Source organism: Streptococcus pasteurianus (genome assembly GCF_004843545.1).
Lineage (GTDB): Bacteria > Bacillota > Bacilli > Lactobacillales > Streptococcaceae > Streptococcus > Streptococcus pasteurianus.
The window spans coordinates 462,501-577,843 of record NZ_CP039457.1 but is presented as its reverse complement, the minus strand read 5'-3'; the positions used below and the strand labels follow the sequence as shown (position 1 = coordinate 577,843).

At 36.8% G+C, this 115,343-nt stretch carries 116 protein-coding genes, 1 tRNA gene, 5 pseudogenes and 1 riboswitch; of the genes and pseudogenes, 33 read left to right on the top strand and 89 right to left on the bottom strand.

Going from position 1 to position 115,343, the window contains the following annotated elements; genetic code table 11:
* Positions 1-584: 584 nt before the first annotated feature.
* The 3 genes from E8M05_RS03205 to E8M05_RS03195 all read right to left on the bottom strand — a co-directional run bounded on the left by E8M05_RS03205 (position 585) and on the right by E8M05_RS03195 (position 4,811).
* Positions 585-2,129 (bottom strand): peptide chain release factor 3, encoded by a 1,545-nt coding sequence (locus E8M05_RS03205; RefSeq protein WP_003063805.1) that lies wholly within the window; start codon positions 2,127-2,129, stop codon positions 585-587.
* Positions 2,130-2,279: 150 nt separating this feature from the next.
* Positions 2,280-3,350 (bottom strand): polymerase, encoded by a 1,071-nt coding sequence (locus E8M05_RS03200; RefSeq protein WP_230321730.1) that lies wholly within the window; start codon positions 3,348-3,350, stop codon positions 2,280-2,282.
* A gap of 96 nt (positions 3,351-3,446) precedes the next feature.
* On the bottom strand, positions 3,447-4,811 hold the full coding sequence (locus tag E8M05_RS03195; RefSeq protein ID WP_048791492.1) for a UDP-N-acetylmuramoyl-tripeptide--D-alanyl-D-alanine ligase: 1,365 nt from the start codon (positions 4,809-4,811) through the stop codon (positions 3,447-3,449).
* A 107-nt stretch (positions 4,812-4,918) separates the two neighbouring features.
* Positions 4,919-5,009, top strand: a riboswitch (THF riboswitch).
* 46 nt (positions 5,010-5,055) lie between these two features.
* Between E8M05_RS03195 and E8M05_RS03190 the strand changes: the two genes are divergently transcribed.
* Positions 5,056-5,616 (top strand): folate family ECF transporter S component, encoded by a 561-nt coding sequence (locus E8M05_RS03190; RefSeq protein WP_013851594.1) that lies wholly within the window; start codon positions 5,056-5,058, stop codon positions 5,614-5,616.
* Between the two features lie 101 nt (positions 5,617-5,717).
* Here E8M05_RS03190 and E8M05_RS03185 read toward each other — a convergent pair whose 3' ends face one another.
* The 5 genes from E8M05_RS03185 to E8M05_RS03165 form a co-directional block, all read right to left on the bottom strand.
* The gene (locus E8M05_RS03185) at positions 5,718-6,764 is read right to left on the bottom strand and encodes a D-alanine--D-alanine ligase (RefSeq protein ID WP_003063795.1); all 1,047 of its coding nucleotides are present in this window, start codon (positions 6,762-6,764) and stop codon (positions 5,718-5,720) included.
* Positions 6,765-7,198: 434 nt separating this feature from the next.
* Complete coding sequence (gene recR, locus E8M05_RS03180) at positions 7,199-7,795, bottom strand: recombination mediator RecR (RefSeq protein WP_003063793.1); 597 nt, start codon at positions 7,793-7,795, stop codon at positions 7,199-7,201.
* Between the two features lie 66 nt (positions 7,796-7,861).
* Complete coding sequence (gene pbp2b / locus E8M05_RS03175) at positions 7,862-9,988, bottom strand: penicillin-binding protein PBP2B (RefSeq protein ID WP_048791212.1); 2,127 nt, start codon at positions 9,986-9,988, stop codon at positions 7,862-7,864.
* Positions 9,989-10,672: 684 nt separating this feature from the next.
* The gene (locus E8M05_RS03170; protein WP_048791211.1) at positions 10,673-11,227 is read right to left on the bottom strand and encodes a hypothetical protein; all 555 of its coding nucleotides are present in this window, start codon (positions 11,225-11,227) and stop codon (positions 10,673-10,675) included.
* Between the two features lie 196 nt (positions 11,228-11,423).
* Positions 11,424-11,945: a transcription repressor NadR gene (locus E8M05_RS03165; RefSeq protein ID WP_048791210.1), complete on the bottom strand. Its 522-nt coding sequence runs from the start codon at positions 11,943-11,945 to the stop codon at positions 11,424-11,426.
* Positions 11,946-12,356: 411 nt separating this feature from the next.
* Between E8M05_RS03165 and E8M05_RS03160 the strand changes: the two genes are divergently transcribed.
* Positions 12,357-12,761, top strand: a complete 405-nt coding sequence (locus tag E8M05_RS03160; RefSeq protein WP_003063787.1) for a DUF3267 domain-containing protein — start codon at positions 12,357-12,359, stop codon at positions 12,759-12,761.
* Between the two features lie 290 nt (positions 12,762-13,051).
* Here the strand turns inward: E8M05_RS03160 and E8M05_RS03155 are convergent, their stop codons facing one another.
* The 4 genes from E8M05_RS03155 to E8M05_RS03140 all read right to left on the bottom strand — a co-directional run bounded on the left by E8M05_RS03155 (position 13,052) and on the right by E8M05_RS03140 (position 16,639).
* Positions 13,052-13,744, bottom strand: a complete 693-nt coding sequence (locus tag E8M05_RS03155) for a phosphoglycerate mutase (protein WP_003063785.1) — start codon at positions 13,742-13,744, stop codon at positions 13,052-13,054.
* A gap of 216 nt (positions 13,745-13,960) precedes the next feature.
* A complete protein-coding gene (locus E8M05_RS03150; protein WP_003063783.1) occupies positions 13,961-14,281 on the bottom strand; it encodes a DMT family transporter in 321 nt (106 codons plus the stop codon).
* Between the two features lie 157 nt (positions 14,282-14,438).
* Positions 14,439-16,322 (bottom strand): heavy metal translocating P-type ATPase, encoded by a 1,884-nt coding sequence (locus E8M05_RS03145; RefSeq protein ID WP_048791209.1) that lies wholly within the window; start codon positions 16,320-16,322, stop codon positions 14,439-14,441.
* Between the two features lie 2 nt (positions 16,323-16,324).
* Positions 16,325-16,639: an ArsR/SmtB family transcription factor gene (locus E8M05_RS03140; RefSeq protein ID WP_003063779.1), complete on the bottom strand. Its 315-nt coding sequence runs from the start codon at positions 16,637-16,639 to the stop codon at positions 16,325-16,327.
* Between the two features lie 168 nt (positions 16,640-16,807).
* Here E8M05_RS03140 and E8M05_RS03135 point away from each other — a divergent pair, with 168 nt between their 5' ends.
* Both E8M05_RS03135 and E8M05_RS03130 read left to right on the top strand, forming a co-directional pair.
* Positions 16,808-17,839 carry a zinc-binding dehydrogenase gene (locus E8M05_RS03135; protein WP_048791208.1) on the top strand — a complete coding sequence of 344 codons (1,032 nt, stop codon included), beginning with the start codon at positions 16,808-16,810 and terminating at the stop codon, positions 17,837-17,839.
* Between the two features lie 64 nt (positions 17,840-17,903).
* Positions 17,904-18,839, top strand: a complete 936-nt coding sequence (locus E8M05_RS03130) for a dihydroorotate oxidase (RefSeq protein ID WP_003063775.1) — start codon at positions 17,904-17,906, stop codon at positions 18,837-18,839.
* Between the two features lie 100 nt (positions 18,840-18,939).
* On the opposite strand, the gene E8M05_RS03125 is transcribed toward E8M05_RS03130, so the two are convergent.
* The 21 genes from E8M05_RS03125 to argF all read right to left on the bottom strand — a co-directional run bounded on the left by E8M05_RS03125 (position 18,940) and on the right by argF (position 37,874).
* Positions 18,940-20,424 carry a peptide MFS transporter gene (locus E8M05_RS03125; protein ID WP_013851581.1) on the bottom strand — a complete coding sequence of 495 codons (1,485 nt, stop codon included), beginning with the start codon at positions 20,422-20,424 and terminating at the stop codon, positions 18,940-18,942.
* Positions 20,425-21,204: 780 nt separating this feature from the next.
* On the bottom strand, positions 21,205-21,399 hold the full coding sequence (locus E8M05_RS03115) for a hypothetical protein (RefSeq protein ID WP_003063769.1): 195 nt from the start codon (positions 21,397-21,399) through the stop codon (positions 21,205-21,207).
* Positions 21,400-21,584: 185 nt separating this feature from the next.
* Positions 21,585-21,860, bottom strand: coding sequence for an HU family DNA-binding protein (locus tag E8M05_RS03110; RefSeq protein ID WP_003063767.1), 276 nt, complete (start codon positions 21,858-21,860; stop codon positions 21,585-21,587).
* Between the two features lie 93 nt (positions 21,861-21,953).
* Positions 21,954-22,556, bottom strand: a complete 603-nt coding sequence (locus E8M05_RS03105) for a YpmS family protein (protein WP_003063750.1) — start codon at positions 22,554-22,556, stop codon at positions 21,954-21,956.
* Positions 22,525-23,373 (bottom strand): SGNH/GDSL hydrolase family protein, encoded by an 849-nt coding sequence (locus tag E8M05_RS03100; RefSeq protein ID WP_003063748.1) that lies wholly within the window; start codon positions 23,371-23,373, stop codon positions 22,525-22,527. The genes E8M05_RS03105 and E8M05_RS03100 overlap by 32 nt, the downstream gene beginning before the upstream one ends.
* Complete coding sequence (locus E8M05_RS03095) at positions 23,366-24,202, bottom strand: DegV family protein (protein WP_003063746.1); 837 nt, start codon at positions 24,200-24,202, stop codon at positions 23,366-23,368. Before E8M05_RS03095 ends, E8M05_RS03100 begins: the two co-directional genes overlap by 8 nt.
* Before the next feature lie 137 nt (positions 24,203-24,339).
* Positions 24,340-25,998, bottom strand: a complete 1,659-nt coding sequence (gene recN / locus E8M05_RS03090; RefSeq protein WP_003063744.1) for a DNA repair protein RecN — start codon at positions 25,996-25,998, stop codon at positions 24,340-24,342.
* 13 nt (positions 25,999-26,011) lie between these two features.
* The gene (locus tag E8M05_RS03085; protein WP_003063742.1) at positions 26,012-26,482 is read right to left on the bottom strand and encodes an arginine repressor; all 471 of its coding nucleotides are present in this window, start codon (positions 26,480-26,482) and stop codon (positions 26,012-26,014) included.
* Complete coding sequence (locus E8M05_RS03080) at positions 26,469-27,293, bottom strand: TlyA family RNA methyltransferase (protein ID WP_003063741.1); 825 nt, start codon at positions 27,291-27,293, stop codon at positions 26,469-26,471. The genes E8M05_RS03085 and E8M05_RS03080 overlap by 14 nt, the downstream gene beginning before the upstream one ends.
* Positions 27,286-28,155, bottom strand: coding sequence for a polyprenyl synthetase family protein (locus E8M05_RS03075; protein WP_003063739.1), 870 nt, complete (start codon positions 28,153-28,155; stop codon positions 27,286-27,288). Before E8M05_RS03075 ends, E8M05_RS03080 begins: the two co-directional genes overlap by 8 nt.
* Positions 28,155-28,370, bottom strand: coding sequence for an exodeoxyribonuclease VII small subunit (locus tag E8M05_RS03070; RefSeq protein WP_003063737.1), 216 nt, complete (start codon positions 28,368-28,370; stop codon positions 28,155-28,157). Before E8M05_RS03070 ends, E8M05_RS03075 begins: the two co-directional genes overlap by 1 nt.
* On the bottom strand, positions 28,360-29,688 hold the full coding sequence (xseA, locus tag E8M05_RS03065) for an exodeoxyribonuclease VII large subunit (RefSeq protein WP_003063735.1): 1,329 nt from the start codon (positions 29,686-29,688) through the stop codon (positions 28,360-28,362). The genes E8M05_RS03070 and xseA overlap by 11 nt, the downstream gene beginning before the upstream one ends.
* 201 nt (positions 29,689-29,889) lie before the next feature.
* Positions 29,890-30,726 (bottom strand): NAD(P)H-hydrate dehydratase, encoded by an 837-nt coding sequence (locus tag E8M05_RS03060; RefSeq protein ID WP_048791207.1) that lies wholly within the window; start codon positions 30,724-30,726, stop codon positions 29,890-29,892.
* The gene (locus E8M05_RS03055) at positions 30,723-31,577 is read right to left on the bottom strand and encodes a bifunctional methylenetetrahydrofolate dehydrogenase/methenyltetrahydrofolate cyclohydrolase (RefSeq protein ID WP_012961632.1); all 855 of its coding nucleotides are present in this window, start codon (positions 31,575-31,577) and stop codon (positions 30,723-30,725) included. The genes E8M05_RS03060 and E8M05_RS03055 overlap by 4 nt, the downstream gene beginning before the upstream one ends.
* 153 nt (positions 31,578-31,730) lie before the next feature.
* Positions 31,731-31,871, bottom strand: a complete 141-nt coding sequence (locus E8M05_RS03050) for a FeoB-associated Cys-rich membrane protein (RefSeq protein WP_003063731.1) — start codon at positions 31,869-31,871, stop codon at positions 31,731-31,733.
* A gap of 4 nt (positions 31,872-31,875) precedes the next feature.
* Positions 31,876-34,014, bottom strand: coding sequence for a ferrous iron transport protein B (gene feoB / locus E8M05_RS03045; RefSeq protein ID WP_048791206.1), 2,139 nt, complete (start codon positions 34,012-34,014; stop codon positions 31,876-31,878).
* Positions 34,011-34,487, bottom strand: a complete 477-nt coding sequence (locus E8M05_RS03040; protein ID WP_013851576.1) for a ferrous iron transport protein A — start codon at positions 34,485-34,487, stop codon at positions 34,011-34,013. The genes feoB and E8M05_RS03040 overlap by 4 nt, the downstream gene beginning before the upstream one ends.
* Before the next feature lie 366 nt (positions 34,488-34,853).
* A complete protein-coding gene (locus E8M05_RS03035) occupies positions 34,854-35,588 on the bottom strand; it encodes an amino acid ABC transporter ATP-binding protein (protein WP_003063728.1) in 735 nt (244 codons plus the stop codon).
* The gene (locus tag E8M05_RS03030) at positions 35,588-36,274 is read right to left on the bottom strand and encodes an amino acid ABC transporter permease (RefSeq protein WP_048791205.1); all 687 of its coding nucleotides are present in this window, start codon (positions 36,272-36,274) and stop codon (positions 35,588-35,590) included. The genes E8M05_RS03035 and E8M05_RS03030 overlap by 1 nt, the downstream gene beginning before the upstream one ends.
* 254 nt (positions 36,275-36,528) lie before the next feature.
* Positions 36,529-36,759, bottom strand: a complete 231-nt coding sequence (locus E8M05_RS03025; RefSeq protein ID WP_003063726.1) for a DUF1797 family protein — start codon at positions 36,757-36,759, stop codon at positions 36,529-36,531.
* A gap of 134 nt (positions 36,760-36,893) precedes the next feature.
* A complete protein-coding gene (argF, locus tag E8M05_RS03020) occupies positions 36,894-37,874 on the bottom strand; it encodes an ornithine carbamoyltransferase (RefSeq protein WP_048791204.1) in 981 nt (326 codons plus the stop codon).
* A 418-nt stretch (positions 37,875-38,292) separates the two neighbouring features.
* On the opposite strand from argF, the gene E8M05_RS03015 reads away from it, so the two are divergent.
* The 6 genes and pseudogenes from E8M05_RS03015 to E8M05_RS02990 form a co-directional block, all read left to right on the top strand.
* On the top strand, positions 38,293-38,475 hold the full coding sequence (locus E8M05_RS03015; RefSeq protein ID WP_080543619.1) for a helix-turn-helix transcriptional regulator: 183 nt from the start codon (positions 38,293-38,295) through the stop codon (positions 38,473-38,475).
* A gap of 27 nt (positions 38,476-38,502) precedes the next feature.
* The gene (locus E8M05_RS03010) at positions 38,503-39,030 is read left to right on the top strand and encodes a DUF3278 domain-containing protein (RefSeq protein ID WP_058692783.1); all 528 of its coding nucleotides are present in this window, start codon (positions 38,503-38,505) and stop codon (positions 39,028-39,030) included.
* A 141-nt stretch (positions 39,031-39,171) separates the two neighbouring features.
* The gene (locus E8M05_RS03005) at positions 39,172-41,460 is read left to right on the top strand and encodes an ATP-dependent Clp protease ATP-binding subunit (RefSeq protein ID WP_061100187.1); all 2,289 of its coding nucleotides are present in this window, start codon (positions 39,172-39,174) and stop codon (positions 41,458-41,460) included.
* Positions 41,461-41,747: 287 nt separating this feature from the next.
* Positions 41,748-42,194, top strand: coding sequence for an NUDIX hydrolase (locus E8M05_RS03000; protein WP_061100188.1), 447 nt, complete (start codon positions 41,748-41,750; stop codon positions 42,192-42,194).
* A gap of 71 nt (positions 42,195-42,265) precedes the next feature.
* Positions 42,266-42,568, top strand: a complete 303-nt coding sequence (locus E8M05_RS02995) for a DUF1827 family protein (protein ID WP_003063719.1) — start codon at positions 42,266-42,268, stop codon at positions 42,566-42,568.
* A gap of 101 nt (positions 42,569-42,669) precedes the next feature.
* Positions 42,670-43,362: pseudogene (locus E8M05_RS02990) on the top strand (transposase); the annotation flags it as partial.
* A 59-nt stretch (positions 43,363-43,421) separates the two neighbouring features.
* On the opposite strand, the gene ileS reads toward E8M05_RS02990, so the two are convergent.
* The 18 genes from ileS to E8M05_RS02900 form a co-directional block, all read right to left on the bottom strand.
* Positions 43,422-46,220 (bottom strand): isoleucine--tRNA ligase, encoded by a 2,799-nt coding sequence (ileS, locus tag E8M05_RS02985; protein ID WP_061100190.1) that lies wholly within the window; start codon positions 46,218-46,220, stop codon positions 43,422-43,424.
* Between the two features lie 310 nt (positions 46,221-46,530).
* Positions 46,531-47,298 (bottom strand): DivIVA domain-containing protein, encoded by a 768-nt coding sequence (locus tag E8M05_RS02980; RefSeq protein ID WP_003063713.1) that lies wholly within the window; start codon positions 47,296-47,298, stop codon positions 46,531-46,533.
* 10 nt (positions 47,299-47,308) lie between these two features.
* Complete coding sequence (locus E8M05_RS02975; RefSeq protein WP_101774340.1) at positions 47,309-48,100, bottom strand: YlmH family RNA-binding protein; 792 nt, start codon at positions 48,098-48,100, stop codon at positions 47,309-47,311.
* 1 nt (position 48,101) lies between these two features.
* Positions 48,102-48,356 carry a YggT family protein gene (locus E8M05_RS02970; RefSeq protein WP_003063710.1) on the bottom strand — a complete coding sequence of 85 codons (255 nt, stop codon included), beginning with the start codon at positions 48,354-48,356 and terminating at the stop codon, positions 48,102-48,104.
* Positions 48,357-48,359: 3 nt separating this feature from the next.
* A complete protein-coding gene (locus tag E8M05_RS02965; protein WP_003063709.1) occupies positions 48,360-48,968 on the bottom strand; it encodes a cell division protein SepF in 609 nt (202 codons plus the stop codon).
* A 14-nt stretch (positions 48,969-48,982) separates the two neighbouring features.
* Positions 48,983-49,657 (bottom strand): YggS family pyridoxal phosphate-dependent enzyme, encoded by a 675-nt coding sequence (locus E8M05_RS02960; protein ID WP_041972913.1) that lies wholly within the window; start codon positions 49,655-49,657, stop codon positions 48,983-48,985.
* Positions 49,657-50,979 (bottom strand): cell division protein FtsZ, encoded by a 1,323-nt coding sequence (ftsZ, locus tag E8M05_RS02955; RefSeq protein WP_003063705.1) that lies wholly within the window; start codon positions 50,977-50,979, stop codon positions 49,657-49,659. Before ftsZ ends, E8M05_RS02960 begins: the two co-directional genes overlap by 1 nt.
* Positions 50,980-50,999: 20 nt before the next feature.
* Positions 51,000-52,367: a cell division protein FtsA gene (ftsA, locus tag E8M05_RS02950; protein WP_003063703.1), complete on the bottom strand. Its 1,368-nt coding sequence runs from the start codon at positions 52,365-52,367 to the stop codon at positions 51,000-51,002.
* A 135-nt stretch (positions 52,368-52,502) separates the two neighbouring features.
* Positions 52,503-53,783 carry a cell division protein FtsQ/DivIB gene (locus E8M05_RS02945; protein ID WP_061100192.1) on the bottom strand — a complete coding sequence of 427 codons (1,281 nt, stop codon included), beginning with the start codon at positions 53,781-53,783 and terminating at the stop codon, positions 52,503-52,505.
* On the bottom strand, positions 53,784-54,860 hold the full coding sequence (locus E8M05_RS02940; RefSeq protein ID WP_061100193.1) for a UDP-N-acetylglucosamine--N-acetylmuramyl-(pentapeptide) pyrophosphoryl-undecaprenol N-acetylglucosamine transferase: 1,077 nt from the start codon (positions 54,858-54,860) through the stop codon (positions 53,784-53,786).
* A 2-nt stretch (positions 54,861-54,862) separates the two neighbouring features.
* Complete coding sequence (gene murD / locus E8M05_RS02935) at positions 54,863-56,218, bottom strand: UDP-N-acetylmuramoyl-L-alanine--D-glutamate ligase (protein ID WP_061100194.1); 1,356 nt, start codon at positions 56,216-56,218, stop codon at positions 54,863-54,865.
* Positions 56,219-56,340: 122 nt separating this feature from the next.
* Positions 56,341-56,613: a DUF3165 family protein gene (locus E8M05_RS02930; protein WP_003063692.1), complete on the bottom strand. Its 273-nt coding sequence runs from the start codon at positions 56,611-56,613 to the stop codon at positions 56,341-56,343.
* Positions 56,614-56,869: 256 nt separating this feature from the next.
* Positions 56,870-58,714: a translational GTPase TypA gene (typA, locus tag E8M05_RS02925; RefSeq protein WP_003063690.1), complete on the bottom strand. Its 1,845-nt coding sequence runs from the start codon at positions 58,712-58,714 to the stop codon at positions 56,870-56,872.
* Between the two features lie 175 nt (positions 58,715-58,889).
* Positions 58,890-59,936, bottom strand: a complete 1,047-nt coding sequence (locus E8M05_RS02920) for a hypothetical protein (protein ID WP_013851569.1) — start codon at positions 59,934-59,936, stop codon at positions 58,890-58,892.
* Positions 59,937-59,950: 14 nt separating this feature from the next.
* The gene (locus E8M05_RS02915; RefSeq protein WP_003063685.1) at positions 59,951-60,331 is read right to left on the bottom strand and encodes a rhodanese-like domain-containing protein; all 381 of its coding nucleotides are present in this window, start codon (positions 60,329-60,331) and stop codon (positions 59,951-59,953) included.
* A 10-nt stretch (positions 60,332-60,341) separates the two neighbouring features.
* Positions 60,342-61,310 carry an ROK family glucokinase gene (locus E8M05_RS02910; RefSeq protein ID WP_013851568.1) on the bottom strand — a complete coding sequence of 323 codons (969 nt, stop codon included), beginning with the start codon at positions 61,308-61,310 and terminating at the stop codon, positions 60,342-60,344.
* Complete coding sequence (locus tag E8M05_RS02905; protein WP_012961615.1) at positions 61,303-61,512, bottom strand: YqgQ family protein; 210 nt, start codon at positions 61,510-61,512, stop codon at positions 61,303-61,305. Before E8M05_RS02905 ends, E8M05_RS02910 begins: the two co-directional genes overlap by 8 nt.
* Before the next feature lie 170 nt (positions 61,513-61,682).
* Positions 61,683-62,213: a Dps family protein gene (locus E8M05_RS02900; protein ID WP_013851567.1), complete on the bottom strand. Its 531-nt coding sequence runs from the start codon at positions 62,211-62,213 to the stop codon at positions 61,683-61,685.
* A gap of 129 nt (positions 62,214-62,342) precedes the next feature.
* Here E8M05_RS02900 and E8M05_RS02895 point away from each other — a divergent pair, with 129 nt between their 5' ends.
* Positions 62,343-62,993 (top strand): prepilin peptidase, encoded by a 651-nt coding sequence (locus E8M05_RS02895; protein WP_058692777.1) that lies wholly within the window; start codon positions 62,343-62,345, stop codon positions 62,991-62,993.
* 82 nt (positions 62,994-63,075) lie between these two features.
* Positions 63,076-64,416: an Nramp family divalent metal transporter gene (locus E8M05_RS02890; RefSeq protein ID WP_061100196.1), complete on the top strand. Its 1,341-nt coding sequence runs from the start codon at positions 63,076-63,078 to the stop codon at positions 64,414-64,416.
* 132 nt (positions 64,417-64,548) lie between these two features.
* Here E8M05_RS02890 and E8M05_RS11420 read toward each other — a convergent pair.
* Positions 64,549-64,818, bottom strand: a pseudogene (locus E8M05_RS11420) (MATE family efflux transporter); the annotation flags it as partial.
* Between the two features lie 5 nt (positions 64,819-64,823).
* Here E8M05_RS11420 and E8M05_RS02885 point away from each other — a divergent pair.
* From E8M05_RS02885 to E8M05_RS02845, 8 genes are all read left to right on the top strand, one after another.
* Entirely contained in the window at positions 64,824-65,105 is a 282-nt protein-coding gene (locus E8M05_RS02885; RefSeq protein ID WP_003063669.1) for a conjugal transfer protein, read from the top strand.
* 130 nt (positions 65,106-65,235) lie between these two features.
* Positions 65,236-65,436 carry a helix-turn-helix transcriptional regulator gene (locus E8M05_RS02880; protein WP_003063668.1) on the top strand — a complete coding sequence of 67 codons (201 nt, stop codon included), beginning with the start codon at positions 65,236-65,238 and terminating at the stop codon, positions 65,434-65,436.
* Between the two features lie 301 nt (positions 65,437-65,737).
* Positions 65,738-66,436 (top strand): response regulator transcription factor, encoded by a 699-nt coding sequence (locus E8M05_RS02870; RefSeq protein ID WP_136596405.1) that lies wholly within the window; start codon positions 65,738-65,740, stop codon positions 66,434-66,436.
* 2 nt (positions 66,437-66,438) lie between these two features.
* Positions 66,439-67,356: a sensor histidine kinase gene (locus E8M05_RS02865; RefSeq protein WP_003063660.1), complete on the top strand. Its 918-nt coding sequence runs from the start codon at positions 66,439-66,441 to the stop codon at positions 67,354-67,356.
* Positions 67,357-67,507: 151 nt separating this feature from the next.
* Positions 67,508-68,431 (top strand): ABC transporter ATP-binding protein, encoded by a 924-nt coding sequence (locus E8M05_RS02860; protein WP_003063658.1) that lies wholly within the window; start codon positions 67,508-67,510, stop codon positions 68,429-68,431.
* The gene (locus E8M05_RS02855) at positions 68,424-69,158 is read left to right on the top strand and encodes an ABC transporter permease (RefSeq protein ID WP_003063657.1); all 735 of its coding nucleotides are present in this window, start codon (positions 68,424-68,426) and stop codon (positions 69,156-69,158) included. The genes E8M05_RS02860 and E8M05_RS02855 overlap by 8 nt, the downstream gene beginning before the upstream one ends.
* Before the next feature lie 9 nt (positions 69,159-69,167).
* On the top strand, positions 69,168-69,917 hold the full coding sequence (locus E8M05_RS02850) for an ABC transporter permease (RefSeq protein ID WP_003063655.1): 750 nt from the start codon (positions 69,168-69,170) through the stop codon (positions 69,915-69,917).
* Between the two features lie 30 nt (positions 69,918-69,947).
* Entirely contained in the window at positions 69,948-70,100 is a 153-nt protein-coding gene (locus E8M05_RS02845) for a PspC domain-containing protein (RefSeq protein WP_003063654.1), read from the top strand.
* Between the two features lie 99 nt (positions 70,101-70,199).
* Here E8M05_RS02845 and E8M05_RS02840 read toward each other — a convergent pair.
* The 22 genes and pseudogenes from E8M05_RS02840 to rsmD all read right to left on the bottom strand — a co-directional run.
* Positions 70,200-70,706 (bottom strand): annotated as a pseudogene (locus tag E8M05_RS02840) (anthranilate synthase component I); the annotation flags it as partial.
* A 13-nt stretch (positions 70,707-70,719) separates the two neighbouring features.
* Positions 70,720-71,007, bottom strand: a complete 288-nt coding sequence (locus tag E8M05_RS02835; RefSeq protein WP_041972917.1) for a chorismate mutase — start codon at positions 71,005-71,007, stop codon at positions 70,720-70,722.
* Positions 71,008-71,465: 458 nt separating this feature from the next.
* On the bottom strand, positions 71,466-72,629 hold the full coding sequence (locus tag E8M05_RS02830; protein ID WP_003063651.1) for a DUF998 domain-containing protein: 1,164 nt from the start codon (positions 72,627-72,629) through the stop codon (positions 71,466-71,468).
* Between the two features lie 1,082 nt (positions 72,630-73,711).
* Complete coding sequence (locus tag E8M05_RS02820; protein WP_058692773.1) at positions 73,712-74,368, bottom strand: ABC-2 transporter permease; 657 nt, start codon at positions 74,366-74,368, stop codon at positions 73,712-73,714.
* The gene (locus tag E8M05_RS02815) at positions 74,368-75,231 is read right to left on the bottom strand and encodes an ABC transporter ATP-binding protein (protein ID WP_003063649.1); all 864 of its coding nucleotides are present in this window, start codon (positions 75,229-75,231) and stop codon (positions 74,368-74,370) included. Before E8M05_RS02815 ends, E8M05_RS02820 begins: the two co-directional genes overlap by 1 nt.
* A gap of 1 nt (position 75,232) precedes the next feature.
* A complete protein-coding gene (locus tag E8M05_RS02810) occupies positions 75,233-75,610 on the bottom strand; it encodes a GntR family transcriptional regulator (RefSeq protein ID WP_003063646.1) in 378 nt (125 codons plus the stop codon).
* A 75-nt stretch (positions 75,611-75,685) separates the two neighbouring features.
* Positions 75,686-76,003, bottom strand: a complete 318-nt coding sequence (locus E8M05_RS11275) for a hypothetical protein (RefSeq protein ID WP_181964808.1) — start codon at positions 76,001-76,003, stop codon at positions 75,686-75,688.
* Positions 76,004-76,137: 134 nt separating this feature from the next.
* On the bottom strand, positions 76,138-76,656 hold the full coding sequence (locus E8M05_RS02800; RefSeq protein ID WP_082731470.1) for a zinc-binding dehydrogenase: 519 nt from the start codon (positions 76,654-76,656) through the stop codon (positions 76,138-76,140).
* Positions 76,657-77,673: 1,017 nt separating this feature from the next.
* The gene (locus E8M05_RS02790; RefSeq protein WP_003063639.1) at positions 77,674-78,270 is read right to left on the bottom strand and encodes a response regulator transcription factor; all 597 of its coding nucleotides are present in this window, start codon (positions 78,268-78,270) and stop codon (positions 77,674-77,676) included.
* 1 nt (position 78,271) lies between these two features.
* Positions 78,272-79,363, bottom strand: a complete 1,092-nt coding sequence (locus tag E8M05_RS02785) for a sensor histidine kinase (RefSeq protein ID WP_211116051.1) — start codon at positions 79,361-79,363, stop codon at positions 78,272-78,274.
* Positions 79,360-80,091, bottom strand: a complete 732-nt coding sequence (locus E8M05_RS02780; RefSeq protein WP_048791223.1) for an ABC transporter permease — start codon at positions 80,089-80,091, stop codon at positions 79,360-79,362. Before E8M05_RS02780 ends, E8M05_RS02785 begins: the two co-directional genes overlap by 4 nt.
* Complete coding sequence (locus E8M05_RS02775; RefSeq protein WP_048791222.1) at positions 80,088-80,966, bottom strand: ABC transporter ATP-binding protein; 879 nt, start codon at positions 80,964-80,966, stop codon at positions 80,088-80,090. Before E8M05_RS02775 ends, E8M05_RS02780 begins: the two co-directional genes overlap by 4 nt.
* Positions 80,967-81,305: 339 nt before the next feature.
* Positions 81,306-83,051 (bottom strand): ABC transporter ATP-binding protein, encoded by a 1,746-nt coding sequence (locus tag E8M05_RS02770; RefSeq protein WP_048791221.1) that lies wholly within the window; start codon positions 83,049-83,051, stop codon positions 81,306-81,308.
* Positions 83,041-84,786 (bottom strand): ABC transporter ATP-binding protein, encoded by a 1,746-nt coding sequence (locus E8M05_RS02765; protein WP_048791220.1) that lies wholly within the window; start codon positions 84,784-84,786, stop codon positions 83,041-83,043. Before E8M05_RS02765 ends, E8M05_RS02770 begins: the two co-directional genes overlap by 11 nt.
* Positions 84,787-84,960: 174 nt before the next feature.
* Positions 84,961-85,482 carry a VanZ family protein gene (locus E8M05_RS02760; protein WP_003063633.1) on the bottom strand — a complete coding sequence of 174 codons (522 nt, stop codon included), beginning with the start codon at positions 85,480-85,482 and terminating at the stop codon, positions 84,961-84,963.
* Positions 85,482-86,588, bottom strand: a complete 1,107-nt coding sequence (gene rlmN / locus E8M05_RS02755; protein WP_136596403.1) for a dual-specificity RNA methyltransferase RlmN — start codon at positions 86,586-86,588, stop codon at positions 85,482-85,484. The genes E8M05_RS02760 and rlmN overlap by 1 nt, the downstream gene beginning before the upstream one ends.
* Before the next feature lie 21 nt (positions 86,589-86,609).
* Entirely contained in the window at positions 86,610-87,188 is a 579-nt protein-coding gene (locus tag E8M05_RS02750) for a YutD family protein (RefSeq protein ID WP_003063631.1), read from the bottom strand.
* A 31-nt stretch (positions 87,189-87,219) separates the two neighbouring features.
* On the bottom strand, positions 87,220-88,545 hold the full coding sequence (locus E8M05_RS02745; RefSeq protein WP_048791219.1) for a bifunctional metallophosphatase/5'-nucleotidase: 1,326 nt from the start codon (positions 88,543-88,545) through the stop codon (positions 87,220-87,222).
* Positions 88,546-88,847: 302 nt separating this feature from the next.
* Positions 88,848-89,102 (bottom strand): DUF3923 family protein, encoded by a 255-nt coding sequence (locus E8M05_RS02735; RefSeq protein WP_003063626.1) that lies wholly within the window; start codon positions 89,100-89,102, stop codon positions 88,848-88,850.
* Positions 89,103-89,230: 128 nt separating this feature from the next.
* A complete protein-coding gene (locus E8M05_RS02730) occupies positions 89,231-90,316 on the bottom strand; it encodes a SepM family pheromone-processing serine protease (protein ID WP_003063624.1) in 1,086 nt (361 codons plus the stop codon).
* Positions 90,294-90,791, bottom strand: a complete 498-nt coding sequence (coaD, locus tag E8M05_RS02725; protein ID WP_048791217.1) for a pantetheine-phosphate adenylyltransferase — start codon at positions 90,789-90,791, stop codon at positions 90,294-90,296. Before coaD ends, E8M05_RS02730 begins: the two co-directional genes overlap by 23 nt.
* 32 nt (positions 90,792-90,823) lie before the next feature.
* Positions 90,824-91,363, bottom strand: a complete 540-nt coding sequence (gene rsmD / locus E8M05_RS02720) for a 16S rRNA (guanine(966)-N(2))-methyltransferase RsmD (protein WP_013851551.1) — start codon at positions 91,361-91,363, stop codon at positions 90,824-90,826.
* A 133-nt stretch (positions 91,364-91,496) separates the two neighbouring features.
* On the opposite strand from rsmD, the gene E8M05_RS02715 reads away from it, so the two are divergent.
* Positions 91,497-92,300 carry a coiled-coil domain-containing protein gene (locus E8M05_RS02715; RefSeq protein WP_061100178.1) on the top strand — a complete coding sequence of 268 codons (804 nt, stop codon included), beginning with the start codon at positions 91,497-91,499 and terminating at the stop codon, positions 92,298-92,300.
* Between the two features lie 161 nt (positions 92,301-92,461).
* Positions 92,462-93,193, top strand: coding sequence for a hypothetical protein (locus E8M05_RS02710; protein WP_003063617.1), 732 nt, complete (start codon positions 92,462-92,464; stop codon positions 93,191-93,193).
* Between the two features lie 133 nt (positions 93,194-93,326).
* On the opposite strand, the gene asnA is transcribed toward E8M05_RS02710, so the two are convergent.
* Positions 93,327-94,319, bottom strand: a complete 993-nt coding sequence (gene asnA, locus E8M05_RS02705; RefSeq protein WP_003063615.1) for an aspartate--ammonia ligase — start codon at positions 94,317-94,319, stop codon at positions 93,327-93,329.
* Between the two features lie 345 nt (positions 94,320-94,664).
* Complete coding sequence (locus E8M05_RS02700) at positions 94,665-95,459, bottom strand: hypothetical protein (protein ID WP_003063611.1); 795 nt, start codon at positions 95,457-95,459, stop codon at positions 94,665-94,667.
* A gap of 135 nt (positions 95,460-95,594) precedes the next feature.
* Here E8M05_RS02700 and E8M05_RS02695 point away from each other — a divergent pair, with 135 nt between their 5' ends.
* Complete coding sequence (locus E8M05_RS02695; protein WP_013851548.1) at positions 95,595-96,143, top strand: TetR/AcrR family transcriptional regulator; 549 nt, start codon at positions 95,595-95,597, stop codon at positions 96,141-96,143.
* Positions 96,144-96,610: 467 nt separating this feature from the next.
* Here the strand turns inward: E8M05_RS02695 and E8M05_RS11820 are convergent, their stop codons facing one another.
* The 4 genes from E8M05_RS11820 to E8M05_RS02685 all read right to left on the bottom strand — a co-directional run bounded on the left by E8M05_RS11820 (position 96,611) and on the right by E8M05_RS02685 (position 98,780).
* Positions 96,611-97,006, bottom strand: a complete 396-nt coding sequence (locus E8M05_RS11820) for an MFS transporter (protein WP_370695858.1) — start codon at positions 97,004-97,006, stop codon at positions 96,611-96,613.
* Positions 96,999-97,355: a hypothetical protein gene (locus E8M05_RS11815; protein ID WP_003063603.1), complete on the bottom strand. Its 357-nt coding sequence runs from the start codon at positions 97,353-97,355 to the stop codon at positions 96,999-97,001. The genes E8M05_RS11820 and E8M05_RS11815 overlap by 8 nt, the downstream gene beginning before the upstream one ends.
* 15 nt (positions 97,356-97,370) lie before the next feature.
* Positions 97,371-97,619 carry a hypothetical protein gene (locus tag E8M05_RS11810; RefSeq protein ID WP_003063601.1) on the bottom strand — a complete coding sequence of 83 codons (249 nt, stop codon included), beginning with the start codon at positions 97,617-97,619 and terminating at the stop codon, positions 97,371-97,373.
* A gap of 75 nt (positions 97,620-97,694) precedes the next feature.
* Positions 97,695-98,780, bottom strand: a complete 1,086-nt coding sequence (locus tag E8M05_RS02685) for an MmcQ/YjbR family DNA-binding protein (protein WP_136596402.1) — start codon at positions 98,778-98,780, stop codon at positions 97,695-97,697.
* Positions 98,781-99,063: 283 nt separating this feature from the next.
* Here E8M05_RS02685 and E8M05_RS02680 point away from each other — a divergent pair, with 283 nt between their 5' ends.
* On the top strand, positions 99,064-102,288 hold the full coding sequence (locus tag E8M05_RS02680; protein WP_231557391.1) for an SIR2 family protein: 3,225 nt from the start codon (positions 99,064-99,066) through the stop codon (positions 102,286-102,288).
* Between the two features lie 198 nt (positions 102,289-102,486).
* Here E8M05_RS02680 and E8M05_RS02675 read toward each other — a convergent pair whose 3' ends face one another.
* The 5 genes and pseudogenes from E8M05_RS02675 to E8M05_RS02655 all read right to left on the bottom strand — a co-directional run bounded on the left by E8M05_RS02675 (position 102,487) and on the right by E8M05_RS02655 (position 106,805).
* Complete coding sequence (locus E8M05_RS02675; protein WP_117480007.1) at positions 102,487-105,138, bottom strand: valine--tRNA ligase; 2,652 nt, start codon at positions 105,136-105,138, stop codon at positions 102,487-102,489.
* 24 nt (positions 105,139-105,162) lie between these two features.
* Positions 105,163-105,414: pseudogene (locus E8M05_RS02670) on the bottom strand (shikimate kinase); the annotation flags it as partial.
* Positions 105,414-105,992: pseudogene (locus tag E8M05_RS02665) on the bottom strand (GNAT family N-acetyltransferase). The pseudogenes E8M05_RS02665 and E8M05_RS02670, both read right to left, overlap by 1 nt.
* Before the next feature lie 251 nt (positions 105,993-106,243).
* Positions 106,244-106,549, bottom strand: coding sequence for a helix-hairpin-helix domain-containing protein (locus tag E8M05_RS02660; protein ID WP_003063588.1), 306 nt, complete (start codon positions 106,547-106,549; stop codon positions 106,244-106,246).
* A gap of 1 nt (position 106,550) precedes the next feature.
* Positions 106,551-106,805 carry a DUF1912 family protein gene (locus E8M05_RS02655; RefSeq protein WP_003063586.1) on the bottom strand — a complete coding sequence of 85 codons (255 nt, stop codon included), beginning with the start codon at positions 106,803-106,805 and terminating at the stop codon, positions 106,551-106,553.
* A 215-nt stretch (positions 106,806-107,020) separates the two neighbouring features.
* Here E8M05_RS02655 and E8M05_RS02650 point away from each other — a divergent pair, with 215 nt between their 5' ends.
* The 6 genes from E8M05_RS02650 to E8M05_RS11400 all read left to right on the top strand — a co-directional run bounded on the left by E8M05_RS02650 (position 107,021) and on the right by E8M05_RS11400 (position 109,993).
* Positions 107,021-107,788, top strand: coding sequence for a nucleoside phosphorylase (locus E8M05_RS02650; RefSeq protein ID WP_117480005.1), 768 nt, complete (start codon positions 107,021-107,023; stop codon positions 107,786-107,788).
* Positions 107,789-107,900: 112 nt separating this feature from the next.
* The gene (locus tag E8M05_RS11415; protein WP_233437512.1) at positions 107,901-108,110 is read left to right on the top strand and encodes a hypothetical protein; all 210 of its coding nucleotides are present in this window, start codon (positions 107,901-107,903) and stop codon (positions 108,108-108,110) included.
* A gap of 30 nt (positions 108,111-108,140) precedes the next feature.
* On the top strand, positions 108,141-108,311 hold the full coding sequence (locus E8M05_RS11410) for a hypothetical protein (RefSeq protein WP_003063581.1): 171 nt from the start codon (positions 108,141-108,143) through the stop codon (positions 108,309-108,311).
* Positions 108,312-108,648: 337 nt separating this feature from the next.
* Positions 108,649-109,287 (top strand): deoxynucleoside kinase, encoded by a 639-nt coding sequence (locus E8M05_RS02640; protein WP_117480003.1) that lies wholly within the window; start codon positions 108,649-108,651, stop codon positions 109,285-109,287.
* Positions 109,288-109,333: 46 nt separating this feature from the next.
* On the top strand, positions 109,334-109,513 hold the full coding sequence (locus E8M05_RS11405; protein ID WP_003063576.1) for a hypothetical protein: 180 nt from the start codon (positions 109,334-109,336) through the stop codon (positions 109,511-109,513).
* Between the two features lie 273 nt (positions 109,514-109,786).
* The gene (locus E8M05_RS11400) at positions 109,787-109,993 is read left to right on the top strand and encodes a nicotinamide mononucleotide transporter (RefSeq protein WP_233437511.1); all 207 of its coding nucleotides are present in this window, start codon (positions 109,787-109,789) and stop codon (positions 109,991-109,993) included.
* 44 nt (positions 109,994-110,037) lie between these two features.
* Here E8M05_RS11400 and E8M05_RS02630 read toward each other — a convergent pair.
* From E8M05_RS02630 to E8M05_RS02615, 4 genes are all read right to left on the bottom strand, one after another.
* A tRNA-Thr gene (locus tag E8M05_RS02630) sits at positions 110,038-110,108 on the bottom strand.
* 126 nt (positions 110,109-110,234) lie between these two features.
* Positions 110,235-110,807, bottom strand: coding sequence for a GNAT family N-acetyltransferase (locus E8M05_RS02625; protein WP_058692887.1), 573 nt, complete (start codon positions 110,805-110,807; stop codon positions 110,235-110,237).
* A 226-nt stretch (positions 110,808-111,033) separates the two neighbouring features.
* Positions 111,034-112,386, bottom strand: a complete 1,353-nt coding sequence (rlmD, locus tag E8M05_RS02620; RefSeq protein ID WP_117480001.1) for a 23S rRNA (uracil(1939)-C(5))-methyltransferase RlmD — start codon at positions 112,384-112,386, stop codon at positions 111,034-111,036.
* Complete coding sequence (locus E8M05_RS02615) at positions 112,386-113,330, bottom strand: DNA-binding protein (protein WP_136596479.1); 945 nt, start codon at positions 113,328-113,330, stop codon at positions 112,386-112,388. The genes rlmD and E8M05_RS02615 overlap by 1 nt, the downstream gene beginning before the upstream one ends.
* A gap of 71 nt (positions 113,331-113,401) precedes the next feature.
* On the opposite strand from E8M05_RS02615, the gene recX reads away from it, so the two are divergent.
* The 3 genes from recX (at position 113,402) to E8M05_RS02600 (ending at position 115,168) form a co-directional block, all read left to right on the top strand.
* Positions 113,402-114,178 carry a recombination regulator RecX gene (gene recX, locus E8M05_RS02610; protein WP_003063567.1) on the top strand — a complete coding sequence of 259 codons (777 nt, stop codon included), beginning with the start codon at positions 113,402-113,404 and terminating at the stop codon, positions 114,176-114,178.
* Positions 114,179-114,264: 86 nt separating this feature from the next.
* Entirely contained in the window at positions 114,265-114,798 is a 534-nt protein-coding gene (ntdP, locus tag E8M05_RS02605) for a nucleoside tri-diphosphate phosphatase (protein WP_003063565.1), read from the top strand.
* 58 nt (positions 114,799-114,856) lie between these two features.
* Positions 114,857-115,168, top strand: a complete 312-nt coding sequence (locus tag E8M05_RS02600) for a DUF960 domain-containing protein (RefSeq protein WP_003063563.1) — start codon at positions 114,857-114,859, stop codon at positions 115,166-115,168.
* Positions 115,169-115,343 lie beyond the last annotated feature (175 nt).

Here is a 115,343-nt window from a genome sequence, read left to right as displayed (position 1 = left end):
AGGCAGTGCGAAGCTGCCTTATTAAACTTTAATCGTTGTTTAACAACTTATCTAGTTTAACACATTCCAAGTTAAAAAGATAGGAAACAATTTCATTTATTAAAATAACACGTTTTCATAACTTCTATTGAAAGTTCTAAAATGAAATTAGTCACTTGAGTGTATCAAAAAACATCTCAGAGAGATATAATTGTAATCACCACAACGACAAGTCACATTTATTGAATACTGGATTAACAACTATTCCAAAAAAGTGCTTGATTATCACTCTCCTAGAGAGTTTTTACAAAATGGCTAATTTAGACTTGAAATTTGGTTTCACAACTTCTATCATTAGAATTTTCTGTAAAAGACTATTTTTCTTAGTCGTTTAAGGTTTCTTTAAGTCTTCTCTGATAAGATATGGATATCCTAAAACTTTTCTTTTTCATAATCTCAAAAAGATAGTCCTGATTCGTCGGGGCTGTTTTTGTTTTAACTCCTAAAAAGGTCTGAGCACGCAAGTTCAGACCTTTATTTATTTTTATCTTAGCATGAAGAACGACAAAAGAAGTTGAGCACTTTCTCAACTCCCTCTGTCTTTATTACATTTTTTCTTCTAGTTCAACATCTGGGTATTTATCCGCAAACCAGCGAAGCGCAAAGTCGTTTTCAAAAAGGAAAACAGGTTGGTCAAAGCGGTCTTTAGCCAAGATATTTCGACTTGATGACATGCGTTCATCAAGGTCTTCTGGTTTAATCCAACGAACAGTCTTTTTACCCATTGGTGTCATTACCACTTCGGCATTGTATTCATTTTCCATACGGTGTTTGAACACTTCAAACTGCAATTGACCAACAGCACCAAGCATGTATTCGCCAGTTTGATAATTTTTATAAAGTTGGATAGCTCCTTCTTGCACCAATTGTTCAATTCCTTTGTGGAATGATTTTTGTTTCATGACGTTTTTAGCAGCTACTTTCATGAACAACTCTGGTGTGAAGGTTGGTAACGGTTCAAATTCAAATTTATTTTTACCGACTGTCAACGTATCCCCAACTTGGTAAGTTCCTGTATCGTAAACCCCGATAATATCACCAGCAACGGCATTTTCAACATTCTCACGTGATTCTGCCATGAATTGTGTCACGTTTGACAATTTCACTGATTTTTTCGTACGTGCTAAATTCACGCTCATGCCACGTTCAAATTCACCTGAAACGATACGCACGAAAGCAATACGGTCACGGTGTCGTGGGTCCATATTTGCTTGGATTTTAAAGACAAATCCTGAAAAATCTTTATCGTAAGGGTCGATTTCATTGCCTTCTGTTGTTTTATGTCCATGGGGTTCTGGCGCAAATTGTAAGAAAGTATCTAGGAAAGTTTGCACCCCAAAGTTTGTAAGGGCAGAACCGAAGAATACTGGTGTTAAATCACCAGACAAGATAGCTTCTTCTGAAAATTCATTTCCTGCTTCTTCTAACAATTCAACATCTTCCAAAACTTGTTGGTAGAATGGGTTGTTAGCAAATAATTCATCACCATCTTCAAGTGCTGCAAAACGTTCATCGCCTTTGTAAAGTTCCAAACGTTTGTTGTACAAATCGTAAAGCCCTTCAAATGATTTTCCCATCCCAATTGGCCAATTCATTGGATAACTTGCAATACCAAGCACTTCTTCCAATTCTTCCAAAAGGTCAAGTGGTTCACGACCATCACGGTCAAGCTTGTTGATAAAAGTAAATACTGGAATATTACGGTGTTTAACAACTTCAAACAGCTTTTTCGTTTGTGCTTCAATACCTTTGGCAGAATCGACAACCATAACCGCAGCATCTACCGCCATAAGAGTACGGTAAGTATCTTCAGAGAAGTCCTCGTGCCCTGGTGTATCAAGTATATTGACACGTTTTCCAGCATAATCAAATTGCATTACTGATGAAGTAACGGAGATACCACGTTGCTTTTCAATATCCATCCAGTCAGATTTAGCAAAGTTCCCTGTCTTTTTCCCTTTTACGGTACCAGCTTCACGGATTTCTCCACCAAAATAAAGTAATTGTTCTGTAATTGTCGTTTTACCAGCATCTGGGTGACTGATGATAGCAAACGTACGACGTTTTTTAATGTCATCTTGAATTGTCATTTTATTTCCTTATTAATCTTAATTATCTTCTTTATATAAACGTATCACCTAATCTTTAGTGACTACATTGGTCCACTCCTTTTCTGCCATACAAAAAATAGAGTCATGGGACTCATAACTCTATTATTATAACGAAAAGTGGGCTCTATTTCAATATTTCCCCACGGTGTTCTCCTCAGAAACCGCAAAATAATTGATTAAGAGAATACTACACATACAAAGACTGCCACCATAGTGCTCCATGATATTGATAAAGAAAGTTATCAAAAAGAGCATCGTATGGAATAGTGTCAGTTTCTTCCCTCTCAACTGTGCAATGAGAAAAATTGGATACAGTAGAAATAGAAAAATTCCCTGACGTAATAATGAATCAATATAAAAACTATCATCGTACATCGGATGCCCATTTATTTCGGTAAAAGTTGGGATATTTCGTGGCAACCAATCAACACCGAAATGCTGCAAATACGTATGTCCGATATTCAATCTTCCTGAAAACAAATGATTCAATGTTGCATAAATGGTACTATCACCATTGTAGAAGTATGGAAGCCCTAGCCCCAAACCAAACATCACAATCACCAGTGGAATAATCACAGAACCGGAAACCTGATACTTTAGTAATAATGGTTTCAAAAAATAGCAAAGAATGATGACTCCTGCAATTAAAAATGTTGTCCTTGAGTCGGTAATCGCAAAAATCAACAAGGAAACAAGCAACATGACCAATCCTGCTCTAGCTTTACGTCTCTTTCTAACCAAGGAAAAATCAAACAACAAACCAACTAAATACATTCCCAAAGAATTTGGGTGCATAAAACCATAAGAATGCCTAATCAAATCTTTGTCAACTCGATACATGGTCATATCAGAAATAATATGACTATTGTAAGCAAAGAGCACTAAGATTGCTACAATCAGCTTAAAGTAGAAAATCGCTGTCATCAACCGCTCATCATCTTTATCAACACTCGCTGATAACAAAAACAAGGTAACCATGGACAAATCATCAACGTTTGTTTCCAGATAATTAGACATTGGCAATAAAATCAAGAAAGCTAGTGCAAAAATCCCTGCTAAAATCTTCTCTATTGACCAACCCGAACGCCAAAAACTCCATAAATACATGGCAAATCCACCAACAATGGCAAGACTTGACATCAATAAGAAAAATGGTAAAGGAAACGGATAACGTTTCAAGAACCAAGCTAGAAATAGCAAACAAAACTCAAGAAAATACAAGGATCGATAAAGAAACCTTGCAAATGACTCTTCAGTCCTAAATACTTCCTTTAACCTTAATCTCTCCACAGTAATCTATTTCTCCAGTGCTTCAACAATTTTAGCTAATTGCATTGAGTTGCTTCCCTTCAATAAAATTTGGTCAGCTGGTTGTAATACTTTTTGAATAGTTTCAAGCATGGCATCAAATTGATTCTCATCAGCTGTTTTCTTGAAATAATAAACTTTTCCAATTGGAAACATTTGACTAGCAAGTTGTGCCAATTCAGCAATGTCTTCCCCATAGAAAATGAGTGTATCTAATGTTTCAGGTGACAAGCTCATAATCATGCGTTTATGAAGCTCAACAGATTGCTCACCCAATTCTTTCATGTCAGCAAGCACAGCTATTTTTTTACCGCCCTCATTGGCAGGAATTTTAGAAAATGTCTCTAAAATCAAGCGCATTGCCGTTGGATTAGCATTGTAAACATCTGACAAAATATCAGCACCATTGGCTGCTTTTTTCCATTCCGTACGATTGCGTGTTAATTCAATTGTCTCAAGAGCCTCGACAATATCGTCATCAGAAATGGCTAATAATTTACCAACATAAGCTGCTACCATGGCATTAGTCGCATTGTATTTTCCAGGCACAGGTAGGGTAATTGGACGGTCAATCACATTTGTCGTAAAGGTCAACGATTCCTTACTTTCTTGCAAATCTTTCACAAAAATTTCTGCGCCGTCACCAAAACGAATAACCATTTGGCTTTCAGGTAAATAAGGATCCACGATTGTGTCAGCTGGCGCAATCAAAATGCCATCTGAATCCATGCCATCAACAATTTGCAATTTACCTTCTGCGATTTTCTCACGACTACCGAAAAATTCCAAATGAGCTTCACCAATCAAAGTCACCACACCGATATGTGGTTTTGCAAGTTCTGACAACAGATGAATGTCACCCATATGATCTTGCCCCATCTCAAGGACAATTTTCTCCGTATCATCTGGCATATGAAGTGCTGTATATGGCAAACCAATTTCGTTATTGTAGTTGCCTTGTGTTTTATAAGTCTTGTATTCTGTTGATAAAACCGCAGCAATCATATCTTTGGTTGTCGTTTTACCATTTGACCCTGTCACAGCAATGACATCAACACGCTGTTTCTCAAGATAATAGCTAGCTAGCGCTTGAAATGCCTCTAGGCAATCATCAACCCAGATGTATGGATGACCAGCTACTTCACGTTCTGAAAAAGTCGCAACAGCACCATTTTCAAAGGCAGTTTCAATAAAATCATGCCCATCACGCGCACCTTTTAATGGTAAAAATAAATCCCCTTTTTCAATCTTACGACTGTCAAATTCAATTTGTCGCAGGGGAACGTCATCAAACTCCGAAATAGTATTTTTAGCGCCAACAACCTTGGCGACTTCATGCAATGTTAATTTCATATTGAATCCTTCATTAAAAATCTAGTGTTAACGCCTTTTATTATACCACATTTTAGCAATCATGCAGGGATTTTTATGGTACAATTATAATTGCAAAGCTTGTTTTGCACAGAGTAGATGATTTGCGTTAAGTGTGTGTGAATGGGATGTTGTCACACAACGAAGCAATTTGCGCGGTGAATCATTGCATCCGCTGTTAAATTTTTTTAACAGCTCCAGTTTTATGTTTTAAAAGGAGCAGAAAATGAATTTATTTTTCAAAACACCCAAACTCACCCTTAAGCGTTTGGTTAGCTTGGCTATGCTAATCGCGCTTGCTTTCATCGTTGGGAAATTTTCAATTCCAGTCATTCCACAACAATTAGTTATCAGTTTGACGTTCATTGTCAACACGATTATCGGAATGATTGGCGGTCCTATTTGGGGCTTTATTAGCCTAGGTATTCTTGATGTGGTTGATACCTTATCATCAAGTAGCGCTGGTAATTTCATCATTTGGTGGACACTTATGGAAGCAATTCAGGGCTTTTTCTATGGTCTTTTCTTTTATAGTAAGCCACTAAGCTGGTCAAGCAAAAAAGACTGGCTACACGTAACAATCGCAACTGTGGTTATCATGCTGATTAGCACCTTTATCCTCACACCACTTCTGATTCAGATATACTTTGGCGTGCCATTCTGGGCACAATATCTGGCAGGACGTTGGTTAAAAGTCTTTGAAATTCCACTACGAATCATTATTACCATGCTTGTCATTCCGAGGTTACAAAAGATACCCGAATTACGCAAGCTTGCAAATCTATAACTAAAAAGCCTCAGAGAGTTATCCCATCTCTGAGGTTATTCATATCTAAAAAGCGCCCCAATTGTTAGATTTATCGTCTAACTTTTGGAGTGCAGCTTTTTTTAAATCAAATGGCTTTCGCGTTTTTCAAACATTTCTTTAGCTAATTCAACCAATTTTTCAATCAAATCAGAGTAAGCGAGTCCCATGTTTTCCCAAAGAAGTGGATACATTGACCATTGTGTGAAACCTGGCATTGTATTCAATTCATTAAGGTAAACATGACCGTCTTCTGTCAAGAAGAAATCACAACGTGACAAACCACATCCACCGATAGCACGGAAAGCTGTTGTTGCATAGCCACGCATTTCTTCCATAATGTTGCTATCGATATGCGCTGGAATATCCATAGTAATTTTATTGTCGATGTATTTAGCATCGTAATCATAGAAAGCAACGTCTTTAACCACTTCACCAGGTAATGTTGTTTGCACGTCAGCATTTCCTAAAATCCCAACTTCGATTTCACGCGCATTGACACCAGTTTCGATAAGAATACGGCTATCGTATTTAAGGGCGAGGTCAATAGCTGAGCGGAGCCCCTCTTCATCATCAGCTTTTGAAATTCCTACTGAAGACCCCATGTTGGCTGGTTTAATAAAGACTGGATAAGTCAATTTTTCATTTACTTCAGCAACAGCTTTTTCAAGGTCAGCCCCTTCAACATAAGTCACGTAAGCAACAAGTGGTACACCTGCAGACTCAAGAACGTGTTTTGTTGAAATTTTATCCATGGCAACACTTGATGACAAGATGTTAGTTCCAACGTAAGGCATTTTAAGAATTTCAAGGAAGCCTTGAATTGAACCGTCTTCTCCCATTGGTCCATGAAGAACAGGGAAAACAACTGCTCCTTCTTCATAAATATCACTTGGTTTAATTTTTTGACTTTCAACAACAGTAGCGTTAGTCATTAACTTTTCATCATCGGCTGGTTTGCTTGAAAATTCTTGTGTCTTAATAAAATCACCAGATTGTGTGATGAAGTAAGTTTTCACAAAGAATTTGTCATAATTAATCGCACGCATGACACTCTCAGCTGATAAAACAGATACTTCACGCTCCGCAGAACGTCCACCATAAAGTAAAACAAGCGTTTCTTTTGCCATAAACTTTAATTACCTGAACAGAAAAAAGATACCAAGTTAAGGTCACCTAATACATTTTTCAACAAGCCGAGCATGAACCAAAAAACAGCCCCAAACCCAACTCAAGTTCAATTCCTTTTCTATTACAATTTCCTACCTATCATACCACAAAAGAAGCTTCCTTTCAAACAAGTTTAAACATCAGATGATAGAAAAAGTGACAAGCAAAAAAGCAGCTTCATGCTGCTTCAGATTGAAGAAAAAGTCCATTTTGGATATTTTTCTTCAATCTTTTTTTCTTTTTGTTAAAAAATAAAAACCCTTAGGAACACCGTTATATCAGCATTTCTAAGAGTTTATTCAAATCGATAGATACACTCTAAATTTACAATATTTATACTGCTGAGAGGGTTTGTCTACGCTCTGAAGCAGCTTCATGCTGCTTTTCTTACATCCTACAATTCTGTTCGATTTTCTATGGCACGAAGTAGTGTGACTTCGTCGGCATACTCGATGTCTGAGCCAACAGCCAGTCCACGTGCTAAACGTGTTACCTTGATTCCTGCTGGTTTTAGGACACGTGAGATATACATAGATGTTGCTTCACCGTCTGCGGTTGCATTGGTCGCAATAATCACTTCATTGACCTCACTATCCATTAAACGTGTAATCAATGATTTCAAATTAATATCATCTGGTCCGACACCATTCATTGGTGAAATCAAGCCATGTAAGACATGGTACAAGCCATGATACTCTTGAATTTTTTCCATAGCAGATACGTCTTTTGAATCTTCAACCACTAAAATAACGGAATGGTCACGAGTTTGATCTGTACAGATATTACAAGGGTCTTCATCTGTTAAATTCCCACAAACAGAACAATAAGTCAATTCACGCTTAGCTGCCAATAAATTTTTGGCGAATTCATTCACATCTTCATCTGACATTCCAATCGTGTAGAAAGCCAAACGTGTTGCTGTTTTTATACCAATTCCTGGTAATTTTGTAAAACTATCAATCAGCTTTGCGATAGGTGTTGGATAAAGCAATTGTCATTCTCCTTTAACAAAGTGACGAGCCGACTACTTCCTCGGCCGACTCGCTTTCATTATCAATTATTGATTAACATAAGTTGACATGTACAAATTAATAATATCACGCGCAATGTATTGGTTTGTATGATTATCTGAACTTGTCAAATGCGGAACGATGACGGCAACAGCGATATGTGAATCATCACTTGTTGAATAGTCATAGGCAAGGACACTCAAGTTAACTGTCGTTACAGCATTACCGTTAGCATCAACAGCATAAGTTTCGGCTGTACCTGTTTTACCAGCGATAGTGACTGTTGAACTCTTCATATAAGTACCTGTTGCATAAGCACTACTACTATTTACCACTTGATAGAACCCTTGTTGCAAAAGGTCCATATCATCGTCTGAAATGTTGATTTGATTAAGCACATTTGTTTCAATCGTTTTACCTAAAGTTCCAATGCCATCTGTACCATCATTGTCATAGATACTATCAACCAAATGTGGTGCAATACGTTTCCCACCATTAGCAACTGTTGCTGCATATTGTGCCAACTGCATTGGTGTGTATGAGTCATACTGACCAAATGCTTCGGTTAGGACATTACCAGCAGAATAATCATCCGAAATGTAACCAGTAGTATTTTCTGGAAGGTCAATTCCTGTGCTTGTTCCCATTCCATATTCGGCATAGGCAGCACGCAATTCTTCCATCGCTTCTTTCATACCTGTGGTTGCTAGAGACATACCTGAATAGTATTCTTGTCCCATCATTTTAAGAGCAACTTGCACCATATAGGTATTTGATGAGTATTCAAGCGCTTGAACAGCTGTGATGTTTGTTGAACCGCTACCTGTAAACCATGATGTAATCGCTGAAGAACCAGCAATATTGATTGATTGGTCAGCGATAACTTGGTTCCCTGAAATAACATCTGATTCCCAACCAGCTGTCAACGTTGCTGCTTTCACAACTGACCCTGGAACAAAAATATCATTAATAGTACCAAGGGCATCAAGAGTAGTTGTTGATGAACCTGTTTCATGAGAGAGACCAGCCATTGCCAAAATGGCACCTGTCTGCGGATTCAAAGCAACTGCATAAGCTCCTTCTGAATAGGTTGCATAACCATCAGCAATATCAGCACTGTAATACTGATTTAAAATACTTTCAACACCAGCTTGGAAATCTGAATTGACTGTTAATTTTAGATTTTGGCCTGCTTTTCCTTCGCTTGTCACTTCATCTGAAACCACATTACCATTTTTATCAGTTGTAATTTCACGAACGGTATGCGTTCCTTGAAGGTATTCTTCGTATTCTTTTTCAAGATAAGACGTTCCAACACGGTCGTTCAAAGAATAGCCTTTTGCCAAGTAATCGTCCGCTTCTTCTGCTGGTAGACCAGAGTGTTTCGATGAAACCGTACCAATGATTGAAGCAAGAGAGCTTGTTGGCGTTTCACGGTCCCAGTCGGTTGCGATTGAAATTCCTGATAATTTAGACTGATTAGCTGTGATATAGGCAATCTGTTCTTCCGTTAAGTCGCCAGTCGTCAAATTAACCGTGCTAAATGTTGAAGCAGCATTCATTTGACTAAAGATATAAACCAATTTTAGTTCATCTTCAGAGTAGTTAATTTCATCATCAGTTACCGCATTAATCGCATTTGCGTAAATTTCTGATTCGGTCAAATTATTACCGTAACTATCATATTTTTCATCATCAGGCAAGCTCTTGACCACTGCTGCATAAGTATCTGAGTCCGCCAAATAATAATCTTTTTTCTGACGCGTCGTAACATTTGTCTCTGTAAAAGTCACTAGAGTTGATAATTTTGCCGCCAATTCTTTCATTTCTTCAGCTGTAATCGTATTACTACGAGTAAAAGCAACTACTTGCTTGACAGTATTAGAAACTAATAAATTACCTGCAGCATCATAAATTTCCCCACGAGGGTTTGATGTTGTTACCGTATAAGTTGTTGACGAATTTAATTTCTCATCATAAAACGATTTATTCAAAATTTGCATTTGAGCCAATCTCAAAATGATAATTGAAAAAAGGACTACGATGACTGAAAAAATCAAATAAATACGTTTCGTCATACTAGTTGGCTTTTTATCAATTTTGAACTTACGTACTTTTTTTTCGGTTGTTTTTTTGGCAAATTTTAGCTTGCTCAATCTCTTCTTAAATGACATTCTTTCCTCACAATTAAAAGCTCTGAGTTCTATTTTATCACAATTTGCTTAAAACAGAGTGACACAACCTGTAAAACTTTGATCTTTTTTATTTTGAAAATTCCCCCACCATAAAACTCTTGAAAATAAAAAAAGGGAGTGGAACAAATAAAATTTCCAGTGGAGATTTTAGTCATAAGTCTAGAATAGGCGAATCGGTAATTTCGAAAAAATTCGATTTCTCAGCAAAACTTAATTTCTTGTTGCTGACCTAAAACAGACCGTTTTTGACACTTACTTCGTAAGTTTTATTTCCCGATTATCAAGGTTCCCCGAACCTTGATAACTCACTACCGCATGGCTCGAAAGATTTGGGCAATCTTTCGAGGTGGGAGATAGAGTCAAGTGAAGATTGACATCAAAAAAGGGTTGTAAAAGCTGATTTATCAGCATGTTAGAACCCACTCAACAGCGATTGATTGCTCAAACAATTGAAAATTGTTTGAGATTGGAAATCTAGCTTGCAAAGCAAGCGCCAAAAAGTACCTAATCAATTGTGCATGGGAAACTCTAAGTTGACTAAAGTGGGTAATCGCTGTTTAAATATTTCTTGATAGCGACCTTCAACAATCTATCCCCAGATTGTTGAAATCCAAACTACTGCGTCTTGTAAGTTAAAGAAGCTGGGCACTTTGTCCCAACCTCTTAATTTTCTTTTGAAGTAACTGAAAAATCAACACCAACTTTGTCTCGTAGGAATTTCCAAAGGTAGTAAGCAATGTAAAAGTCAATACAACCATGGACAAGAGAACCAAAGCCAATCAGCCCAACTAGTGACCAAACATAAGCTGCACCAGTTTGTACCCCTGCAGTCAAAACTAAAACAACGATGAATTCTGCCAAGCCATGCAAGAAATTCAAGAACAAAGCCAAAAGAAATGTTGATAAAGGTTTCTCAAGCAAACTTGGACGTTTTTGAATCAAGATAGCTCCCACAACAGCAAATAACAAATGAGAAACAGCACGCAAAACGATAACAATCGGAAAACCCGCCAATAAGAAACCTAAGCTTGTTCCTAAAGCAACTAAAACCGCAACTTGCGGTGAAATAAACATTGCCATAAAAACGGGTACGTGACTTGCTAGTGTAAACGAAGCAGGTCCAATAACCACTTTAACTGGCATAACCATTGGAATCAGAATCCCAAACGCAACCAAAATGGCTGTAAAAGCAAGAGATTTTGTCTGATTTCGTCTCATAATAACTCCTTTGTGATATCTATCAAAACCTTGATTTACCAACCAAGGCACTATCAGCTTCTTAAATGTTATCGATAAAAAAAGCCTATTGACATTATTTAGACTAATTTCCCCAAGAACAACCATCCTAGAGCCACTAATTAGTCTTGCCTATTATAAATAAAAAAAGCACAGGTGTCAAGACACCTGTAACTGTTTAGTTAGACTTCAAAAGTAAGCCTTTATCTAATAACATTTCCTTGATATCTTCAAAATCATCTTTTGAATGACAAGAAAGCGTATGTGTGTGAATCCCATGTGTTAGCGAAGATAAAAGTGTCGCATTAGAATGTTCAACCTTATCCATAAAATTGGCAATATCTTCGTCGCTTCTTATATCGAGCGGCGCTGTTAACATACCATAAACAGGATGTTCAACTTCAACATCAACCACAATTCCACCATTAGCAACTATGCTGTCCAATTCTTCTTTGGTTCTTTCAGGACCATGTTGACAAGCAATTTTCCCGACAAATTGGTGCGAATAAAGCGCTTGTGACATCACATAACCTTTAGGTGTCGAAATCACGTCATGATTAGCTGCTCTCAACAGAGCAACATCACCAACAATAATTTGGCGACTAACACCAAGCCTGCTAGCTAAAGAACTGGCTGAAATGGGAACTTGCGTTTGGCTCAAAATATCGATAATTTTTTGACGACGTTCTGCTGCTTTCATAAAAGCCCCCTTCAAATATAATCCTTACTATTAATCATACCATAAATTTTCAAAAAAACGTCCACTAGATACTCACACAATAAAATTTAGCATTTTTTCAAAAAATGATTAAATTGTGAAAGGAAAAACATCTCAAAGCACACAAGGAGTGTTTAGTTCGTGTCACTAACTTTTTCTGTGCTATGCTATAATAAAGCTATAAAAAATTTATCTTGTTATAAGCAAGTCAGCCATTCTGCGGGAGAATAAAATGGAGATTTTAAAAGAAATTAATATTACAAAAGACAAAAAATGAGCCACTTGGCTAAATATCATATCCCTTCCTACTTTTTTCCTATTTTTTATCTTTTTTACTTACTTGGTTTAAAGATTCAACACCCTACCATTGAAAATGTTACCTACACTATTCATTTGGGAAAATTATTTCTTTTTGTACTAGCGATACTTGCTGTTGTCATCATTCATGAACTTATCCATGCTTTCTTTTTCAAACTCTTTAAACCTAAAAGTAAAGTCAAATTTGGAATCAATTGGAAATTAGGAGCGGCATATGCTACCTGTCCAAAAGTGACTTATGACAGATGGCAAATGATAGTCATTAGCTTAGCACCTTTTATCATTTGGTCTCTAACGCTGACTATCCTCTTTGGTATGAATTTATTATCTTTTCCTGCCTATATCGGAATTGTCAGCCTACATGCAACAGGATGTATCGGTGATTTCTACTATGTCTATCTCCTTGGCATTAAATATGCCAGAAAGAAAATTTTAGCAGAAGACACAGCAGTAGGACTAATCATATATAGTAAAAATTAAGCTAAATTTAGCAAATGAATTTTGACACTATTCTTTTAGAATAGTGTTTTTTAGCACTTAACATAAAATGCTCATTATGACTAAGAAAATTTGTCAAACAAAAAGCGGAAGTGCCCCACCTCCTACCGCAGACACAAAGTCTGTTTCAAGGGGAGTTAGACCACCTCTGCTTCACTTATATTGTACATCAATCTTTTTAGTTTTATTATAAGTAATATAAAAAGCACTCTAGGGGATAGCCTAGAATGCTTTGATATCAAGGGTTTTAGCCCTTATAATCTACTATCAGATTATTTACCAAGGTAGTATTCGTTTGTCACGTTTAATTTTTCATCGAATTCGAATACAAGCGGTGGGAAGTTAGGGATTTCAACATCCATAATTTCGTCATCTGACAATTGTTTGATATGTTTTACAAGAGCGCGGATTGAATTACCGTGTGCACCTACAAAGACGTTTTTACCGTCTTTAAGAGCTGGAGCGATTTTATCTTCCCAGAATGGAAGAGCACGTTCCAAAGTAACTTTCAAGTTTTCAGCATCTGGAATTACTGTATCGTCAAGGTTAGCGTAACGACGGTCAGTATGTGCTGAGTACTCGTCATCTTTAGCCATAGCTGGTGGCAATACATCGTATGAACGACGCCAGATATGAACTTGTTCGTCACCCCATTTTTCAGCAGCTTCAGCTTTGTTTTGACCAGTTAAACCACCGTAGTGACGTTCGTTCAAGCGCCATGATTTTTCAACTGGTACCCAAAGTTGGTCAGCTGCTTCAAGAGCAAGGTTAGTTGTTTTGATAGCACGTTTAAGAACTGAAGTGTAAGCAAGGTCAAACTCAATACCAGCTTCTTTGATTAATTTACCAGCATCGATCGCCTGTTGTGTACCTTTTTCTGACAAATCAACGTCAGCCCAACCTGTGAAAAGGTTAGCTTTGTTCCATTCTGACTCACCGTGGCGAGCAAAAACCAATTTTACCATTAGATAAAGTCTCCTTTAAAGTAATACAAAGGCTATTAACGCACAGCGAAAAATAGGTGTTAGCATATCAGTCCGGCGACTTAATAAGTTAGACTATTTTTGGCTCAGCATTCTAGCCATATTAATTATTACGACCAAATAAAGTCGCTTACCCTTACTATTCTACCCAAAAAGCTATAAAAAAGCTAGTAAAATTACTAATTTTCTCTAAAAGACTCAATGCCCGCTGGTCATTTTTAACCCGATAATCCCAATGACAACCAAAATCAAAAAAAGGTAGGCAAGCGGTGATAATTGGTCTTTCAGAAAGACAATTCCAACAACTACTGTTCCGATTGCACCAATCCCTGTCCAAATCGGATAAGCAAGACTCATCGGAAGTTCCTTTAACGCACGCGCTAAAAAGACAAAGCTTAAAACCATTCCAAGAATGGTTACCATTGAGTAGCCAAGCCTGCTAAAATTCTCACTTAATTTCATACTCGTTGCCCAAACAACCTCCAATATTCCTGCGAAAATCAAATAAATCCACGTCATTTTGCTCTCCTTTTCTTGGTAAAATAAAAAACGGCAACAACACCATTTCTTTATCCAAAAGGATATCCCTACGAAACGATGTTATCGCCATTCCCCACTTTCCGGGGAAAGTGGTAGCTTTCTATATGATTGATGCTATTATAAATCAAATTATTTTTTATGTCAACGTCATGGTACGCATGGCATTCAAGGTTGCGAGAATCGTTACTCCCACATCTGCAAAAATTGCTAGCCACATATTCGCCATTCCAAGGCTCGCTAGTAATAAAACTAGAACTTTGATACCAATTGAGAATATGATGTTTTCATGAGCAATACGAATTGTCTTGCGAGCAATCTTAATCGCTTTGGCAATCTTTGACAATTGGTCGTTCATGACAACCACATCTGCCGCTTCAATGGCAACATCACTTCCTAGACCACCCATGGCAATTCCAACATCAGCTCTGGCTAAAACTGGTGCATCGTTGATACCGTCACCGACAAAGCCAACTGTGGTACGTGGTGATTTTTTAGCAAGATATTTTTCAAGTTCATCAACCTTATCTGTTGGCAATAGCTCCGCTTGATAGTCTGTGATGCCCAGCTCATCAGCGATTTTTTCAGCAACTTCACGACGGTCTCCTGTCAACATCACCAGATGTTTAACGCCAGCTTGTTTGAATTGTTCCAAGGCTTCCTTGGTGTCTGACTTGATGCAATCAGAAATCACAATGTGCCCTGCGTACGCTCCGTCAATAGCAACATGAACGATTGTTCCAACTTTGCTACAAGCCTTCCATTTTGCCCCTAGGCTATCCATGAATTTAGTATTTCCGACAGCAACACTATGTCCATTAATAATAGCGCTGACGCCATATCCTGACTTTTCTGTCACGTCTGTAATGGAACAAGCATCTGCTTCTTTTTCATAAGCTTCGCGAAGCGATTGGGCAATTGGGTGAGTTGAAAAACGTTCCACATGACTGGCTAAATGTAACAACTGCTCATCCGTAATATCATTGGGATGAAGTGCCGTTACTTCAAAAACACCTTCTGTCAATGTCCCAGTTTTATCAAAAAGCAAACTCTCAAGCGAAGCTAGACTTTCCAAATAATTAGACCCTTTAACCAATACACCTGCTTTTGAACAAGCTCCCAATCCTCCAAAAAAGCTCAAAGGAATTGAAATCACAAGCGCACACGGACACGAAATCACAAGGAAAGTCAATGCACGGCTAAACCATTCTGGAAAATTCCCAGCAAAATCACCAGAAACGAGAGGTGGAAAAACAGCCAAAATCACCGCTGCAATCACCACAGTTGGCGTATAAACAGCCGCAAATTTTGTCATGAAATGCTCACTTTTTGACTTGTTAGCAGCAGAATTTTCCAGTAAATCCAGAATCTTGCTTAACGTTGAATCCTTTACAGAATGCAAAACTTTAACACGAATAACCCCTGTCATGTTAATCATTCCTGAAAGCACTTGGTCACCAACTTGAACCGTTTGTGGTAAGCTTTCACCTGTCAAAGCTGCTGTATCAACAGAAGATTCACCAGTAATCAAAATACCGTCTATGGCCACTTTTTCTCCAGGATGGATAGAAATGACTTGCCCTTCTTGCACTTCTTGTGGGTCAATATCAACTACCTCATCGCCTTTTTCTAAGTGAACAAGGTCTGGGCGTAAATTTAACAATTCAGCAATTGATTTTTCGCTGCTACCTTCTGCAATATGTTCAAATAATTCACCAACTTGGTAAAATATCATGACAAAAACAGCTTCCGCAAACTCAGATTCATTTGTTATAAAGCTCAAGACAAATGCCCCTAACGTTGCTATCGTCATCAAAAAGTGTTCGCTGAAAACTTTTCCTTTACTGATTTTCAGCACCGCTTTTCTTAAAACATCATACCCAGCAATAAGATATGGTATAGCGTAAAGTGTAGCCTGTACTGGTAAAGATGGTTGTGTTGCCTTTACCACTCCAAAAACTAGCAAAAATCCTAAAGTCGCTAGTAAAATCCGTCTAAGGGATTTTTTGTTTTTTTCTGACATTGTCAGTCCTCCTCATAATGCTCCACGACAGAATCTAAAACCTGACTGATATGCTTATCAGCCAAAGCATAAATCTGATTTTTTCCTTCACGTCGTACAGATACAATTTTCAGATTTTTCAACAAGGTCAATTGGTGTGAAATAGCTGATGGGCTCATTTGCAAAATAGCTGCCAGCTCACTAGATTTTAACTCACCTTGGCTTAAGCACCAAATGATTTGTAAACGTGTCCCATTTCCCAAAGCCTTGAAAAAATCTGAAACATTTTCCAATAGCTCTCCCTCAAGCAACTGTTGTGTTTGGCTATCTTCTATCATCTAAAATTACTCCAATATCAATTTATAAAACACTTGAACAATTGCTCAATTGTTTTATGATTAAAATATAGCACTTTTACCACTTTTTTTCAAGGAAATACTGGATTTTTTCAAAAATAAGAAATTTGTGCTACAATTTTTGTATATACAAATTTTTGGGAGGTAGTAATGAAAGCTTTTGCACTTACAGATAGCTCACAACGAGCAATTTCTGATTTAGCAATAATAGATATTCCAAAACCTAAGATTTCAGCGAACGACGTTCTCGTCAAAGTGACCGCTGTCGGACTTAACCCTGTTGATTTCAAAGTTATCGAAAACGGCGTCGATACTTGGACATTTCCACATATCGTTGGTATGGATGTTGTCGGAGAAATCGTTGAGCTTGGTGAGCATGTCACTCAATTTCAAATCGGTGACCGTGTGGCTGGGCATGGCAATTTAACCAAACAAGGTTGCCTAGCTGAATTTGCCAGCGTCCCTGCTTACCAATTAACCAAAATTCCTGACAACATTTCTCATACTGACGCTGCTGCACTACTCTGTAATGGATTGACCGCTTATCAGGCACTATTTCGTAAAGCAACACTCGCTAACAAGAAAACAATTCTCATTCATGCAGGAAGTGGCGGTGTTGGGAGCATTGCCATTCAATTAGCCAAAATGGTTGGCTTGACAGTTTATACCACAGCTTCAACTGCTAAGTTTGATTTTGTCAAATCGCTCGGTGCAGATGTCGTAATTGATTACAAGACAGAAAATGTTAGTAGGCGAATTGCCGAGCTCACTGACGGACTTGGCGTTGACATAATTATCAATACCATTGGTAAAGACGAATCAACCCAAGATTTGAAGCGACTAGCCTATAACGGCAGTCTGATTGCAATTGTCTCACCACCACTCATTGACAATCCAAGTGACTTATTTAGCCGAGCCTTAAGTATTGACGTCTTAAATCTTGGCGGCGCTCATTTATCACACAATCCTCAGCAAGCCCAAGACCTTGCAACAATGACCGAAGAACTCTTTGCACTTGTTCAAGAGCAAAAAGTAAAAGCCCTTGTTAGCCAAACATTCCCATTTGAAGAAACAAAAGAGGCTTTACAACTGATAAAAGACCAAAAAATTACAGGAAAACTGGTCGTTGATATGATTTTAAACCACAAACGTTCGGAAACAACTTGCTTTATTTCTAACTAAATAGTAAAATAAAGATGGCTTAGAATTGTCTTTCTAGCCACTAACACTATTCTTGGAGGATTTTATGGTTTCTACAGTAACAAAAATTGGTGCTTTCGATTTTGACAACTGTTTCATGAATGCCGCTGGCGTTTATTGCATGACTCGTGAAGAATTGGCAGAAATTGATGCCTCTGCAGCTGGTTCTTTCGTTACAAAGACAGGAACATTGACAGCACGCACTGGTAATCCTGAACCACGTTACGCAGACACTAGCCTTGGTTCAATTAACTCAATGGGCTTACCAAATAACGGTTTTCAATATTATCTTGACTACGTTACAGAGCTCCAAAATACGCCAAATAGCAAACATCATTTCTTATCACTTGTTGGCATGTCAGAAGAAGAAACACATACCATTCTTAAAGTCGTCCAAGATTCTGACTACCAAGGATTGGTGGAATTAAACCTTTCTTGTCCAAACGTTCCAGGTAAACCTCAAATCGCCTATGATTTTGAAACAACGGAAACACTCTTAAGAGATATTTTTACCTATTTCACTAAGCCACTTGGTGTGAAATTGCCACCTTACTTCGACATCGCTCATTTTGACCGAGCAGCTGCGATTTTCAATCAATTTCCACTTACTTTTGTGAATTGTATCAATTCTATCGGAAATGGTTTGATTATCGAAGACGAAACCGTGCTTATCAAACCTAAAAATGGCTTTGGCGGTATTGGTGGCGACTATGTCAAACCTACGGCGCTTGCTAATGTCCACGCTTTTTACCAACGCCTTAACCCATCTATCCAAATCATCGGAACAGGCGGTGTCAAAACAGGGCGTGATGCTTTCGAACACATCTTGTGTGGCGCTAGCATGGTTCAACTAGGGACAATTTTACACCAAGAAGGTCCAGAAGTCTTTGAGCGTATTACGAATGAACTAAAAGCCATTATGGAAGAAAAAGGCTATGAAAACCTTGAAGATTTCCGTGGCAAATTAAAATATATTGATTAAATATCACAAAAGCATCTGAGACAATATCCCAGATGCTTTCTTCTTTCTATTATTTTTCACCTCAGAAAGATATAAGTTTTGATGATAAGTTATTTCCTATTTAGTCATTACGCATTAAATTCAAAATTGGTTTTTTGACAAGAAATAATATCACACCAATACCAATACAGATTAAACCTAGAATACCGAAGAATGCTACTTCGGTTTCTTTATTGAAAGATGGTGTAATCAAGGCGTTTACTGCTTGTGATGTTGAGTCTGATAAGAACCAAAGAGCAACCATTTGTGATTGGAAAGCAAGCGGTGCAAGGCGAGTTGAAACAGATAGACCTACTGGAGAAATCAACAATTCACCAGACATTTGAACTGCAAACATCACTACCAACCACATGAAGCTCACGCGACCATGGGTACCATATAGGATACCCGGCACAGCCATAATAAGGTATGAAATCCCAGTCAACAATAGACCCAATCCAAATTTTGAAACTGCAGATGGTTGACGGTCCCCCATTTTGTTCCAAAGCCATACAAACGCAGGTGTCAATATCACGATAAATAACGGATTAAGCAATTGATACCAAGAAGGGTCAATATGAATAGTGACACCAAAAATAGTTGGATTTAGATTTGAACGTGTTTCACCCCAAACTGCAATAACTGTTGAGCTTTGTTCTTCGACTAGCCAAAAAACAATCGAAGATAGGAACAATGGAAGATAGGCTAATAATTGTTTACGTTCAGTACTTGATACTTTATTTGATGTAAACATTGTCGCAAAGTAAATAAATGGAATAACAATACCTGCCCATGAAAGAACATTAATAACATTATTAACAAAGTTTGCTGGATTTAAACGATAAACGAAGAATCCAGCAGCAAGGATAATGACTAAAGCAACACCCAACTTCACTAATAAGCCTCGTTTTTCTTCTTGACTTAATGGGTTAGACGGTTTATTTCCCAATTCTGGGAATTGTTTCATACGTCCAAACCAATAAACAAACAGAGCAACAATCATTCCGATTGCAGCAAGTGAGAAACCTAGGTGATAATTGATACTCTCACCAACTGTCCCTACTACAATAGGAGCAAGCAATGAACCAATGTTAATTCCAACGACAAATATGTTAAATCCCGTATCACGACGTGGGTCATCTGCTGCATACAAGTGACCTACCATGTTTGAAATATTGGATTTTAACATCCCTGTTCCCAGAATAATCAAAAAAAGCGAAATAAAAAGTGAGGTTAAACCAAACGGAGTAGCTAGGACAATATGTCCTAGAGTGATAAGAATACCACCGATAAAAATTGTTTGAGAAGCTCCGAGAATACGGTCTGCAAACCATCCACCGATAATTCCTGAAAGATATACAAGTGCCCCGTAAATACTAACGATAGCCATTGCTTGGGTTTTAGGAAGTCCTAAACCTGCATTAGGCGCGGTAACAGATGCATACAAATAATAAATCAAAATGGCACGCATGCCATAGTACGAGAATCTTTCCCAAAGTTCTGTTTGGAATAATGTAAACAAAGCTTTAGGTTGTCCAAAAAATGTTTTTTCTATTTTTTTATCCATACGCTCTATTATATAAGGAATTTTAGACTTTATCAAGTTAGTTTTTCTGACATCATTTATCACTAATTTCCTAAAAAGCTCATAATATCAAGCATCCTATATTCTAAATTCTCACCAAAAAATTTTGTTATGTTTTTAATAATCAAAAAATAGCTATTAAATCATGTTAGCTTTTAACTTTTTCATCAGCAATGTCTAACATTCAATGTATTTTGTATTACGAAAGAAAAACTCTTCTCTAACACTCCTATTATATTCTTGAATTTTAATTTTCGGATGCTCATGATAAAAACTCCCATAAAATTAACCTAACATCTTAATTATGAACGAGTAAAAAAGTGCCCAATGGACACCACTCACTTTTCTATTTCTAGACAAGTAAAAAAAACATCCAACGGACAACTACCAGAATGTAGGCAAAACCTACTTTTTAATAAAGTAAGTTATAAAGAATTATTGTCTTTGTTCAATCTTAGGATTATTTGCGAGCAAAGCGAGCAGCAAAACGATACTTACCGCCGTGGTGAAAGTGACTGCAACATCAATAAAACCAGCCACCCGTAAGTTTTGAGGGAGTGGTACAGAATCCCAATATTCATAGTTCGTTGTACCACCCCCGCACAGTTGACTAGGTTTGTCGCAATTTTGCGAAGCAAAATGAGAACTGCCAGTCAACCACTGCGACTCTTAGGAATTCCTTGGATTCCTTCGACAGTCCACTGGACTGTCGAACCTGCCGACGGCACCACCTAAGGAAAGTATCAAAAAAAGACTTTCTTATCACCAATTGTCCCAGAAATCATCATCTTCCTTTTGTTGAGTTTCTTCTGTCTTCTCTGTCTTTCCTTGTTCAATAACCTTGCCGTTTTCATCTACTTTAGGTTTTATCACAAAGCTATAAGCGATAAACATGATAACTTTCAAAATTGAAAAAACACCTAAAAAAATGACAACGATTAAAAGGGATTTATTCATAGCACACTCTCTTCTGATTTTTCTCTGTTGATTTTGATAGCTAATAAACTAACTTTCATAGCTTAATTATACCACAAACCATCCAACAAGTTTCTAAAGCTATTTGTTCCCAGAATATCCATAACACAATAAAAAGCCCATCAATCAGGCTACGAAGCGTAATATGATGAACTTTTAAATGTAAATTATTTTACAGCATCTTTAAGTGCTTTACCAGCTTTGAACGCAGGTACTTTTGAAGCTGCAATTTCAATTTCTTCACCAGTTTGTGGGTTACGACCTTTACGAGCTGCGCGTTCGCGAACTTCAAAGTTACCAAAACCGATTAATTGAACTTTTTCGCCTTCAGAAAGGAAGCTTTCGATTGCTGAGAATACTGCATCTACAGCTACTGCTGAATCTTTTTTAGTAAGCTCAGTTGCTTCTGCAACTTTAGCGATTAAATCTTGTTTGTTAGCCATTTAACAAATCCTCCAATTAATTTCTAAGCGTTAACACTTTAACACGTTCTATGATACCCAAAAATAGCTTTTAGGTCAAGTATTAAACGTCTTTTAGTCGTTTTTCTTATAAATATCAAAATTGAATTGATTACCTACAAGATCAATAGTAGTGGCCTTCAAATAAAGGTCTGCACCATTTTTTAGATTTTGAATATTAATATTGATCGCTGACTCGTTCGGTAAAACTTTAACAAAACTTGGCAATTTATAGCTTGATTTAATATATTTTAAAACCTCTGATTCAGGCAAGGAAAGTGTACCAACTGAAAATGATGTAATTTTAAGCTGAACCGCACCAGAATCAAGACGGCTAGGTTGAAAATAAATATAAAGTGGCACTTTAGAGCCTAAAAGGGTATATGTCCCTTCAAACATAATCGCTGATGATGTAGCATAGACGGTATAAGACATTTGGTCTGTCTGATAATCCTCCAGATAAGCAGCAACAGTGTCGTTTAATTGCTCACGATTTGTTGAAAAAGTCCCAACTTTAACGCTATCCGTTTTTTTAGAACTACCGCTCTCAACCGCTGGTTCTCTCACTTGAATCAAACGACTAGCAACAACGCCCACAAACGCAATATTTATAGCCAAAATGAGAAGAAATCCCCATTTCCACCAATTAATCTTCTTTCCATTCTTCTTTAGTTTCACTGATTTTCTCCATTGTTACATCTGACATGATTTGGTAACCAATATTATTTGGGTGAAAATGGTCACCGCTAAAAAGGACATCATTAATCACGGTTGTCTGGTCACCAGAAGTTGAAACAATCCCTTCTTCACCATTAATTCCCTTATATAAGTCATCGTTGATAGGTACAAAATAGACATTGGCATACTCTTCGGTGACACTTTCAGTAGCGTTATTCCAATTATCGACGATTTCTTGCATTTCCGTCATATCAGGGAAATTGAGGTAGAATGGATTGTAAATGCCCAAAATATAAATTGGCAAATCTTCATTCTCTGCACGCGCTAATTCAATAATCTGACGCAAGCGTTTTTGATAAGATTTGGCAGGTTTGGTAAAAGTAGAAACAGACAAACTCGTTAAATTCTTTCGAATAACTGCCATGACATCATTTCCACCAACGGTTAGGGTCATCATATCTGCCTTAACCAATGATTTTTGAATGTCTGTCTTTTCTTGCATCCGCTGCAAAATTTGCTTGCTGGTATTTCCAGAAACACCGTAATTACTATCAGTAACTTGATAGTCATAAGTATCTGTTAAACTTTGCGCCAGCAAAGGAACAAAACCACCTTGGTTAGTAGTGTCACCGACTCCTTCCGTCAACGAATCACCAATCGCCACATAATGAAACGGTGTCGCTTCTTGTGCCAAAAAATCTTTCTTTGTTAGCTCTGTATCAGATTTTGGAATCAGCACACTAAAAATGACAATAAACAGAAGAAGGCTTGCTAAAAAGAAAGCAAACCCAGTTAAAATATTCTTTTTCTTACTCATAACGTACCATTACCGCAAAGGCATTTTCACCAGTGTGTGTTTGGATAATTGAACCTGTTTCAAGAACAGCAATCGGAGCTCCTAACACTTGTAACTTTTCCTTAAATCCATTTGCCATATCAGCCGTACCACAGTAAGAAATACCAATTTCTGCTACTTTTTTACCTTTAGCGTATTCAATAAAATTGTCTAGCCACTTATTGAATGTTTTAAGGCCACGTCCTTTAATAATCGGATTTAATTCACAATCAACCATTTCCATAACAACTTTAATGTTAAGGAGTGAGCTAATAAGACCAGTTACACGTCCGATACGTCCACCTTTTACCAAATTTTCAAGCGTTGATACACCAATAAAAAGTTCAGATTTTTGACGAACCTCTTCAATTTTAGCAATAACTTCTTCTAAACTACCACCTTCCTGAGCCAATTTTGCAGCTTGAACTACTTGGAATTTTTGACATTGGTCTGTAAAGGTTGAGTCAATAACAGTAACATCAGCACCTGCTAAATTAGCCCCTTGACGCGCTGCTTCAACTGTCCCTGAAAGCGTGTGTGTGATATGAATGGAAACAACATGATCAGCACCATTTTTCATCAAGTTTTCATAAACTTCTGCAAAAACGCCTACTGGTGGCTGACTTGTTTTTGGCAATTCCTTACTGTTTCGCATCATGTTAAGGAATTTTCCTTCTTCTTTCAAATCACTATCTGAATACACGACACCATCAATCATGACCGATAGTGGGATAACGGTAATATCATATTTTTCAACCAATTCAGGTTCAATAGTTAAAGAGGAATCCGTAACAATTTTAATTTTACTCATTTTCTATCCTATCATACTTTCGATACTTGTATCTAAATTTTATTCTAACATTAATTATACCAAATTTTTAAAACTTAGGGGACATTTTATCAGAGAAAGTCTAATTGCGCAAAAAAGAAGCCTTGCAGCTTCACTTTTTACTTCTTCAATAGTTCGCGAGCTTGTTCGCGTGCCATTTCAGTAATATCGCTACCAGCAAGCATTTTAGCGATTTCTTCTACTCGTTCTTCTTCGGTCAACAAGCGAACCGTTGAAACAGTCGTATTTTCATCACTGCGTTTTTCGATAAAGAACTGATAATCAGCAATGGCAATCACTTGTGGTAAATGAGATATTGCCAAGACTTGTCCGTTACTTCCGATTTTATAGATTTTTTGGGCAATAGCTTGCGCAACGCGACCAGATACACCAGTATCCACTTCGTCAAAGACGATACTTGTTTTGTCCTCTTTACGTGAAAATGCTGATTTGATAGCCAACATTAAACGAGAAATTTCACCACCAGACGCAACCTTAACGAGTGGTTTAAAGCCTTCACCAGGGTTCGTTGAAATGTAAAATTCAACAGTTTCATTTCCATCACGGTTGAATTTTCCTTTGGTGAATTGGACTTGAAAATCAGCCTTTTCCATGTACAAATCAGCCAACTCTTGCTTGATTTCAGCTTCCAAATTTTTAGCCAAGGCATGGCGTTCTTGACTGAGTTCTTCAGCAGCAACAATCAATTCTTTTTCCAAGCGTTTAAGGGCTTTTTCCATGTCATCAGATGACTCATCATTTCCAGTCAAAAGATTGTATTCCTTGGTGATATTATCATAATACTCTAAAACATCATCAACACTACCGCCATATTTGCGTGTAATGCTATAAATCACCTCTAGGCGCGCTTCGATTTGTTGCAAGCTTCCCGCATCAAAATCAAGGTCATCAATGACATCACCTAGGTGTTTCGTGACTTCTTCTAGGATATAATAAGCCTCTGAAACGTTAGCTGACATTTCTTTATAGTCAGCATCAAATTCTTCGAGCGTCATCAAATCATTCATGGCTGAACGAATGTTAGATAGACTTGAAAATTCTTCGTCATCAAGCATGACATAAGCATTGGTCAACGTATCTGCAATGTTTTTATGATTAAGCAATTTATCACGTTTTTGATTGAGTACCTGGTCCTCACCAGATTTCAAGGCTGCCGCTTCAATCTCTGCTATCTGAAATTCTAACATTTCAATACGCGCTTTATGCTCTTGTTCATTTTTTTGCTTGGTCACGACACGCTTACGCAATTGACGATAACTTTCAAAAAGCTCTTGGTAATGTTTTTTGACATCAGCAAACTGTTCATTACCAAATTCATCCAACATCCGAATGTGCATATTGGGCTTCATCAACTCTTCTTGGTCATGTTGTCCATGAATATCAACCAGATACTGCCCAACTGCACGTAACGTTGTCAGATTCACCATTTGTCCGTTGATACGACCGATAGAACGACCATTTTGCAGAATGTCACGGCGAATAATCAATTCTTCTGTCACATCAATGCCATTTTCTTCCAAAATCTGTGTGAGCGCAGGATTTTCACCAACCGAAAAAAGCCCTTCAATTTCAGCCTTGTTAGCCCCATGACGAATAACGTCAAGACTAGCCCGCGCCCCCAACATGAGGTTCATGGCATCAATAATAATCGACTTCCCCGCTCCAGTTTCCCCTGTCAAAACCGTCATACCATTTTCAAAAGTAAGCGAGATTTCTTCGATAATGGCAAAATTTTTAATGGAAATTTCTAAAAGCATTGGGTGACCTCCCTTAGTTACAGTCTTTCATCCATTTAAGCACTTCTTGGCGAATTGCTGCTGCTCCTTCAGCTGTTTTGGTAACTACTAATAAACTATCATCGTCAGCAAGGATACTGAAAATCACATCTTTAAAATCTTCCAACAAGAAACGTTTAATCAAACGGCTATTTCCTGGATTCACATCAAGATTAATCATGTTTTCAAGCCCTGCTGTTTCTTCTGAAATCGCAAGAACTGTGCTTTTAATTGGCACAGAAACTTGACCAACTTTTTTTGTCTTGTCTTTTGAAAGCCCATAAATATAAGGACCCTCAGGTGAAGGTACTTTGATGATACCAATTTCATTCATGTCACGTGAAACAGTAGCTTGCGTTAATGTCAAACCTTCTGCTTCAAGCAATTTTAGCAAATCATGCTGTGTCTCAACAGCATTTTCAGCAACAATTCTTTTGATTAATTCTAAACGTTCACTCTTTTTCATCTTTAAATTCCTTATGTGCCTTTTCTACAATTTCTGGAATCATGGCAGTAACTAAATCTTGAGCGTCAGCTGATTTTTCCAAATAAACCAGAAATTCAATGTTACCATGTCCACCTTGAATCGGTGAAAAATCAAGTCCTTTAACTATAAATCCGTAATTTAGAGCAAAATCTGTCACATTTTCCAAAACTTTTTGATGAACAGCTTTATCACGAACAATTCCATTTTTACCAATCTGCTCACGTCCTGCTTCGAATTGTGGTTTGATAAGAGCCACAACTTGACCATTATCAGCCAAAATATTGTGAAGCGCTGGCAAAATCAAATTCAAAGAGATAAAGCTAACGTCGATACTAGCAAAAGTTGGTTGACCTTCTGTAAAATCCGCCAATTCTGCATAGCGGAAATTATACTGCTCCATGCTACGAACACGTTCATCCTGACGAAGTTTCCAAACCAATTGATTGGTACCAACATCAACCGCATAGACAAGTTTTGCACCATTTTGAAGCATCACATCGGTAAAACCACCTGTTGAAGCACCGATGTCGATTGTCGTTTGTCCGTCAACAGAAATCTCAAAAACTTGTAAAGCTTTTTCCAGTTTCAGCCCACCACGGCTAACGTATTTTAATTTTTCACCTTTAAGCTTTAGCTCCGTCCCATCGTCAATCTTCTCACCTGGTTTGTCATACCGCTCACCATTAATCACATTGACAACCAAACCTGCCATAACACCACGTTTTGCTTGTTCACGCGTTTCAAAAAGCCCTTGTTTATAGGCAAGCACATCAACTCTTTCCTTAGGCATTTAGTCGCAACCTTTCTATCATTTTAGTGATTTTTTCTGCATTAAACGCTTGTGTTTCCGAAAGTTTTTGGAAAATAGCTAGCGCTTGGTCAATTGATCGATTCAAGATGTCATACGATTTTTCTAAACCAAGCAAGCTTGGATAAGTCGCCTTATCAGCAAGTAAATCTTTTTTCGGCGTTTTTCCAATTTCTTCAAACGTTGCTGTCACATCTAAAATATCATCACGAACTTGGAAAGCTAACCCAACCAAGCTACCAGCTTCGCGCAATGACTTTAAGTCATTAGCTGCTAAATTCGCAACAATTCCTGCCGCCACAACTGGAAAAGTCAACAATTTCCCTGTTTTATTTGTATGAATCAATTGCAATTCTGAAAGGTTAAGCTTGCGCTCTTCGCCTTTCATATCAAGCATTTGTCCGCCAACCATGCCATAAGTGCCTGAAGCTTGTGATAATTCTGCAATCAAACGAACTTTGATATCAGCTGATAGCGCAGTATCTGCCACCAAACCAAATGGATCTAAAAAGAGGCTATCTCCTGCTAAAATCGCCGTTGCTTCATCAAATTTTTTGTGGCTAGTCAAACGTCCACGACGATAATCATCATCGTCCATTGCTGGCAAATCATCATGAATCAGACTACCTGTATGAATCATCTCAAGCGCAGCTGCCACATCAAAATGACCTTCTGTCAACTCGATCCCAAAACCTTCCAGAATTTCTAAGAAAATCAAGGGACGGATACGTTTTCCGCCTGCCTCCACAGAATAAAGAATCGCTTCAATTAAATCTGGCGAAACAACATCTGACTGTGCATAATAACGTCGAATTGCCTGATTGATTTCATTTAATTTATCCATTAGGCATCCATTTCCGTTTCTGTTCCGTCAGCTTGCATCACTTTGACAAGTGTTTTTTCAGCAGATTCTAACGTTTTTTGAAGCTCTTTTGATAACACCATACCTTTTTGAAATTCTGCGATAGCATCTTCCAAAGCAACATCACCATTTTCAAGTTTGGTAACAATAGCTTCTAAATCTTGTAAATTTTCTTCAAATGTTTTTTTATTTGGCATCTTTTACCTCCACTTCAAGCTGACCATCTCTTAGTCGAACAGTCAATTGGTCGCCTACTGCCACATCTGTCACGCTTGAGATAATTTCTTCGTTTTTTTGTACCATAGCATAGCCTCTGGCAATAATTCGACTAGTATCCAAAGACAGCAAAGCATCTTGTGCCTTTTCAAATCGTGCTAACTTACTATCATATTGACTTGTCATATTAGATATTAAAAGGCGTTGAAAAGCTTCTAAACGCTCTTGATAACGTCGAATATCACTTCCTAAGTCAACAGCCAAAAGACGTTGATTTAGCAGTTGTTGCCGTTGACTAGCCTGATTAAATTGAGTTTGCATAGTGTTCATCAATTGAGTCGTCAAGCGATCCAATTTTTGAACATAACCGTCGTATAATCGCTCAGGTTGTCTAAAAATAACGGATTTTGCTAGTTTATCCAAACGTTCTTGTTTTTGCTTAATCATGCGCAAACTAGCTTGATAAGCCCTATTTTGGCGCTCCGCAATCCAAGAAATAATATCAGCTTTCGTTACTGGCGTTGCTAATTCAGCGGCTGCTGTTGGTGTTGCCGCTCTACGGTCAGCCACATAATCCGCCAAAGTCGTATCAGTTTCATGTCCGACACTTGAAATAACTGGCAAACGTGATTCAAAAATAGCTTGAACAACGATTTCCTCATTGAACGCCCAGAGATCCTCAATCGAACCTCCCCCACGACCAATAATCAAAAGGTCAAGGTCATCTCGCTCATTGGCTTTAGCAATATTTGCAGCTACTTCCTGACTAGCGCCTTCACCTTGAACTTTTGTTGGAAAAAGAAGAATTTCAACCCCTGGAAAACGTCGTGAAACGGTCGTGATAATATCACGAATGACCGCTCCGCTTGGACTGGTAACAACACCAATTTTCTTAACAAATTGTGGTAATTGACGCTTATGTCGCTCATCAAAATAACCAGCTTCTGCTAATTTTTTCTTCAATTGTTCAAACTGAATCGCTAAGGCACCAATTCCATCTGGCTCAGCTTTTTCAATAATAATCGAATAAGAACCACTTGGTTCATAAAGTTGGACACGACCAACAACATTGATTTTCATGCCTTCTTCCAGCTCAAAACCAAGTTTTTTAAAGGTTCCTGCCCACATCGTTGATTGGATAACAGCATTTTCATCTTTCAAAGAAAAATATTGATGCGTTGGACGACGACGAAAATTGGAGACCTGACCTGTCAAATAAACCCGCTCCAAATAAGGGTCACGATCAAATTTTAATTTAAGGTATTTAGTCAAACTCGAGACACTTAAATAATCCGACATAGCAGACTCCTTTCCATAAAATTCCGTACATTAGACAATTTTTGCATATCAAAGTAATTATATCAAAAAAACTAAAATATTGATACAATGCGTTATCTCGCCCCACTCCTCACTTTCTTTTTTAAGATTTTTGGATTTTAAAAAAACTATCCAGTGGATAGTTTCAGACTGAAGACAATGTTAATATTGTGTTTTAGCGATTTATCTCTCCGAGAATTCTTTCATGATACGGGGGAGTTCTGCGCTAATTGTCGTTGGTAAAACAACATAGACTTGTTCGCTAAGTTGATCAGCGATGTAGGAATGTAAGTACGTTGCTGTGGCAACACTGTTAAAGAGATTGTCTTTAAACTGGGCAATAAAGCCTGCAATCATGCCACAGAGCGTATCTCCCATACCTCCTGTCGCTTGGTAAGGACCGCCAACAGTTAATTCACCGACTTGATTTCCTTGAATGATTTTAGTCTGATGACTTTTAGCCACTAAAACGGTCTGTTCTGGAAATTCTTGCAGAGCTGCTTTGGTGTTTTCGATTGTCTGGTTCGAAATAGCGATTCCTGATAATCTTTCCCATTCTTTTTGATGTGGTGTCAATATGAGATGATTCGTTTTGACTGTGATTGGCTTAGCTTTTGCCAATAAATTCAAAGCGGAGCCGTCAATAATCAAAATCTGGTGTTCAGAAATATGCTCCAAAACCATTTGAAACACAACTTCTGCTTTGCTATTTTCCCCTAAACCAGGACCAATCAAAACGACATCAGCCTTGGTCAAATTTTCATAAAATAGCTCCTTATCATCACAATCAAAAGCCATAGCTTCTGGAAGATGACTGTGAAGAGCTGCGATATTATCACACTCAGTCGCCACAGTCACTAGTCCAGCACCGCTTTTAACCGTGGCTAAAGCGCTCATGATAATCGCTCCACCATAAGGATAAAATCCACCAATTAAAAGAACACGACCGTATGTTCCTTTGTGAGAATGTGACTGGCGCTTTGTAATCACTTGATGTGCCAATAATTCATCAATAATCATGCTTTCACACTTCTAAGGGCAGATTGATATGTTTGTTCCATAAGCATTGTAATGGTCATTGGACCAACGCCACCAGGTACTGGTGTGATAAAACTTGCGAGTGGTTCAACTTCGTCAAATTTAACATCTCCAATGAGCTTACCATTGTCATCACGGTTCATACCGACATCAATAACCACTGCCCCTTCTTTCACAAATTCTTTGGTTACAAAATGTCCTTGACCGATTGCCACGATTAAAACATCAGCTTGTTTTGTCACGCGCGCCAAATGACGTGTACGAGAATGCGCCAAGGTAACCGTTGCATTTTTGTCCAGTAATAGCTGCGCCATTGGTTTTCCGACAATATTTGAACGCCCAATGATGACAGCTGTTTTACCTTCTAAATCAATGTCATACTCACGAAGCAATTCCATAATGCCAGCTGGCGTACACGGTACCATGACAGGACGTCCATTCCAAAGGTGTCCTGTGTTGATTGGGTGGAAACCATCTACGTCTTTTTTAGGGTCAATTGCTAGAATCACACGCTTATCATTAATGTGTGCAGGAAGTGGCAATTGCACCAAAATACCATGGAAACGGTCATCCTCGTTATATTGTTCAATCACTTGAATTAATTCTTCTTCACTGATTGATTCTGAAAGGCGAACAGTTTCACTTAAAAATCCTGCTTTCTTAGCAGAACGTTCTTTATTTCGGACATAAACTTGACTAGCTGGATCATCACCAACAAGAATAACGACCAAACCAGGCACAACGCCCGTCTCAGCTTTTAATTTTTCAACTTTTTCAACTAATTCAGTCTGTTTTTTGACAGCTAAAGCTTTTCCATCTATAATTGTTGCCATATCATTCTCCAAAATTGTATTTCTTCCATTATACCAGAAAACAGCACTATATTCTATTTTCTTATTTTCAGAAAATTCTTTAAAATATTATTAATGCTATCTTTTATAACTATAAAAAAGCTTGCCCACATGAGCAAGCTCTCTCTTGTTAGTTTACTTTGCTGTTTTATGCATTTCATCTTTGACTGGGCAGTTACAATCACAATCACCACAAGATCCTTTTCCTTTGATGAAACTACGAAAGCCCATAAACACCGCAAATGCAATAATTGCAGCAATAATAATCGTTGACATAGTATTATTCTCCAGCTATTTCTAGATTATCTAAAGTAATCACTTTTTCTTTAACTTGTCTTGGTTTTCTAACGATAAAGTAAATAATAGTAATCAACAAGATAACGGCTACAATCGTCCAGAATGTGATGCCTTTACCATAGAAAACAACAAGCCCAAGTTGATAGATAATCAAACTAACCACATAAGCAAGTCCTGTTTGGAAGCCAATTGCACCAATTGTCCACTTCGCATCTCCCATTTCACGTTTGATAGCACCCATTGCAGCAAAACATGGCGCACAGAGCAGATTAAATGTCAAGAATGAATAAGCTGCTAGTGATGTGTAATCCAATTGCAAAGCATGATACAAACCACTAGTTGTGCTGTCATTATACAAGACACCGAATGTTCCAACAACGGCTTCTTTGGCTGCAAGCCCTGTCGCAGCTGCAACAGTAGCTTTCCAGTCACCAAAACCAAGTGGTTGGAAAATCCAAGCAATTGCTCTACCAAGAGCAGCAAGGATTGAATACTCCGTATCAACAGCTTGGAAAGCAAAATCATAAGATGACATAAACCAGATAATAACCGTCAAACTGAAAATGATGGTACCAGCACGTTTTACAAAGCTCATGGCTTTACCAAAGGCATAACGTAATACTGACCACACTTTTGGCATATGATAAGCTGGCAATTCCATGATAAATGGACTAACATAGCTTCCAAGGAAACTTGTTTTTTTAAGCGCAATCCCTGATAAAATAATTGTCAAGAAACCTATAAAATATGTAGATGGCGCAACAAATGGATTATCTGGGAAAAATGCTCCCGCAATCAAAGCAATAATTTCCAATTTAGCCGAACATGGCATGAACGTTGCTGTCATAATGGTAATACGACGGTCACGTTCGTTTTCAATGGTACGACTTGCCATAATCGCAGGCACACCACATCCTGTCGCAATCAACATCGGAATGAAAGATTTTCCTGACAACCCAAAGCGTCGGAACACACGGTCCATGACAAAGGCAATACGGCTCATGTAACCAATATCTTCTAAAATACCCAAACAGATAAATAGAACAAAGATTTGTGGCAAGAAACCAAGAACCGTACCAACCCCTGCAACGATTCCGTCAATAATCAATGATTCTAACCAACCAGATACGTGCAAGTAATCAAGACCAGCTTGTACCCAATTTGGCACCAAATCACCAAAGAGAACATCGTTCACCCAGTCTGTCCACATTGTTCCGACTGTTTGAATAGATAGGTAATAAACCAAGAACATAACTATCGCAAAAATCGGCAATGCCAAAATACGGTTTGTCACGACACGGTCGATTTTATCTGAAATCGTCATCTTGAAATTACTATCTTGGTTTTGTGCCATTTTAGCCACACGTTCGATAAATTCATAACGTTCATTGACAACGATAGATTCAGAATCCTCTGTGAAAATGTCTTCTGTGATTTTAATCACTTCATTGATTTCACCTTTTTGGAATTCTGACAATTCTACTTCATTTTGAACCAAGGCATCACGTTCAAAAAATTTAATAGCATAAAAACGTGCAGAACATTCTGGAACAATATCACCTAAGATATCAATAATTTGTTTCAAAGCCGCTTCAAATTTATCACTATAAGTAGGATATTGAATGGTATCAACGGTTTCTTTAGTGGTATATGCTGCTTTTTTGATAACTTTATCAACACCTGTATTCTTAATAGCACTAGTAGAAACGACTGGAACACCAAGTTGATAAGAAAGTTTATCGATATTAATCGTTTTTCCTTGACCTTTGAGGGCATCGCTCATATTAAGCGCAACGGTCACAGGAATACCTGTTTCAATCAACTGCGTTGTCAAATAAAGGTTACGTTCCAAGTTTGTCGAATCAACAACATTAAGAATGCTATCCGCATGATTACTCAATAAATAGTCACGTGCCACTTTTTCTTCTGGCGTATAAGGTGACATTGAGTAAATCCCTGGTAAGTCTTGCACTTTCCAATCACTGTGCTTTTTAACGGTACCACTTTTTCGTTCAACAGTAACACCAGGCCAGTTACCAACACGTTGACTTGTTCCAGTCAATAAATTAAAGAGACTGGTTTTCCCACTATTTGGATTCCCAATTAAGGCTATCTCTGTCATTTTTTCTCCTTACTATCTACTTTCACAACACTAATCATCTGCGCTTCTGATTTACGTAAGGTTAACTCGTAACCACGTAAACTAATTTCGATAGGGTCTCCTAATGGCGCTACTTTACGAAGATAAACTTTGGTATGGCGTGTTAATCCCATATCCATAAGGCGACGTTTTGCTTCATTAATAGCATAAATACCATCCACATAAGCAAATTCTCCAACTTTCAACTCTGAAAGAGGCAAAGTTTCAAGTTCTCCTTCTTCTTCAGTAACGTCAACATGATTTAAAATTGACTGATCAAATGCCAAACGGCTTGATTTAAGCATGACAATTGCACTCGTTGGCGTTTTTGAAACAACTTTTAACGAAGCACCAACTTTTAACCCTAAGTTTGATAAATGTCGAACACTTTCATCAGGTAAATCAATGCCAACGACTGCGTAGGGAATATCAATTTTAGCATTTTGCAAAATCAAAATTCTTGACCTCCTCGTAATTTTTTGATAAAATAATCGACCTTCTACTCGGTTCATTATATCATAAAAATAGGACAATTTTTCTATAAAAATTAATTTTTTATTTAATTATTCAATTAATTGTAATAATTCTAAATAATAACTTTATCTATTTAGAATCATTATAATATATGTTTTCAATCTTGTTTCATTCATTTACAATTTTTAAAAATAATTAAAATACAAAAATTAAGCATGCTTAATATAAAAACTATCATTCATTTATCTCTAATTAAATATTTATTTTTTACATATATTAAACTTCTTCCAGAACAAGAAAAAACTCAGCTGAGTTTATGTACTCAACCGAGGTTATTTTTTATTCTATTATAAAACTTTACTCAAGAAATCTTTTGTACGAGCTTCTTTGGTTTGTTCGAAGACTTCTTCGGGCGTTCCTTGTTCAACAATGACACCTCCGTCCATGAAGATAACACGATCAGCCACTTCACGTGCAAATCCCATTTCATGGGTAACAATCGCCATTGTCATTCCTGATTTTGCTAAATCTTGCATAACACCAAGTACTTCACCAACCATTTCTGGGTCAAGCGCTGATGTTGGTTCATCAAAGAGCAGTACATCTGGATCCATAGCAAGTCCACGCGCAATTGCGATACGTTGCTGTTGACCACCTGACAAACTAGCTGGATAAACGTCTGATTTGTCGCGGAGCCCAACTTTATCTAATAAATCATAAGCTTTTGCTTCTGCTTCTGCTTTAGAGATACCCTTTGTTTTAGTTGGTGATAATGTGATATTCTCAAGTACCGTCATATTTGGGAAGAGATTGAACTGTTGGAAAACCATTCCCATTTTTTCACGCATCTTGAAAATATCATTTTTCTTATCTGTAATATCAACACCCTCAAAAGTAATCATACCTTTTGTCGGTGTTTCAAGTAAGTTCATTGTACGAAGAAATGTTGATTTTCCTGACCCTGAAGGTCCAATGATAACAACCACTTCACCAGATTTAATATCAAGGTCAATACCTTTTAACACTTCATTTTTTCCGAAATATTTATGAAGTCCTTTAATTGAAATAAGCATTTCTGACATTAGTTGCTACCTCCATTTCCCATGCGTTTTTCAAGTCGTTTCACTAAGAATGACATCACAGTTGTCACCATGAGGTAGTAGAACGCAGCAAATAACAATGGTGTGATGGGCAAATACGTTGCTGTTACGACCGATTGGGCACCATTCCACAATTCCATAACTCCGATAGTTTGAAGAAGTGAACTATCTTTGATAATGGTAATAAATTCATTACCAAGTGCTGGTAAGATATTTTTGAGGGCTTGCGGCAAAATGACATAACGCATTGCATTGACTGGGCGAATACCAAGCGAATACGCCGCTTCAAGCTGTCCTTTTGGTACTGCTTCGATACCAGCACGGACGATTTCAGAAATATAAGCTCCGCTATTTAACGAAATAATAATGATACCTGGAAGCAAACGTGAAAAATCAAGGTCAAGAACACCAAAGCCAACGATTGGCGCATTATTAAAGTGTATCCAAGCAAAGGCAATCATGATTTGAACAACCATCGGAGTCCCACGAAAGACCCAAACGTAAAAACTAGCAATCCAATTTAAAACTTTTATATTTGTACGTTTAACTAAAGCAACCAAGATACCAATGATTGTCCCAAAGAAAACAACACATGCTGAAATCATAATGGTTACAAGGACACCATAGTTAAAATAAGCCCAATATTTTGGCAAAAATGAAAAGTCCATTTATTTCTCCTATAAACAATAATCAATTAATTATAACACAGATTGAATAAAAATACCAATAATTCATTTTTCTGGAAACAGACGTAAATACTTGATATAACAGCATTTCTATCATTATTAATAAACAAAAAAATAAAAAGCTCGCAATTTGCGAACTTTTTGCAATTCAAAATAGCAATATAAGAAAACGTTGAAACCACACTTAAGCAGGGCTTTACCAAAACCTTATACTCTGTCCTGAATTTTTCTTTATTTTAGTAAAGAAGGTCATAAATTTCCATTGCGATTAAATCGATGCTATCAAATGAGTAAGACTCACGCGCTTCAACATCACGCAAAGTGAAAACTGGACCATTTTCAGGGTCATTACTGAATGACACTTCTGCCACAACGACACCATCACGTTCAAAATTACGTTTTAGATTACTACTATCAGTTGTCATTAACTCAAGACGATTGATAATTCTCACCAAATGTGATTCCATGACTATTCTCCTCTTCGTTTATTGTCCATACTATTTTAACATAATTTCCTACAAACAAACAACAAAGGAATGTATTTTCTTTCTTTTATCTAAAATTCCTGTCAAAAGTGCCATTTTTCAGCGATTATTGTCCTTTAAATTGCTTTTAGTGAATTGTACATAATCGCTTTGATAGAATGCATACGGTTTTCAGCTTCTTGAAAAATGATTGAACTGTATTTTTGAAAAATCTCATCGGTAATTTCAAGTTCAGCAAGACCATATTTGTCATAAATTTCTTGACCAATTTCGGTATTAAGGTCATGGAAAGCTGGTAAGCAATGCATGACAATCACATCAGGATTTTCAGTTTTCGCTAATAGTTCTGCATTGATTTGGTAAGGCAATAAGAGGTCAATACGTTCTTTGAAATCAACTTTTTCTCCCATTGATACCCAAACATCAGTGTAAAGCATATCAACACCTTTAACCGCAGCAAGGTCATCTGTAATGGTTAATTCAGCACCATTGTTGTATTTTTGAGCAACTTCAATAATTTCAGCTTCAGGTTGCAAGCTGGCTGGCGCAATAATTTTAACATTGACACCAAGAATTGCCGAAGTCACAAGCAAAGAATTTGCCATATTATTACGCCCATCACCGACATAAGCAATCGTCAAGCCTTCTAATTTTCCAAAAACTTCTTTTAAGGTCATAAAATCAGCAATCATTTGTGTTGGATGCCAAGTATCTGTCAAACCATTCCAGACTGGCACACCAGAATACTCAGCCAAGGCTTCAACATCTTCTTGTTTGAAACCACGGTACTCAATCCCGTCAAACATCGAACCAAGAACTTTTGCCGTATCAATGACTGATTCCTTTTTACCAAGTTGAATCTCGCTACTACCAAGATAAGTCACGTTCATGCCCAAATCTTGCCCAGCCACCGTGAAAGCTGAACGTGTTCGTGTACTTGTCTTTTCAAAAATAAGAGCAATGTTCAACCCCTCTAAATATTTATGAGGAATTTTTTTCTTTTTCAACTCTTTAAATTTCAATCCTAAATCAATCAGTTCAACCAGTTCTTCCTTAGTAAAATCAATCTCTTTCAAAAATGAATCATTAATAGCCATACACTCGTCCATCCTTTTTCTTTGAATAATATACCTAATTTTAGCATAATTATACATTTTGTCAAGGAGATTTTGAATAAAAAATCATCTCCCCCAAAATACCACCACATTTGCCATTTATATTTGACATGTCATATATAAACACATACAAACAAACTTTTCTCTTGAAAAACGTAATAGCTATTTTATCAATGGATTATTTGCGAGCGAAGTGAGCAAACAAGAGGTTGCAAATAAATCTGATAAGGTCAGCATCATTCGTAAGAAATTTTTGTGAATCTAAAATAAGAACTGCCAGTCAATCACTGCAATCTTTAGAAATTTCTTGGGTTCCTTCAATAGCCCACTAGACTATTGAACCTGCCGTCGGCTCAAACCATCCAGTGGATAGTTTGAGGTCTGAGCCTAGAAATAAAAAATCAAGGAACTTAAGAAAAGTAACAAAAAAATTTTTGCTAAAAAACAAATAGGTGTTACCCGCCAAACGGTTAACCTCATCGAAAATAATAAGTATAGTCCGTCATTTGAACTTTGTATCACATTAGTGGAGGCGTTGCAAACTAATCTCAACACACTTTTTTGGGAAACTAGACATTTATAATTTTGGGAATTTTAAAGGAAAATCATTATGAAAACGAAGAAAATATCACTTTGGTTAAAATTTATTAAACGTTTCTACGGAATTAATGGCAAATTAGACGAATATCGCGAACAAGAAGTTAATCGTATCAGCAATAAACTGTTTATCGGTCTTTTTTTCTTTGAGTTATTCTTTTCTGCTATTATTTTACTCATCAACCAGACAATAGCGGCCACTGCTGTCCTCTATATTAATCTCTTCGGCCTCATTTTTGTTATTCCTATTATTCTTCTTGTTATGTTGACCAATCGTGATTTGCAAACATCATTGGAAATCCCTAAAAATGAAGTCGAACAGACACGGCAGAATGCTCGCAAAAAGGGCTGGTTAGTTGATGGAATTTTTGCACTATTCATGCTCGTTTTTAACGCTTTTAGCAAATGGCAAGAGGGAAAAAATCCTTTGGAACTCTTCACAAATCCTCTCAGACTTATCGCAATCACCCTCGGTGGGGTAATTTGGGGCGCTGCTATGGGGTCTATGACAGCCAGTCAAATTGACCCTGAGAAAGCATAGCACTCTTAGCGTAAGAGTGCTAATTTTTTAATGCTTTTTACTTGATTTCTATTAACCTAGTGCTATAATAGAATCATGAACTTTGACTATCTTTGACCTTTATTGTCAATGTCAAGCCGTTACGAAAGGAGGGTATTATATATGCTCTGTCAAAATTGTCATTTAAACGAATCAACAATTCATCTCTATACAAATGTCAATGGTCAGCAAAAGCAAATTGATTTGTGCCAAAATTGCTATCAAATCATGAAAACTGACCCTAACAATACTATTTTAGGTGGTTTAGGAAATGCACAAACTTCTTCCACACAAAATCAATCTACTGGTATGAATCCTTTTGATGATTTCTTCAGTAATTTAAATAATTTCCACGCATTCGGTGGACAAGATTTCCAAAATACGCCTCCAACACAATCAGGTGGTGGAAATAACGGCGGCAATAATAACAATTATCGTCCAAACGGCGCAGCTAGCCAACAGCAACAACAAAAAGGTTTGCTAGAAGAATTTGGTATCAACGTTACTGATATTGCTCGTCGCGGTGACATCGACCCTGTCATTGGACGTGATGCCGAAATCATTCGTGTGATTGAAATTCTTAACCGTCGTACCAAAAATAATCCTGTTCTTATTGGTGAACCAGGGGTTGGTAAAACAGCCGTTGTTGAAGGATTAGCTCAAAAAATCGTAGATGGTAACGTTCCACAAAAACTTCAAAATAAACAGGTTATTCGTCTTGATGTCGTTAGCCTTGTGCAAGGAACAGGTATTCGTGGTCAATTTGAAGAACGTATGCAAAAACTCATGGAAGAAATCCGTGAACGCAAGGACGTTATTCTCTTCATTGACGAAATTCACGAAATTGTCGGTGCTGGTTCTGCAGGCGACGGCAACATGGACGCTGGTAATATTTTAAAACCAGCACTTGCTCGTGGTGAACTTCAATTAGTTGGTGCTACGACACTCAATGAATACCGCATTATTGAAAAAGATGCAGCACTTGAACGCCGTATGCAACCTGTCAAAGTTGATGAACCAAGCGTGGAAGAAACGATTACGATTCTTCGTGGTATTCAAAAGAAATACGAAGATTATCATCATGTCAAATACAGCGATGATGCAATTGAAGCTGCCGCAAATCTTTCTAACCGTTACATTCAGGATCGCTTCCTCCCAGATAAAGCCATTGATTTGCTAGACGAAGCTGGTTCTAAAATGAATTTAACCCTTAACTTTGTTGACCCACAAGAAATCGACAAGCGTTTAGTGGAAGCTGAAAACCTAAAAACACAAGCTACTCGCGAAGAAGATTATGAACGCGCAGCTTATTTCCGTGACCAAATCGCTAAATACAAGGAAATGCAACAACAAACAATCAACGAAGACGATATCCCAGTCATTACTGAAAAGACTATCGAAGCTATCGTTGAAGAAAAAACTAACATTCCTGTTGGTGATTTGAAAGAAAAGGAACAATCACAATTAATTAATCTTGCTGATGATTTGAAAACACACGTCATTGGTCAAGATGATGCCGTTGACAAGATTGCCAAAGCTATTCGCCGTAATCGTGTCGGTCTTGGTACCCCAAATCGTCCAATCGGTTCGTTCCTCTTTGTTGGACCAACTGGTGTTGGTAAAACAGAACTTTCTAAACAATTAGCGATTGAACTTTTCGGCTCAGCTGACAGTATGATTCGTTTCGATATGTCTGAATACATGGAAAAACATGCGGTCGCTAAACTTGTCGGAGCGCCTCCAGGATACGTTGGTTACGAAGAAGCTGGTCAATTGACAGAAAAAGTTCGCCGTAATCCATACTCACTCATCCTTCTTGACGAAGTTGAAAAAGCGCATCCTGATGTTATGCATATGTTCTTGCAAGTTCTTGATGACGGTCGTTTGACTGACGGTCAAGGTCGTACAGTAAGCTTCAAAGATACTATTATTATCATGACTTCTAATGCTGGTACTGGTAAAACAGAAGCTTCAGTTGGTTTCGGTGCTACTCGTGAAGGACGTACAAATTCTGTTCTTGGTGAACTTAGCAACTACTTCAGTCCTGAATTCATGAACCGTTTCGACGGTATTATCGAATTTAAGGCTCTTAGCAAAGACAATCTTCTCCAAATTGTTAACCTTATGCTTGACGATGTCAATAAACGCCTAGCAACTAACGATATTCACCTCGAAGTTTCTGATAAAGTAAAAGAAAAATTAGTTGACCTTGGCTACGATCCTAAAATGGGTGCTCGTCCATTACGTCGTACTATCCAAGATCACATTGAAGATGCCATTACAGACTTCTATCTTGAAAACCCAAGCGAAAAAGATTTGAAAGCTGTTATGACAAGTAATGGTAAAATTATCATCAAATCTGCTAAAAAAATTGAAAAAGAAGAAACAACCGTTTCAGCAGAATCAGAATAATGAAACTCTAAATAGTTTGGGACGACAATAGTTCCAAACTATTTCTTTCTTTGCTTCAAATGACTTTACTAGTGACAGCTCATCAACAAGACTTGATGATATTCCAGATTTCCACAACATTCTCTGCTCTGCTGTTTTTATAACGGCAAATTGTCATAAAAAAATCAAAATATTCCGATAATTTTATAGAAAAAAGTTCATTTTTTTAGTATAATGTCACCAACAGACACTCGTACTAATTATTTTGGTCTCCACTATTTCTATCATATTTTTCATAGGAGAATATCATGACAAATCCAACTTTCGGTGAAAAACTTACAACTGTTGATTACAAAGCACGCTATGGTGTTTATGCCATTATTCCAAATGCTGATAAAAACCAGATTATCCTAGTTCAAGCACCTAATGGTTCTTGGTTTCTTCCTGGTGGAGAAATCGAAGCTGGTGAAGACCATTTTTCAGCTTTAAAACGTGAACTCATTGAAGAATTGGGCTTTTCGGCTGAGCTAGGTTATTACTATGGACAGGCAGATGAGTATTTTTACTCTCGCCACCGTGATACCTATTTTTATAATCCCGCTTATATCTACGAAGTGACACATTTTGAAGAAATTGATAATCCTTTGGAAGACTTCAACAACCTCTCTTGGTTTTCAATTGATGAAGCTATCGACAAATTAAAACGTGGTAGCCACAAGTGGGGGGTTGAAGCTTGGAAAAAAAATCATCACTAATATCTCTTATTCTACTTTTTCACTCAAAATAGTGTTATAATAGGAGTAGAAAATCACACAGGAGGAGATATATGAGGTTAATCAACACAACAAGTAGTCATTCTGAGCTGGTTCGTAATCAGTTGCGAAATACGGATACAAAGCTCGTCGAGACCTATTCTGCAGGAAATACTGATGTTATTTTCACACAAGCGCCAAAACACTACGAGCTATTGATCTCAAACAAATATCGCGCTATTAAAGATAGTGAAATTGAAGCTATTCGTGAATTTTTCCTCAAACGTAAAATCGATAAATCAATCGTTCAACTAGACCAATTAAAAACCTTGCACACAGCAAATCTAATTGAAATTTCATTCCCAACAGCTCACTAATCAGGTCTCCACAACCTGATTTTTTATTTGCTTTAGTATACAAAAAGTCCCATATGACTTCAAATTTAAAGCGATGAAACAATAAATAGAAAGAATCATATCTTGATAACAGACGACAAGCAATCATTCGTAATTACTTTTTTAAATACTCAAAAGAGGCTCGGGAAAGGGTGAAAGTCGCTACGATGGACATGTCTGGTAACTACAGTCCTTTACTTAAACACCTTCACTCTCCAATTTTACTCTCGGTCTAAAAGTTTTCATATTGTTCAGCACATAAACAGAGCGCTAAAACAGACACGTATCCAAATAATGAAACAATTTGAGAAGAAATCTCTTGAATACCGTGTCCTAAAATATTACTGGAAGCTCATTCAAAAGGATAGTCGAAAATTATCGCCTCATACTTTTTACTCAAAGACTTTCAGAGAAACGTTAACGCTTAAAGGATGTTTAGAAAAGATTTTTAAACATGTGCCGCAACTTAAACACTACTACAACCTTTATCAATTACTCCTTTTTCACTTACAAGAAAAGAATACCGAACAATTCTTTGGATTAATTTAGGAAGCTTTACCTCAACTCAATCACTCTTTAAAAACAGCACTAACAACTTTTATTCACTATAAGGAATACATTACCAACACCAAACTTAAAGCAACCAACAAACTCATCAAAAATATTAAATACAACGCTTTTGGTTATAGGAACTTTGACAACTTAAAAAAAGCGCATTTACCTCGCTTTGAACAGCAAAAAAAGCGAGAACAACACTTGTTCTCGCTAGAGCTTAACTTTGTCACCCACTACAGTTGACAAAGAGCCGTTTTTGTATTTGTTAAGCAGTGTTATGTTATTTTGCTTTAACTTCAAATCCTTCTGCTACTACTTCTGGGAAGTTTGCTTCAACGATTTCATCACAGTGGTCACAAATGGTAACACCGTATGAACGTTCTTTAACTGTTGGGTCAACACGACGGCAACGGTCACAAACTTGTCCTTCAGCATGAGCAACTGTGAACGCAACATCATCAAAAGCTACTGCGTCAGCAGGTGCAGATTCATCAGTAACAGTTAATTGAGATACAATCAACAATTGAGCAACGTTACTATCAAGTGCTGTAAGAAGAGTCTTCACTTCTTCGCTAGCATAAATTGTCAAATGAGCTTCCAATGATTTACCAATGATTTTAGCATTACGAGCTTCTTCCAAAGCTTTTTGAGCTTGGTTACGAAGTGTCATGAAGGCATCCCATTCTTCAAGAATATTCTCTTGCCCTGCAAAGACTTCAGCATCTGGTAATTCAGACAATTGAACAAATTCTTCTGGTTCGAATTCAAGGTATGACCAAATTTCTTCAGCTGTGTGAGGAAGAATTGGTGTCAATAATTTAGTGATTTTAACCAAAATATCGTAGAAGACTGTTTGCATTTGACGGCGAGCAAGGTTATCTGCTGCTTCAATGTAAACAACGTCTTTAGCAAAATCAAGATAGAATGCTGATAAATCAACTGTGATGAAGTTCACGACAGCTTTGTAAATCGCCATGAAGTCATAGGCTTCGTAAGCTTTGCGGATTGTTGCTACCAATTGGTTGAATTTAACAGTCATGTATTTATCAACTGCACGCAAGTTTTCGTAAGCAACTGCATCTGTATTTGGATTGAAATCTGCTGTATTGGCAATCAAGAAACGAAGTGTGTTACGGATTTTACGGTAAGTTTCTGATGTTTGTTTCAAAATATCCATTGATATACGAACATCGTTGCTAGAATCAACACTAGTTACCCAAAGACGTAAAATTTCAGCACCGAATTGTTTTTCAACATCACTTGGAAGGATTGTATTTCCGAGTGATTTAGACATTTTTTCACCTTTACCATCAAGGACGAAACCTTGAGAAAGCACAGCTTTATAAGGAGCATGTCCGTTAACAGCAACTGAAGTGATTAATGATGAGTTGAACCAACCACGGTATTGGTCAGAACCTTCAAGATAAAGGTCAGCTGGATATTCTAAACCTTCGCGAGCATTCATAACACCATTCCATGAAGAACCTGAGTCAAACCATACATCCATGATATCAGTTTCTTTAGTGAATTCACCATTTGGTGAACCTGGATGAGTGAATCCTTCTGGAAGAAGGTCTTTAGCTTCACGTTGCCACCAAACGATTGAACCATATTCAGCAAATAAATCAGCAACATGGTCAGTTACTTCTTTCGTCATGATAGCTGTACCATCTTCAGCGTAGAAGATTGGAAGTGGCACACCCCATGCACGTTGGCGTGAGATAACCCAGTCACCACGGTCACGAATCATGTTGTAAAGACGTGTACGACCCCATTCTGGATAGAATGTTGTGCGATCAATTTCATCAAGAATGTCTTGACGGAATTTAGAAACTGATGCAAACCATTGTGGTACAGCACGCCAGATAATTGGTTTCTTAGTGCGCCAGTCAAATGGATATGAGTGAGTGATGACTTCACTAGCAAGCAAAAGGTCACCAAGTTTTTCAGTAACAGTTGGAACAACTTTATCATAGAATTGACCTTGGAAATCTGGACCAGCATTTTCCATCATGATACCACGTTCGTCAACAGTAACAGCAACTTCAAGATTGTATTTAACACCAACATTGTAGTCATCTTCACCAAAACCAGGGGCAGTATGGACAACACCTGTACCTGAATCAAGTGTAACGTGGTCACCTAAGATAACAAGTTCATCTACTTCTGTATCCCATGGATGTTCTGTAACGATGTATTCGAGTTCAGTACCTTTATGTTTAGCGAGGACTTCAAATGATTCCCAACCAAATTTTTCAGCTAAGCTATCCAAAAGTCCTTCTGCAACAACGAATTTACGGTCATCATTAGCTGGTTTCACAACAACGTAATCCATATCAGGACCAACAGTCAAACCACGTGAAGCTGTTACTGTAAATGGTGTTGTTGTCCAAACAACAATATAAGTATCAGTATCAAGCACACCTTTACCATCTTTAACTTTATTAGCATAGTAAAGTGATGTTGAATCAATATCATGATATTCAATTTCTGCTTCAGCAAGTGCTGATTCAGATGACCATGACCAGTAAACAGGTTTTGCACCACGGTAGATGTAACCTTTATCAGCCATTGCACCAAAGACACGAATTTGAGCAGCTTCATATTCAGGAATTAATGTGATGTATGGATTTTCCCAATCAGCAGATACCCCAAGACGTTTGAAATCTTCACGTTGTTTATCAACTTGGCTAAGTGCGTATTCACGACACATTTCAAGGTATTCAGTCAAAGGAATTTCTTTACGTTTCACACCTTTTTTAGCCAACACTTGTTCAATTGGAAGTCCGTGTGTGTCCCAACCAGGAATATAAGGGGCACGGAAACCAGACATTGATTTTGAACGTACAATAATGTCTTTCGAAATTTTATTCATAGCATGACCAACGTGAATGTTTCCGTTAGCGTACGGAGGTCCATCGTGGAGATTGAAAGAAGGTTTGCCTTCATTTAATTGTTGACGTTTAGCATAGATATCTGCTTCTTCCCATTCTTTTTGCCAATTTGGCTCTTTGTTTGGGAGTCCAGCACGCATTGGGAACGCAGTTTTCCCAAGATTAAGCGTATCTTTTAGTTTCATGACTACTCCTTATAAATAATAATATTTAACTATCATTGACATTGCCAATAACAGAAAATGACCTAACATATAAATGGTTAAACAAAAAAGCCTTCGTCTCAAAAAGGACGAAAGCTCGTGGTACCACCTTAGTTTAGAAATTTAGTCTTTAAAATCTAAATTTCCCTCTTTAACTCGTAAGGTGAGTTTGCCCTTTTACCCTACTTGATTCAGGTAAAAATGTTAGAAAAGGATAATTGATACCCAAGTGATTGCAGGTCTCACACCATCGCCTGCTCGCTGTAAATATTGACTATCAACCGTGTTTTTCTTATTCTTCGATATTTAATTTAAATGTTTGTGTTTCGTTAAGATTGATTTCAGAATCTGCTTCGCTGTCATCTACAATAGCAATTTTTTGTGTTTCTTCAAGGTGTTTGTTTCCTGCTTCAACACGGCGTTGCAATTCTTTCATTTCTTCTGGTGTAAATTGACGTGTTGCATCCATTGACAATTCATCATCAGTTTCTGGAACTTCTTCTTCCAAAACTTTTTCAACAACTTCACGGAAAGCAGCATCTGAGTTTTGAAGGTAAACAGCTGTTGGCTGCAACAATTCTGTCCATTCTGGTGAATTTGTTAAACCAAGCTGTCCTTCGATAGCCGCTACCAAACGTTGATGGAAAACACGTGTTTGACGTTTCAAATCTTCTGTTTCTACAGCAACACGTTTAGCTTCGTCAGTTGCATCACGTAAAATTTGATTAGCTTTTGATTTAGCCTCATCAATAAGATGTTGTGCATCATAGTTAGCTTTGCTAACAAGGTTAGCAGCTTCATCGTTAGCAGATGTTTTAACTTTTTCAGCTGTTTCTTGTGCAAGGATAACAGATTGACTCAATGATTCTTTCATTTCATCGAAGTAAGCTAATTTATCTTCTAAATCTTTGATTCTGTTTTCTTGTTCATGATTACGACGAACCAAGTCTTCATAATCATCTACAACAATATCAAGAAATTCATTAACTTCTTCTTCGTCGTAACCACGAAATTTTAATTTAAATGTTTTATCTTTAATATCAAGTGCTGTAAGTGCCATTGATTTCTCCTTATTTATGTATCATCTTATCTACGGTCAATTTACATTTTCCATTTTTAGTGAGACCATTTTCACTTAAAATAGAAAAGCGACCAAATCCTCTAACACTAATCAAATCTCCAACTTGAAGCATTTCTGAGGCTCTATCAACTATTTGATAGTTAAGTTTTACTTTATCAGTTTCTATCAACTGCACTGCTTGACTTCTTGAAAGCTTCAAAACTGTTGCAAGAACTTTATCCATGCGCATACTAGAAACTATGATGTCCAGTTGTCGACTATCTTTCTCACCTGCAATTAACTGTTCCAGAGGAATTTCTTTTAGTGAAACGCTAGCCTTAGCAATTTTAGTCACATCAGCTCTAAAGTAATCAGCCATATTTTGCGTTACCAAAAGCTGCGCATAACCGGATTCAACTAAAATATCTCCGATAACTGTTCGTTTAATCCCAAGCTTATGAAGTAAAGTTCCCATAATCTGAGAATGTGTCAGCTGATTAAATTTTGAATTGTAATTCACCTCAAGCAAAGTTAATTCAAAATCCTCAGGATTAAACTCATAATAGTCAGGTGCCACAATAAGTCGAGCGTATTCAGCTGGATAATAATCACTCGAAACAAAATAGTGCAATCCTCGATTGCCAATAACGCTTCTTGCGATATCAACTTGGCGAGGATTTAGAAAATCTGTTAAAGCATATGCATAAGTTGCTTCGACACGACGAGCAAGGTCATCAATCTTTTCAATAAAATCATACTCACCTGGTCGAAAATGCTGATATAAATCCTTTTGCATCGCCATATTACGCAAAAATCATGATAAGAATACGACTTAAAACGTTTAGCGCAATTACTACGGCCAAAATTGTAAAGTCTAATCCCATGAATTGAAGATTAAAACGACGAAAAGGTCTAATAACTGGTTCAACCAGTTGCCCCATGGCTCTTCCAAACCAAGTGTTGTAAGCTCCTGGGAACCATGAAAGCAAAGCATACGCAAATAACAGATAAGAGTAAAACTGAATTAGTCTTAATAGTACAATTAATACAAAAATCATATATTAGCGTCTCTTCATGTCAAAGTCAAAACCGATGTCTTGACCGTTATTTGGAACAGCAAGTTCTTCAACATTAACAATAACGTTAGAAGGTGTCAATAAGTACATTGAACTACCAACTTTTTGAAGACTTCCATAAAGAACTTTACTTGCACCATCAATAAAGTCAAGGCAACGGCGTGCTTGTGCATCAAGCATGTACTGGAAATCAATTAATACACATTCGTTAACAATCAAAAGGTCAACAATTTCTTGAGCATCCTCATATTTACGAGGAAATTTCAAAGCAATTGTCGTTGTCGCTTGATTAGCACGTACTTGCATTTGTTCTTCACGACGTTGATTTATTGAACGAACAGGTTGATTTTCTTCAACTGCTCGTCTTTGTTGAGGCTGTTGTGGACGTTGACGAGCTGCTCCACCACCTTGAATTTGCTGAGTTCTAACATTTTGAACTGGTTCAGCACGTCTTTGGGCTTGTTGTGGTACTGCTTCTGCTTGCTGTTGAACATGTGGGCGCTGAGCCTCTTCTTCAACAGTTTCTTCAACATCACTTACCTCATCAGTGTCGAAATAAGAAATTAGTTTGTCAAATTTATCTTTAAATGCCATCTTTTGTTCTCCCGTTATTTAAAGAATGATGTTCCAATTCTGACAAAAGTCGCTCCATTGCGAATCGCAATTTTGTAATCACCACTCATCCCCATACTTAATTCCGTAAAAGGCATATGAGGTAATTGGCGAGCTTGTAACTCTTGTCTAAGTTGGTTTGCTTTTCCAAAAATTTCTTCAATCTCACTTTCAGAAGCTTCTTTCGGAGCCATTGTCATCAAGCCCACGATTTCCACTTTATCAAATTCAGAGATTGCGGTTAAAGCTTCGTCAATTTCCGAAACTTTAAAACCGTGTTTGCTCTCTTCCTCTGAAATATTAACCTGTAAGAAACATTTGATAGTATGCTCTGCTCGTTTCTGAATCTCTGAAGCAAGTTTGATAGAATCCAAAGCATGGAAATAATCAACAAAGTTAATCACATTTTTAACTTTTCGACGTTGCAAACTTCCAATTAAATGCCAAGTCAACTTTCTATCTTTTAAGGCTTCATATTTATCAAGAAACATATCGACTCTATTTTCACCAATATGTTCAATACCTGTGTCAATAAGACGAGCAGCAACACCACTATCAACATACTTCGTCACGGCAATAATATTGACACTTTCTTTAGAACGATTGGCTTGTTGCGTAGCCTGCGCAACTTGTTCAAAAACAAGGTCTTTATTTTTTTTAAAATCTGTCATTAACGATTTTTAAAGAATGGTGGTGTTTCTAGTTCATCATCCGCATCATCATTGGCTGTAAATGTTGACATTGTCAATTTACTATCTAATTCACCTTCTGTTGGACGTGCAATGTTATCACGGCGAAGATCCCAGTTACCAAATGAATTTTCTTTTTGTTGAGATTGATTAGCCGCTGGCTGTTGCGAAGTTGGCATAGCATGGCTTTCACCCATATCATAGTCAAAACTTGAACGACGTTCAAATGTTGTTTGATTTGGTTGTTGTGTACGCTCTGAAGCGTATTGAGCACCTGCTGCTTGTTGTGCATTAGCTTGAGTAAATGAACGAGTTGGTTGTTGGAATCCTGCTGCTTGCTCAGCACGGTCTTGACGAACACCTGTTGCAACAACTGTTACGCGGATTTCATCTTTCATCGTATCATCAATAGACGTACCAAGCCAGATATTAACACCTTTACCTGCTGCTTGACTAATGATTTCAGAAGCTTCTTCTGCTTCTGTAAGAGTCATATCAAGACCACCAGTAACGTTAACGATTACATCTTGCGCACCATCAATTGTAGTTTCAAGAAGTGGTGAAAAGATTGCTTTACGAGCAGCTTCTGTAATACGTTCTTCACCGGAACCAATACCAATCCCCATAAGGGCGTTACCTTTGTTCGCCATAACTGTTTTAACATCGGCAAAGTCAAGGTTGATAAGACCAGGGCTTGTAATCAAATCAGTGATACCTTGGACACCTTGACGAAGGACATTATCAGCTTCGCTAAGTGCTTCAAGAAGAGGTGTTTTCTTATCAACGATTTCAAGAAGGTTATTATTTGAAATGATAAGCAATGTATCTACTTGTTCACGAAGTTCTGCAATTCCTTCTGCTGCAAAGTTACCACGCTTGTTTCCTTCGAAACCAAATGGACGTGTTACAACAGCAACAGTAAGAGCGCCTAGGCTTTTAGCAATACGTGCGATAACTGGTGCAGCACCTGTACCAGAACCACCGCCCATACCAGCAGTGATAAAGACCATATCAGCCCCTGTAAGAGCTTCTGTCAAAACCTCTTCACTTTCTTCCGCAGCCTTACGACCTACTTCAGGCTGTCCTCCAGCACCAAGTCCACGAGTCAATTTAGGGCCTAACTGAATAACAGTTTCAGCTTTTGAAGAGCTCAATGCTTGGATATCAGTGTTTGCTGCGATAAATTCAACACCAGCAACACCCTCATCAATCATACGGTTAATAGCGTTACCTCCGCCACCACCGACACCAATAACTTTAATAACTGCACCTTGTACTGATGCTGTGTCAAATGAAAATGCCATTTTTATTCCTCACTTATTGTTTAGTCAAACATACTTCCAAAAATACCACGAACACGCTCACCAAGTTTTGGTCTTGATTCTTCTTGTTTTTGAACTGGTGGAACCTGAGTAGGTTGCGATACTAGGTTATCATTTGCCGGCACAACTAAATCATTATTATAGACCACTCGAGGTCGTACTTGCGGCTGTGGTTCAAAATCAACTGGTTTGCGTCGAAGAAGTTCTTCACCAGAAACTGCTCGTTGCGCGATCACATCCACTTCACTCATTGTCCCAACATATTCAACAAGACTGATGACGTTAGCAAACATTGGATTACGGATACCAACTTGATTTGGGACATGTAGTTTAACGGTTGTTCCAAAAATTTCTTGAGCAACTTCAACCACACCTGGCATGATTGCGCCACCACCAACAAGAACAATACCACCTGGTAAGTCAAGCAAACGTCCACGTTCTAAATCTTGTTTAACACGATCTAGAATGTGGCGTACACGCGCAGAAATAATTTCTGACAAGTAACGCTCGCTAACTGAGATAGGTGTATCACTACCAACAACATCAACTTGGACCGTTTCTGATAAACTTGCTTCCTCTAGGTTAGCTTGTCCAAAGTTAAACTTAAGGGCTTCAGCAATCTGTATAGATGTTTTCAAAACTTTTGAAATATCTTTGGTTATATATTCACCACCCTCTGGGTAAATGTTAGTGTATTGCAATTCTTGTGCACGCATAGAAGCAACGGTTGTTTGACCGCCACCTAAATCAATCACAGTAGCACCGAATTCGCGTTCACCTTCGTTAAGAACTGATTTTGCCATAGCAAGCGGTGTGATGATTATATTTTCAACACTAATACCTGCACGTTCAACTGTTTTACGAAGATTATGTAAGATAGTACTTGGTCCTGTATAAATCAAACCACGCATTTCTAAGCGAATCCCCATCATGCCACGTGGATCACGAATTCCTTGGAAACCATCAACGATAAATTCTTCAGGAATCAATGAGATTACTTCACGCTCTGGAGTAATACTTTTTGTTAATGCTGATTTAACAACACTATCAACATCTTCATCTTTAATTTCTTTTGATTCACTAGGTACTGGAATCATCCCTTGGGTGGGTTCGATCTGAAGCAAATTAGCTGGAAGACCTACATTAATCTTATCAATTGTCATTCCCGCTTTTTCTTCTGCTTGCTCAACCGCTTTTTTAATCGCTTCCGCAGCAGCCTCAATATCTATAATAATCCCATCTTTTACTCCCGTACTGGGAACATTACTCACACCAATCACGTTCATTTCACCAGAAACAAATTCTGCTACTAGAACCTTAATCGAGCTTGTTCCTATATCCAAACCTGTAAAAAAGCCATTTCTAGCCATTCACTCGACCTCACTATCTTTCCAATCATTTACTATTCTAAAATCTGTATAAAATCAGAATTATTCAGAAAATATTATATCATAAAAAAACGTAAAATGTTATCATTTTACGTTTTTTGTTATAGAAACTTAATTTTATTGTTGATCAACCTGCATACCAGACGTTATATTATTCGGATTTTCCTCTGTAGTAGAATTATTATCGCTGGCACCATCTACTGCAAATGTTTCTGTTGATACTTCTGTATCACTTGATTCTGTCTGAGTTTCCTCACTAGATTCTGTTGTTGATTCGGTATCACTAGAATCTGTATTTTCACCACTTGATTCTGAGCTAGAACTTTCTTTTTCAGCGGCAGCTTCGGACTCAATAGTTTCTGTCGTTGTATAAATACCGACTTCCATATCAACAATGCTGGTTTCTGTCAGATTTCCCTTAATTTTCATGTAGTAAGGTAATTTCTCAACAATTTCTGACAATGGTACACGAACGGTATTGCCATCATGCATTTCCAAAAGAAGTAAATCAGCTGTCGTCGAAGAATTCACAGAGCTAACAATTTGAATTTGACTAACTAAATCTTTATCCAATTTTGAAAAAGCTTTTATCAATTTTTGAATATCACTTTCAGAAGAAAGATTGATAGTCAGGAAAGTATCAGGCAATTCAGACGCTCCAACAACATCAAGGCGAGTTCCGTTTTCAAGAATTGGTTGGTAGCCATCATCCGTCTGAGCATAAGCCACAATATCATATTCTTTCACTTTTATCGTGAATTTATTCGGAAAATGATAAATGATTTTAGCTTCTTTGATCATTTTATCGTTTTTCAAAATGCTTTTTTCATACGCTGAATGGTTAAAAATCAGCGAGAAGAAATAATCTGAGCTTTTTATGCCTGACGCAGTCAAAACAGCATCAGACGTTGTTGTTGATGTTCCCGAAACTGTGACTGTTTTTTGCTTGCTAAGAGGCGTTACCAAAAAGAGCGATATTAGCAAAACTGCACCAGCAACAATAAGAACAGGATAAGCACGACGTCTTGCTTTTTGAAGAGGCGTCAGTTCCGTTTGCTCTTTTTTCTTTTTTTCTTTTCTGGCTTTTTTAGCTTGTTTTGCTTTTTGTTTTTTCTCTTTTTTTAAAACGAGTTCTTGTTCGTCAGCATCACCGTTGGTTGTTGCTTTGTCAGCTTTCTTTTCAGACTGGGAGTCTTTTTCTTCCTCATCGTCAGCTTCTTTTTTAGCATGCGGCGTGCGTTCTAAACGTAATTTTTCTTGACGTTTCTTTTTCTCAGCTTCTTCAGCTTCTTTTTTCTTAAGAAATTCAATATTGCGTTTTTGCCATTCTGTCAGCGCAAGCTTTTCGTCATTTTGAGTTTTAGATTCTTTTTTATCTTGCTCTTTCTCTTTTGTCATTTACATTCCTTTTGCGGTTTTAGAGATGTCCTGCGTGATGAGATGATAAAATTCATCCTGTGATTTGATTTCGTTTGAAGTCGCCATTGCTGTTTGATAACTATCTTCATGAGCAAAAAGTTGAGCTAATTTTTCTTCAAGATTAGTAAAGGTTAATTTTTCTTCAGCAAGCTGACGAGCATAGCCTTTTTTCTCAAAATAAGCTGCATTTTCTAATTGGTCACCACGACTGGCTTCTTTTCCAAGAGGAACAATCAAGTGCAATTTGTGCATTGCAACCAATTCAAAGATAGTATTTGAACCACCTCGCGTCACAACCACATCAGCCATATCCATCAAAGGTTGATAAAGGTCTGTGACGTAGTCAACACGATAGAGGTTTTGACTTAAACCATTCAAACGTTTATCCCCTGAAATGTTGATAACATTGAAATGCTCGATTAATTCAGGAGTATTAGTAATGAAATCATTAAAAACACGTGCCCCAGCAGAACCACCAATAAACAAAAGTGTTTTCAAATTAGGGTCAAAATGATTTTTTATCTCTTCAATTTTACTGTCATCATAGTCAACTTTACTGCCGACTTTTGTAATCGCTCCAACATGTTTTGCTTTTGCTAAGCCTTCAGCTTGTTCAAAAGTTGTGTACATTGTTGTCGCAAATTTATAGGCGATTTTATTTGCCAAGCCCATAGACAAATCAGATTCATGAACAAATACAGGAACGCCTAACGTCTTAGCAGCAATGACTGGTGGAACTGACACAAATCCTCCTTTTGAAAAGAGGGCTTGTGGTCGAATTTTAGCAATGATTGCCAACGATTGTAGAATTCCAAATGATACTTTGAAAACATCAAGCATGTTTTGCCATGAGAAATAACGTCTTAATTTTCCTGTTGCAATGGAATGGAAAGTCACATCAAGACCTGATTTGGTGATTTGTTCATGCTCAATGCCATTTTTGTCACCAATGTAATGAACTTCCCAACCGTCTTTGATAAATTTTGGGATAAGAATAAGATTCAACGTTACATGACCAACGGTTCCACCGCCAGTAAAGACAATTTTCTTAGCCATGTTTATTCTCCTTTAATTGCTTCAAAGGTTGCAATAAATTCGTCACCACGAACTTCAAAGCTCTTATACATATCCCAGCTAGCATTAGCAGGGCTTAAGAGAACAACATCACCAGCTTCAGCTTTGTCATAAGCAATGCGAGCAGCGTCTGCAACGTCTTTGGCATCAACATATGGAACATTTGCTTTGTCAGCTGCACGTTTGACACGCGGAGCTGATTCACCAAGGATAACTATTAATTTAACCCCAGTAATATCTGGAACAAGTTCGTCAAATTCATTTCCACGGTCAAGACCACCAGCGATTAAAATCACTTTTGAATTATCAAAGCCTGAAAGGGCTTTTTGAGTTGCTAAAATATTAGTTGATTTTGAATCGTTGTAGAATTTAACACCATTAATCTCACCAAGTGCTTGAAGACGATGTTTTACGCCACCAAAATGAGTCAAGGTTTCTTTGATAGCATCATTTGCGATTCCTGATAATTTTGCTGCGGCAATAGTTGCCAAAGCATTTTCTACATTATGGCTACCTGGCACACCGATTTCTGAAGCTTTCATGATAGCTTCACCTTTGAAATACAACGTATCACCGTCTAAGTAAGCACCGTCAACTTTTTCAGTTGTAGAAAATGGAACGACTTGGGCAGCTGTTTTTTGTGCTAATTCTTTTGCCAAATCTTGATTGAAATTAAGCACGACGAAATCATCAGCAGTCATATTCTTTTGAATGTTCCATTTTGCTGCAACATACTCTTCAAAAGTTCCATGATAGTCAATGTGAGTTGGCATAAGGTTAGTAATAATAGCGATATGTGGGTGGAAAGTATCTGTTCCCATTAATTGGAAAGAAGACAATTCCATAACCAAAATGTCTTTATCTGTTGCTGTTTGCGCAACTTCTGAAGCAGGAAAACCGATATTTCCTGAAAGAAGCCCAGATTTACCACCGTTATTAAGTGTTTCAGCAATCATAGTTGTTGTCGTTGTTTTACCATTTGAACCAGTAATCCCAATGATTGGGGCATCTGAAATCATGTAAGCTAGCTCAACTTCTGTGATAACTGGAATATTTTTTTCGATAGCACGTGCTACCATTGGATTATCGTATCGAATACCTGGGTTTTTAACCATTAATTCAAAATTTTCATCCAAAAGTTCCAACGGGTGGCTACCACAGATAACTTTGATTCCTTCTTCAAGCAGTGACTGTGCAGCAGGATTTTCATCAAATGTTTTACCATCATTGACAGTAACGATAGCGCCCAATTTTTCAAGAAGTCGTGCTGCGGCTTCACCAGATTTTGCCAAACCAAGTACCAAAACTTTTTTATTTTCAAATGTTTTAATTGTTTTCATCATACATCCATTCTAACATTGCAAGTATAATAATATTCTACATTTATTTAAGGTGTTTTTCAATATTTTACGACATTTCCCACCACAAAGCTGACCAAGATACGAAAAAAGCTGAGTATCCCTCAGCTTTTCTTGCTATAATGCTTTTTTTCATCTTTCTTAGACGGTAAGCGATAGACATCTCTTATGGCGAAGAATCCTAATGCAACCATAGCAAGTCCAAGAAAGATTTCTGGTGGTGATTGCATAATTTTGACAAAACTCATAGCTGCCAAAACGAGCAATAAAGCTACTGCTCCCACCATACCAATCATATTTAAAGTGCTGCGAATTGTTTTTGGAGCCATGAAAAAATAATACGAAACAATCAAAATAGCAACGATTAAATAAAACATTCATAACTCCTTTCCTTTACAACTCAATTTATCAGTTTTAAGCTGTTTTTACCAGTCGCTTTGTTCTCTCATTTTTAAGCGAAACTTTGATTTAACCTAACAGCTTCCTCGCCTTTTTTATTTTTAGGATCAGACCTAAAACAGTCCTCTGAACTTCTTCGCTTACTTATTTTTAGGCGAAGACTTGATTTAATCTAACAGATTTCCTCGCTTTTTTATTTTTAGGCTCAGACCTAAAACAGTCCTCTGGACTGTTTTACTCCTCTGCAGATTTTTTCTTCTTAGCTGCTTTAGCGCGCAAGTTTTTGTCAAGGATTTGTTTACGCAAGCGGATTGATTCTGGTGTTACTTCCATGTATTCGTCATCATTCAAGAATTCAAGTGATTCTTCAAGCGTCAAGATACGTGGTGTTTTGATAACAGCAGTTTGGTCTTTCGTAGCTGAACGGACGTTAGTCATTTGTTTAGCTTTAGTGATATTAACTGTCAAGTCGTTTTCACGTGAGTTTTCACCGATAATCATTCCTTCGTAAACTTCAGTACCTGGGTTAACGAAGATTGTACCGCGTTCTTCAACAGACATGATTGAGTATGTTGTTGCTTTACCAGTATCAATAGATACAAGAGCACCACGACGACGTCCACCAATTTCTGCATTGATAACTGGCAAGTATTGGTCGAATGTGTGGTTCATGATACCGTAACCGTGAGTCATTGAAAGGAATTCAGTTGGGTATCCGATAAGTCCACGTGCTGGTGCCAAGAATACAAGACGTGTTTGACCATTACCAGTTGATTGCATATCAAGCATTTCACCTTTACGTTCTGATAATGATTGGATAACTGAACCTTGATATTCTTCTGGTGTATCGATTTGAACACGTTCGAATGGTTCGCATTTCACGCCGTCAATCTCTTTGATAATAACTTCTGGACGTGATACTTGAAGTTCATATCCTTCACGACGCATTGTTTCGATAAGGATAGACAAGTGCAATTCACCACGACCTGATACAGTCCATTTATCTGGTGAATCAGTTGCTTCAACACGAAGTGACACGTCAGTTTGTAATTCAGCAAGCAAGCGTTCTTCAACTTTACGAGATGTAACGAATTTACCTTCACGACCTGCAAATGGTGAGTTATTTGCCAAGAATGTCATTTGAAGTGTTGGTTCGTCAATGTGAAGAATTGGAAGTGGTTCAACGCAATCTGTTGGAGTAATTGTTTCACCAACAAAGATGTCTTCCATACCAGAGATAGCAATCAAATCACCAGCTTTTGCTTCTTGGATTTCACGACGTTCAAGTCCGAAGAAACCAAACAGTTTAGTAACACGGAAGTTTTTAGTTGTACCGTCAAGTTTTGAAAGAGTAACTTGGTCACCAACTTTAACAATACCGCGGAAAATACGTCCGATACCGATACGTCCAACGAAATCATTGTAATCAAGAAGTGACACTTGAAATTGAAGTGGTTCTTCTGAGTTATCAACTGGCGCTGGAATGTGGTCAATGATAGTGTCAAAGACTGGAGCCATTGTGTGTTCTTGGTCAGCTGGGTCATCTGAAAGTGATGATGTACCGTTGATAGCTGATGCATAAACAACTGGGAATTCTAATTGGTCATCGTCAGCACCAAGTTCGATGAAGAGTTCAAGAACTTCATCAACGACTTCTGCTGGGCGAGCTGATGGTTTATCAATTTTGTTAACAACAACGATTGGTGTTAAGTTTTGTTCAAGAGCTTTTTTCAACACGAAACGTGTTTGAGGCATAGTTCCTTCGTAAGCATCGACAACAAGCACAACACCGTCAACCATTTTCATGATACGTTCAACTTCTCCACCGAAGTCCGCGTGTCCTGGTGTGTCCATGATATTGATACGAACACCGTTGTAAGCAACTGCAGTATTTTTAGCAAGGATTGTAATACCACGTTCTTTTTCAAGATCGTTTGAGTCCATTGCACGTTCTTGCAATTCTTTACGTTCGTCAAGTGTGTGTGATTGTTTCAATAATTCATCAACAAGGGTTGTTTTCCCGTGGTCAACGTGGGCGATAATCGCCACGTTACGAATATCTTCTCTTAATTTAGTCATGATTCCTCGATTTTTTAAATTTATTCTAACTTTTGAATTATACCACAAATCCTATGAAAAAACAGCGATAAAACAAGTGTAAATGTTTTCAGACACGGATTTAGCTTCTATAGTATATAAAAAGATGGGAACTATGTCCCATCTTTTTATATACTATAGATATTTTAGCCTCATCTTATTCGACATAAGCAGTACTGACAACGCTCCAATTGGTCGATTCAAGTGTTCCTTGTTCAAGATAGCCGTCTGCATTAACACGATATAAGGCTAAACGTATTTTTGAATCGCTGTTTGTTCGGACACTAGCATAAACCAAATTGTCATCATATGCTTTGACATTTACAAAATAATCATCTTTATCTTCATCAGATAATTGATTTTGCGAAGCATAAATGGCAAGAACCCAAGACTCCACTTGCTCAGTTGTTAAATTTTTAGTATCAATGGTATCAGTAACAGCTGCTTGGTCGGTTGGTACTAATTTGAGATTAGTGTTTAGCGAATAAGTGAATTTGCTAGAGGTTGTTGTCCAGAATTGTGGATAAATATAGCCATTTTTAGCATAAATTCCCGAAGCAAATTTTGGTGTTGTTTGGTAACTACCACCGATACCACCAAAAATAAGTGCCCCGATGGCTTCACTATCACTTCCATCAGCAGGATAAAAACGATAAACACCTTGCGCCACTTCTTCATAACCAGAAACACGCTCTGTAACGATATAATTAGACTGATTTTTAGTCATTGTGCCATCTTCACTGATTGTCAGAATAACTCCGTCAAAATCAGCTGTTTTCCAATTTCCAACAAGCTCCGCAGGGACACCTTGTTTTATCGTTGAAGAGGTCTTGGTCTCGCTCGTGCTTGATGAACTTGAAGAACTAGATGTACTTGTTGACGTAGCCGTTGTAGATGGCGACCATTCCGCCTTATTATTGGCGGTTGTTTCTCGATTGAAAGCTGTGACGAGATACAAAATAATCAGAGTCAAGAAAACCAATGGACTGATTAAAAGGATCCTGATTAAACGACGTTTCTTGTTTTCTTGCAATTTTTCGATGTAAACATTGCGTAACGCTTCAAGTCTCTTTTTCTCATCTTCGTCTGTTACTTGACTTAATTCCAAATCCAATTGAAAAATCTGATTTTTGAGGTATTTCGATTTCAGGGCATCCTTACTCTCATCGTTTTTTCTCTTTAAATTTTCTTTTTCAAATTCCATATATTGGTAAATGATTAACTTTCTTTAACTTTTCCTGTCCAGTAGTCAAAGCCGTCTTTAAGAACATAAAGGTTAGTGTAGCCTGCTTTTTTAAGTGTTCTAATAACACGTGGAAGTGCTGAACTTCTACTACTATCGTATAAAAGAACAGGTTTATCTTTACGAATAGCAGACATTGAGAGTTGAATTTGACTAGCTGGAAGATTACGAGCTCCCATGATATGTTTTGTTTTGAAAGCACCAGCCTCACGCACATCAATCAATTGACTTGTGTGAATCATGCTTTCAAACTCAGCATTATCAATAAATTTTGCTGCACGGCGGAGACTAAAATAAGTCCAAGCCATCCAAGCAACGATAGCAACTAAAATAACTAAAACGATAATCCAGTTCATTTTGCGCCCCTTAATCTACAAATTGACTTGCAAGACTTGCTGCACCAATGATACCAGCATCATTTCCAAGTTCGGCAATTTTGATTTTTGTTGTTTTGCGCACTTGTGGGAAAGCGTAGCTGACAAAATATTTTTCAACGCGACTACGCAAGAATTCGCCTGCAGCTGAAACACCACCACCGATAACAACTGAGTCTGGGTTTAAGATGTTTGCGATATTTGCTGTTGCTTGACCAAGATAGAAACCAACTTTTTCAACAACTGAATCGGCAAAATGGTCACCCGCTTCAGCAGCGACAAAGATGTCTTTACTTGTCACCGCATCACCATTATCAATGGCAGCTTTGATGCTTGAATCACCTTCATATTCTTCAGCCAAATGACGAGCCACACGCACAACACCTGTCGCTGAAGCAACTGTTTCTAGGCAACCCTTGTTACCACAAGTACATTCAAATCCATCAACTGGCTCAACATTCATGTGACCAATTTCTCCACCAGCACCAGCGACACCATGGATAAGGTTACCGTCAGCGATAACACCGCCACCAACACCAGTTCCAAGTGTTACAAAAACAACATCTGGATTGTTTGCGCCAGCACCTGTCCAACGTTCACCAAGTGCAGCTACATTTGCATCGTTATCAATAGCAAATGGAATGCCAAGTTCACGTTCGATAACTGAACCGACTTCTTCAGTGTGTGCCCAGTTCAAGTTGAAAGCACCTGTAACTGTTTTTTTAGCGCGGTCAACAGCACCTGGAGACCCCATACCGATACCTACAAAATCATCTTTTGTCAAACCGTAAAGATTCAAACGGTGTTTGATTGATCCAACAATATCAGGGACAATGTGTTTACCATCTTCAAGGATATTAGTATCAATTGCCCATTTTTCTTGTACTTCTCCCTCAAGTGTTAGGATACCGAATTTAATCGTTGTCCCACCAAGGTCAATCCCCAAAAGTTTTTTAGTCATTATTTTCTTTCTCCATTTCTAAACGGTGCTCACGTCGCAAAATCAATTCAGCCGTCAGGTAATCTGTCTTGTCAATCAACCCATTTTCATACAATTTTTCTAATTCTAGTTTCATGACTTCAATATCATAGAGACGCTTACCAATATAGACATAAATACCAAATCGTTTCAACAATTGTTGCACATCATATAATGTTTTCATATGAAGCATTTTATCAAAAAAAGCAAGCATTTTCAATAAGAATATGCAATCGGTTTCTCTGTTTCTCATATACTTTCAACATAAACTAAAAGCAGGTCATGCGACCTGCTTTCTTGTTTCTAGGCGAGTGAAAAAACGTCCAGTGGACGTTTTTTTATCTATTTTGAAAATTATTTGATTCCTGGTGCTTGTCCGCGTTCGGCTTGAAGCATCCAGATTGTCTTTTCAGCGTCTGCTTGGGCAGCTGTGAAAATATCGTTAGAAGGTGCGTCACCTTCTTCGTCAGTAACATCAAGCCCAACTTGGTAAAGTGCTGACAAATAAGTATAAACGTCAACCAAACGTGCCAAATGTTCGTCCATTGTTTTGTCAAATGAACCAGTTGTTTCATCTAACTTAGAATTTTCATCAAATTCTTTCAATGTTGAATATGGAGCACCACCGATTGTAATCAAACGTTCGCTCATTTCGTCCAATGAAGCGTTAAGACCATCCATCAATTCGTCCATTTTTGGATGCAGATAATAGAAGCCTGCTCCACGCATGTACCAATGAACTTGGTGAACAATTGAGGCAGCTTTTGACAAATCAGCAACCGCTTGGTTAAGAACGGCTTTTGTTTTGGCATTTTTAGCAGTTGATTTTTGTGAAATATTATGTGTTACAGATGCGTAAATGTTTTCAGTGATTGTTTGAGTCATAGTAAACCTCCTCGTCAAATGACATTTTAGGATTTCTTATCCTTTACGTTACAATCCTATTTTAGAATAATTCTAAATAAAGAGCAAATAATATGCTCACTTTTTTAATTATTTTTCGAATAAACTAGTATGGACATTTTATTATTCTTTTTTCTAGGGGCTTCTATTGCTTCTTTTCTCAGTTTAATCGTTGATCGATTTCCTGAAAAATCAATCATTTTTCCTGCCAGTCACTGTGATTCTTGTGGAAAACAACTTGCCATTCGTGATTTGATTCCTATTTTTTCTCAACTGATAAATCATTCACGTTGTCGTTTTTGCCACACCAAAATTCCTTTCTGGTATGGACTGTTAGAACTTTATTTTGGGGTCATTGTCGTACTTTACTATTGCGCACTTCTCTCACTCGACCAAGTTTTTATCTTGTTTTTTAGCACAACGCTTAGTCTTTATGACTTGAAACGTCAAGAGTTTCCACTGTTGGTTTGGCTCCTTCCAAGTATTTTTTTGCTTTTTGTCACGCCGATTAATGCGCTAGCTATTATTCTTTTGGCTTTTGGGATAATGGCAGAGCTGATTGATTTGAAAATCGGTAGCGGTGATTTTTTCTACCTTGCCAGTTTGAGTCTGCTTCTTGACGTTCAAACCATTTTATGGATTATCGAACTTGGCTCTCTTTCAGGTATTATTTACTACTTTTTCCAGACAAATAAACGAATTCCCTTTGTGCCATTTTTGTTTTTAGGATACCTGATTTCATTCATTTTTAACCATGATTAATTTTTTAATTAAACATGATTTATTTTTTAAAATTTTCTGCTATAATAGGCATTAATAAGAGATTTAGAAAAGAGGTAGTGCCTTGGAAACTTCTACACATTACCAAAAATCACTCAGTGAAGTTAATCAAAGTATTGCTGTCCCAAAAAATGCCTCATTTTGGCGTACCCTTAGAGCTTTTATTGGACCAGGAGCTCTGGTGGCCGTTGGCTATATGGACCCTGGTAACTGGATTACCAGCGTTGTCGGCGGAGCAACTTATAAATACCTGCTTTTGTCTGTTATCCTTGTCTCATCTTTGATTGCGATGCAATTACAGCAAATGGCCGGGAAATTAGGTATCGTGACCAGATTGGATTTGGCTCAGGCAACAGCTGCGCATTTGCCAAAGAAACTCCGTTACTTACTTTTTATTGTGATTGAATTAGCATTAATGGCGACAGATTTGGCTGAAGTCATTGGTTCTGGAATCGCTCTTCATTTACTTTTTGGTTGGTCTTTGTTATTCTCGATTTTCATCACGATTTTAGATGTCTTTATTCTCTTATCTTTGATGAAATTGGGATTCCGTAAAATTGAGGCTATCGTATCGACCTTGATTGCAACGATTTTGATTATTTTCCTTTACTTGGTCATCTTATCAAAGCCAAGTCTTTCAGGAATTTTGCATGGTTATCTCCCTAATGCGTCGATTTTAGATTTAAAACAAAGTGGCGTTAATAGTAAATTGACATTAGCTTTGGGGATTATTGGGGCGACGGTTATGCCACATAATCTTTATCTCCACTCTTCTATCTCACAAACTCGAAAAGTTAATTATAAGAGTCAAAATTCCATTAAACAAGCTGTGCGTTTCATGACTTGGGATTCCAATATTCAACTCTCGCTTGCTTTTGTGGTTAATTCCCTATTGCTCATTCTAGGAGCTTCGCTCTTTTATGGACATGCTAGTGAAATCGACGCATTTTCACAAATGTATGACGCTCTTCAAAATTCTGAAATTGCAGGTAGTGTTGCTAGTGCTGCTCTATCAACTTTATTTGCTATCGCTTTGCTTGCTAGTGGGCAAAATTCAACCATTACAGGCACACTAACTGGACAAATTGTCATGGAAGGCTTTTTGAAACTCCATTTACCACAATGGATTATCCGTTTGGTGACGCGTTTGGCTGCTCTTGCTCCCGTTATGATTGTGGCTATGCTCTATGGTAGTCGCGAAAGCGTCCTTGACCAACTCATTGTTTACTCACAAGTTTTTCTATCGGTAGCTTTGCCATTTTCAATCTTTCCATTGGTTTATTTCACATCAAACCGCAAACTTATGGGAGAATTTGTCAATGCCAAATGGAACACTATTCTCGGCTATCTCGTCGCTATTGTATTAACACTGCTCAATTTAAAACTCATCATTGATTTGTTCTAAATAAAATTAAATAAAAAACGAACAATCTTAGAATTCTAAGATTGTTCGTTTTTTTACTCAAAACTTAAGTTACAATGTATAAAATATATGGATTACAGAATCTTAAAAAATTCTAAAAAACCAACTCCTAAGTTACAAGTTATCTCTAGTCTGACGTCTCTTAATAAAACTATAACTAAGAATTAATAAGCTTAGCCCATAAACAAAGTAAAGTGTATAGTAGGTCTGAATACCTAATAATTGTATTACTAGCAATACCAACACACTTGAAACATTAATAAGACTTGTTATTTTTAAGACCCATTTTTCATCATCTAAGCTTTGTAAAGTCATTTTTGATGACTCATACAACGGAGTTGCCCCCATTATCATCATTGTATATAAAGTCATAGGTATGATATTTTGATATGATTATCGTACAAAATCCAACCCTAGCGCCTATGATGGAAACATCAGACTATGAGCCCAAGGCAGTAGAAAATGACAGTCAGGTGGACGCTGATACAGTTAGCGACACTACCGCATTTTTAGAAACGTTCTTTAAGTTATATCCAACCGCAACAGAGAAAGAACTTGCCTATTATGTGGGAGAAAATGTGATGGAACCGGTGCAGCGAGAATATCAAAGTGAACGTATCCGTGAAATATTTAGACAACCTGACAAAAGCAGAACAGATTTCACAATATGAATTGATACTTCATAAGGATAGTAACTGGAAGATTGTAGGTTAATCAAACCATTCATTTATTGACTTATTTTCTTTTGCGCGGTATATTTTTATCGTAATGTTGGAAATATACCGCATTTTGAGGTGGACAATGATTAAGAACAGAATTAAAGAATTTAGGGCAAGATATGATATGAAACAAGACGACTTAGCAAAAGCAGTCGGTGTTCGACGAGAAACGATTGGTAATCTTGAAAAAGGACGATACAATCCCTCTCTCGTATTGGCTTGGAATATTGCAAAGACGTTTCATGTAACGATTGAAGAAGTTTTCACAGTAATAGACGATTGAATTTAGGAGTGATACCATGTTAGCACTAAAAAACGAGATATTAAAAAAGCCTTGAAAGCAGGTGCAAAGGCTGGCGGTGTTTCATTGGCTGATGTACGATCTGATATTGAAGCGATGATTGATGAAGCTATGAATAGTACCGACCCAGAAGTGTAGGCAAATTTCAAAAAGTATTTTGGAAATAAACGCCCTACACCAGAAAAATATATTTATAAAATTACAAAAAGGACAAAAGTTTAATGTTGAAAAACTTTAACGAAAATTAAGCTATGATAAAATCTATGCAAAGAGGAGTTATAACATGGGAAGTGTTTTGATTATAGACGATGATAAAGAATTATGTGCGTTAATGAAAAAATGTATAGAGCAAGAAGAAATGTCAGCTTTGGTGGCAAATGGTGGTACAGAGGGTTTACGTTTGATAGATGAAAATAAAAATTTATTTTCTCTTGTTATTTTAGATGTAATGATGCCTGATATAGACGAGTTTCAAGTTTTAGAAAAAATTAGGGAAACAAGTAATATTCCCGTTCTAATACTCACAGCAAAAAGTGGTGAGGACGATAAGGTTTTTGGACTGCGTCTAGGAGCAGACGATTATTTGACAAAGCCTTTTAGTATTAAGGAACTTATGGCTCGTGTCAATTCACTTATTCGACGTTACACGACTTTAAATCCTACATTTGCAGAAGAAGATTGTATAACTTTAAAAGGCATGAAAATTGATAAAGTGAATCGTACTGTTTTAGTTAATAATATTTCTGTTGAACTTACAAGCAAGGAATTTGATTTACTTACATTTCTTGCTTCTAACAAGGGACGAATATTTACAAAAAAGCAGATTTATACACAAGTATGGAAAGACGACTATGCTTTTGATGATAACAATATAATGTCTTTCATCAGCAAATTAAGGAAAAAGATTGAAGCAGACCCAGAACACCCCTTTTATATTTTGACGATACGAGGGGTTGGCTACCGCTTTAACAAGGAGGCTTAATTATGAATACTTATCTGCTTATTGCCTTTGTTTTAGCACTTGTAATAATCGCTTGTCTTGTTTATAAACTTTATCATATTAACGAGCAAATTTCTTTTATCAAAGAAGTGCTTGTTGACATAAAATCTGGTAACCTTAACAGACGTATTCTAGTACAAGAAAACGATATAACTAAACAGATTTGTTATGATATAAATCAAATAGCAATCAATAATCAATCACAGCTCATTCATCAAAAGCAATCGGAGCAAGCGTACAAACGACTAATGACAAGCCTTTCACATGATGTAAAAACTCCACTTGCTTCTTTAGTCGGTTATTTAGAAGCTGTTGAAAGTCACATTGTAATCGGCAAAGAAAAAGACGAATATATTCATGTTGCGTCTGAAAAGGCACAACATCTTAAACATTTTGTAGAACACTTATTTGAATGGGTAAAATTAGACTCTGGGGAGCAGATTTTTCATTTTGAAATTTTAGATTTGAATGAATTGACTCGTAATATTATGACTGATTGGATTTTAATATTGGAAAATAGTCATTTTGAATATAAGGTTGAGATACCAGAAGAAGAATATCAAGTGCGAATTGATATAAACGCATACACTCGTATTATCAACAATCTTTTACAAAATATAATTGTTCATAGTGAGGGAAACAAAATGATGTTGCGAGTTCTGAAAGATCAGCAACGAATTAAAGTTATTATAACAGATAATGGAAAAGGAATTGCTTCTGATAAATTGCCACATATATTTGAAAGGTTGTATCAATGCGATAATTCTCGCTCTACCAAAGGAAATGGTCTAGGATTGGCAATTACAAAGGAACTTTTCAACGCACATAAAGGGACAATTACTGCAAATAGTATTCTAAATCATGGAACAGAATTTATCCTATCATTTCCAAAAGCTCTGTAAAAATGCAGAGCTTTCTTTTTGTGAAAGCAAGATAAAAACAAGGTTACGGCAAGGTTTTGGCAAGGTTCATATACTATAATTTAGGTGTAAGTGGTAATTCTAATAAATTGCCACTTAGATAGAACAGTAAATAGAAAGTGAGGAAATTTGTATGAGTGATACTGTGATAAAGACAAAGCAATTAACCAAAAAGTACGGAAAACAAACCGTAGTAAATAAGGTTAATCTTACTGTAAAGAAAGGTAGGATTTATGGCTTGCTGGGACGTAACGGAGCTGGGAAAACAACCATAATGAAAATGATATTAGGATTGACAACAACTACTTCTGGAAATGTAGAAGTTTTTGGAAAAAATATAGACGGAAATGAGAAAAGGATATATTCCCGAATTGGTGCAATTATAGAAACACCGGGGTTTTATCCCAATTTGACTGGAACAGAAAATTTAGAAATCTTTGCTAAATTACGAGGAACAGCTTCGCCTAATGCTGTTAAACACGCATTAGAAGTTGTAGGTCTGCCCTATAAAGACAAAAAGACATTTGCAAAATACTCTCTTGGTATGAAACAACGTTTAGGTATTGCAAATGCGATATTACATGACCCTGAATTGTTAATTTTGGACGAGCCAACAAATGGGCTTGACCCTATTGGAATTGCAGAAGTACGAGATTTCATAAAGAAGCTCAGTGTAGAACACGGAAAAACAATTTTAATTTCTTCTCATATTCTTTCTGAAATAGCAGTACTTGCAGATGACATAGGAATTATTGATAAAGGTGTTCTCTTAGAAGAAAGCAGTATGAGTGAGTTAGAAAAGCGAAATAGGAAATATATTTCGTTGCAAGTTTCGGACATTCCAAAAACAATACTGATATTAGAACGTCAATTTCATGTGAAAGATTATTCAGTTCAAGATGAACAGACGGTGCAAATTTATGACACGACATTGAATATGGGAGAAGTTAATAAAGCTCTTGTTATGGAAGATATAACAGTTATCAGTTCTGGACTTTGTAATGATACCTTAGAAGATTATTTCAAAAAGATTACAGGGGGTGAGGGTATTGCTTAAGCTGGTTAAACTTGAATTTTGTAAGTTGCGTCGTAAAAAACTTATTTGGTTGATGTTACTATCTGCTTTTGTCATGCCATTCTTTGCATTTTTATATTTTGGTTATTTGGGACAGACAAATATTGATCCTAGACTATTTTATAAGTGGTCTGCATTTGGATGTACATTATTCATTATACTGCCATTTATATTAGGCTTATTTAGCACAATGCTTATGCATGATGAAAATAGGTATGATATGCTAAAACAACTTTGGATTGTGCCAGTAAGTAAAATGGGATATTTTTTCAGTAAATTTTTCGTTGTATTGATTTATTCCGTTTGTTTTATGCTTATTACAGCATTTGCTTCTGTACTGTTTAGTGTCATTCCGAACTATGTAGTATTTGAATGGAGCAGTGTTTTGTTTTTGTTGGAAAGGTGTCTGGAAATTGCTGTTTTGACATCATTTGCAATACTACCCATTTTAGCAATATCTTCTTCACAAAAAGGATATATTTTCCCTCTTTGCATTACATTGATTTATGTATTTGCTGGATTTTTAATCACACCGATAAATTCTTGTCTACACCCACTATCTTGTATCAGCGTTATTATTGCAAGAAATGAAGCAATTTTAGGATTGTCACTTCCACAAAATAATGTGCCATTAGCACTTTTAAGCATTTGTGTATGGGGAATTGCTTCTACTTTACTTGCTAAAATCAAATTAAGCACGAGAAAGTAAGGTGGAAAAATGAGAATACTTTTATGGGCAGAATTTCAAAAACTCCGCCGTTCCAATATTATTATGTTTACTATCTTTTCAACAATCTTAATCGCTGTAACTGTTTTGATAAGCGGGGTGACAACAGTATCTGAAGAACAGTTAACAACAGCTATGGCTGGCTGGTATATGACAATTACACAAGTCTGGGCGACTATGTTCGTTCTTCCAGCCGTAATTGCTCTTTTGGGGAGTTATATGATTTGTCGTGAGGAACAAGACGATACATTAAAATCTTTACGTTTGATTCCAGTAAATGAAACAAAATTGACAACTGCAAAAATGATTGTTGCATTGGTATTTAGTATGCTGGTGTATTTGTTACTTTTTATGATTACATTTGTAACAGAAGCTATTTTGCATTTCTCTGATTTATCTATGGCAATGTTTAGTGAATTTTTAAAAATGTACTTATTAGAAGGCATTGGTGTATTTTTTGCCGTTTCCCCTATTATTGCAATCGTGCCATATCTAAAGAAAAGTTATTGGTTGGCTCTACTTTTAGCAGAAATCTATTCATTTGCTGGATTATTTATGAGTATGTCGAATACCCTGAAAACTTTTTATCCTATCACAGCAATATTTGGTATTTCGGGGTATTACGAAACAACTATTCAGGATTATATTTGTAGTTTGGGAATATTGATTTTATGTGGTTGTATCTCAGCTATCTTATTAAAAAATTTAAACCATAGACAAAGGAAAACGGCTAATGAATAAACTATGTAGAATAAGAAAAGGGAAAATTTTTTGGGGGTTTGTGGTGGTTTAGCAAAGTGTTTTAATGTAGACGCTAAAATAGTAAGATTACTATTTACTGTAACGGTTTTTGTTTTTCCAAAAATCATTATTGCATATATCATTCTTATGATTGTTATACCTAAGGAGGTTAAAATACGTTAAATTTGCAATATATATTAAGAGTGTTTCATTAAAATTTAAATTTCACATTATTTTACAAGGAGCAATTATCATGGAAACACAAGACATAATCTATAAAAAGTTTGGCGCTTGTGTTTGCAAATCTTTAACGACCTTACCAAGCGCTTGACGTGTCGCATCATTGTCACGATGACTGTAAATATTATCTTCAACCACGTAAACTTTTTCTGTCTTATGGTCAAAAATCAAATAAGACTCGTAAACAAAGAAATGCATATCTGGCGTTCCAATAGTATCTTCAGGAATGTCTCCGATATTTTCATAAAGGCTAATCATGTCATAACCGACAAAACCAATCGCACCGCCACCAAAAGGCAGATCAGTAGCTTCTCCTTTGACCGTTACGTGATTAAGATAATCAAGTGGGTCACCAGTAATGAATTGACCATTTTCGGTTAACTCGCCATTTTCATATTTGATTTCAAAAACGGGATTATAAGCCACGATTGAAAAACGCGCATTTTCTTTTTCTCGTGGAATTGATTCAAGAATAACCTTATGCTCACCTTGAACTCGCATATAAGCAAGAATAGGAGTTAAAGTATCAGCAGTTAAAATTTTTCGCATAAAAAACTCTTTTCTATTTTTTTGACTGACTATTTACTTCTGTCTCTAACGCTATAAACGCTCCAATCATCGTTCGCCAGATAGCTTCTGCAACGCGAGGAGATAAATTTGCTGCTCGTGCACGCTCGCAACAATTTCTAATGACTTCTTCAACACGTTCTTGTGCATTTACCGCTTGAGTGTCATTTTTAGGTTTTAAGAGTCCTGCTTCTTCAACTAAGCGCTGTCGTTTAGCTAAACATGTGATTAAGTGCTCGTCTATCTCATCTATTTCTTGACGAACTGCTGCTAAGTCTCTCATTACTTCTCCTCCATTTTTAAACAAAAAACCTCACACAGAAGTTTTTTCTGTGTGAGGACGTCTAATCTATTAGCGCGGTGCCACCTCAATTTAACGGAAAATCATACTCCGTCATCTCTATCTCCTCTAGCAAGGAGCTGCACGATAAGGGGTGCTCACCTGAAAACTATTTCTTATCTTCAACAATATACCATCAGCCCAATTTCACAACCACCTGCTACCCGTTCACAGCAACCACGAGCTCCCTGTAAACAACTCCTTGTTACTTTCTGATTGATTAACATTATACCCACCGTTTTTATTATCAAGAATTTTCTGAATTTTTACCGAAAAATACAATATTTCTCACTAAAATGCATGTTTTTTGCCACTAAAAGAGCTTTAATGTGAAAAAATATCTCCAAGCCACTAGTCATCCGTATTTTCAGACTAAAAGCTTAGAGATAATGTTAAAAAGATTAAAATGATTCAAGCGTAACAGTCATGATTTTCTTTTCTGGGACAAGTAGGCGTTCTAAATGATTGATGAGCCTAATCAACCACGTAAATGCTAACAAGAAAGCACTCATTTCAAATGCTGTTAAGGACAAATAATGAACAACTTCAAAAGCTACTTGTAGCCCAACCAACATGCCGCCAATCACATAAGACATTACCAGAAAATCTCGGGTCACATTTGGCAAAAGCCATTTGACACTGATAATCAAGGCAATGATAATAAAAACCAAGTAACCAGCCACACGAGTATGCAAAAGATGTGAGCTGGCATTATTTGGAAAATAGCCAACAGCACCCAAATCAACCCCTAGCACAGTTAGCATCACGCGCATCAGTCGTAATTTCCAATTTCTGCCATATTTTTCACCGAGAGCAACAAATAGGTAATCAACTAAGGCAACTAAAATCAGCGCCGACAATATTAAGGTCAAATTGAATTGCCAACTGTCTTTAGCTTCTTTTGTTCCTAAAAAGCTAAGATTAAAGTGCCACCATTGCAATGAGCTATTGGTTGCCATGGAGATAAAGACACCACTAATCATAATAACCGTAAATACTGTCGTCAACCAACTCGCTCTAATCTGCTCTGCTATTTGCCCCCAAAGCGCACTTACAGCATAAATCGAAACACCTAAAATCAAGGTAGCTGTTAGTTTATCAAAAGACGCTCCTGTAAAAATTTGCTCCAGCAGCCAGCCAAAGCCTAGTAAAGCTAGCAACAAAATAACCGTAAAGGACAGGATAATGACAGGAAGCATGCGCCAGAAAACACGCGCTTTCAGCCCACCCAGAAACAGATGACGGTTGAGAATGAAGGTAATGGTGAAAATCGCCATTCCAAGCACCCCACCAAAGCCAATCAAAAAGGTGATAATTGAGTAATCGCCAACCAATAAAATCTGGTTCCTATTTTGCATAGAACTAATGGCAAAAAAGATCACGCTCAGCAAAACAGTCGCAATAATTAATACCCAACTCGAAAGGGTACGCCGTTCAGGCTCTTCTTCCCTTTGCAACACTAATTTATCAGCGTATAACTCGGCTTCCAGCTCCTGTCCACTAGCAAGATTCAACTGGTCAATAATGTCTTTGTTTAAAACAATATGTAATCTTTCTTTATTCATATCATCATTATATCATCTAACATGTTTTTTCAAAACAACTTATTTTTTATTCTCCAGACCAAAGAAAATATCTTTTATTGATGCCTTCCACGATAATTGGTTTGAGTGACATAAACAAAGAGGCTGCGCATTTTTGCCTCAACCTCCTCTAAAATAATTTCACTTTATAACAACACTTATCATAGCTAAAATCCATAAATGCAAAGAATAAAAAAATAGAAAAAACACTTTTGATAAAGTCTTGATTGCCCTTTTTCACCATTCCATTATAGAGGTGCATAAAAGAAATCACTAAAAATCTCATCCAGTCCGAATTTACACAAAACAACTCAAAGCCTTATTTTATGACTAAACTCAAGCCACCATAAAGCGTAAAGAAATAGATCACCGCTTGTTTTGCCTTTTGGTGATAAAAACAAATGGAATAATGGGTAAACCATCTTCACTTATTATCTTGCCCCCAACAGCAAGTGCTACCGCCCACCACATTTAGCAAAATTCTTTTAATTTCCTTTGGCTTTCTTAGCTGTATCAATCAGCCATATCACGCTGAATGACATCGCTAAGGTCAAAAAGGTACTTCAGAAATCTCTTTTTCTTTCAATAAAGCCAGTGAAATAAGTCACAAATCTACATCAAGCTATCCACAACCTTTTGTAATATTCTTTTCGAGAGTAGGTACGAAAAAATCCCTCAGCCAAAGTAAAAGAGCAACAAATCGAGTTAATAAATGAATAATACTTGGCAAACCAGCAAAACGAAGATAAATATTATCAAAGACAATAAAATAGTTGCAAGAACTTTTAACTGATTTCGATTCAACTTGAATTTTTCCAAATACCTCTACATTAGTAAAGTCACTTATATTATCAAATACGAGAGAACGTATGAAAAGCTAGCATACCACTAGCAATTCTACCACCATAACAAACTCATTTGCGGTAAAATGAGGATAGGTCATCTATGCCATTTCTTTCAGACAAATGTGGTGGTTTTTCTGATCCTAACATAGATGGCTTTTTATGTCTAACTTAATGTTAGAATTTGAGCTCTATCAATCACCTTAGTTCTTTATGGGAAAACTAAAACTCTTTTTTCTTATAAAGAAATGCTGATAATAAATAGGAACATACAAAACTAAGACAGGTAATAATTAAAATCACTATTAAACTTATATAGTACGTTGTATCAGATACATCTCCATGAAGCCATATATTTATGAGCAGGCTTATTCCAACGATAATAGCAACGGAAATAACCAAACTTATGATTGCTGTAATTTCAATTTTTTCCACGCCTAAAAAATAATAAAGTGGATAAAAAATAGATCCGACAAAAAGTGCTAAAATACCACCGCCCAAAATAAGTGTAATCGCATCTCGAAAGCCATAATAAAAATATTGATTGCCGTGAATAATAACAGTAAGAAGCATAAAGACTGTTACGATTGCCATACCTCCTATACACCAAGACAAATGACTAATATAGTAACTTTGAACAATCTTATTCCGTTTTACTGGCAATGAAATCTTGTATTTATACCATTTCGATAAAGTTTCTTTCCTTAAACATAACACGGCTAATATTGACAGTATCGGGGTAACAGATAGAGAATAAATACTTAACAAAGAAGCATCACCTGTAACTGAAACAATACTACCTAAGATAATCAAAAGCGGAAATAAAACTTTTATATTTTCCGTTAATCCCATAAAATTATTTTTTAAAAGTCCTTTCATCACTTTCCCCCCTTTACTAATAGCAACATGATTTCATCAATCGTTGTATGGTCAATAATAATTTTAGGATATTTTCTTCTGGCCTCTTCAATATCAGAAACTAAAACATCTATCTGATAATCTCTTCTACGGTAAGCCACTATATCTTCCTTATCCAAAGATGAAAAATTCTTGTCAGAACATCTTAAAATTGCATAACGATAAATCAGATTATCTTTTGTCTCTGTTAGAATAATCTTGCCCTTGTGGATAAAAGTAATATAATCAGCTATTCGTTCTAAGTCGCTGGTAATGTGAGAAGATAAAAGTATTGAATGCTTTTCATTTTCTACAAAGTCCAAAAAAATGTCTAGCATTTCTTCACGCATTACAGGGTCTAATCCACTCGTTGCTTCGTCAAGAATAAGCAAGTCGGGGTGGTGGGATAATGCAACAGCAATTGCCAGTTTCATTGTCATACCCTTAGAATATTTTGAAATTTTTTGGTTACTTTTTAAAGAGAATTTTTCTAAATATTCATTAAACAAGGCCATATCCCATTGTTTATAAATACCTGCCATAATATTTGAGAGTTGTTTTGCTGACAGATAATCAGGAAAATTATCGCCATCATACACGACACCTATTTTTTCCCGTATATGTGTATCATCATCTTGCATTTCTTTTCCGAAAATCTCTATCGACCCCTTATCTTTTTTGAGCGTATTCAGAATGCAGCCGATTGTTGTTGTTTTCCCCGCACCGTTTTCCCCTACAAAGCCCATAACTGTACCAACTGGTAAGGCAAATGTAACTTTATCTAAAGCAAAGTCTGAACCATTATATTGCTTACATACTTTTTGTAATTTTAAAGCATAATCCATATTATTCGTCCTCCGTATAAAAAAGTGTAAGTAGTTCTTGTAGTTTAGAAAGTGAAATGTTGTTTGTACGCCCTATTTCTGCGGCAATTTGTAAATGTTCTTCTGCAATACGTTGCTGCTCTTCTTGATAAAATTCTTTATTTTGAGCAGATACAAAACTTCCCCTTCCTATTGTGGTTTCAATAAAACCGTCACGCTGTAAGTCTTCATAAGCCTTTTGCACTGTGATAACACTCACATGAAGTGATTTTGCCAAAGCTCTCATGGAAGGAAGATTATCCCCTGCTTTCAGTTCTTCACTCATAATCATTGCTTTAATTTGGAATGTTATCTGTTCATATATGGGCTTGTTAGCATTATTACTGATAATAATTTCCATATTCTCACCTCAAATCAAAATGTACTTGGTGTATAAGTACATTTTAAACAATTTTAACATTTTGTCAAGTGAAGTTTATTCTCTGGTATTACTAAAATTCCAGATAATTTTCATATGCTGTTTTTCTGACAGTCTATGTAAAGCTGTACCGAGTGTTTCATCAGATACATAAATCGTAAAGTGCAGGACTTTAAATGATACACAATCATAAAAATAGGTATCATTCATTCCACGTTCAACTTGTTTTGTTTCGGTTATTTCACAAAACAATACTTCACGTTTAGAACGTCTTGCAAGCTGTCTGTACCGGCTTTTTAATTTGTTCTTAATGATAATCAGCATTAAGGAATTAAACTGTAATTTGACGATGTGCTCGAAAGAAGATGTCCTCATAATCTGACCACCTTTCTGACAATGCTGAAATATATAAACGGAAATACTGAAAAGATAGCAAGAAAAAAGCCCACACAAAACATATTGTTTGTGCGAGCTTTAAATACTGTAATATTACTTTTTATCTTATAACGCTATTTTTTGTTAGATTTCAAATTCCCTTGTCCTGCTATATCTACTACAATTTTTCCTAATATACCACGTTGTTCAGCCCGTTTATGTGCCTTGACAATTTCGTCAATCGGATAAACAGAATCAATGTTGGTAACAATATCTCCGTTATCTACTAATCGTGCAAGATGTGTAAGATTTTCACGATTAGGAAAAGCGATAACTAAACGAATTCTATGTTTCCCAAAACGTACAGAAAAAATAAGTTTTACTAATTCAAGAGGTTGAAAAGCGATTGTAAGTAAACGTCCATTTGGGGTAAGATGTTTTCTTAGTATATTATGGTTTGTTCCCACAGAATCAAAAATCAAATCAAATTTCCCTAAATCTTCTAAAGAAGTTTTATGATAATCAAACACTTCATCTGCACCATAGTTTTTTATTTGTTCTGTTACTGTTTTTGAACCCAGTACAGTAACATGAGCTCCTATAGATTTTGCAATTTGCACAGCAAAAAAACCAACACCGCCTGCTCCCCTTATTAAAACTCTTTCGCCCGATTTAAGTTTGCCTTTATATCAAAGCTACTAAAGCAGTATCTCCAGCACATGGGATAGAAGCAGCTTCTAATGGAGAAATAGTTGTAGGCATAAAAGATAAGCAGAAGATATTATTTCAATTGACAATCTCCCAATTGCTATCCTTATGTAACATCTGTTCGTATTACGATACTTGTGTTACTTTTGTCTGATTTACCACAAATCGGATTTTATTCTTTTCTTCCTCTTGATTACCCATAACAGAAAAGAAAAAGCCTTGTCAAGAGCTTGCCACCATTGGTGGTGCTTTGCACTCTTTACTGGGCTTTTTGTTTGCTGTATCTTCCATGCAAAAGGAAAAAGGTTACTCGTCATTATCATCAAATTTACCCGTTACCCACGGTAATTTCGATAACAGTTCCATATCCTCTTTCGAGTTCGGATTCATCATTTCACGACTTGATAAGGTGTCCTATATTTATGTCCTTCTATGCTTTCCCAAAACATATCCATACTGTATAAATCATCATAGCAGTCTAACAGTTTTTGAAACTTCAAATGTTGGATAAATTCTTTGATTGGGTAAAGGTCGGACACTACAATACTTTTCTCGTTAATATCGTCTGTAATATATTCTCGTAACTTTTCTAACTCATATTCCAACCATTCTTTCTCGCTGTCAAAGAAGTTATCATAGTGTCAGCGCTTCAATTCTGTATTTAGACGTTCCTCTGTTCTTAAAAACTGACAGACTTCTTTTTCAGCCTGATTGAGATATTTCCATTCTCCCGATGACAGTTCAAGTAAAAATGTCCGTATATCCTATAAAATAAAGCTTTTCGGACATTTAAGAGGATATAAAAAGATAGTCAAAAAGACATATATAATTTGAGATGAATTTTCTAACACCTCATCTCAGAAACAAAAAGTACACACGGTGTCAACTTTTTTAAGAATGCGTTTTTATTAACAAATATTACATTGCCAAGCAGTTGCTTTCAGCTAGAAAAAAATTTCCCCTTACACCCATCCGTGTTCTTCGGCGATTCTTGCGGCTTCTACGCGGTTGTTGGCGGATAATTTGTTAAGGATAGATGAGATGTAATTTCGGACAGTTCCGTTTGAGAGGTAAAGGGTATCAGCGATTTCTTGGTTTGTTTTGCCAAGTGATATTAATTGTAATATGCGTTTTTCTTGTTGGCTAAGTGGGTTATCTTGGGTCATCATGGTTTCCATGAGCTCTGGTGAGTATTCCTTTTTCCCTGCAAGCACCGTGTGAATGGTCGTCATGAGTTCTGATGTTGAGCGATCTTTTAGGACATAAGCGTCAACACCTGCCTTAACGGCTCGTTCAAAATAGCCCACGCGCTTAAACGTGGTCACAATAATCACTTTCATTTCCTTGTGTTTTCGAATCCATTCCAAAACATCCAGACCAGATTTTTTCGGCATTTCCACATCAAGGATAGCCACATCAACATTTTCCACTTGCAATATGCCAATAGCTTGCGCGCCATCTCCTGCTTGCAAAATCTCATCGACATCATCTTCCATAAGAAGCAATTGGCACAGCGCGTCTCGCAACATGGATTGGTCCTCGGCAACTAACAATTTCATCTTAATTCTCCTTTGAACTGATACTAACTTGAATCATGGTTGGTTTAGCTTGGGATAAAATCTCCACATCTCCCTTGACCAACAGCAAACGGTCACGAATGGATTTTAATTCATTTCCTGTTAAGTCGTCAAAACCAACTCCATCATCTGTAATTGTCATCACTAATTTTTCTTGGTTTTCAAAAAGGTGAATACGGCAAGTTTGCGCTTGGCTGTGCTTGATGACGTTATTGCTTAATTCACGCAAAATCATACCGATACTCGACTGCATCAAGGGTGCCATGGCTTCCACATTCAAATCATTTTGCAGCTGATAATCAATATCTGTCATGGCAAAAAACTCATTCAAATGCTCAATTTCTTCGCTCACCGTTCTGAATTTGAGATTATTGATAATGTTTCTGACATCATGCATGGAAGAACGACTGGTTTGACTCAATTCTTCCAACTCTTTTTTGACAAGGTCATATTTTTCTTTTTCTAATTGCTTGAGTGCTAATTCTGTTTTTAAGGTCATTGCCGCAAAAACGTGCCCCAAAGTATCATGCAAATCACGCCCAATACGGTTTCGCTCATTTTCAGCCAATAAAAGATTAATGGTGCGATTCTTTTCCATGATTGCTTTTCGTTGAATTTCATTTTTTCGATCATCCATCCAATAAACTAAAATGCCATAATTAACAACAGGAACCAAAAAAATCATTACTTGTGACGATAAGTCATCTGCCAAACTGACACCAGAAATAATCATAAACAGCATTGCTAAATCATAGGCGAGAAATCGAAAGGAAGTGTAATTATCTTGAAATCGAAAAACTAGCAAACTATTAAAATAAAAGGTAAACCACATCATGCCACCATCTACATAAATTGTCATATAAACAACATAAAGTAGCATAAAAATCCAGCAAAGGTTTGTTAGGATATTTTCTTCAAAATGTGTGAGAAATAAATAGCTTAGTAAAAACAGAAAAGTTATCCCAAGTGTCCAAGTTGGGTAATCAAAAAAGAATGCCCCTAAAACGGGGAATGCTAGAAATGCTAATGGCATATAAAATAACGGATGAATGCCCCTAATTCTTTTCAACATCATTTAACCTCAGTTTTATTCTTAATCATAAGCGCTAATGCTGCTATCATTATGACATAGCCGAGTATGATAATCAAGGACTTGCCGTTTACCTGCCCCTTTTGAGCAAACTGTGTCACCAATTGATTCACATGATAAACTGGTGTTACTTTAGAAATCTTTTGCATCCAGTCTGGGAAATTCTCAATCGGCATCCATGAACCACCGATAATGGCTAAACCAATAAAAGAAATATCTCCGACAATCGTCATTAATTGTTGTGATTTAATTTGTGAAATCAATAGCCCAAATGCTAAGAAAAGGAAACTTGATACCAACAACAAAGCACCTGCTCCAAACCAACGACTAAGTGGCATGCTCACCCCGCGGAAAATAGCTCCAACTAAAAAGGTCGCCACGATAGAAAGTAAGAAACAAAACAAGACACGAATCACTTTTACCAAATAATACTGCCAAACAGGGATAGAAGAATGCTCAATGTAAGTCAACCAATAGCTTGTTTTATCCTCAACAAGCATAGCTGGAAATGAGAAAAATCCAAAACTTGACATAGAAAAAGCTGTCATTGTCAGCATGTAAGCTGTCACAAGCACTTTTTGTTCTTCAGAATTCGACGACAGTTCCATACCTGAGAAAAACAAGAAAAAGAAAACAGGCATACCAATCGACAAAACAAAGGTCATCCAAAAACGCCATGTTTTAATCCATTCAATTTTCAATAAAGCAATCATTTTTCATCCTCCTGTGTTTGGTCAAACAATGTGTTTAATAACGTTTTATTTTGAATTTCAATATCGGCAATCTGACAACCTTGCTCTTGCAATTTCTGCCAGACACTATCAATCTCTTTAGTCATGAATGTCACCGTGTCGTTTTTCAGCTCAATATTATCAATGTGTGGTAATTTTTCCACTATCGGCAAAAAGTTTTTTGGTAAAGTCAACTGTTTTTCATGTTCAGCTTCTCGCATGGCAAACGGTGTCGTATCACGCAGCAATTTTCCATGATGCAAGACCAAAATGCGTTCTGCCGTATGTTCCACTTCTTCAATATAATGGCTCGAATAAAAAATCGTTACGCCCTTTGCTTTCAGACTTTGGATAATCTGCCAAAAATGCTGACGTGTTGAGGTATCCATTGCTGCCGTTGGTTCGTCTAAGAAAAGAATTTTAGGTTGGCTAATAAGGCATAAGACAAATGCTAATAAGCGTTTTTGTCCACCAGACAATTTCTCTGTCAATTGGGCTTTTTGTTCCTCACTAAATTGCAAAATCTTATCAATTTCTTGGTCAGCTAAAGGTGTCTTGGCAATGGACTTGAAAAAGTCAATGAGTTCAGACACTCTTAACTTTTGCGGCAAACGATTTTCCTGTGGTAACACGGCGACGATTTCTTTTAATTGCTGACTTTTCGGTGCTAAAGCATTGATGACTATCTTTCCTTTGCTGATTTTCAAATCACCTAACAAGCATGACATCAAGGTTGTTTTACCAGCACCATTAGGACCAATCAATGCCACACAATCTCCAGCAGCTACTTCAAAGGAAATGTCTTGCAAAATCGGCTTTCCTTTAATTGTTTTAGATAAATTCTCAACTGTTATCATTTCATTATCTCCAATTTTCTCATCTGTGATAAATTTATTTTATGAAAAAATAGCCAAGCTTTTTAGCTCATAATGTCATAACATCACATGACTTTTGTCATGTTTTAGAGACTAAAAAAGAAGCTGGGACAAAAAGTGCTCAGCTTCTTTGTTTACATAGTTATCATTTACAAGACGCAGTAGTTTGGACTTCAACAATCTGGGGATAGACCGTTTTAGGTCAGCAACAAGAAATTAAGATTTGCTGAGAAATCAAGTTTCTGCGAAACTACTGATTCACCTTTTAATTTTTAGGCTCATGAATAAAGTCTCTACTGGAGACTTATTTGTCTCACTCCCTTAGTTTTCCATCATGCCTGCTTGTAATTGATACATGCGATAGTAAGTGCCTTTTTGGCTAAGGAGTTCGTCGTGGCTGCCAGATTCGATAATCTTGCCTTTGTCCAGCACGTAAATGCAATTAGCATCTTGAATCGTTGATAAACGGTGTGCAATAGCAATCGTTGTCCGACCTTGGCGCATTTTTTTCAATGATTCTTGAACAATGGTTTCGGTTTCAGAATCAATATTGGCTGTCGCTTCATCAAGGATAAGGATTTTAGGCTGACTAGCCACGGTTCTTGCAAAAGCTAATAATTGACGTTGCCCTGTTGAAAAACTCGAACCACGTTCGGTGACTTTTGTCTCGTATTTTTCAGGTAATTTTTGAATGAATTGGTCAGCATCTACAAATGCCGCAGCGGCTTGAACAGCTTCGTCTGAAATATCCTGATACATCTTGATATTGGACTTAATTGTACCATGATATAAGAAAGGATCTTGCAAAACGAGACCGATATTACGGCGCAACTCTTCTTTAGGATACTCACGAATATCAACGCCGTCAAGCAAAACTTCTCCAGACTGAAATTCATAAAAGCGCATGAAAACATTGATAATCGATGATTTGCCAGAACCTGTCGAGCCAACAAAGGCAATCGTTTCGCCTTGATTTACCTTAAATGAGATATTATCTAAAATTTGGCGTTCACCGTCATAAGAAAAGCTGACATTTTTAAATTCAATATTCCCAGCTTGCACGGTTGCTTCGCCATTTTTCTGTTCAGGTTCGTACTGCCGTTCATCAATCAAATCAAACACACGACCAGCTGAAACCATTGACGTTTGTAGCGTTGAAAAATTCTGCGTCACTTCAATCAAAGGGTCAAATAATCGATTAACATACTGAATGAAAGCGTACATTAACCCTGCTGAAATCCCAATTTCCATGCCACGAAAACCAAAATAAGCCATTAAAATAGCATAAGCAAGGAGTTTTAACAGCGACATAGCTGGACGAAGAAAAAGACTATCTAACGCCATGGAACGATTGGCATAGAGCACATGCTCCTCATTAATCGCTTCAAATTCGTCTTTCAAACGGTCCTCTTGACTAAAAGATTGAATGATACGTATCCCTTCAATACTCTCAGAAAGTTTACTGTTAATATCCGACAACAAAGCACGTGTTTTTTCAATGACTGCAACCGACTTCTTACGATAAAGATTAACCAAAATAAAAATAAAGGGGAGAAAAATGGCAACCCAGCCCGTCAAAACAGCGTTCAATCTTAACATGGTCAATAACGTTACCGTGAAAATGAAAATCGCTGAAATAAAACTAGACAAAATCCCTGAAAACATATCACTGACAGCTTCCGTATCATTGGTCAAACGCGACACAATCGAACCTGCTGGCGTCTGGTCAAAATAAGCCATTCCCAATTTTTCCATATTGGCAAAAGCATCTCGACGAATCTCTCTGACAACGCTGTATGACACATGCGCAAAATAGAAATTCCCTAAATATTGGATAATCGTCTGCAAGACATACATGAGATAATAACCAACCAAAATCAACATGGCTGTCTGATTCATATCAGTCAAAAAATGGTCGATAAAGTAAGAAGCAATCAAAGGAATGACACTTCTTACCACCGTCGTCAACAATAGCAAAGCTAAAGCCACGGCTGTCAAAAATTTATATGGCTTGAGATAGCTCATGAGACGCTTAAAAACCCGCCATTGATTTGCATTATTCTTCATCAGCATCTCCTTCCATTTCTAATTGTTGAGCTTCATAGGTATCAGCGTACCAACCACCTTGTTCAATAAGTTCCTCATGACGACCACGCTCAATAATATGCCCGTCTTGCAGCACCAAAATCAAATCAGCATGAACCACTGCACTTAAACGATGCGCCGTGATAATCGTTGATTTATTCTGCCGTGTTTCTTTAAGATTTTCAATAATCGCATGCTCGGTCTTGGCATCAACCGCTGAAAGAGAATCGTCTAAAATTAAAATATCAGACTCAAGAATCATGGCACGACTCATGGCAATACGTTGCTTTTGCCCACCAGACAGACTGACACCCTTTTCACCAATCACTGTCTCAAAACCGTCAGGCATTGCTACAATATCGTCATAAACCCTTGCTAATTTAGCCGCTGCTTCAACCTGCGCCAAAGAGCTTTTCGGATTTCCAAAACGAATATTTTCTAAAATACTCGTCGCAAATAAAAATTGTTCTTGGGGAACATAGCCAATCAAGCGACGTAAATCAGCCAATCGATATTCTCTAATATCATGCCCGTCAAGCGTGATTTGTCCCTCTTGCAAATCATATTCCCGCAGTAGCAAGCGAATTAAAGTTGTCTTTCCAGAACCTGTTTGCCCAACTAAGCCCAAAGTCTGACCTTGTTCAAGCGCAAAATGAATATCCGCAAGCGTTTCTTCATTTTCATAGTGAAAAGCATCGATATCGTAAACCAAACGCCCATTTTTAATCGTTGGGAGTGGATTTTCGGCTTCTTTAACATCTGATTTTTGTTGCAATAGCTGACTAATTCGCTCATAGGAAACCGATCCACGTTGCACCATATTGAATAAAAAACCAATCGCCATCAAAGGCCAGACAAGCATATCTAAGTAAGTAATAAACGTTACCAGACTACCGACCGTCACATGACCGGCCGCAACCATGATTGCTCCCATAAATAACGTTAACACATAGCTTGCTCCGATAAATAAGAGCACCAAAGGGTCAAACATGACATCATACTTCATGGTCGTCATATTTTTCTTGAAAGTCATTTCATTGGTCTCTTGGAAAGACTGTAACTCATCATCTTGGTAACCAAAGGATTTAGTCACCTTGATACCAGAAACCGACTCTTGAACCTTGTTGTTAAGCTCTGAAAAAGCCGCTTGAGATTGACTAAACGCCTTGTGCGTTTGACGTCCTAAACGACTGGTTGCATAAGCCATGAACGGCAACGGAATAATGGCAACCAAGGTCATTTGCCAAGAAATCGTTAAAAACATGGTAACTAAGGTTACCATGGCTGTAATCGTGGCATCAACTGCTGACATCACACCACCACCAGCTAAACGTGTCAAGGCATTAATATCATTCGTTGCATGCGCCATCAAATCACCTGTTCGGTATTTTTGATAAAAACTCGGCGACATTTTTGTGAAATGGTCAAAAAGCCTAAAGCGCATAATTTGCCCCAAACGATAAGACGTTCCAAAAATGTACATGCGCCAAATGTAACGCAAAAAATACATGGCAACTGCTGATAAGACTAGCCACAATAAATTTAATAGTAATTCAGAGTGTGTTAAATCGCCCGCCGTCACACGGTCGATAACCGTTCCCATAACTTTAGGTGGAATAAGATTTAAAACCGCCACCAAACTCAGAGAAATAATCCCAATCAGATAGCGCCTTTTCTCCTGACGAAAAAACCACCAGAGATCTTTTATAATTTTCATAAAACCTGCTTTCTAGCTGCTATTATACACCTTGGAGTGAACTCTAAGTCAAGTTGTATTTCCTCATCAACTCATCTTAGCATTATTTCACACCACGCAAACTAAAACACGACTTCAATAAAAAAAGAGTGAGATGACTATTCATTGGAAAATAGTCATCTCACTCTTTATAACCTAATTTTCTCTTTGATATTTCTGATATCGTTTGACAAACCACTGATAAGCTAAAAAGGCTAGCAAACCACCCAAGGTATTTGTCCAAAGGTCATCAATTTCAAAAACACGATTAGCATTGTACAGCAAATCCACCACAATCTGCGTAGTTTCAATGCAAAGACTGATAATAAACGCCAATAACGTAGCTCTTTGCCACGTTCTCAATTTCGGACATAATGCTATCACGCCTAGCATTAAGGGAAAAAGCAGAAAAATATTCATCACATTTTGCGCAATTACCCAAAAAATCTCCAAAAATCCGTCTAATTGGCTAAACCCAACAAACGTGTTAAACGGCACAAGTAAGAGACGTAAACGACCGTAATAAATGATATTTGGTGTTTCAATGCCATCAATGGTCGTTTGTGGGCTAAAGCACATCAAACAAATGGCTATGGCGTATAAAACCACAAGCACCTTTATAATCCGACGTCCCAATGGCGTTAATTCAGCAGTCTTATTCAAAAATCTTGACATCATTACTTTGTTTTTTCAGCAACGGCTTTTTGACGGTCACGTTTCATAGTATTTGAGCGTAACTGTCCACAAGCTGCATCAATATCAGTTCCGTGTTCTTGACGAACGACACAGTTAACCCCATTTTTCTTGAGAACATCGTAAAAAGCAGCTACACGTTCTTTACTTGAACGGCTGTATTGGTCATGTTCTGATACTGGATTGTACGGAATCAAGTTAATATAAGACAACTTGCGGATTTTCTTCGTCAAATCAGCCAATTCTTGCGCATTTTCTGGAAAATCATTGACTTCATTTAGCATGATATACTCAAATGTCACACGACGATTTGTTGTTTCAACGTAATATTCAATCGCTGCAAAAAGTTTTTCAAGTGGGAATGAACGGTTAACACGCATGATTTGTGAACGCAATTCGTTGTTTGGCGCATGAAGTGACACAGCAAGGTTCACTTGCAAGCTTTCGTGGGCAAAATCACGGATTTTATGTTCTAAACCTGATGTTGAAACCGTAATATGACGCGCACCAATTGCTAAGCCATTGTCATCATTAATCGTACGTAGGAAGCGCAAAACATTGTTGTAATTGTCAAATGGTTCACCAATTCCCATAACAACCACGTGACTCACGCGCTCATCTTGACCACGTTCATCAAAATATTTTTGTACCATCATGATTTGTGATGTTATTTCACCACTTGTCAAATCACGTTGCTTTTTAAGCAATCCACTAGCGCAGAATGAGCAACCTATGTTACAACCAACTTGTGATGTCACACAGACTGATAAACCATAATGCTGGCGCATCAATACTGTTTCAATCAACATACCATCAGGCAATTCAAACAAATATTTAACTGTTCCGTCAGAAGCTTCTTGAATCACACGTTGTTTCAAAGGATTCACGCAGAAGTTTTCATTCAAAACAGCAATAAAATCTTTTGAGATATTTGTCATTTCTTCAAAAGATTGGACGCGTTTACGGTAAAGCCAATCCCAAATTTGCGTCGCACGGAATTTCTTTTCCCCGTGTTCGATTGCCCATTCAATCAATTCATCACGTGTTAAAGCGTAAATCGAGGGCTTCATATCCTTAGTTTCTGTTTGCATTCTGTAAATACCAAATCCTTCCTATTTCTCTTTTCGGCGAATCACAAATTGTTTTTTTACCGATTGAATTTCTTTTTGTTGTTCTCGTTTTTGTTGACGTTCACTACGTACTTTTGTATCTTTACGTTTTTGACTCTTAAAATGTTTATTTGCCGAGCGGTCAGATTTTTTAGGTTCTGATTTCTTTTTCTGCGAGGAGCGCTTTTGTGATTTATGACGTTTCGTTGGTTTATCGTCGTCAGATTTAACACGACGAGGCTCTAAATTTTCAAGCACAAAATAAGCACAACCAAAATTACAATATTCCTTAATGTAATCGTCTAGACGTGAGATGCGATTTGTTTTCTTAACATCTCGGTCATCCTTGTAAAATCCCTTCAAACGTAACTGTTCATTTCCCCAATCACCGACAATATAATCGTATTTTAGTAAAATTTCTGAAAAACGTTGACTAAAAACAGTTGCATCAAAAGCATTCTTCTCATTTTCCAAAATTAACAATTCAATATCATCACTCTTGACACGGTCAGAAAACGCCACAAATTGCGGACCAGGAAATTTATTGTAATTGTACATTTCAGGAGAGATATCTTTTCTCATCGGTCTCCTCTCTTAATCGCTAAAATTCATATTATTTTTTAAGGTAGGTCTCTACCAGTTCACGTAGTAATTCAGGAAAAAGTAACTCTGCTTGGTGAGATTTTATGGTCTCAAAATAACGCGCAAAGTAATATTGATCAACCAAGACTAAACTGATAGTGTCCTTTTCATTCGTAACCTTTTCATTATACACTATTTTTCCATTTTTGTAATCAAAGCCGCTAGTCAAAACCCTACCAAATTCTTTTCCGCGAAAGCCCATGCCACGGATTTGTTGATTAGCTAACAATTCTGCTTGTGAAAAGACATCTTGGCAAATTGTCATTAATTCGTCAGTCGTCACTTCTAATCTTGCCAAGCGCATTTGATGTGGTAAGGAATGGTGTAGTGTATCCTTAGTGACATTTTTAGAAAATGGGGTCACCACTAAACCAGAATTTATCATGGCAATATCTGCATTAGCGTATTCTTTCATTGCTGCCATAACGATTTGACGTGACTCATCAAGGCTCAATTCATGGTCAAAAGATTTGACTATTTCTTGACTTAACAGTTTGCGACCATTCGCTTCAACTGTTTCTATCCATTCTTTATCACTAGGCTTACTTGGCATATGACTCGTTTCGTGGGCATGAATGGTGATATCGCTCAGTTCATGGTGCTCAAAGGTCAAGTTGATTTCACCAGCAAACTGACCATATTTTCCAGCGGCCGCTAAATAAGTGCCGTTAAGACAAGCACCGTCCTCAAAGACATGATGCGTGTGAGCACCAATAATCAAGTCAATTTCTGGCACTTCTGCGGTGATTTTTTCATCAAATGGCAAACCTAGATGACTCAATAAAATATGGAAATCTGCTGATTTGACCTCTGGAATTTCCAAATCACGATTTAAGCATGTGATTGGGTCCAGCACTTGCCAACCACCTGGATGATACGTTAGGTAATAAGGAAAAGTGTAGGCTAAAAAGACAATCTTTGTCCCAAGAGCTGTCTCATAAATCTTGTAAGGCTTAGCCCACGTTGGACGTCCAGCTTCATCCTCTAAATTTCCTAAAATCACATCAAAATTAGCATTTTCGTAGACTTGATTGAGCATCGTTTTAGCCAGTCCAATGCCTTCGTTATTCCCAATTGTCGCAAAATCAATGCCTAGCTCATTCATCAATTGAACATTATATTTTCCTTGCGTTGCATCGGTCATTGGATGCCAACGATCAATATTGTCACCAACATCAATCTTGATAACCTCAGCATCTTGGTCAGCATAATCTTGGAAAAATCGTTTTAATTTTGGATAGGTTTCAAAATGCGAATGCCAATCATTTAAATGTAAAATCGTTAGCTTTTCTGTCATAATTTTATTATAGCATTTTCCGCTTAAATAGTGATATTCTAGCGTTTTTAAGCCATTTTTATCACAAAAAACCAGAAACTATACCAATACTGTAAGCAAAAATCACAATCGTTAAAACAAATGCTAATGCAATCGACGTATAGCCAACAACACTATCTGCTCCGCCACCCAAGACAGCTGCTCCTGTCCCAAGAAAAACAAATGTCCCAATTAGTTCTGCAAAGAATTTTTAAAATATTATTTTTATTAAACTAAGCATAAAAAATGAATCAGATTCTGTAAATCCAACTCATTATCTCATATTAAATCACATGCCTATCTTCTTGTTTTCTTACTTGTTTAATATGTTTAAAAAACATATACCCCACACCCTGACACGTCCAAACAAAAGCATAACAGAGAATCCACATTGAGAACGTTAGCCATTTCATTTGCATTGTCTGATAAACACCATGACTATTAATCGACCGAATAAATATCAACAAAGTCACATCTAAAAAAATAAATAAAATGGCAAGATTAAACCAAATCACAAATCGCTTTTGCCAGTTCGTCATAACTCCCTCCTATCTATTGTTACTAATCTACTGCCATATTTTAAGGGAATTTTACCCAATGAAACTTAAGAAAAAATTAATTTAAAGTGAACAAAAAACATCTCCGTATTCACAGAGATGTTTTCTTTTTAATCATTATTTCGCAGATAGTCAATTGCTTCTTGAACAGTTGTGACTGGAACGATTTTCATATCGGTATCGAGGTCTTTAGCAGCTGCGACAGCTTCTTCATAGTTCGTTTTCGCATCTGGGTCTTTTTTCAATGTTTCCTCATCCACAGGGTTATTTGGAACAAAGAAAATATCTGCACCAGCTTTAGCAGCAGCAACAACTTTAAGTGCTGCGCCACCAATATCCCCGACTGAACCATCTGATTCAATCGTACCTGTACCAGCAATTTTACGACCTTTACGCAAATCTTCACTGTTTAATTGGTCATAAATATCAAGCGTAAACATCAAACCAGCACTTGGACCACCAACACCACTCGTATCAAAATTAACATCAACATCTGATGACACCGACGTATGATCTACCAAACCGATTCCGATACCATTTTTTCCATTTGACAATTCAATAATTTTTCCTGTGGCTTCTTTTGCTTCGCCGTCTGATGTATATTGAACAGTTACTTCAGACCCTAAATCCAAATCAGCCACATAGGCCATTAATTCTGCCGAGCTGTTAAATGTCTGACCGTTAACCCCAGTTACCGTATCAGAGATATTCAAAATCCCTTTAAACGTCGAATTATCACTAACATTTAAAACATAAACCCCTTGATAATCAAGCGTTGCTTCCTTTCCTGCCAATGTTAAGGCTTGATAAGTCGCTGTATTCTGAGAGGTTTCCATGTAATACTCATTGATACGAAGATAATCAGCATTACTATAACCACCAGTCACATCTGCGGCTGTCGAAATTTCTGTGTAGGGAGTTAACCAAGCATAAACCAATTGTGCCAAGGTCGCCTGACTAACCGTGACAGCCACAAAATTATAAGAGCCATCTTCGTCATCTTCCTTATTATCAACCGTTAAAACGCTACGAATATCATAAGCACCACCAGGCATTTCAATATAGTAATCAAGCGGATACAACAAGCTAAATAGTAAGAAAACAATGCCTACAACACCTAATATCCACCACTTAAAGCGATATAAAATACGACCCAACTTTTTCAAAATCTCTTTAAATCTTTTTAAGATTGCCATATTTTTCCTCCACTTTTTTGACAACACTTGTTGGTACAAAATCTGAAATATCTGAATAGAAATAAATCAATTCACGGATGCGACTTGATGAGACATGAACCAAATCAGGAGAGCACAATAAAAAAACACTCTCAATCTCTGACGCCAGATAATGATTATAAAACGCTAAATCAGCCTCGTACTCTAAATCTTTCCCATTACGGATACCACGCACGAGATAACCAACTTCTAAACGCTTGGCAATATCCACCACCAAAGAATCACGCGCTGTAATCACTTTTACGTTCGGAAATTCTTGCAGTGCTTCTTCTAACATCTGCCGTCTCTCTTCAACACTAAAGAAGCCATTCTTATCTTTATTGTAAAAAATGCCCACAAAAAGTGTATCAAACAACTTGCTTGCACGCGCTATGATATCAAGATGCCCATTTGTCACAGGGTCAAAAGACCCCGTAAATAAACCAATTTTAGCCATATTGCCTCCATTAGTGATAAAATCACTCAATTCTACCTAACATATACCGTAACCTTACTAATGCCATATGTTTTTTGTTTCCAGATGCCAAAATTTGAAATTTCTTCTGGTAAATCAACAGCCTTATCCGTCTCACAAACCAGCATGACATCCTCAGACAAAAGCCCTGCTTCTTCTAATTCCGTAATATTTTTGACAATTTCTTCCTTAGCGTATGGTGGGTCTAAAAGTACCAAATCAAACTGTCCACTAACAACGCCAATTGCCTTATTAGCATCCATTTTTAACAAGTGAAATTGCTGCTCAGACTTTGTCATTTTGATATTTTCTAAAACAATAGCTTGCGCTTGACGGTTGCGTTCAACCAGCACAGCTTCATCCATTCCGCGTGAAATAGCTTCAATCGCTAGACTTCCACTACCAGAAAACAAGTCTAAAACACGTCCACCATCAAAAAATGGACCAATCATATTAAAAATAGCACCTTTAACCTTGTCTGTTGTCGGGCGCGTAATTTTTCCATCTAGCGTCTTTAAAGGACGCCCACCAAATTTTCCTGCTACAACTCTCATAACAACCATTATAGCAAAATTCAAATAAAATAACTTAAAAAATGATTAGGTCATCTTTACACTAAAAATGAGTTTTGATATGATTGTTGTGATAATTTTAATTATCAAAGTTTTTTAGGATAAAGGAGTTATGATGAATTTTAAAACATTCTTTAAAGACAAGAAAAATCTTGCCATTACCATTTTATCGGTATTATTGATTGCTAGTTTTTCTAGTCAAGGTAACCAAAGTCAAGAATTATCCCAAGCAGAGGATAAGATTGAACAGCTTAGCCAAGATGTCAAACAAGCCAAATCAGACTTAAAAGATAGCCAAGGTGAACTGGCTGATTTTAAAGAAAAAAATGCTAATTATATCGAAGTTGGCAAAAAAGAAGTTCAAAAGACTAAAGAGATTGAAAACAGTGCAGAAACTGCCGTAAAAAATCTCGAAAAAGACCAAACGCAGGCTAATCTTGATTTAGCAACAAGTAAAGTTGACGCTGTTACAGACGCTGACAAAAAAGAGAAATTTCAAAAGCGTATCGCAACTGTCAAAACAGCCATTGAAACTAAAAAAGAAAAAGAATTAGAAGATAAAGCAGAAACTGCGGTTAAAAACCTTGAAAATAACCAATCGCGTGATAACATTGATGACGCTAAAAATAAAGTTAATGCGGTAAATAATTCAACTAAAAAGGAAGCTTTCAACAACCGTATCAACGCTGTTGTTTCAGCTATCGAAGCCAAAGAAGCCGAAGCTGCTAAACAGGCACAGCAACAACAAAATCAAGCAGCTGCCCAACCAGGAGATACCACAACAGTTTACATTACAAGAACTGGTAGCCACTACCACCTCAACCCAAATTGCCGTGGCTTAAATCGCTCAAAAAGCACTACACCAGTTAGCTTATCAGAAGCACAAGACTTAGGTTTAACACTCTGTGGTTTTGAATAATAGATTATTTTACAAAAGTCGTTAGAGATTGCTCTAGCGGCTTTTTTATAGTATTTTTTACTTAATTTTTCCTTAAAAAGAGATTTACAGACTTATTTCAAAATGGTATTCTTTTAGTGTAAAAATTTTATCATTCAAAGTTTTTTCAGGAGGAATCAAACATGAAGAAGAAAATGAAACTCGCCATATTATTAATGGCAACTGCCCTCATCGGAGTCTCTCAAGACCAAGGACTTTTAACAACACCAGTCGAAAACAATCATGTTGTTTTAGCGGATACTAAGTCTAAAAGTAAAACCACCAAAAAAGACGATAAAGCTACTAAAGCAGCAAAAAAAGCTGTTAAACAACTTGAAAAGGACCAGACCCAAGAAAATCTTGATTTAGCTACCAAAAAAGTTAAAGCCGTAAAAAATAAGAAAGTCAAAAAACAACTTAAAAAACGTATCGCAACTGTCAAGACTGCGATAGAAACACAAAAACAAGAAGAGACAGCTCAGGCAGCGGCTGAAACTGCTGTTGCAAACTTAGAAGCTAATCAAACTCGTGAAAATGTTGACGATGCTAAAAATAAAGTTGATGCGGTAACAGACACAGCTAAAAAAGGTGATTTTAACAATCGTATTAACGCCGTTGTTTCAGCTATTGAGACTAAAGAAGCCGAGGAAGCGGCTCAAGCTGAAGAAGCAAGAAAAGCCGAAGAGGCTAGACAGGCTCAAGAACAAGCTGCAGCCGAAGAAGCTGCACGCCAAGCACAAGAACAGGCAGCGGCTCAACAGGCACAACAACAAGCTGCTAGTGGATATTCTAGAGATGCTCGTGGCAGATGGCATCGTCCAAATGGACAATACGCTTCAAAAGCTGAAATTGCTGCAGCAGGTCTTCCTTGGTAAGCAATTTAATTTAAATAATTTTACAAAAGTTGTTAGAAAATCGCTCTAACAACTTTTTCTATTCCCAAAATCAAAAAGCCGACTAGTTATCCTAGCCGACTTTTCTTAGTCCTTAAAATAAGATTTCTTCTACTTAAAGAATATTTTCGTAAGTGTCACGAACTTCTTTCGGCCAAACACTTGATTGAACTTCTCCGATATGTTTCTTACGGAGCAAGAACATTGCCATACGAGATTGACCGATACCACCACCGATAGTAAGTGGGAAGAGACCATTAAGAAGAGCTTTATGCCATTCTAGTTGCAAACGATTTTCGTCACCAGTGATTTTAACTTGACGTTTGAGAGCTTCCTCGTCAACACGAATACCCATTGATGATAATTCAAAAGCAGAATCCAAAGCTTCATTCCAAACAATGATATCACCATTAAGACCGTGGTAACCATTTTCTGATTCAGAAGTCCAGTCATCGTAGTCAGGTGCACGACCATCATGACGTTGACCATCTGGCAAAATACCACCAATACCGATAAGGAAAATTGCTCCAAATTCTTTAGCAGCAGCATTTTCACGTTCTTTCGGTGTCAAATCTGGGTAACGTTCTACCAATTCTTCTGTGTGAATGAATGTGATTTTCTTAGGCAAAACAGCTTCGATATCAAAACGAGCTTCAACAGCTAATTCTGTCAAACGAATAGCTTTGTAAACTTGTTCAACCGTTTCTTTTAAATACTCGATGTTACGACGACCATTTGGAATAACTTTTTCCCAATCCCATTGGTCAACATAAATAGAGTGAATTGGATCTAATTCTTCTTCGTCTGGTCGGAGAGCTTTCATGTGTACGAAAAGCCCTTCTCCTTCATTGAAGCCAAAACGTGCTAAGGTATGACGTTTCCACTTAGCAAGTGAATGAACAACTTCATATTCAGCATCAGGAATACGTTTTACGTGCACTGATACAGGATTTTCAATACCATTCAAATTATCTTGCATACCATCCCCGACCTGACTGAGAATAGGTCCTTGCACTTCAACGATGTCAAGTTTATCAATCAAATATTGAGTGAAAGTATTCTTGACAAAAGAAATCTCCTGCTGTTGATGAATAAAGCTTTTCTTCATATGCTCCTCCTTAAAAATTTTTTATTGAAATACCAAAATGATAAATAAGGATAGTGAGATAATTTTGTATTTCGTGACCGCTTTTACAACGATAGAGCTATTATACACCTAAGCTTTTAAAAAATAAATACTTTTTTGAAAATTTCTACAATATTTTTAAGTTTATGTCAGAAAACCTTACATACATTTGAAACAAGTCAATAATATCAAGGAATTTCAGTCATTTTTATCAAAAAAATATAAGAAAAAAGACCTGAAAAAGTTGTGTGTGCAATCTTCTTCAAAGTCTTTTTATATTGTTAAAATGATTCTTTTTTAATAACTGTTATAATTTTCAAAAGTTTTCTAAAAAATCGTTTTGCTGCCATCTGGTAGATATTTCGGTTTTTGAGGTAATTTTGCATAGATATAACAGCCTCTCAGAGCAAACATAAGAGTAACTAGCCCAACAAAGTAATACCAAGGATTATTACTAAGAGAGAAAAATTGCGGACTAATTAGTGCCCACATATTCCATGGATTGAAAGACATAATAGCCACCAAAACAAGGACAATATTCAACTGCCAGCTTGCTCCAATACGTGTTCCACGCTTTTCCCAAAACAGTCCTGGAACAGAGCAGATAATAACTTGCGTAAAAATCCAGAATTTAAACATCGAGGTATCATGCAACTCTACTCGCAGAAGATTAAGGCTGACAAAGAAAATTAAGACTTGTAAACAGCAATCAAAAATTGCTTTTTTGAGAGTCACTTTATCGCCCCAAATTTCTTTTCTTTCATAGGTAACCGCTCGCCAAAGACAGTAGAATTCAAAACCAACCCAAACAATCTCACCAATTACGCCTAATAGAAAGAACCAAAAATGGTGATAATTTTGATAGGCTGCTAAAAACACCCAGATTCCCATAAAATCTGCTGCACAATAAAAAGTGTGCATCCATAATGGATAAGGACCACTTTTTTCTCTATCCACCAACACGAAAGAATAAATATAGACTAAAAATCCCAACACAAACGTGATAAGAACAGTTGTTAAAGTCAATATAAAATTGGGCGCACCAGGCGTTAAAGCTGTCACAAAATCTTGTAACGTAACGTCACCTTGCGGATACGCATTAAATAATGTGTCAAAAACCATTTGAATTCTCCTTTTATCTCTTCTTGTTGAAGATTCTACATGTGAGTATTATAATGAATAGCAAATGGCAAAACAATGACAGCTTTTTAAAATCTGGGCATTGTTCCACAGAATGTGAAAAATTGGGGTATCAATATGAAACGAAGTGAACAAAAAGCGCGCACGAAGTATAACATTCGTCAGGCGTTTATCGACTTATTACAGAGAAAGGAAATGGACAATATCACCATAACAGAGTTAGCCAAATCAGCTAATATTGACCGTAAAACGTTTTATTTGCACTATGATACGACCTTTGATGTTTATCATGACATCATTGACGATGTCAGTAATCAGTTAGACAACATCCTCAAGCAACAGAATGATTTCGATTTTTTTATCTTTTTTAATGAGTTGAATCAAGTCATGCAAGCTAATTTCAAATTTTATCAAACCATTGCAAAGCAAAAATCTTACGCCTATCTCATCAAAGATTTTACAGATATTTTAGAAAATGGTTTAACTCACTACTACCTTTCTTCTAATCAAACAACATCAAATAAAATCAAAATCAGATATATTTCAAATGGCATCATGGGTGTCTATATCAACTGGCTGGCACAGCCAAATAACATTTCCCAAGACGAACTCGTTCACATCTTGAGTGACTTACTAGAAAACGATATTAAACATTTGAATAACTAAAAGGGAATGAGACAAATAAAGTTTCCAGTGGAGACTTTATTCATGAGTCTAAAAATTAAAAGGCGAATCAGTAGTTTCGCAGAAATTCGATTTCTCAGCAAGTCTTAGTTTCTTGTTGCTGACCTAAAACGGTCTATTCAAAGACCGTTTTTGATACTTACTTCGTAAGCTTTATTTCCCGATTATAAAAGTTCCCCGAACCTTTATAACTCACCCCCGCATGGCTCGAAAGATTTGGGGAATCTTTCAAGGTGGGAAATAGAGTCAAGTGAAGCTTGACATCAAAAAGGTTTGGGGAACCTTTTGAGGGTAGTAACATCAAGAAAATGAGAGATAAGATGATTACTGCTAAACCAACGAATTGATAATTAAATTCGTAGTCTAGGCGCAATATGATTGTAAAAATAGCTGTTCCAAGAGATATAAAGAGCACCGCTATTGTAAAGACAATTCCCAAATCATCACTATCAACTTCTCTTTGAACAAGTGAAAAAGATGCTACAAAAAGCTGGTGATAGCACCAGAAAAACAACATTTGGAAAAATATGATACAAAATTGGTACTAAACCAAGAAATAAACCAGCAACTGCCAAGAAAGTCATTAACAAGTCAGTTGATAATTTTTTATTAACCCTACCGCTGATAAGAGCACCAATAAGCCCATCAACCGCTTCAGCTGTCAAAAATGTTTCGTAAATATTCTCAGTAATTTTCGAGAACATTTGGTTGCTGTAAGGCAGTAATAGGTTATAAGCAGCCATAAAAAAATTCACAGAAGCCGATAGAGCAATCAAAACCGAAACTTGGCGTTTTTGTGCCAAATAACGAAAGCCACTGATTAAATCCTGAAAAATACTAGCCATTGAAAAATGACTGTTTTTTGTATTTTCTTCTAAAATCTGAGAAACAAAGGCTACAATGATGCTTGATAATATAAAGGAAACACCATCCAAAAGCAAAGCGATAAACGCCGATCACAACGATTGGAATCACAATCTTGACAACCGTAGCCGCTGTTTGCAAGTAAGAATTTAGTAAAGCAATATTGTCTTTTTCCACCACTTCTTTCGTAAAAGCGTTATAAGCGGGTGTTGAAAAAGATGATAAAAATGCCAAAAACACATTGGCTGCAATAATCGTATAAATTAGCCACGTATTATCACTGATAAATGACAAGGCTATACAAGCTAGACCACTTAAAAAATTGCTCAAAATGATGATTTTCTTTCAACGAAAACGGTCAGCAATCACACCACCAAAAAGATTAAAAAGGACTCCAATAATGTTTTCAAGTGATTGATATCCCTCAACTAACACCATTGAATTCATATTCAAACTAGCTAAGAATGAATTGTTAACATAATCAAATAAAACATCTCCAATTTTTGAAATGACGTTGCTTGAAACAAGCAAACTAGCATTTTCTGTTCTACTTTTTTCATATAATAAATCTCCCCCGTTTTTAAAAGTATACATCTTCAAAGTTTTTTTGCAATATTCTTTCAATTTTTTAAATAGAACACAAAAAATCTTGCACTTTCGCACAAGATTTTACGATTTTATATTCGAATCAATCAAGGTAATTAATTCTTTTGTCATACGGCGTGGTCCACGAATGTTAGTGACACCACATTCTTTCAGCACAGCGATTGGAAATTGGCTATCCGAAAAAGTTTGCAATAGCTCAATTTTTATTAGTTTTTTAATTGATTTTTCTTCTCGATAACCGCTGTTTGGAATGTCGGATTCTAAGACACGGCAAAGGTAGCGAAGGGCACGTGTTGGTGCCGTAATATAAATGGCAACATAATCACCCGCTTTAATACTGGCTTTTTGTGTCCAATTAATAATCGAATTTGCAGCAAATTCCGCATCGATATCGTAATATTTCAGATTGGCAGGGATAATCCAATAATCAGGCCCAGATAAGCTCCCAAGACTTTTCCCTGCAACTAAAGCTCTGCTATTTTCCACCAAAGAAAAAAGCAAATCATCCGAAACCGTCTCGTCCAGCACTAGCGACACCCACGATTTCTTGCTCATATGGTAAGACGGGTAAATGCCGCTTATTTCAAGCAATCGGGGCAAGTCTTTGGGTTTAACTTTGATATTGATAATCTCGATTTTCTGTTTCAATGCCTCTTTTGACCACGTTTCATCGCCCAAATCCAACTTTCCACGCGCAACCGTCATAATCAACGCATACCACTTATGATTCTGCGGGTAACGGTAAGACGAAAACTCAGGATATTTTTCAAAAGGATGGTCATACATGTCGCCATATGTCGCTTGCAAGTAGTGTGCGAGACGATTGGTTTGTGGATTGAGAAATGGCAGAGCTTCAAAGCAAGCTGTCGCCACACGTTCAAGCACCGCAAGATAAGCTTCTCTGACTTGCCCAACAAAATTTCCCATTGCTTGCGCCACATGAATGGCAAGATATTCCTCGTTCAAATCAGTATCAATCACATGAGTTGACACCTCCCCATCTGCCGCAACATGAACACGTACTTCAAAAGCGCCGTCCAAAATAGTTTCGCGGAACTCATAACCACCCTGTGATTTCTGAAAGCCAAACGGCACCAAGCGCTCAAACACTACTCGCTTCTTCCTAAAAATATCCGATTCAAATGACATAGGGACTCCTTTCATTTAGCATAAGTATAGCAAAAAAAGACTAGAATAACATTTTCCAGCTCTTTCTTTTCAAAATCTAATAGTTGTTTTTAACAATAATATTTGTCCAAGTTTTTGGGAACAATACAATGATCCTCCTTATCGTCTTTCTGTATTATACTACAAAACTTATTTAACCTAATAATACATAGAATCAAACTAATTTTTTATCTTTTTTCTATATTAAACTATAGTATAATAACATACGTATCATATAATTATAATAAATATAAAAAGGAGGATTATGGAAAAACAAACTTACACGGATGAAGAGTTCAATTCTCTTGTAACTGACTTAGTCCAAGCTATTAGAAAGCAAAAACTAGTTATCTTTGTTGGTGCAGGTGTTTCAATTTCACAAGGATATCCCAATTGGAATGATTATGTTACTCATCTCATTAAATATTGGCAATCCTATCTACTAAATATCGAGAATGTTAGCATAGGAAGAGAAAAATATTTAGTCTTTGACACCATATCAAAATCAAACTTAAACAATAAACGGAAAGTTGATTTAGTAAATCATTCATTAAAATCCATTTTAGGTGAAGAGGAATTTAAGAAAAATAGGCTCAACTTTGAAAAAAACTATTTTGAAAAATTAGTACCATACCAACCATCTAATGAAATACTCGAAGCACTAGTTAATATTGATGCAATATTCGTTACTTCAAATTATGATTTAGAAATAGAAAAGCATGCCCAAAGACTACGAAATAGTGTCAAAAGCATTAATGATCTCCAAGAGTTTGTTATAAATAATGATAGTAAACTCGAGTGGGGAGATATTCTCCATATCCATGGAACCCCACATTGTGACCCGAACTTCTTTGTTAGTTCCTCAGCTGACTACTCTAAAACATATCACAAAGAAAAACATAATTTTGAACAATTAAAAAAGTGGTTCTCAACTAAAAATTTAACTGTATTATTTGTTGGCGTTAGCCTTGAAGAAGATGAAATTTTATCTCTACTAGCACCCAAAAACAAACATTACGCTTTAATGAAAGCTGACAAAACCAATGACCCTAAGATTGATAAAGAGTATCGTAATCTTTATTCTACTTTTTTTAAAAATGAAAATCATACTTCAATAATCTGGTATGGTAGCTCATTTGATGATCTTCCTGTGTTTATAAAAAAATTAACCGATAAAATTAATGAAGAAACTGGATTATCACCACAGAATCGAGAATGGCAACTATTACTAAATCCAATCTCCACTGAAGACGAAGTCATCAATGCTTTAAATAATAACGCAGATAATGGAACATTTTTAAATGCTCTATATAAAAAAATATTAACACTTAATGACAAAGAAATTCCCGAACTTATTCTTCACTCAACATTTAAGAGTAACGTGGTAAAAAATACCGTCATCAATAATTTTGACTCTTTTTGGAATTTCGTAGATCAAAATAAAGAATCACTATCGCTTGAAGAGTGGAAAATCCTAAAAGTGTTATTTTCTAAAGGTAATCAAAATTATTATATTAATTCTTTATACAATTTGTACAAATATGGTATTGATTATCAAAAAATTTCAATTGATGAATTAGTTAATATTAGATCTGCAATCGGTACAACAGCTAGTATTCCGTTTACAAAATTTATTAAGGATTGTGATTTAATGGGATATTGGTTTATTAATCAATTTACACCAAAAGATTCAAAAGACACTTATAGTAAATCAATATACTTAACTAACGATGTTAAAGAAAAGCTAAAACTAAATTTAAATTCCTCTCAAATTATTGAACTTATTAATACTGTTGAACTTAGCCAAGAAATAATTCCTTATTCAATTGAAGAATTAATTTCAGAAGGTGGGATTTTAGAAATATTATATATACTATTAAGCAAGAATCATATTTTTATCAATGAAGAATCCCTTCTAGAAAAAATTCCTGAAGAATTAATTTCTAGAAAAGTCATACAAAAAATATTAGTAAAATTAGATAATGATATATCATTAGAAAGTAATTTAGTCGAAAAATTAATTAACAATATTAATTTCAATGACCAAACTTTTGGCTCTGAACTTAATAGTTTTGTACAAAGACATTCTTCAGAACTTGAAAAACAACAAATACTCCCTCTCGATAATTATCACGAATTAATTACTGGAGGAGCATCCTTTATTGTTCGAAATAATTCATTTATAACCGTAGAACAGATTTTAAATTTATCAGAGCAAGAACTCCTTAATATTTTGTTAACTTCTCAAGAAAATCAATTTAATCCTAAAAAACCTTGGGAAGAGAACACTGTTAATGCTACAATCGATTTCTGTATTGAATTATTGACAAATAATTCAAATAAAGAATTGCAAGAAAAATTTTGGACTTTCTTGAGCAATAATAGTAAAAAGTTATTCAACAGATACTCTTCTCTATTTTATAAACTTGCAATTATTGAAGAGTTGCCAAAAAATATTATAAATTTTTCGATAAGTACCTGCTTAGAAAATATGAATGATAATCACTTTTCACATGATAAGGAAAAGTTTTTCACATACTTCGTTCAACAAAATAATTTAAATACACAAATAATCAATAAACTTTTTAGTATATCTCCTAACAATTTGGATAGTTCCTTATCAGATAATAAAACTTTTGATATAAGTCTATTTATCAATTCTGAATTGGGAAAATATTTAATTACTTTAATAGAATTAGCGATTAAACACAAGAAATATATAACAGATATAAAAGAAAAAATTGACAACCTCTCACATGGTCCTTACAAACAATTTATGAAAGGCGTATTCTTATATGAGTACGACATAAGTACTGAAATAGTTAATTATGAAACATTTCTAGGATACATTTATTATCATATCGGAATGCCGGATAATATTAGAAAGCTTTTCGAAAAGCTAGTTTCTAACTTACTCAAAACAAAAATTAATGATAACAATGCTTTGAGTTATGCACTACTAATAGCACTTGATTATATAGAACCCAGAGAAATAATGTTTCAGCATAACAACTTCAACTATATGGTTAATTTAATTTTCTTAAGTCAAGAAAAATTCAGATACGAAAACGATTGGTTAAAACAACTTATATTACAAAAAAATAAAAGTTATAATATTCTTTCATCACTTGCATATATTATTCAAGAAGATAAACTTAACAGCGATAAATACTTAAGTTTCTTAGATACTCTTAAAAATACTATAACAGAATGTACAGCTAATATTGAGTTATATTCTCTGACTTATTACTTAAGCGAAGAAAAACTTAATAATGAAAAAAACAACCTACTAATTAAATACATATGGATTCTTTTAGAAAATAGAAAAATTAGAAAAAGTTTTCAGGATTTAGAATCATTATTTGTACTATTACCGTATCTTGATGATACACAGCTCATAAGTTTAAAAGAGTCTCAGTATATTCAAGAATTACTATCTCCCCCTGAATGGGAAGAACTCAAAAGAAAAATTGGAAATTATACCAAATAGATTAGAAATATTATCTAATTTTCATGCTTGGATTCCAAAAAGCACCCCACTTCAACTTACAGTTGAGGTGGGGTGCTTTTTGATTGTGATACTCTTTGAAAAGTAGTTATCTGTGAAAAAGAAAGTTAACTAGGATTTTTTATAGTATAGATTTCCTTACTTAAGGCAATCTTAACGAATCCTTGTAGAAAGCTTAATTTATTTCACCAATTTTTTCATGTCTTCGATACGAGCGACTGTTGCGTCGTATTTGGCTTGGTAATCGACTTGTTTGTCGCGTTCTTTTTGGACAACTTCTGGTTTAGCGTTAGCGACGAATTTTTCGTTGCCGAGTTTGCGTGCCACCATGTCCAATTCTTTTTGCCATTTAGCAAGTTCTTTGTCAAGACGTGCCAATTCTTCTTCAACGTTAAGAAGGTCAGCAAGTGGCAAGAAGATTTCAGCGCCTGTGATAACGCTAGACATTCCCAATTCTGGTGCTTCAATGTCAGAAGAAATTTCTAGTTTTTCAGGATTTGTGAAGCGCTTGATATAATTCACATTGCTGTTAAAGAAGTCTTCCAATTCTTTATCGCTTGTTTTCACAAGAAGTGTGATTGGTTTACTTGGAGCAACATTCACCTCGCTACGTGCGTTACGGACAGCACGGATAAGGTCTTTAAGGCTTTCAACACCTTTGTGCGCAGCTTCATTTTCAAATGCTGGATTAACTGTTGGGTATTCAGCAGTTACAATTGAACCTTCAGAAATTTGTTCAAAGATTTCTTCAGTAACAAATGGCATGATTGGGTGAAGCAAACGAAGAATCTTATCAAGTGTGTAAAGAAGAACTGAACGAGTGATAACTTTTTCGTCTTCGTTGTCGCTATAAAGCACTTCTTTAGTCAATTCAACGTACCAGTCAGCAAATTCATCCCAGATGAAGTTGTAAAGGATGTGACCAGCTACACCAAATTCAAATTTATCAAAGTTTTCAGTAACTTTGGCAATTGTTTCATTCAAGTTGTGAAGAATCCAGCGGTCAGTTACGTTACCAGCCGTACCAGCAACAACTTTGTCAACATTTGCGCTAGCTTGGTCAAGCGTAAGGTCTTCATTGTTCATCAAAATGTAACGAGAAATGTTCCAGATTTTGTTAATGAAGTTCCAAGCAGCGTCCATTTTTTCGTAAGAGAAACGAACGTCTTGACCTGGTGCAGAACCATTTGATAAGAACCAACGAAGCGCGTCAGCACCGTATTTCTCGATAACATCCATTGGATCAATACCGTTACCAAGTGATTTAGACATTTTACGTCCTTGCTCGTCACGAATAAGACCGTGGATAAGCACGTTTTCAAATGGACGGCGTCCTGTGAATTCCAATGATTGGAAAATCATACGTGACACCCAGAAGAAGATGATATCATAACCAGTTACCAATGTAGATGTTGGGAAGTAACGCTTGAAGTCTTCTGCTTCTGTGTCAGGCCAACCCATTGTTGAGAATGGCCATAAGGCTGAACTAAACCAAGTATCAAGAACGTCTTCGTCTTGAGTCCATCCGTCACCTTCTGGAGCTTCTTCACCAACGTACATTTCACCTTCAGCATTGTACCATGCAGGGATTTGGTGACCCCACCATAATTGACGAGAAATAACCCAGTCGTGAACGTTTTCCATCCATTGAAGGAAAGTATCGTTGAAACGTGGTGGGTAGAATTTTACTTCGTCATCAGTGTCTTGGTTAGCAATAGCATTTTTAGCCAATTGATCCATTTTAACGAACCATTGTGTTGACAAACGTGGCTCAACTGGCACACCAGTACGTTCTGAGTGACCAACGCTATGAACCATTTTTTCGATTTCAACAAGCGCACCGATTTCTTCCAATTTTTTAACGACAGCTTTTCGAGCTTCAAAGCGGTCCATACCAGCAAATTCACCAGCAAGTTCGTTCATTGTACCGTCATCATTCATGACGTTGATTTGTGGCAAGTTATGACGCTGACCAACTAAGAAGTCATTAGGGTCGTGTGCTGGAGTGATTTTAACCACACCAGTACCAAATTCTGGGTCAGCGTGTTCATCACCGACGATTGGAATAGCTTTGTTAACGATTGGAAGGATAACATTTTGACCAATCAAATCTTTGTAACGGTCATCATTTGGGTTAACCGCAACGGCTACGTCACCGAACATTGTTTCAGGACGAGTTGTGGCAACTTCAAGGCTACGTGAACCATCTTCCAACATGTAGTTCATGTGGTAGAAAGCACCTTCGACATCTTTGTGGATAACTTCGATATCAGAAAGGGCTGTACGAGCTTTTGGATCCCAGTTGATGATAAATTCACCACGATAAATCCAACCTTTTTTATAAAGTTCAACAAAGACTTTACGAACCGCTTTTGACAATCCTTCATCAAGAGTGAAACGTTCACGTGAGTAGTCAACAGAGATACCCATTTTACCCCATTGTTGTTTGATTGTTGATGCATATTCATCTTTCCATTCCCAGACTTTATCAAGGAATTTTTCACGACCAAGGTCGTAACGTGAGATACCACCTTCAGCAAGACGTGCCTCAACTTTTGCCTGTGTTGCAATCCCCGCATGGTCCATACCAGGAAGCCATAAAGTATCAAAACCTTGCATACGTTTTTGACGGATAATAATATCTTGCAAAGTAGTATCCCAAGCGTGACCAAGGTGAAGTTTACCAGTTACGTTTGGTGGTGGAATAACGATAGAATACGGATGAGCTTTCTTATCGCCAGAAGGCTTGAAAACATCCTCATCTAACCATTTTTGATAACGCCCAGCCTCAACCTCAGCTGGGTTATATTTTGGTGAAAGTTCTTTTGACATAATGTGTCCTTTCTACATTTTTTCAATATCATTTGAATCATTAAAATCAATCACAACAGTAAAAATAAGAGGTTTATTGCTCTGAGCAAAAGCTTCAAAAAAATTCATTCTAATTTTCCGAATGAGTTCAGTTGAGATAGACCCATATTCCATAAAACGCCTAACAAAATCAATGCTATCATGATTATGAAACAAAGTCATATTGGTCATCTTTTCAATTTCTTGACCAATCGTCATCTTACCTGAAGCTTGTGCACCAATAATAACAAGATTCATCATCTACCCTCCCACTCATTTTTCAACAATCCATAGCGCAACAGGTCACAACGTTTTCCTTGTGCGTCTTTGCGGTCGCGGATTCAAGCTTCGAGGGTGAAACCTAGTTTTTCAGCAATACGTTGGCTTGCTTTGTTGTAACCATAACATTCAATTTCAATTTTGTGGAGATTGAGTAGGGTAAATCCAACTTTCAACAGCGCACGCGCAGCTTCTGGCACGAGCCCTTGACCCCAATAATCTGGATGAAGCAGATAGCCCATTTCAAGAACATCATCAGCATGGCGCTTATTAAAATCAACCAAACCAATGACTTTATTTGTCCCTTTTAAGCAAATACCATAACCAAACGGCATCTTCTGCTCAAGCCAGCACTTTGGCATAATGTTTTCAAGATAATATGCCTCTGCTTCCACACTTTCTGCAGGTGGAAAACCAGCTGGCCAAGTCACTTCTGGCAATCTCGCATAAGCAAAAATATCATCAGCATCTGAAATCAGACGTTGACGCAAATATAGCCGTTCTGTCTCAATATCAGGAAGTTTACTTTCCTTAATCTGACCCCAAATTTTAATCATAAGTTCTCTACCATTTTGGTGGTAAAAAATCGCCCCTGTCTTTCGACAGGGACGAACTTTTTATAAATCCGCGGTACCACCCACATTCGAGTGACTAGCACTCGCAACTTGATTATTCAGTTACAACGTTCAGCAACCAGTCTTAATATTTGTACGGATTTCTCAACCACACCGCTCTCTGTAACAAATGTTTTTTAAGACACCTCTGAATGTTTTTATTTTAACAGATTTAGTCAGCTAACGCAAATAGATTAAGCTTTGAAAGCTACACCATTTTCTTTCAATTTATTAACAGTTGCTGGACCAACTCCTTTAAAGGCCAAAACGTCTTTTTCAGTAAAGTTTTTGAAATCGGAAACTGATTTAATCCCTTCATTATAAAGTGTTTCAATAAGTTTTGGTCGAATGCCCTCTACGGCAGAAATCGCTGAAAATTCTTCCAAACTAAGAGTCGCTTTTGAAACAACATTAGTAGCTACTTTAGCAGCTGCTTTGATAATGCCTGCGCGTTTCAATTTCAATAAGTACTCTTTTTTTCGATTCTTTTTCTTTGCCATTTTAGTAATTTCTCTCCCCTAAAAGATTATCTGGTAATTCGTGGAAACCTTTTCCGGCTTTATAATTAGCAAATTTGCCTTGGATAAATTTGTAAGCATCTAACTTACTTTCATAACGGATGTAGGCATCAGCTGCGCGTTCATCCTTGTCTTCTTCCACAATCTTACGACTAGCTTCCATCGCCATTTCGTTGATTGCGATTTGTGAATCTACCCAAGCTTCAAATTCTTTTAAAAATTCTTGTTCGTAAGTCATAAACACCTCTCGTCTGATTTCCTAGGTCATATTATAACACAAACATAGGCAAAAAGAGAAGTTTGTAAAGGATTTGTAACATGATTTCCACGAATCATTTCTTTTTACAGGGAAATTTTCTGAAAAAACTATTTTTTAGTGAATCATCTTGTTTTTTCCAGAGTTTTTAAGTAAAATATTAAAAATCTTTTGAAATTCAAGGAGGATGTGTTGGCATGATTTTATCACAATTTGACCATCAGCAAACGGCGATTATTAACCCAGAAGATGTCATCCAAGCTTTGCCAGATTTTCCCAAAACCGCTGTAACCTGTTTTGCAAGAGGAACTTTCGCACGAATCTTAGCTGAATTTCCTCACCGTGAAATCGCAAAAACAAGTGTCGCAAATTTGGAAATTCCAATCTATGAGCTAAATTTTCAGGGTCAAAAAATTGCTTTTTTCAACTCCTATGTTGGGGCAAGTGGCTGTGTTGCTATTTTAGAGGATATTATTGCTATGGGTGCTGAAAATATCCTTGTTTTTGGCACGTGTGGTGTCCTAGATAGCAATATCAAAGAAACCTCAATCATCATTCCTACAAGCGCTATTCGCGACGAAGGCACAAGCTATCACTACGCTCCGTCAGCAAGTGAAATTGCGCTCAATCACACCTATCGCAAACAGTTTAAACAGTTTCTTGACGCGCAAAATATCTCCTATACAGAAGGAAAAGTTTGGACAACTGACGGCATTTACCGTGAAACCCATCAAAAGACGGCAAATCGAAAGACACAAGGTGCTATCGCCGTTGATATGGAATGCTCTGCGATTGCCGCATTTGCCAACTTCCGCAAGATTAATCATTTTCAATTCTTTTATTCGGCTGACAATCTAGATGCCGAAGCTTGGGAACCTCGAACTTTGGCTAACGATGCTGACCTTGAAACCAAAGACCGTATTGCAAACATTGCTTTAAGTTTTGCCGTTGAATTATTCCGTTAACATCATTATAATAGTGATAATTTTTTTCGAAAAGAGAAGAAACATGGAGATTAAATTTAAATCATTTACTGATGAAGATACCGCTCAAGCCATTGCGATTTAGAATCAAGTCGTGACCGACGGAGTAGCCTTTCCACAAACTGAAACCTTAACTCTTGAGACAGGAAAAGCCTTTTTCAAAGCCCAAACTTACACAGGCGTTGCCTACCAAGCAGATACTGGACAAATTGTCGGTCTGTATATTCTTCACTTAAATAATGTGGGACGTTGTGGACATATTTGCAACACCAGCTACGCTGTTGATAGTCATTTTAGTGGATAACATATCGGTGAAAAACTCGTCCGACGTTCTATGACGACTGCCAAAAAATTAAGATTTAGAATTCTTCAGTTCAATGCCGTTGTCAAATCAAACCATGTTGCACTTACCCTCTATCCAAAATTAGTCTTCCACCAACTTGGAACAATTCCAACAGGATTTCTCAATAAAAAGCATCCTGATATTACCTTTATGGTAACCTAGCAGGAGGCTTTTTGTTATTTTGTTCAAGCTATCCGTTCAAATAAAAGTAACCAGTATAGTACAAAAATAATAATTTTCAAGTCTTGCAAAACACAAAATATAGTGCTAAGATTTTATACAGAGTACAAGATATTGTGTTTAATATGCAGTTTCAACAAGAATGATTTCTTGCCACTACCCACTACATAGATAATACTTAGAGGAAGGAGGCTATCTTCTTATTTCCACAATACCGTAACTCCCACCAAACATTTACTACCATTTTCTAAATAGATGCTCAAATCTATTTCCATAACTATTCTCACTTACATTAGCATATTGGAGGTGCATTACCATCGTGATTATTCTAGCAGGAATGATAGGAGTTGGAAAAACTACCTACACTTCTCTTTTAGCCAAAGAATTAGGCACAACAGCTTTCTTCGAACCTGTTGATAACAACCCTATTTTAGATAAATATTATGAAGACCCTGAAAAATACGGCTTTGCTTTGCAGATTTATTTTCTAAATAAACGCTTTAAAGCCATTAAAAAAGCTTATTATACTGATAATAATGTCTTAGACCGTTCCATCTACGAAGACGCTCTCTTTACGTATATCAATACCCTTCAAGGCAGTATCAGCGAACAAGAATATAAGATTTACCTAGAATTGTTAGATAACATGATGGAGGAGATTGACGGACTTCCTAAAAAATCCCCTGATTTGCTCATTTACCTCGAAGGCAGTTTTGACCACATCATGAACAACATCAAAAAACGTGGACGTGATTTTGAACAGCCTGATAATGCTAATGGGCTCACTGATTACTACAAACTCCTTCACACACACTACAACAGCTGGTATGAAAACTACCAATACAGTCCTAAAATGAAAATCAACACCGACCATATCGATGTTACAAAATCGGAGGACTGGGCAAAAGTTTATCAAATGATCCGTCAAGAAATGAAATCAATTGGAATTGGAGATTAACATTTTTTGAAAAATAATTATCACTTAAAAATTCTTTCAACCTTGCATGGAATACACTAAAGAAAAACTGTTTGTCATTATCGCTTTTCTGGCATCACTTAGCTTTACCCTCTATGGCATGTTACCGACACTAGTCACAGGTGATTTTACCGCCTTAAATACTCTCTCAATTATCATGTCAATCTTTGGCTTTATCGGAACATGGACTTTGGCGCTCCAATGGTAGCCCACCTTTAAGGCAAATGGGATTCAAAACATCGCTGGGATTTTAGTTGCTAGGATGCAAGGCATTTACGGTGATATGTTTATAAGTTTTTATTATCTCGTAACCGAATTTGTCAGGCATTACAGTTAGAAAAAACGCTGTAATGATAATGGTAAACTTGTTGTCGATAAAAAATTCGGAGCCAAAGACGTTTTTCTCGCTATCTTCTTTTGGACAATTGGACTTGGCTTTCTGTCTTACTGGATGGGTGGATAAAAAATTGTCCTCGATGCTTTGACAAACGGACTATCATTCACTGCTCAACAACGACAAGTAAAAGGGCACCTTGATGGCTACTACATTTGGCTTTTGGTTGACTTTCTTAGTTTTATGCTATTTATTTCCATTGGAAACCAAATCGTCGCTTTCAGCTACCTCAGCATGTTTGCTCAAGGATTGGTTGGGATTATGATTTGGAAGAAAGGCAAAGGACAAGCTTAAATTTTCACTAAAAAAAGCCTCAAGCGAGGCTTCCAAACTATCTTTGCCGCCACCGAGAATTGAACTCGGAACGGAGCATTACCATTGCTCTATTATACCATTTAACTATAGCGGCTACCTACTTATAGTAACATGAAATCACTTTCCTAGCAAGAAAAAGTTATCAAATTCATTCTTATCAAACTACTCCACTAAACCTGCATTTCATGTTTATAAATAAAAGTTTAACTCAGAATATGAGTTAAGCTTTTTGTATAACTTCATGAATTGATTTGACAGGTTTTACATGGTTATCGTGCTCACCTAACATTTTTTCCATCCAAATCATATCATACCAATGATTAAATTTATAGCCAGACTGGTGAAATTTTCCGACTAACTGGTAACCAAGGGCACGGTGGAATTTTTCACTGCCATTTGTCAAATAAGCATCTTCTGTCTCAGTTGAAGCAATGCAAGCATTGAGATTCAAAATTCCCATTTTTATCAAGTATTCTTCCAAAGCACGGTAAATTTGACGTCCTACACCTTTTCCACGCACAGCCTTGTCCAAATACACCGTTGCCTCAGCCGACCAAGCATAAGCAGCTCTTGGATGAAAAGATGACGCGTAAGCATAACCCAAAATCTGCCCTGCCTCTTCTGCTACCAAATACGGATAAAAAGCCATAATAGAGCGCATTCGTTTCTGAAATTCCTCTAAACTTGGCACCTCATACTCAAAAGTAATAGCCGTCTTTTCAACATAATAACGATAAATAGCAAGTAAATCTTTGGCATCCTCTAAACGAGCCAAACGAATGATAACTGTCATATTTCCCAAAATACCCTCTCGAACGTAATTTTTCACCAGTATATCGAGAAAATCCTTTACTGTCAAAAATAAAGCGACACCTTTCGTTAGCTATTTTCTACTCTTAAAACGTTATTTACTCTGTTCGAATAACCAATCACGCATCAACTTGTTATTGCTTCTGTCCATATTTGCTATATGTGAATTTATCCAATAGATATTTTCAGTTTTTTGCCTAAAACAGAAATCACTTACGCACTAATTTCACTACCGCTTCTGTCCGTGCGGTATGCGGAAACATATCCACCGACTGAATGTAATGAACGTCGTAAACTTTACTCAACTTGACCAAATCTCGAGCTAACGTTGCGGTATTACATGACACATAAACCATTTTAGCAGGCTGATATTTCAAAATAGTATCCAAAAGCTTATCATCAATTCCCGTACGTGGTGGGTCAACAATCAAAGCATCTGCACGATAACCTTCCTTGTACCACTTAGGAATAATATCCTCTGCGCGCCCAGCTTCGTAGTGAGTATTCTCAAAGCCCATACGCTGCGCATTTTTCTTGGCATCAGCAATCGCCTCTGGAATAATATCCATACCGCGAACGCTCTTCACCTTAGCTGCAAATGCAAAACCAATTGTCCCAACACCACAATAAGCATCAATAACATGGTCATTTTCTGAAACATCAAGCGCTGCAACAGCTTGGCCATACAACACTTCTGTTTGCTGTGGATTCAACTGGTAAAAAGCTCGTGGCGAAAGCAAAAATTGATAATCTAAAACTTCCTCGGAAATATCAGCATTTCCCCAGATAACTTCAGTTTTTTCACCATAAATTTCACTTGATTTAGAACGGTTAACATTAACAGCAATTCCTTTAATCATATTAAATTCAGCCGTTAATTGCTTAATGACAGGGGCTAAAAAAACATCTCGACTAGTGATAAAAATCAGCTGCACTTGATTAGTCGCAATAGCTTTACGAATCATAACCGTACGCACCCCAGTAATTTTACGTTCATCGTAAATTGGAATGTGGTGCTTTTCTAAAAGTTCAGTCACACGATTAATAATCGCTTGCGTCAATTCATCTTGCACCAAGCAATCTCTAATATCAACCAAACGATGACTACCTTCTTCAAAAAGACCAGATTTTACACTTCCTTTAAATGAACGTGTTTGAAATTGCAACTTGGCACGATAATGATATGGCACCTCCATACCAAGCGTATGGCGAATATCATAATTCTCGTAGCCAGCAGGCTTAAATTTTGTCAACGACTGAGCAATCACATCATCCTTAAACTCTAACTGCTTATCATAACGAAGATGCATGATTTGACAACCACCACATTTTCGATAAATCGGACACGCAGGCTCCACACGAAATTTCGATTTTTTATTAATGGTTATCAGTCTTGCTTGTGCAAAATTACGTTTAACCACTGTAATCTGACAAAAAATATCCTCACCCTTTAAAGCCCCTGGGACAAACACCAAGGTTTTCTTATAAAATCCAATCCCTTCACCATTGATTCCCATACGCTTAATTTTCAAAGGAATTTTTTGCTTTACTTTTAAATTCATTAGTGACTAAATATGACTCCTATATCTTTTAAATTTTCTATCGTAACTTTTCCAATTTTCGGCAAATCCAAAATCTCTTCTTCAGACCATACCTTGAAATCATTGATGCTATAAATACCATTTTCTTCAAAGACATCAAGCTGCGCTGTCGTCAAAAAATCAAGCTCATCCAACAGTATATCCATTACCGTATCCAAACAATAACTGCTCAAATACCCCGAAAGATAACTTGCTGCTCTCTCCAGCAACGGCAAAACAAGACGAAACGCCGCATAAACAACCTCAATATCATTTCCAGCATACTCAAGTTTTAAACCAGAATTATCTTCTGCCAAGATCTTGCTCAATGACAAATCCGAACGTAAACAAAAGTCCTCAAATCCCTCAACTTCATCAAATAATCGTTTGAGCAATTCATGAGCAGTAAAATCATCATCCGCAAGAATCGCACCAATCAAAAGAAGCGTTTGTAGCAAATAATCATGTTCATAAGAAACACAATTCTCACAAAAAGCCTTAGCTGATGCATAATCCGACATCAAAATATAAAGTGACACAATTTCATAATGACAACCATGGTCACCATTTTCATCACATTTATTTAACTCCTCAAACTGTGTTAAAGCCTTTTGATAAAGTCCATTTACCTTATAAAGCGATGCTAATCTCAATTTTTCACTAAAAAAAGCAAAAGACATTTGTTCAGAATTCCCAGCCAAAGAATCGAGCATCTTTTCAAGAGCCTTGATATCAAAATACAAATCATCCGATAACCGAACATCTCTAGGTACAACTTGTTCATCTCTTTTGCCAGCAAAATCAAGCACATCATCGTCAAACATGAAATCATCCAAATCCCAAAAATCTTCCCCTGCTAACTCAGAAAGCTCTTTTTTCTGAAGAATTGTCTCCCAATCAATTATTTTATTCTTATCACCTTTCATCATCTCACCCTCCCATCTCTACACTTTAATTCTAATCCCTTCTATTTTAACATTTTTGTTATAATGAATATATGAAAATCACTAAAATTGAAAAGAAAAAACGACTTTATCTTTTAGAAATCGACGCTGATGATAAACTTTACGTTACAGAAGACACTATTGTTCACTTCATGTTAAGTAAAAATATGGAAATTGACGAAGCAACACTCAAAGACATTCAAAAGTTTGCTCAGTTTTCTTATGGCAAAAATCTAGCGCTTTATCACATTTCTTTTAAACAACGCACAGCTGCTGAAGTCAAAAAATACCTTGAACAGCATGATATTGACAGCCCTTATATCCCTGAAATTCTTGAAAATCTCAAAAAAGAAAACTGGATTAACGACGAGCAATACGTTGAGACGTATTTATCACAAAATCTCAATACAGGTGACAAAGGTGCCTACGTTTTAAAACAAAAACTCATTCAAAAAGGAATTAATTCCCAACTCATTGACCAAAAATTAGCCAATTTAGACTTCTCACCTCTCTCCGAAAAAGTAGCTCAAAAACTTCTCCGAAAATATCAGCATAAACTCTCAACAAAAACACTTAAAGATAAAATCATTCAAAATATGATGAATAAAGGTTTTTCCTACTCAGAAGCCAAAATAGCTTTTGAAAACCTTGAAGTTGAAAAAGATAGCGAACAAGAATTTGAATTACTTTATAAAGAACTCGATAAACAATATCGAAAATATAGTAAAAAATATGATGGCTACGAATTAAAACAACGGCTAACCCAGTCACTCGCACGAAAAGGATTCAATTTTGATGACATAGCCAGCGCCCTCAGAGACTATTTATAGAAATAAATAACATTTCTAAGTGTCTTTTTTCAGAAAATTATGATAAACTATAACAGATAAGTTTAATTGTAGAAAGTTGGTAAGGCATGAAATTACCTAAGGAAGGCGACTTTATTACAATTCAAAGTTATAAGCATGATGGTAGTTTGCACCGCACATGGCGCGACACTATGGTACTAAAAACAACAGATAATGCTGTTATAGGAGTTAACGATCATACACTAGTCACAGAAGGTGATGGGCGACGTTGGGTTACGCGAGAACCAGCTATCCTTTATTTTCATAAAAAATACTGGTTTAACATTATTGCTATGATAAGAGATAACGGTGTTTCATACTACTGCAATCTTGCCAGTCCATACGTTATGGATGAGGAGGCTCTTAAGTATATTGACTATGATTTAGACGTCAAAGTCTTTGCAGATGGCGAAAAAAGACTACTTGACGTCGATGAGTACGAATTACATAAGCAAGAAATGGGCTACTCTCCAGACATTGATTTTATTCTAAAAGAGAATGTCAAAATTCTCGTTGACTGGATTAATAATGGCAAAGGACCGTTTTCACAAGCCTATATTAATATTTGGTACAAACGTTATCTTGAACTGAAGAATCGTTAAAAGTTGCAAGCACTCCTTTTTGGAGTGCTTTTACACTACTTGAAAGGAGTAACTCACAATGGCATTTGAAAAAAACAAAGAACGTTATGCAAGCTTTGGCGTCACTACTAGCTTACCACATGAAATTATAGATACATTTTGGGATTTATTAGACCACTACCTAAAAAATGTTGTCCCACTTGACCCCATTTTAACATTTAGACTAGCTAATAATCATAACAATGTAACGTTTGAATATCACGACAGCAAACGAAAAATCTTCATTGGTTTTGATTACAACTTCCCGTTTGATCCCTTTTTCCCAGAAATCGTACACATTATTGACCAAGCAGGCGTAGAAACACTCCTACTCCCACACGAACTTGATTAATAATAAAACTCTCTACTATACTAATTGAACTACATCCCAATCGTTAGATTTTATGCCTAACTTTTGGATTCAGTACAAATTGTGTAGAGAGTTTTTATATATCTAAAACAAAATAGTTTTTGTCCGCCTGCGTTAGCATTGTTTTGGAACCATTCGAAACAGCACATCTCAAAAA

Excerpts from the sequence above, each read along its gene's own strand:
- E8M05_RS03205 (WP_003063805.1), bottom strand. The coding sequence starts at position 2,129 with ATGACAATTCAAGATGACATTAAAAAACGTCGTACGTTTGCTATCATC.
- E8M05_RS03195 (WP_048791492.1), bottom strand. The coding sequence starts at position 4,811 with ATGAAATTAACATTGCATGAAGTCGCCAAGGTTGTTGGCGCTAAAAAT.
- E8M05_RS03190 (WP_013851594.1), top strand. The coding sequence starts at position 5,056 with ATGAATTTATTTTTCAAAACACCCAAACTCACCCTTAAGCGTTTGGTT.
- E8M05_RS03185 (WP_003063795.1), bottom strand. The coding sequence starts at position 6,764 with ATGGCAAAAGAAACGCTTGTTTTACTTTATGGTGGACGTTCTGCGGAG.
- pbp2b (WP_048791212.1), bottom strand. The coding sequence starts at position 9,988 with ATGTCATTTAAGAAGAGATTGAGCAAGCTAAAATTTGCCAAAAAAACA.
- E8M05_RS03170 (WP_048791211.1), bottom strand. The coding sequence starts at position 11,227 with ATGAGACGAAATCAGACAAAATCTCTTGCTTTTACAGCCATTTTGGTT.
- E8M05_RS03165 (WP_048791210.1), bottom strand. The coding sequence starts at position 11,945 with ATGAAAGCAGCAGAACGTCGTCAAAAAATTATCGATATTTTGAGCCAA.
- E8M05_RS03155 (WP_003063785.1), bottom strand. The coding sequence starts at position 13,744 with ATGGTAAAATTGGTTTTTGCTCGCCACGGTGAGTCAGAATGGAACAAA.
- E8M05_RS03150 (WP_003063783.1), bottom strand. The coding sequence starts at position 14,281 with ATGACGTGGATTTATTTGATTTTCGCAGGAATATTGGAGGTTGTTTGG.
- E8M05_RS03145 (WP_048791209.1), bottom strand. The coding sequence starts at position 16,322 with ATGTCAGAAAAAAACAAAAAATCCCTTAGACGGATTTTACTAGCGACT.
- E8M05_RS03140 (WP_003063779.1), bottom strand. The coding sequence starts at position 16,639 with ATGATAGAAGATAGCCAAACACAACAGTTGCTTGAGGGAGAGCTATTG.
- E8M05_RS03135 (WP_048791208.1), top strand. The coding sequence starts at position 16,808 with ATGAAAGCTTTTGCACTTACAGATAGCTCACAACGAGCAATTTCTGAT.
- E8M05_RS03130 (WP_003063775.1), top strand. The coding sequence starts at position 17,904 with ATGGTTTCTACAGTAACAAAAATTGGTGCTTTCGATTTTGACAACTGT.
- E8M05_RS03125 (WP_013851581.1), bottom strand. The coding sequence starts at position 20,424 with ATGGATAAAAAAATAGAAAAAACATTTTTTGGACAACCTAAAGCTTTG.
- E8M05_RS03115 (WP_003063769.1), bottom strand. The coding sequence starts at position 21,399 with ATGAATAAATCCCTTTTAATCGTTGTCATTTTTTTAGGTGTTTTTTCA.
- E8M05_RS03110 (WP_003063767.1), bottom strand. The coding sequence starts at position 21,860 with ATGGCTAACAAACAAGATTTAATCGCTAAAGTTGCAGAAGCAACTGAG.
- E8M05_RS03100 (WP_003063748.1), bottom strand. The coding sequence starts at position 23,373 with ATGAGTAAGAAAAAGAATATTTTAACTGGGTTTGCTTTCTTTTTAGCA.
- E8M05_RS03095 (WP_003063746.1), bottom strand. The coding sequence starts at position 24,202 with ATGAGTAAAATTAAAATTGTTACGGATTCCTCTTTAACTATTGAACCT.
- recN (WP_003063744.1), bottom strand. The coding sequence starts at position 25,998 with ATGCTTTTAGAAATTTCCATTAAAAATTTTGCCATTATCGAAGAAATC.
- E8M05_RS03085 (WP_003063742.1), bottom strand. The coding sequence starts at position 26,482 with ATGAAAAAGAGTGAACGTTTAGAATTAATCAAAAGAATTGTTGCTGAA.
- E8M05_RS03080 (WP_003063741.1), bottom strand. The coding sequence starts at position 27,293 with ATGCCTAAGGAAAGAGTTGATGTGCTTGCCTATAAACAAGGGCTTTTT.
- E8M05_RS03075 (WP_003063739.1), bottom strand. The coding sequence starts at position 28,155 with ATGGATAAATTAAATGAAATCAATCAGGCAATTCGACGTTATTATGCA.
- E8M05_RS03070 (WP_003063737.1), bottom strand. The coding sequence starts at position 28,370 with ATGCCAAATAAAAAAACATTTGAAGAAAATTTACAAGATTTAGAAGCT.
- xseA (WP_003063735.1), bottom strand. The coding sequence starts at position 29,688 with ATGTCGGATTATTTAAGTGTCTCGAGTTTGACTAAATACCTTAAATTA.
- E8M05_RS03060 (WP_048791207.1), bottom strand. The coding sequence starts at position 30,726 with ATGATTATTGATGAATTATTGGCACATCAAGTGATTACAAAGCGCCAG.
- E8M05_RS03055 (WP_012961632.1), bottom strand. The coding sequence starts at position 31,577 with ATGGCAACAATTATAGATGGAAAAGCTTTAGCTGTCAAAAAACAGACT.
- E8M05_RS03050 (WP_003063731.1), bottom strand. The coding sequence starts at position 31,871 with ATGTCAACGATTATTATTGCTGCAATTATTGCATTTGCGGTGTTTATG.
- feoB (WP_048791206.1), bottom strand. The coding sequence starts at position 34,014 with ATGACAGAGATAGCCTTAATTGGGAATCCAAATAGTGGGAAAACCAGT.
- E8M05_RS03035 (WP_003063728.1), bottom strand. The coding sequence starts at position 35,588 with ATGTCAGAAATGCTTATTTCAATTAAAGGACTTCATAAATATTTCGGA.
- E8M05_RS03030 (WP_048791205.1), bottom strand. The coding sequence starts at position 36,274 with ATGGACTTTTCATTTTTGCCAAAATATTGGGCTTATTTTAACTATGGT.
- E8M05_RS03025 (WP_003063726.1), bottom strand. The coding sequence starts at position 36,759 with ATGGAATCACATTTGGTGAGAATTATCAATCGTCTTGAGTTAATGACA.
- argF (WP_048791204.1), bottom strand. The coding sequence starts at position 37,874 with ATGGCTATTAATGATTCATTTTTGAAAGAGATTGATTTTACTAAGGAA.
- E8M05_RS03010 (WP_058692783.1), top strand. The coding sequence starts at position 38,503 with ATGAAAACGAAGAAAATATCACTTTGGTTAAAATTTATTAAACGTTTC.
- E8M05_RS03005 (WP_061100187.1), top strand. The coding sequence starts at position 39,172 with ATGCTCTGTCAAAATTGTCATTTAAACGAATCAACAATTCATCTCTAT.
- E8M05_RS03000 (WP_061100188.1), top strand. The coding sequence starts at position 41,748 with ATGACAAATCCAACTTTCGGTGAAAAACTTACAACTGTTGATTACAAA.
- E8M05_RS02995 (WP_003063719.1), top strand. The coding sequence starts at position 42,266 with ATGAGGTTAATCAACACAACAAGTAGTCATTCTGAGCTGGTTCGTAAT.
- ileS (WP_061100190.1), bottom strand. The coding sequence starts at position 46,220 with ATGAAACTAAAAGATACGCTTAATCTTGGGAAAACTGCGTTCCCAATG.
- E8M05_RS02980 (WP_003063713.1), bottom strand. The coding sequence starts at position 47,298 with ATGGCACTTACAGCACTTGATATTAAAGATAAAACATTTAAATTAAAA.
- E8M05_RS02975 (WP_101774340.1), bottom strand. The coding sequence starts at position 48,100 with ATGGCGATGCAAAAGGATTTATATCAGCATTTTCGACCAGGTGAGTAT.
- E8M05_RS02970 (WP_003063710.1), bottom strand. The coding sequence starts at position 48,356 with ATGATTTTTGTATTAATTGTACTATTAAGACTAATTCAGTTTTACTCT.
- E8M05_RS02965 (WP_003063709.1), bottom strand. The coding sequence starts at position 48,968 with ATGGCATTTAAAGATAAATTTGACAAACTAATTTCTTATTTCGACACT.
- E8M05_RS02960 (WP_041972913.1), bottom strand. The coding sequence starts at position 49,657 with ATGACAGATTTTAAAAAAAATAAAGACCTTGTTTTTGAACAAGTTGCG.
- ftsZ (WP_003063705.1), bottom strand. The coding sequence starts at position 50,979 with ATGGCATTTTCATTTGACACAGCATCAGTACAAGGTGCAGTTATTAAA.
- ftsA (WP_003063703.1), bottom strand. The coding sequence starts at position 52,367 with ATGGCTAGAAATGGCTTTTTTACAGGTTTGGATATAGGAACAAGCTCG.
- E8M05_RS02945 (WP_061100192.1), bottom strand. The coding sequence starts at position 53,783 with ATGACAAAAGAGAAAGAGCAAGATAAAAAAGAATCTAAAACTCAAAAT.
- E8M05_RS02940 (WP_061100193.1), bottom strand. The coding sequence starts at position 54,860 with ATGGCTAAGAAAATTGTCTTTACTGGCGGTGGAACCGTTGGTCATGTA.
- murD (WP_061100194.1), bottom strand. The coding sequence starts at position 56,218 with ATGAAAACAATTAAAACATTTGAAAATAAAAAAGTTTTGGTACTTGGT.
- E8M05_RS02930 (WP_003063692.1), bottom strand. The coding sequence starts at position 56,613 with ATGTTTTATTTAATCGTTGCTATTTTGATTGTTTCGTATTATTTTTTC.
- typA (WP_003063690.1), bottom strand. The coding sequence starts at position 58,714 with ATGACTAAATTAAGAGAAGATATTCGTAACGTGGCGATTATCGCCCAC.
- E8M05_RS02920 (WP_013851569.1), bottom strand. The coding sequence starts at position 59,936 with ATGGAATTTGAAAAAGAAAATTTAAAGAGAAAAAACGATGAGAGTAAG.
- E8M05_RS02915 (WP_003063685.1), bottom strand. The coding sequence starts at position 60,331 with ATGAACTGGATTATCGTTTTAGTTATTTTAGTTGCTATCGTTGCTTGG.
- E8M05_RS02910 (WP_013851568.1), bottom strand. The coding sequence starts at position 61,310 with ATGACTAAAAAACTTTTGGGGATTGACCTTGGTGGGACAACGATTAAA.
- E8M05_RS02905 (WP_012961615.1), bottom strand. The coding sequence starts at position 61,512 with ATGAAAACATTATATGATGTGCAACAATTGTTGAAACGATTTGGTATT.
- E8M05_RS02900 (WP_013851567.1), bottom strand. The coding sequence starts at position 62,213 with ATGACTCAAACAATCACTGAAAACATTTACGCATCTGTAACACATAAT.
- E8M05_RS02895 (WP_058692777.1), top strand. The coding sequence starts at position 62,343 with ATGGACATTTTATTATTCTTTTTTCTAGGGGCTTCTATTGCTTCTTTT.
- E8M05_RS02885 (WP_003063669.1), top strand. The coding sequence starts at position 64,824 with ATGATTATCGTACAAAATCCAACCCTAGCGCCTATGATGGAAACATCA.
- E8M05_RS02880 (WP_003063668.1), top strand. The coding sequence starts at position 65,236 with ATGATTAAGAACAGAATTAAAGAATTTAGGGCAAGATATGATATGAAA.
- E8M05_RS02870 (WP_136596405.1), top strand. The coding sequence starts at position 65,738 with ATGGGAAGTGTTTTGATTATAGACGATGATAAAGAATTATGTGCGTTA.
- E8M05_RS02865 (WP_003063660.1), top strand. The coding sequence starts at position 66,439 with ATGAATACTTATCTGCTTATTGCCTTTGTTTTAGCACTTGTAATAATC.
- E8M05_RS02860 (WP_003063658.1), top strand. The coding sequence starts at position 67,508 with ATGAGTGATACTGTGATAAAGACAAAGCAATTAACCAAAAAGTACGGA.
- E8M05_RS02850 (WP_003063655.1), top strand. The coding sequence starts at position 69,168 with ATGAGAATACTTTTATGGGCAGAATTTCAAAAACTCCGCCGTTCCAAT.
- E8M05_RS02835 (WP_041972917.1), bottom strand. The coding sequence starts at position 71,007 with ATGAGAGACTTAGCAGCAGTTCGTCAAGAAATAGATGAGATAGACGAG.
- E8M05_RS02830 (WP_003063651.1), bottom strand. The coding sequence starts at position 72,629 with ATGAATAAAGAAAGATTACATATTGTTTTAAACAAAGACATTATTGAC.
- E8M05_RS02820 (WP_058692773.1), bottom strand. The coding sequence starts at position 74,368 with ATGAAAGGACTTTTAAAAAATAATTTTATGGGATTAACGGAAAATATA.
- E8M05_RS02815 (WP_003063649.1), bottom strand. The coding sequence starts at position 75,231 with ATGGATTATGCTTTAAAATTACAAAAAGTATGTAAGCAATATAATGGT.
- E8M05_RS02810 (WP_003063646.1), bottom strand. The coding sequence starts at position 75,610 with ATGGAAATTATTATCAGTAATAATGCTAACAAGCCCATATATGAACAG.
- E8M05_RS11275 (WP_181964808.1), bottom strand. The coding sequence starts at position 76,003 with ATGAGGACATCTTCTTTCGAGCACATCGTCAAATTACAGTTTAATTCC.
- E8M05_RS02790 (WP_003063639.1), bottom strand. The coding sequence starts at position 78,270 with ATGAAATTGTTAGTTGCCGAGGACCAATCCATGTTGCGAGACGCGCTG.
- E8M05_RS02785 (WP_211116051.1), bottom strand. The coding sequence starts at position 79,363 with ATGATGTTGAAAAGAATTAGGGGCATTCATCCGTTATTTTATATGCCA.
- E8M05_RS02780 (WP_048791223.1), bottom strand. The coding sequence starts at position 80,091 with ATGATTGCTTTATTGAAAATTGAATGGATTAAAACATGGCGTTTTTGG.
- E8M05_RS02775 (WP_048791222.1), bottom strand. The coding sequence starts at position 80,966 with ATGATAACAGTTGAGAATTTATCTAAAACAATTAAAGGAAAGCCGATT.
- E8M05_RS02770 (WP_048791221.1), bottom strand. The coding sequence starts at position 83,051 with ATGAAGAATAATGCAAATCAATGGCGGGTTTTTAAGCGTCTCATGAGC.
- E8M05_RS02765 (WP_048791220.1), bottom strand. The coding sequence starts at position 84,786 with ATGAAAATTATAAAAGATCTCTGGTGGTTTTTTCGTCAGGAGAAAAGG.
- E8M05_RS02760 (WP_003063633.1), bottom strand. The coding sequence starts at position 85,482 with ATGATGTCAAGATTTTTGAATAAGACTGCTGAATTAACGCCATTGGGA.
- rlmN (WP_136596403.1), bottom strand. The coding sequence starts at position 86,588 with ATGCAAACAGAAACTAAGGATATGAAGCCCTCGATTTACGCTTTAACA.
- E8M05_RS02750 (WP_003063631.1), bottom strand. The coding sequence starts at position 87,188 with ATGAGAAAAGATATCTCTCCTGAAATGTACAATTACAATAAATTTCCT.
- E8M05_RS02745 (WP_048791219.1), bottom strand. The coding sequence starts at position 88,545 with ATGACAGAAAAGCTAACGATTTTACATTTAAATGATTGGCATTCGCAT.
- E8M05_RS02735 (WP_003063626.1), bottom strand. The coding sequence starts at position 89,102 with ATGACGAACTGGCAAAAGCGATTTGTGATTTGGTTTAATCTTGCCATT.
- E8M05_RS02730 (WP_003063624.1), bottom strand. The coding sequence starts at position 90,316 with ATGGCAATCTTAAAAAGATTTAAAGAGATTTTGAAAAAGTTGGGTCGT.
- coaD (WP_048791217.1), bottom strand. The coding sequence starts at position 90,791 with ATGGCTAAAATTGGTTTATTTACGGGGTCTTTTGACCCTGTGACAAAT.
- rsmD (WP_013851551.1), bottom strand. The coding sequence starts at position 91,363 with ATGAGAGTTGTAGCAGGAAAATTTGGTGGGCGTCCTTTAAAGACGCTA.
- E8M05_RS02715 (WP_061100178.1), top strand. The coding sequence starts at position 91,497 with ATGAATTTTAAAACATTCTTTAAAGACAAGAAAAATCTTGCCATTACC.
- E8M05_RS02710 (WP_003063617.1), top strand. The coding sequence starts at position 92,462 with ATGAAGAAGAAAATGAAACTCGCCATATTATTAATGGCAACTGCCCTC.
- asnA (WP_003063615.1), bottom strand. The coding sequence starts at position 94,319 with ATGAAGAAAAGCTTTATTCATCAACAGCAGGAGATTTCTTTTGTCAAG.
- E8M05_RS02700 (WP_003063611.1), bottom strand. The coding sequence starts at position 95,459 with ATGGTTTTTGACACATTATTTAATGCGTATCCGCAAGGTGACGTTACG.
- E8M05_RS02695 (WP_013851548.1), top strand. The coding sequence starts at position 95,595 with ATGAAACGAAGTGAACAAAAAGCGCGCACGAAGTATAACATTCGTCAG.
- E8M05_RS11820 (WP_370695858.1), bottom strand. The coding sequence starts at position 97,006 with ATGGCTAGTATTTTTCAGGATTTAATCAGTGGCTTTCGTTATTTGGCA.
- E8M05_RS11810 (WP_003063601.1), bottom strand. The coding sequence starts at position 97,619 with ATGTATACTTTTAAAAACGGGGGAGATTTATTATATGAAAAAAGTAGA.
- E8M05_RS02685 (WP_136596402.1), bottom strand. The coding sequence starts at position 98,780 with ATGTCATTTGAATCGGATATTTTTAGGAAGAAGCGAGTAGTGTTTGAG.
- E8M05_RS02680 (WP_231557391.1), top strand. The coding sequence starts at position 99,064 with ATGGAAAAACAAACTTACACGGATGAAGAGTTCAATTCTCTTGTAACT.
- E8M05_RS02675 (WP_117480007.1), bottom strand. The coding sequence starts at position 105,138 with ATGTCAAAAGAACTTTCACCAAAATATAACCCAGCTGAGGTTGAGGCT.
- E8M05_RS02660 (WP_003063588.1), bottom strand. The coding sequence starts at position 106,549 with ATGGCAAAGAAAAAGAATCGAAAAAAAGAGTACTTATTGAAATTGAAA.
- E8M05_RS02655 (WP_003063586.1), bottom strand. The coding sequence starts at position 106,805 with ATGACTTACGAACAAGAATTTTTAAAAGAATTTGAAGCTTGGGTAGAT.
- E8M05_RS02650 (WP_117480005.1), top strand. The coding sequence starts at position 107,021 with ATGATTTTATCACAATTTGACCATCAGCAAACGGCGATTATTAACCCA.
- E8M05_RS11410 (WP_003063581.1), top strand. The coding sequence starts at position 108,141 with ATGACGACTGCCAAAAAATTAAGATTTAGAATTCTTCAGTTCAATGCC.
- E8M05_RS11405 (WP_003063576.1), top strand. The coding sequence starts at position 109,334 with ATGGAATACACTAAAGAAAAACTGTTTGTCATTATCGCTTTTCTGGCA.
- E8M05_RS02625 (WP_058692887.1), bottom strand. The coding sequence starts at position 110,807 with ATGACAGTTATCATTCGTTTGGCTCGTTTAGAGGATGCCAAAGATTTA.
- rlmD (WP_117480001.1), bottom strand. The coding sequence starts at position 112,386 with ATGAATTTAAAAGTAAAGCAAAAAATTCCTTTGAAAATTAAGCGTATG.
- E8M05_RS02615 (WP_136596479.1), bottom strand. The coding sequence starts at position 113,330 with ATGAAAGGTGATAAGAATAAAATAATTGATTGGGAGACAATTCTTCAG.
- recX (WP_003063567.1), top strand. The coding sequence starts at position 113,402 with ATGAAAATCACTAAAATTGAAAAGAAAAAACGACTTTATCTTTTAGAA.
- ntdP (WP_003063565.1), top strand. The coding sequence starts at position 114,265 with ATGAAATTACCTAAGGAAGGCGACTTTATTACAATTCAAAGTTATAAG.
- E8M05_RS02600 (WP_003063563.1), top strand. The coding sequence starts at position 114,857 with ATGGCATTTGAAAAAAACAAAGAACGTTATGCAAGCTTTGGCGTCACT.